Source organism: Limnohabitans sp. Rim8 (assembly GCF_945901735.1).
Taxonomy (GTDB): Bacteria; Pseudomonadota; Gammaproteobacteria; order Burkholderiales; family Burkholderiaceae_C; genus Limnohabitans_A.
Genome location: NZ_CAMDLM010000001.1, coordinates 110,700 through 224,283, shown reverse-complemented (window position 1 = coordinate 224,283; position 113,584 = coordinate 110,700). Strand labels below are relative to the sequence as shown.

Sequence of the window (113,584 nt, the reverse complement as noted above, 5' to 3'; positions counted from 1 at the left end):
AAAACAGTACAGGTCATCCGGGCAGTTTTTCCATGACTTGACAAAACGGTCGCCGCCTTGTTGTGCCACCCATTGCCCGTTTTCCTCAACATAAAACGTCAGCTGATCCAGGGAATACGGCCCCACCCTGAGGACCAAACGCTCCCCGGGAGTGGTCTGTGCCGCATCCATCGCCGATGCATCCGCTTGTATTTGCAGCCGGATCCAGGTTTCGCCTTTCACAAACCCCAGTCGAAGCTCACCTTGATAAGGTTTGAAGTCCAGCAACTGCGCCGCTTCCAGGGTCCGGGTTGGCGCCTCATCATGGTGGAACGCGGTGTCGATCCGAAAGCGTGCATCGGCCGCATGCACAGACACTTGGCAAAACAACAATAAGAACAGAGAGAACAGGTACTTCATGGTTTGGCCAAATCATAGGAGCTTGGGCTGGATAAAACCGCAACCTGTTGAAAAGGCGGTGGATTTGTCACCTGAAGTGAGAGCAATTGTGAGCTTTCACGGCGTCGATACAACAACGGGCCGGTTCTTTGTGAGGATCTGTGCGCTTCTATGAATTTTGGTGTGAAAACCCACAGTGCAAACAGTTAGATTGCAGTCCACCTTGTGCTTATTTTTTCAGGACTCACACCATGGCTACTTTTCAACAATTGCAACAACAAAAAGCCGAACTGGATTTGAAAATTGCCCAGTCATTGGATGCAGCCAAAAAAATGTCAGAAGAGTTGGAGCAAGCCCTAATACGCCACGAACAAGTCGAAACAGGCGCAAAGCAAATCATGGCGCTGATGGACAAGTACAACCTGAGCAAGGAAGATCTTTTTCCAAGTCCGTCATCCTCCAAATCAGTGAACATGCCACTGAAAGAAGCCAAAACGCTGGCTGAAATGCGTCAGTATTTCAACCGCCGCTGACCCAAGCATGGACATCGTTCAGCATGACGCCGATGCCCACCCCCAAGCAGCCCTTCAAAATCGGGCACCAGCGACCAGACTGACATGGTCGCGATCGATCCGCAGGTTGTAGCGGCCACCGCTGTAGCGGTGGTACTGCATCTCGCCAAAATAACGCGGCCCGAATTCGGCGCGCAAGGCAGGGCGCAGCAGGGTTCGACCTTCTGAGTAAAGACCGTCGTGAGAGTAGCCTCTGACATCCTTGGCCCACAACAAAGAAGGCGTCCAGCTGATGCCCGAACCGGCCGGGGCATATCGGGCAGAAGCCAGCATCCTCAGACCCCAAGCGCTCGATGAGGTGTAGCCATCGTGGGTGCAGGTCTTGCCGGGCACAGTGTCCACGCAGGCGGGGCCCCCGTTATAGGCTGCACCGTTGTAGCCCACGAGCCGGCCGTACCGCAACACCGCAGGATCGGGCAGGCCTCGCACCTGGCTGACGCCGACTTCGGCCAGCAAGCGGATGCGCTCTGCGCCCAGGGTTTTTGGAAACACCGTGTCCACGCCCAAGCTGCCCGTGGTCACGGCAAAGCGGTCATACGCGTCAAAGCCGGCGCCCACGGGCAAGGCGGTGATGCCTTTGTTCAGCGCCAGCACCGAGGCCGGGCTGCGCGAGGCAAAGCTGGACAGCACGTCAAAAGCGTTCAAGGTGACGGGCTGATGCGGCCGGTAAGCCACCTCGCCCAACAGGCGCGTGGTTGGCGCCAGTTTTTTGCTGAAACTCAAGCCCAGCAAAGACACATCTTCAGGATAGACCATGGCGTAGCTGACCGAGGGCACACCCGGCGTCAGGGCGTTGATGGTCATGCGCAGGCTGGGGTTGGCGCTGTGCGTGTTCATGGCAAAGAATTTGACATCGGCATCCCAGGGCTCGGCCTTGTAGCCCACCAAAAAGCCATAGGCGCCTGTACTGGCTGCCTTCACATCGGCATTGCGGTTCAAATAGGCGCCACTGGCCAGCTGGCTTTGCTCGGACGCGCCGGCCAAGGCCGCGAATTCGCAGCCCTGTGGCGCAAACGACTGCACGTCGAAAAAGGTGCCGCAACCGGGCATGACCGTGCTGCGCGACTCGTAGGCCGCAAAGCCCTCCAAACGCCACAGGCTGCCCGGCGCCCATTGGGCACTCACCATGCCCACGGGCAAGCGACCCTCCGAAGGCAAAGCCCCCGGCCGCATCATGGCGGCCACATCGGCGGGGTTGATGACCGCATTCACGCCGCCCATGTCCAACATCGGCCCACCCCACGCGAGCACTTGGCGGCCCAAACGCAGTTTGAGTGGTGCGTCAGTGCCCGCGTCGACCTGCCCGTACACGAAGACTTCGTGCAAGTCCAGGTTACTGAACCGGGCGCTGGGCTCAAACCCCCTGTCGCTCAGCGGCTGGTTGGGCTGAAAGCCGTTGGGATAATTGCCATAGGCTGCGTTTTTCTCGCCCAAGGCAAAATCTTGCCAGGCCCTGCCACGAACAAAGAGGCCCCTGTTGTCTTTTTTCAGGTCCAGGTCCCAAACGAGCTTGAGCACGTTGGAGATGGCCTGGCCTTTGACAAAGTTCAAATTCGAACCGCCGGTCTGGCCCTGCAAGTTGCCCTTGGGCGTGCCGGGCACAACCCGGGAAGGCCACTCAGCATAAGCGTCCGGGCTGGGCGATTCAGTGCGGATTTGTATACCCCAAGTGACCGCACCGTGGAACTTTGCCTCTGTGCCCTCACCCAGTTGGATGTCGATGGCGGCAGCCTGCAAACAAGACGCGGCCATGGCAGAAAAGACCAGCGCGCCTTTTGTTGTGTTCACTTGGATATTCCTTGATGCCCAACGGGTGTGGCGCTGTCACTGCGCCCAACGCTTGGCCGCAAAGCTGTTGGAGACCTTTTCCACACAATAATTGGACAGGCACATTTAACATTTCTACTGATTATTGACCTTCGGCCAAAGCGGTGGCGCATCAGCACACTTTCATCTTGCTGAGTGAGGGGACATTCACGCACTTGGTGGCAAAATGCCCGGACCTTAAGACATGTCCGCGCAGGGCATGTGTCCCACGCCCGGGCTTGCGCCCTTCTGATTGACAGCCCCCGTTCATGATGTCTTCCCCCGCTGGCACACTCGGCATCGATTTCGGCACGTCCAATTCGGCCATGGCCTGGCTTGGCCCTGAGGGCAACGCCCGCCTGCTCCCACTCGAAGGCGAAGCCCTGGCCATGCCCACGGCCGTTTTTTACAACGCCGAGGACAGCCACGCCCACTTCGGGCACGACGCCCTCAAGCACTATCTGGAAGGCACCGAAGGCCGGTTGATGCGCTCGCTGAAAAGCCTGCTGGGCAGTCCGCTGTTGTTGGAAACCACGCAAATCGGGCATCAGCAGATCAGCTTTCAGGACATCATCGCCACCTTTTTGGCCACTTTGCGCGAGCGCGCTGCACAGCACTTGGGCAGCGCACCGCGCCGCGTGGTGATGGGCAGACCGGTTCATTTTGTGGACGATGACCCTGAGCGCGATGCGCAGGCCGAAGCCTCGCTGCGCCAAGCCGTGCAGTCGGTGGGTTTTGACGAGGTGTCGTTTCAGCTGGAGCCGATTGCGGCCGCGCTGGACTACGAACAACGCCTGACGAAAGAAAGCACCGTGCTGGTGGTGGACTTGGGCGGTGGCACCTCGGACTTTACGGTGGTGCGCCTGGGGCCTGAGCGCATGCACAAGGCCAACCGCAGTGCCGATATTTTGGCCACCTCGGGGGTGCACATTGGCGGCACCGACTATGACCGCCAACTGAACCTGGCGCAGGTCATGCCACTGCTGGGCTACAGGCACTTGGGGCCCGAGCAGCGCGAGGTGCCCAACCGCGTGTTTTTTGATCTGGCCACCTGGCACCTGATCCACTGGCAATACCAACCCAGAGCCATCGCCCACGCCAAGACCCTGCGCAGCAACTACCGCAACCCGCGCTTGCACGAGCGCCTGATGCAGGTCCTGAGCGAACGCCACGGCCACCTGTTGGCGCACGAAGTGGAACAGGCCAAGATCCGCTGCTCGGTGCACTTGGCGGACACAGCGATGAACTTGGCCGTGATCGAAGAAAACCTGCACGTGCCTTTGGGCCTGCAAGACATGCAGTTGCACTTGCACGAGCTACTGACGCGCACGGTGGCCTGTGCGCGTGAATGCGTGCAGCGGGCGGGCCTGAGCGAGGCGTCTTTGGATGCCATCTACCTCACGGGCGGCTCGTCAGCCTTGCGCACCTTCCAAAACGCCTTGCAAGCCGAGTTTGTCGGGGTGCCCTTGGTCGAGGGCGATTTGTTTGGGGGTGTGGCGCTGGGCCTGGCCTACAGCCGCTGAGCAGCCTAGACCTTCCATCGCAGGTCGGGCCTTTATGGTCCGACAGCCATCTACAAATACCCAAGTAGCCTTCGTGGATGGCAGAAGGTCCGGTGCGGGACCTTATGGGGTCACGCCTGAGACACTCGGACGATGGCCGCCTGCCCAATCAGGTCTTTTGCAGGTACACATAGGCGCCCATGAGGGGGTTGGCCTGGTCCAGCCGCAAAGGGGCGCGGTGAATGCGGGCCCATTGCCAGCCGTGCTGGGCGGCGAGCCCTTGCAGATATGTCAGGGCGTGCGCAAACCGCAGCGTGCTGTGCAACTGCACAGCCTGGCCAGGGTCCGCCTCTTCCACGGTGAAAGCCAGCCAGCCACCTGGCCGCACGCGGGAGCCCAGGGCCTCAAACACCGCCTCCAGATGGCCCACATAAATGAACACGTCAGCGGCCAGCACCAGGTCGACCAGCTCAGCGCCTTGCTTCAAAAAATCGACCAGTTCCTGTGCGTGCAGGTTGTCATAAACCCCCAGCGCACGGGCTTTGTCCAGCATGGCCGAAGACAGATCCACCCCGCTCAAATGCACGGCATGCGGACGGATCAATTGGCCACACAAACCGGTGCCACAACCCAAATCCCAAACCCGCTCAAACCGCGTGCCCGGTGGGACGGGCAGTTGTTCCAGCAACACGCGGTGGCCCTGGTAGCCCAGTTGGCCCACCAAGTGCGCCTCAAAGTCGTTGGCGTACTGGTCGAACAATGTTTGCACATAAGCCGCAGGCGCATTCACCACAGGCTGCTGCGGGCTCAGGGCGGCCAGGTAATAGCGGTGCAGCTCAGGGTCGGCCCCCAGCTGCATCGCCCGCTGGTAGCCAACGATCGCTTGCGCGGTCTGGCCCATGTCGCGCTGCACATGGGCCAGCTGGCTCCAGGCTTCGGCCAACTCGGGGTCGTGCGCCAAGGCCTGCTCAAAGGCTTGCAAGGCTTGCGGCAAGCGCGCTTGGTGCGCCAAACACTCGCCCCAGCGCAAACAAAATTCAGCCCCGTCGGCCCCCAAGGCACGCGCTTGTTCATGGCAATGCAAGGCCTGCGGCCAGTCGCCCAGGGCCATTTGCGCAACACCCCGGGCCATCCAAGCATCGGTCAAGGTGGCGTCGGCGGCAAGGGCTTGACGCAGGCACACATCGGCCTGCGCAAAGCGGCCCAGGTGCACGCAGCTCACACCCAGGTTCATCAGCACCGAGGGTCTGCCCGGTGCCAGCTGCAAAGCCTGTTCAAACAGCGCTGCAGCCGCCTCGAAGTCGTGACGTTCAAACTGTTCGATGCCCGCCACAAAGGCTTGGCGGGCTTGTTCGAGTGAAGGGTTCATGATCGCCAGTGTGACACAGGGTCTGCTACCCTGGAGCGTGCTCCTTTCGGTGCAAGGCACAATGCCTGCAGACATGCAAACACCGGAGACACCATGAAAGAACCCCCCTATGCCTGGGTGGTGGTCTGGGCCACCTTTACTTGCCTGGCGCTGATCTTCGGGGTGTCGTATTCGTTCGCGGCGTTTTTTGAGTCGTTTGCCGTCGAGTTTTCGGCGCAGCGGGCCGATGTGTCCTGGATCTTTGGCCTCTCGGGCTTTGTCTACTTTGTGCTGGGCGCGGGCGGCGGCATGCTGGCCGACCGGTACGGGCCGCGCATCGTGTGTTCGGCGGGCATGGCCATGATTGCGGGGGGCTTGCTGGCCACCAGCTGGGCCACGTCCTTGCTGGCGGTGTACGTGAGTTACGGCTTTTTGGTGGGCCTGGGCATTGCCCTCGTCTACACACCGTCGATTGCCAGCGTGCAACCCTGGTTCACCACCCGTCGGGGCTTGGCCGGGGGCATCGCCAGCTCGGGCGTGGGCGCGGGCACCTTGCTGGTGCCGGTGGGGGTGGCCATGGCCATTGGCTCCATGCCTTGGCGCGAGGCGATGCAGGTGTTGGCGCTGGGCGTGTTGGTGTTGGGTTTGCTGGCAGCGGCTTTGTTGCGGCGCGCACCGGCGGCCCATGCCACGGGAGCAGGCGGCTCGGCCACGGGCCTGACTTTGCGCGAAACCCTGCGCACCCCCACGTTCCGTTGGCTTTACCTGGCCATCGTGCTGGCTTCGCCGGTGATGTTCACCCCCTTTGCCCATGTCTCGGCCTCGGCCCGTGATTTGGGTTTGGACGAAGCGTTTGCGGTGGGCCTGGTAGGCTTAATTGGCGTGGGCAGCCTGGTCGGTCGCTTTGCCATCGGCCTGGTGGCTGACCGGCTGGGGAGGGCGCAAACGCTGGTGCTGATGCAGCTGTCCATGGGCGCGTCGTATGCGCTGTGGGGCACGGCAGGTGGGCAGGGACTGCTGGTGGTGTTCGCGCTGTGGTTTGGGCTCAGCTATGGCGCCATCGTGTCGCTTTTACCGGCCATTTGCATGGATTACTTTGGCGGCAAATCGGTCGCCAGCGTGGTGGGCACTTTGTACAGTGGCGCGGCTGTGGGCAATTTACTCGGGCCGGTGCTGGCCGGTGCGGTGTTTGACCACAGCGGCCACTACCTGGGCGTGATGGCCGTGTGCGGCGTGCTGTCGCTGTGCGCCACCTGGGCCTCGCGGCAGATGAAGCGCAGCGGGCAGTCGCGGTATTGAGCAGAGAAAGAAACCCCATGCACAATGATTTGCACGCGCTGCGGCGCATCCTCAAAACGTGCCCCACCATCGCCGTGGTGGGCTTGTCGGCCGAGTGGCACCGGCCGAGCTATTTCGCGGCCAAGTACATGCAGTCGCATGGCTTCAAAATCGTGCCGATCAACCCGCGCTATGCAGGCCAAGAGATCTTGGGCGAAACCTGTTACGCCAGCCTGGGCGACATCCCTTTCAAAGTGGACATGGTCGATGTGTTTCGCCGCGCCGAAGACGTGCTCCCCATTACCGAGCAAGCCGTTGCCATCGGCGCTCTTTGTTTGTGGCAACAGTTGGGCGTGGCCAACCCCGAGGCCGATGCGCTGGCAAGGCAAGCCGGGCTGGATTCGGTGAGCAACCGCTGCGTGAAGATCGAGCACGCCCGGCTGTTTGGTGGCCTGAACTGGGTGGGCGTGAACACCGGGATCATCTCGGCGCGGCGGCTGGTATAAGAACACCATGACCGACCGCCAATTTCACCCCGAAACCCTGGCCATCCATGCTGGGCAAATTCCCGATGCGGCCACCGGCGCACGCGCCTTGCCGATTTACCAAACCAGCAGCTTTGTGTTTGACAGCGCCGAGCACGCGGCATCGCTGTTCAACCTGCAGACCTTTGGCAATGTGTATTCACGCCTGAGCAACCCCACGGTGGCGGTGCTCGAAGAACGCGTGGCAGCACTCGAAGGCGGGCGCGCCGGGGTGGCCAGTGCCTCGGGCATGGCGGCCGAAACCATGGCACTGATGACCCTCTTGCAATCAGGCGACCATGTGGTGGCCGCTGGCGCTTTGTATGGCGGCTCGGTGACGATGCTGGCCGTGAGCCTGGCCAAGTTCGGCATTGAGACCACCTTTGTGGACGCGACCCAGCCCGAAGCTTTTGCCGCCGCCATGCGCCCCAACACCCGGGCGGTGTACGCCGAAAGCCTGGGCAACCCGAGCATGGTGGTGCTGGACATCGCGGCCGTGGCCGAGGTGGCCCACGCGCACGGCGTGCCGCTCATCATCGACAACACCGTGCCCAGCCCGCTGCTGTGCAATCCGCTCGCATTGGGAGCCGACATCGTGGTGCATTCGGCCACCAAATACCTGGCGGGCCACGGCACCACCTTGGGTGGCGTGGTGGTCGAGAGTGGCAAATTCCCTTGGGACAACGGCAAGTTTCCGGGCATGACCGAGCCGTCCAAGGGCTACCACGGCGTGAAGTTTTACGAGACCTTTGGCGACTTTGGCTTTTCCATGCGCTGCCGCATGGAGAGTCTGCGCGTGTTTGGTGCGGCGCTCAGCCCCATGAGCGCCTGGCAGATCCTGCAAGGGGTCGAGACCTTGCCCCTGCGCATGCAAAAGCACTGCGACAACGCATTGGGCGTGGCAATGTTTTTGCAGGCCGACCCGCGTGTGGCCTGGGTCAATTACCCTGGCCTGCCCGACCACCCGCAGCACGCCCTGATGCAGCGCCAGATGCGCGGGGCCTCGGGCCTGTTGGCGTTTGGGGTGAAAGGCGGTTTGGCGCAGGGCGTGACCTTCATCGAATCTGCCCAGTTCATGAGCCACCTGGTCAACATCGGCGACACCCGCACCCTGATCAGCCACCCCGCCAGCACCACACACCGGCAGCTGGACGAAGCCCAGCAACTGGCCGCAGGTGTGCCGCCCGACATGGTGCGCATCTCGGTGGGCTTGGAAAACCTGGACGACATCCTGTGGGACATCGACCAAGCCTTGGATAAAACCAGGCCATGACAACACCGGTGTCTTTTTGCCGGTCGGCGCTTTCAGGTCCGACATCGCGGGTGGCACACCGTCGCCGTTTTAAAAGTCGCTTCGCGAAAGAAGAGCTGTCGGACCGTAAAGGCCCGACCTACGGGGATGTCGGACCGCAAAGGCCCGACGGGGGATCGGTGATCAACGCACCAGCAAGGCCTGCTTGCGCCTGCGCTCCGCCTGCAACAGCCCCAGCCCCGCGGCCACCACCAGCGCAATGCCGCACCAAGCCAAAAGATTCGGCACATCGCCCCACATCAGGTAACCCAGCACCAGCGCCACCAACAAGCCGCTGTAGCGAAATGGCCCAATCACGCTCATGTCGCCCAGCCGCATGCTGAGCGTGAGCAAGTGGTAACCCGCCGCCAGACACAGCGACGCGCCGAACAGCAGCCACAGGTGCTGAGTGGTCATGGGCTTCCAGGGCTCGAACACACTCCACACGCCCGCCAGCAACATCACCATGGTGGAGGTGGACAAAGTGATCAGCAGTGAAGGCACCTGAGCGGGCACCAGGCGCGTCATGAAATCTCGGCCCGCGTGCAGCACCGCCGCAAACAAGCACAGCAAGGCATAGCCATTGAAGTCCCCCATGCGCGGCTGCACCACCAACAGTACGCCAGCAAAGCCCAACAAGGTGAGCGCCCAGCGGCCCGGTGTGACCCGCTCGTGCAAAAAGAACACCGCCATCAAAGTCAGGAACAGCGGACCCGCCAAATTGATCGCCGTGGCGTTGCCCAAAGGGATGTGAAACACCGCCGTGAGGTAGGTGAAGGACGCCAGGCTGTCGACCACGGCGCGGGCAGGCACCGAGCGCGTCAACGTGGTGCGCCAGTGCTGCAGCTGGCCCATCCACCCAGCCAGGGCCAACAACAGCGCGGTGGTCATCACGCCGCGCACAAAAATCAGTTGCGGTGTGGACAGGTCGGCGCTGACCCACTTGACCAGCGCATCGTTGACCACAAAAAACACCATCGCCCCGGTCATGGTGACGATGCCGCGCCGGTTGTGCTGGCTCATGCCTTCAGCCCTTGCAAAAACGGCAAGGCCTTGGCCAGCAGGGCCTCAGGGGCTTCTTCGGCGATGTAATGGCCGCAGGGCAAGGCTTGCCCTGTGACCTGTGTGGCCACTTTTTGCCATTCCTGGAGCGGCTCAAAACAGCGCTGCACCACGCCTTGCGCGCCCCACAGCACCTGCAGCGGCATCTCCAGCCGCCGCCCTTGCGCGATGTCCTCTCGGTCGTGCACCAGGTCAATGCCTGCAGACGCCCGGTAGTCTTCGCACAGGCCATGCGCGGCACCCGGCAGGGCCAGGCAGCGCTGGTATTCGGCCAAGGCGCGCGCATCGAACGGCGCCAACCCGGCGCTGCGCTTGCCCATCACATCGGTCACATAGGCCGCTGGGTCGGCCTGGATCAGGCGCTCGGGCAGGGGCTGCGGCTGGATCAAAAAGAACCAGTGCCAATAAGCGCGTGCAAAGGCCTCGGTGGTCTGCGCGTACATGGCCAAGGTGGGCGCAATGTCGAGCAGGACCATGCGGCTGACCGCATCCCCATGGTCCATGGCCAACCGGTGCGCCACCCGGGCACCCCGATCGTGCGCCAGCACCGCAAAGCGGGCAAAGCCCAGGTGCTGCATCAGGCTCACCTGGTCTTGCGCCATGCTGCGTTTGGCATAAGCCGCGTGGTCTGGCCCGCCTTCAGGCTTGGACGAATCGCCATAGCCGCGCAAGTCGGCCGCCACCACAGTGAAGTGCTGCGCCAGCGTGGGGGCCACTTTGTGCCAGATGGCCAGGGTTTGCGGGTGGCCGTGCAGCAGCAACAAGCCGGGCCCCTGACCCCCCACCATGGCCGAGATCGAGATGCCGGGGCTGACCTCCAGCAGGTGGTGGGCAAAACCGGGAAACAAAGGCAAGGCAGGGTGGTTCATGGGCAGCGTTGTGTCTGATCGGCCATTATTGCCCTCCCAGACCCGGTCGCCTGTGACCTGTGAGACCCGCGTTTGACGAAAGCTTGAGATGGGCGAGCGCTTAAACTCTCCGCTTTGATCCCAAAACAAGGAAGACCCCATGGGCGCGCAGTGGAAAGCAAAAGGCAAGGCACAGGCAGCCGATGCCCGCGGCAAATTGTTTGGCCGCTTGGCCAAGGACATCATGATCGCGGCGCGCAATGGCGCTGACCCGTCCGCCAACTCGCGCCTGCGCTTGGTGGTCGAGCAAGCCCGCAAGGTGTCCATGCCCAAGGAAACGCTGGAGCGCGCCATCAAGAAAGGCGCAGGCCTGCTGGGCGATGCGGTCAGCTTTGAGCGCGTGATCTACGAAGGCTTTGCACCGCACCAAGTGCCGGTGATGATCGAGGTGCTGACCGACAACGTCAACCGCAGCGCGTCAGAGATGCGCGTGCTGTTTCGCAAGGGCCAGCAAGGCACTTCAGGCTCGGTGTCTTGGGACTTTGACCATGTGGGTTTCATCGAAGCCGAACCCGCCCAGGCCGGCGCCGACCCCGAGCTGGCCGCCATCGAAGCGGGCGCGCAAGACTTTGAGCCTGCCGACGAAGACGGTGTGACGGTGTTCATCAGCGAGGCGACCGACCTGGACCTGGTCAGCCGCGCCCTGCCCGAACACGGCTTCACCGTGGTGTCGGCCAAGCTGGGCTACAAACCCAAAAACCCGGTCGACCCGGCCAACCTGAGCGCCGAACAACTCGAAGAAGTCGAAGCCTTCTTGGGCGCGATCGACAACAACGACGACGTGCAAAACGTGTTTGTGGGTCTGCTAGGCTAACGCCTTTCAATTTGTCAGGAGTTACACATGATTGCATCCCTGAGTTTTCGCCACCTGGGCTGGACCGCATCGGTTTTGTTGGCTTTGGCTGTCAGCAGCAGCGCCCTGGCCCAAGCCTGGCCTCAGCGCCCCATCAAAGTCGTCATTCCTTTTCCACCCGGCGGGCCCACTGATCTGGTCATGCGCACAGCGGCCGAAAGAATACTGGCCAACCTCAAGCAACCCATCGTGATCGAGAACCAGCCCGGGGCCGGTGGCAACATCGGTGCGGCCACCGTGGCGCGGGCCGCTCCCGATGGCTACACCTTTTTGTTCGCGACCGACACGCTGCTCACCGTCAACCCGCATGTTTACAAATCCATGCCCTTTAAGCTCGATGACTTGAAGCCCATCAGCGTGCTGTCTTCGTTCAGCCAGACCCTGGTGTGCAACCCTTCGCTGGGTGTCAAAACAGTGTCCGAGCTGATCGCCAAATCCAAAACCATGCCCTTGAGCTATGCCTCCGGCGGCGCGGGTGTGCCGGGGCACTTGTCCACAGAATTGCTGCTGAGCATGACCGGCATGCAGATGACGCACATCCCCTACAAAGGCCCGGCCCCCGCCATGCAGGACGTGCTGGCCAACCAGGTGCCTTGCGGTCTGCTGGCCGGGCCCACGGTGCTGCCCCATGTGCGCTCGGGCAAGTTGACGGCGCTGGCGGTGTCGGGCCAAGCGCGAGCGCCCTCTTTGCCCGAAGTGCCCACCATGGACGAAGCTGGGGTGAAAGGCTATGAGGCCGACTTCAGCCTGATCTTGATGGCCCCCAAACAAGTGCCCGATGACATCGTGGCCAAATTCCGCCAAGCGGTGGTTGACGCGCTGCGCACCCCAGAAGCCACCGAGCGCCTCAGGGCATCCGACCAGACCGTGATGGGCAGCACACCCGAGCAGGCGGTCGCCAAAGTGGCCAAGGACTTTGCCAAGTGGGGCGCGGTGTCGCGCAAGATCGGTTTGAGTCTGGACTGACACCAGCGCGCCTCCCAAATGACAAGCCCAACCAGCGAACGGGTCGGGCCGATAGGTCGTCACAAGAGGATCGACCCAAGGTTTACCCAAAAGAAGCTTCATCGTTCTGATGGGCGGGGCGCATGAGTGAGACCCGATAATGAGCCCACCGTGCAAAGGCCGCCCATGACCGAAACCCTTCCCCCACCCCAACTCGAACACCTGTGCGACCTGGCCGTGACCATTGCCGCGCCGGTGGAAGTGGGCCACACACCCGCCGGTTTGCGCCGCATGATCCCCATCACCGGTGGCAACGTCACCGGCCCCCGCGTGAACGGCAAAGTGTTGGCCGGGGGTGCCGACTTTCAGCTGATCTTGGAAGGCGGCACGCAAGCGCATCTGGACGCGCGCTATGTGATCGAGCTGGACGATGGCAGCCGGGTGTTTGTGCAAAACACCGCCTTGCGCGTGGCCTCGCTCGAGAACTCGCAGCGCATCATGAGCGGCCAGCCAGTCAACCCGGACGAGGTTTACTTTCGCTGCCAACCCAAGCTTGAAGCCACCGCGCCGCAATGGGCCTGGCTGAGCGAGAGCCAGTTCATCGGCAGCGGGCGGCGGGCACCCGATGGGGTGTTTTTGAGCTTTTACCGGGTGTGCTGAAACTGGTATCTGGCCCCAGCCAAACCCGAGCGCTGGCTTCCAATGCGCCGGCCCTGATCACCCAAACCGCCCGGGCCCATAAGGCATCGGATCGACGCAAGTCGGCTCACCGCCAACCATCTCGGCCAGCAGTCGACCGGCCACCGGGCCCATGGTGAAGCCCTGGTGCGCGTGGCCAAAGTTGAACCACAGCCCAGGGTGTCGCGGTGCCGGGCCCATCACGGGCAACATGTCCGCCGTGCAAGGGCGTGCGCCGAGCCAAGGCGGCTCGGGCAGGGGCTGGCCCAGGTCGATCCATTCCCGCGCCAGCGCTTCGGCCTTGGCCAGTTGCACCGGCGTGGGCGGGGCATCGATGGGGGCAAACTCGGCCCCGGTGGTCAGGCGCAAGCCGCGTTGCATGGGCGCCAGCACATAGCCGCGCTCGGCGTCGAGCAGGGGTTGCCGCACTGGGACGGGCGGGGTGTAGTGCTGGTGGTAGCCGCGTTTGATGAACAGCGGGTAGTGGTAACCCAGCGTGCGGATCAAACCATCGGACCAGGGCCCCAGCGCCAGCACAGCCTGCTGGGCATGCACCAGGCCTTCGGTGGTGTGCACCGACCATTCCGCGCCCTGCGCCTGCAAGCTGGCCGCGTCCCCCGTCAACACACGGCCGCCACGCGCCACAAACAGGTCGGCATAGCGCTGCACCAAGGCGCCCGGGTCATTCACTGCCCACGGGTCCAGCCAGTGCACCGCGCCGGCCAAGGGTTTTTGCAAGGCCGGTTCGGCCAGCGCCAATTGGGCCGTGTTTTCTGCTTGGGAGCGCACACCAAAACGCGTGTGCAAATCTTCGGCCCGCTGCGCCGCCGCGTCGAACGCTTCGGCCGTGCGGAACACAAAGCGAAAACCTTCCCGCGAGACCAAGTCTTGCGCCTCCGCCGCCGCGATCAGCGGATCATGTTCAGCCGTGGCGTGGGCGATCAGGCGGCTGTAGGCTTGGGTGGCCTGCGTATGACGCTGGGGGTGCGAGTGGTGCCGGTAGCGCAGCAGCGCTCTGCCCATTTGCCACAGCCCTTGGGCGTGCCAATGCACTTGGGCACCGCGCCCCAAGGCCACGTCCAGCAAAAAGCCCGGCTCACGCGGAAAGGCATAAGGCTCGACCGCCTCGCGCTGGATCAGGCCCGCATTGCCCATGGATGTTTCTTGGCCCGGCGCACGCCGGTCCACCAGCGTCACGTCAAAGCCGCGCTGCTGCAAATGCAAGGCGGTGCAGGTGCCCACCATGCCCGCGCCCAAAACAAGGATGGAAGAGTTCATAAGCCGAGCATCATGCAGCAGCACCCGGGGACTCGTCTATCCCCTGTGCTTTCGGTTTTTTCTCACCCGGTCACAATCTCGGGCATGAAACGCCTCTACGCTTATTTTTTTCGGGGTCTGATCAGCTTTTTGCCGGTGGGTCTCACGGTCTACGTGCTCTACCTGTTCGTCGCCTGGGTCGAAGCCTCGGCCATGCGTTTACTGGGCCCGATCACCGGTGACTTTTACCTGCCGGGCCTGGGCATTGTGCTGGGCACCGGGTTCATTTTGGTGCTGGGCTTTTTGGTGTCGCAGCCCTTCATGACGCGGGTGCTGGACTGGGTTGAATTGCCCTTCACCAATTTGCCCTTGGTCAAAAGCATCTACTCGTCGCTGAAAAGTTTTGCCGACTATTTCGCGCCCCACGAACGCGACGTGCAACAGGTGGTGTTGCTGAAAAAACCGAACACCGACTTGTCCATCATCGGCTTGGTCACGCGCCAAAGCCTGGCCGATTTGCCCCTGGATGCGCAAACCCAGCAGCACCTGGCGGTGTACCTGCCCATGGGCTACATGATTGGTGGCTACACCGTGTTTGTGCCCCGCGATTGGGTGCAGGTGCTGGACATGTCGGTGGAAGAAGCCATGCGCTCTTCTTTGACGGCGTGGATGGGTAACCCCAAAAATCCGCATGCGCCCTGAACGTGAGGCACGCCGGCTCAGGTCTGCGCCGCCAAGAACGCCACCGCCGCCGCGACACCATCGGTGCCAAAGGGGATTTTTTGCACCGTCATGGCCGCCTCGATACCGGCCAGCGCGCCCAAAATCATGGGCTCGTTCATGTCGCCCAGATGGCCGATGCGAAACACCCGTCCGGCCAAAGGCCCCAAGCCCCCCGCCATGGCGACCTGAAAGCGTTCGCGCGCCACCGTGCGCAGCGCTTCGGGGTCGATGCCCGGGGCCACCTCGATGGCGGTGACCGAGGCCGAGCGTGTCTCGGGCAAGCGGGCATGAAACCGCATGGCCTCCGGCACTGCCCAGCGCTCGACCGCTGCATGCACCGCGCCCGCCAGACGTTGGTGGCGCGCCCAGACATTGGGCAAGCCTTCTTCTTCGAGCAAGGCAATGGCCATCTCCAGCCCGGCGATGTGGGCCAGCGGCGGCGTGCCGCAAAACTTGGCCGACTGGTTGTCGCTGTCGCGGCGTTGCCAGTCCCAGTAAAAACGCGGTTCGGCGTGGCGGGCTGACCATTCCATGGCTTTGGCGTTCACGGCCACAAAGCCCAAACCAGGCGGCATCATCAAACCCTTTTGCGAGCTGCCCAGGGCCACGTCCACGCACAAGGCGTCCATGTCAAACGGGCTGGCGGCCAGCGAGGCCACCACGTCCACCACATACAACGCCGGGTGCGCCGCCGCGTCGATGGCGCGGCGCACCGCCGCCAAATCGCTGGTCACGCCGCTGGCCGTGTCGGTGTGGACCACCAGCACCGCGCTGATGCGGTGGCTGGTGTCTTCGCGCAGGGCTTGCTCGATCGCAGCCACGTCAAAGGGGTGACCCTCTTGGTAAGGCGTACGCTGCAAGGCGATGCCCATGCCCTCGATCTGGAGGGCCCACTGGTCCGAGAAATGGCCCGAACCCGCCAACAGCAAAGTGTGCTTCGCCGAGGCCAGGTTGGCCGCCGCCGACTCCCACATGCCGTGCCCGTTGCTGGCAAACAAGAACACATCAGAGCGCGGACTGCGCAGCAGCCGCTTCATGCCGCTTTCACATTCGGCAATCATGGCCGCCACCCGAGGGTCGGACAAATCGGTCATGGGCCGCTGCATGGCGTGCATGACCTCGTCGGGCACATGGGTGGGCCCCGGCGAATGCACAAAGCGGATGCCGGGGATGCGGGGAGTGGACGGTGAAAAACGGTTCATGCCATGCCTGCTGGTCGGTGAATGAGACCTTTCAGTTTAAGTCGGCAGGTGCGCCCTGCCTGTGCCCAGGGCGATAGCTGGCTCACCGGCAGAAAATGCAGCTTGCCCCGCATCGCCATCGCCATCGCCATCGCACGGGATAATCCCAGGGAATCCTCAACCCGCTGGGCCTGCCCCGACCCGCACCTCGCCCCAAGCCAGCCATGACACCTTCCCAGCCCCCAGTGAGCCGCGACACCTTGCAACAAGCCTTGGCAGAATTGTTCGCCCCTTGGGTGCAGTCGCTGAACCTGCAGGTCGAGCGTTTCGATGCCGACAGCGTGACACTGCGCTTGCCGCAAAGCGACCAGTTGTCGCGGGTGGGCGGCATGCTGTGCGGTCAGGCCATGATGGCGGCCGCCGACACGGCCATGGTGCTGGCGCTGATCAGCCACTTTGGGCAGTTCCGGCCCTGCGGCACCGTGCAGCTGTCCAGCAGCTTCATGAAACCGCTGTCAGGCCAGGACGCGCTGGTCACGGCGCGGGTGCTGCGCGCAGGCAAGGCCATGGCCTTTGGCGAGATTGACTTGGCCGGGGCCGACGACGGCAAGAGCGTTTTTCGGGCCAACACCACCTATGCCCTGATGTGAGCCGGGTTGTCAGTGGCCCGCCAGCCGGTCATGGCTACAATACCGCCATTCTTGTTCTGAGGTCCCCCATGTCCAATCACAACGACGCACACAATTCTGACGACCCCGTGGAAAACGTGGTCAAGCACATTCCCGTGGTCATCCCGGCCGCAGGTGCCGTGTTGATTTTCTTGTTGGCCTTCATTGCCGTGGTCATGGCCTGAAGCCCCGTCCCCGTCGGGTGCCCCGCCAAGGCCGCACCCTCCAAGCCCAACCCGCAACAGCGCGCGCTTTGCGGGTTTTATTTTGTGCGCACCGGCATGATGTGCAGCGCCTCTGGCGCGATCTGAAGCTGAACCCAGCCACCAGAGACGACCTGCAAACGCTGCAACAGGCGGCTGGTCAGGTTCAAGGTGATGGTTTGGCAGGGCAAGGCTTCGGGCCTGAGCGTGCACAAACTGATTTCACCCAACGACAAGACCTCCAGCAACTGGCAACGCAAACGGGTGTGGCCCAGCGGCGCAAGGCTGGGCGCCTCGCCATCGGCCATCACGTCCACCTGTTCCCCGTTCAGCACCCAAGTCACCGGGGTGCCGTCGTCGATCTTGTTCTTGTCGAACACCGCCAAGTCCAGTCCAGCGTCTGAGGGTGCCGCATCGGTCCAGCGCAAGCGCCCCCAGCCGGCTTGGTCCTTTAAAAAGCGGCCCTCAAAGTGGTTTTGAATGCCCACCAGTTCGGCCACCCGGGCGTTGCGCGGGCTGGCAAACACACGGGCGGGCTCGCCGGTTTGCAGGGTCTGGCCCGCGTCCACGATCACCACCCGGTCGGCCAGGCGGCGGGCCTCTGCCAGGTCGTGTGTCACGAGCAGCATGGGCACCGACACCTTTTGGCGCAGCGCGGCCAGCTCGCGGTACAGCGTCTGGCGTGTGGGCGCGTCCACCGCCGAAAAGGGCTCGTCCAGCAACAACACACCGGGCAAACAGGTCGGGGTCGGGGTTGAAGCCCAAGAGGGCGTCGGCATGACACGCACCAGCGCCCGCGCCAACGCCACGCGCTGCTGCTGACCACCAGACAGTTGCGAGGGCCTGCGCTGACTCAGCGTGGCCAGCCCCAAACGGGCCAGCAAAGTCTGCACATCGGCGCTCGACCAGCCAGACCCAGCGGCCAGCGCCACATTGGCTTGCGCCGTCATGTGCGGAAAAAGCGCGTAATGCTGGAACACCAGACCCGCCCGACGCTCTTGCGGGCTGAGCTGCACGCCCACTGCCGTGTCCAGCCATGCCTGGCCCGCCACCCGAATCTGGCCTTGCACATCGGCCGGCGTCAACAGCCCGGCAATGGCGCGCAGCATGCTGGTTTTGCCACTGCCAGACGGCCCAACCAGGGCCACCAACTCGCCCGCGCCGCAGTCAAATTCGGCTTCCAGCCGAATCGGGCTGGCCGAGCGCAGTTGCACCTGCAAGCCTTGCATCAGCGCTCCTGCAAGGCGCGGCCACGTTGGCCCACCCGGTCAAAGGCCAACACCAGCGTGAGCGCCAGCAAAGACACGCCCACCAGCGCCAGCGCCATGACATGGGCCGACTGCAAATCCATGCCCTGCACCTTGTCATAGAGCGAGACCGACAGGGTGCGCGTCTCGCCTTCGATGTTGCCGCCCACCATGAGCACCACGCCAAATTCGCCCAGGGTGTGGGCCACGGTGAGCGCCATGCCCGCCAGCAAACCAGGCCAGGCCAGCGGCAATTCGATGCGCCAAAACGTCTGCCAAGCGGACAAGCCCGACACCCAAGCCGCCTCCCGCAAGCTGTGCGGCACCGCGGCAAAGGCGCGTTGAATGGGTTGCACCATGAAAGGCAAATTGACCAGCACGCTCACCAACAGCAAACCTTCGAGGGTGAACACCAGCCGAATGCCCGAGGCCGCCAGCCAAGCGCCCAAGGCACTGCCCTGGCCAAAGGCCACCAAAAAGTAAAACCCGATCACGGTGGGGGGCAACAGCAAGGGCAGCAGCAGCAACGCTTCGACCACCGGCCGCCCGGCCCAGGCGGTCACGGCCAGCCAGCGGGCCAGCGCCAAACCCACTGGCAGCAAAGCCAAGGTGGTCAGAGCGGCCAGGCTCAGGGATACGTGAAGGGCAGACCAATCCATGGTGTGGGTTTTGAAGGCTGAGCTGAAATGTGGGGTGTGGGGCTGGATTATTGCGGCAAGGCGTAACCGTGCCGCACAAACACCGCCTGCGCGGACGGGCTAAGCAAAAACCGGTGCCAGTCTGCCGCCGCCGCACCCGCGCCCTTGAGCAGCACCATGCGCTGGTGCAGGGGGGCGTGCAAATCAGCGGACAACGGCAAGACCTGCAAGCTGTGGGCGATCTCGGGGGCCTGGGCCAGGGCCAGAGCGGAGATGCCCGCCTGCGCTGCGCCCGTGGCGACAAACTGGGTGGACTGACCGATGTGGTCGCCCAGCACTTTCTGGTGCGCAGGCAGCGGCCCGACTCCGGCACGCTGCAAAGCCTGGACGGCGGCCACGCCATAGGGGGCCAGCGCCGGGTTGGCGATGGCGAATTTGTCGCCCGGCTTCATCGAACGCACCACCGCCACCAAGCCTTGGGCCAGCGGCAGCGCTGAGTTTTTGGGCACGATCAACGCCAGGCGGCCCGTGGCGTAACGCTGCCCTCCGTCCACGGTATGCCCGGCTTTGGCCAGTTCGGCCACCCAAACCTCGTCGGCCGAGATGAATTGCTCAACCGGCAAGCCCTGCAAAATTTGCCGCGCCAGGTTGCCCGAAGCACCCAGATTCACATCGACCTGAACGCCTGTTTGTTGTCTGTAGTGGGTTGCCAAGTCAGCCATCACAAACTTCAGGTTGCTGGCGGCAGCGATTTTGATGCGGGTCGGGCTTTGCGCCTGTGCCGCCCACGGAGCGAACCACGATGCCGCTAAAACCGCCAACAATCCAAAGCGCCGCAGAGGCTTGAAACCAGAACCCACAGTAACCCGCATAATGTCATGCTTATTTTGCATAGTTTTAAAGAGGTTTTCAGCCCAGCTGACAGGCACGAAACAGGCAGCCTCCCTAAAATCGAGGCCCGTTGGTGACAACGCCGTGACATCCGCTTTTTCAAGCGGCCAAAGCCTTCAGTATCTCAGCCCCACAGCCGTTTTTTCAAAGCCCCTGCGCAGAGGTTTTGAAAAAACGATTTTTAAACTTGGAGCACTTCCCATGAACTCACCCGTGATGCAGGGCCTGAACCTGAATACGCCCAAATACGTCAAGAACGCCAAACTGATCGCCTGGGTCGCCGAAATGGCCGCCCTGTGCAAGCCGGCCAACATTCATTGGTGCGACGGCTCGCAAGAAGAGTACGACCGCCTGTGCGCAGAGTTGGTGGCCGCAGGCACCTTCAAAAAGCTCAACCCCGCCAAGCGCGCCAACTCTTTCTTGGCTTGTTCCGACCCTTCGGACGTGGCCCGAGTGGAAGACCGCACTTTCATCTGCTCGGCCCAAAAAGAAGACGCAGGCCCGACCAACAACTGGATGGAACCTGCGCAAATGCGCGCTACCCTGAACCCGCTGTTTGACGGCTGCATGGCAGGCCGCACGATGTATGTGGTGCCTTTCTCGATGGGCCCCTTGGGCTCGCACATCAGCCACATCGGCATCGAGCTGAGCGACAGCGCCTACGTGGTGGTGAACCAGAAGATCATGACCCGCATGGGCAAGGCGGTGTTCGACGTGCTGGGCACCGACGGCGACTTTGTGCCGTGCATGCACACCGTGGGCGCGCCGTTGGCCGCAGGTGAAAAGGACACCACATCCTGGCCTTGCAACCCCTCCACCAAATACATCGTGCACTACCCCGAGACCCGCGAAATCTGGTCTTATGGTTCGGGCTACGGCGGCAACGCGCTCTTGGGCAAGAAGTGCTTTGCGCTGCGCATCGCCTCCAACATGGGCCGGGAAGCCGCAGGGGGCCCCTCCGGTAGCCAGGGCTGGTTGGCCGAGCACATGCTGATTTTGGGCGTGACCAACCCCCAGGGCAAAAAATACCACGTGGCGGCTGCTTTCCCCAGCGCCTGCGGCAAAACCAACTTCTCGATGCTGGTGCCGCCAACTGTCTTTGAAGGCTGGAAAGTCACCACCATCGGCGACGACATCGCCTGGATCAAGCCCCACACCAACGGCAAGATGGTCGCCATCAACCCCGAAGCCGGTTACTTTGGCGTGGCCCCCGGCACCAACATGAAGACCAACCCCAACTGCATGCTGAGCCTGAACAAGGACGTGATCTTCACCAACGTGGCCCTGACGGACGACGGCGACGTGTGGTGGGAAGGCATGGAAAAGGACACCGGCCAACTGCCCGACCATTTGATCGACTGGCAAGGCAAGGACTGGACCCCCCAGATCGCCAAAGAGACCGGCGCCAAAGCCGCTCACCCCAACGCCCGCTTCACGGTGGCTGCGACCAACAACCCGGCACTCGACCCCGCTTGGGACGACGCTGCAGGCGTGCCGATCGACGCCTTCATGTTCGGCGGCCGCCGCTCGACCACCGTGCCACTGGTCACCGAAGCGCGCAGCTGGACCGAGGGCGTGTACATGGCCGCGACCATGGGCTCGGAGACGACTGCCGCCGCCTTTGGCGCGCAAGGCGTGGTGCGCCGCGACCCGTTCGCCATGCTGCCGTTTTGCGGCTACAACATGAGCGACTACTTCCAGCACTGGCTCGACACCGGCGCCAAGGCGCAAGCCGCTGGCCACAAGTTGCCCGCCATGTACTGCGTGAACTGGTTCCGCAAGGGCGAAGACGGCGCGTTTGTCTGGCCAGGCTATGGCGACAACATGCGCGTGCTCAAGTGGATGATCGACCGCCTGGAAGGCAAAGCCCAGGGCGAAGAGACCATGTTCGGCATCGTGCCCACCTACAGCGAAATCAACTGGAACGGCATCGCGTTCAGCGCTGAGCAATTCAAGTCCGTCACCAGCATCGACAAAGCCGCCTGGCAAGCCGAGTTCAAACTGCACGACGAACACTTTGCGCAGCTGAGTTACCACCTGCCCCAGGCCTTGCTGGACACCAAAGCAGCGCTCCAGTCGCGTCTGGCTTAAAAATCAGCTTCTGCGCCCCTCCGGCGTCTGAGTCTCCAACCGCCCCGGCCACCACAAACCGGGGCGGTTTTTTTTGGCCTGCACAATCGGTGTCATGTCTTTGCTGAATACCTCTGAATCCCGCATCCGCATCGCCTCGTGGTTGATGTGGGTGACACCGGCCTTGTGGTCGGTCAATTACATCGTGGCACGCAGCGCCATCGGCGTGGTGGAGCCCCACATGTTGGCCTTGGGCCGGTGGGCTTTGGCGGGGGTGATCCTGGCATTCATTGCACGCAGTGAACTGTGGCGCGAGCGGCACAGCACGCTGCGCGATGCGGGCCGCTACTTGGTCTTGGGGGCCTTGGGCATGTTGATTTGCGGGGCCTGGGTTTACCAAGGCGCAAAAACCACCTCGGCCATGAACATTGCGCTCATTTACGCCGCCTCCCCCGTGATCATCGCCGTGGCGGCGGTGTGGTGGCTGGGCGAGCGGTTTTCTGTGCGCCAGAGCGTGGGCGTGGTAATCGCCATGGCGGGCGTGTTCCATGTCGTGGTCAAAGGCCAGTGGCTGGCCTTGGGCCAGGTGCAATGGGTTGCCGGTGACGGCTGGATCGTGCTGGCCATGGTGTCGTGGGCTGCTTATGCCTTGCTGCAAAAAAAGTGGCCCACACCGCTGGGTTCCACCGCGCGTTTGGCTGCGATTTGCATGGGCGGCATGCTGGTGCTGCTGCCCTTTGCCGCTTGGGAATTCGTTCAAGCCGACACACCCGCTTGGACTTGGCAGGCCACGCTGTTGGTGGTGGCCGCGGGCTTGTTGCCGGGCATTGGGGCGTATTGGGCCTATGGCTTTTGCCAAAAGGTCTTGGGCGCCAGCCGCGTGGCCGTCAGTTTGTACCTGGGCCCCTTGTATGGCGGCTTGGCCGCTTGGCTGGTGCTGGGTGAAGCCATGGGTTGGCACCACCTGATGGGCGCGGCGCTGATCTTGCCCGGCATTTATTTGGCGTCTCGCCCTTCGCCTTGAAGCGGCCAACGGGGCCCCGCCCCTTTTGCATGAAAAAAAAGCCTGCTCAAGGAGGCCTTGGGTTGTGTGGGTCACCGCAGGACCCCGGAGATAAAACTTCAGATGTAATACATGCGGTCTCGCACCAGTCGGGCGGCACGGCGCGTCATCAGGTTTTCCAGATCACGGGCCGGACCTGTGGCTTCGCTGGCGCGGTCCATGGCCACTTGCAGCTCACTCATCAGACGCGGGTCGGACTGCGCCATGGACCACAAACGCTCGTCGGCGCGGCTCCGGGCCACATGGGCCGACCAGGCGTCCAACCCGGTCATCAGGTTTTGTGCCAAGTGGCGTGTCAGGCCGCGCAGCACCCAAATGGCCAGCACGGCCACGGCCCACAGCGCCAGCCAGGCGGCCACCACATGGGATTCGGCCCAGCTGTCGATCATCTGATCGACACCGACGACCAGTGCAGCCACACCTGCGGCGAGCAGCAGGTTCGCCAGAGTTTTGCTGGAAGTGCTGTGGGCGGTGAGTGCCTCAGAAACGGCGGGCATGGTGCCCAGGACAGATTTGGCGGTGGTGTTCATCGTGTGTTTCCTTGATTCGATTTTGTTTTCTTTGGCAACCCAAATCAACAAAAGCATGAGTCGAATCATAGGGTTTTTACCAATGTCGTTCAACTTTATCTTCATAATGGCATTCATTCATAATGGTGATAGTTGAAGATCACCCATGCCCTCCCCCATCCCGTCCTCTTTTCGCACCCTCGACCTGAACTTGCTGCGGGTGTTTGACGAAGTCATGGCCGAGCGCAGCCTGACCCGGGCCGCGCACAACCTGTCACTCACCCAACCGGCCGTGAGCAATGCCTTGCGCCGCTTGCGCGAGGCCTTGGGCGATGAGCTGGTGCGCCGGCACGGTCACGGCGTCGAGCCCACGCCCCGGGCGCAGGCCCTGTGGCCCAGTGTGCGCGAGGCCCTGCGCCAATTGCAGGCGGCCATCGTGCCCAACGCTTTTGAGCCGCAGCAGGCCAACAGCACCTTTGTGCTGGCCATGGCCGACGCCACCGCCGCCGAACTCATGGGCGGGCTGGCCCGCCAGCTGGAGCTGCAGGCCTCCGGCGTGTCCTTGCGCGTGCTCCCCCTGACCACACGCGACCCGCGCAAGTTGCTCAGCGAAGACAGCGCCGACATCGCGCTGGGCTACTTTCCGGCGGTGCTGGCCGACCTGACGGCACGCGCCCAATCGGGCGAGGCCATTGCGTTTGAACACCAGCGCCTGTATTCGGGCGAATACGTGTGCGTGATGCGCAAGGGCCACCCACTGGCCAAGCGGCCCATCGGCTTGCAAGCCTATTGCGCGGCCCGGCACTTGCTGGTCAGCTTTTCCGGGCGAGCCTACGGCTTTGTGGACGAAGCGCTGGCCGCCATCGGACAGCAAAGGCGCATTGTGCTCACGGTGAACCAGTTTTTCACGGCGGGGCGGGTGGTGGTGAACTCCGATTTGCTCACGGTGCTGCCACGCCACTTTGTCCCCACCACCGGCATGGCCCATGAGCTGGCGCTGCACGAGCTGCCCTTTGTCGTGCCGCCCGTGCAAGTGCATGCCCTGTGGCACCGCAAACGCCAACAAGACAGCCCGCACCACTGGCTGCGCACCCAACTGCAACAAGTGGCCCGGCAAGCTTTTTCCAACGCTGTGCCGACCCACGACATTTCGACATGAACATCCAACTCCTGTCCGACCTGCACCTGGAGTCCCACCCCGACTTCATGCCCAGCCCGGCCCCGGGTGCCGATGTGCTGGTGCTCGCGGGCGACATTGGCTCTTACCAAGCGGGCTCGGCCTTGGCCAGCGCGGGCGACGGCGACTTTGGCCTGGCGCGGTTCTCACCCCTGCACGGCTGGCCCACACCCGTGTTGTTTGTGCCCGGCAACCACGAGTACGACGGGCTGGACTTTGACGTGGCCCACGCCCGGCTGCGCCAAACCTGCGCGCGGCTGGGCATCACCTGGCTGGAGCGCGAAGTGCTGCAACTGGGTGGCGTGCGCTTTGTGGGCACCACGCTGTGGACCGACTTTGACGCGCTGGGGCCGCTGGCCGGGCAGCCCATCCCCGACCCGCTGACCGACAAAATTCCGGCGCACTTCAGCCACCCCAACAGCCAGTACACACGCCAACTCAAGGCCCGCCACAAGGCCTTTCGCGCCGCCAACTTTTACCTGCGCAAAACCCTGACCACGCGCCAAAGTGAGCCCTGGCTGGCCGAGGGCCTGCGCGAGCAAGCCCTGCAATGCCAGGACTGGCTGAGCGCTGCGCTGAACGTGCCTTTTGCGGGCCCGACCGTGGTGGTCACCCACTTTGCACCCAGCCTGAGCAGCGCCGACCCGCGCTATGGCCGGGTGCCAGGCACAGCGGGGTTTTGCAACGCACTGGACCACATGCTGCCCCACGCCCAGTTGTGGCTGCACGGCCATTTGCATTGCCCCAGCGACTACACCCAAAACGGCTGCCGCGTGGTGGCCAACCCGCTGGGTTATGCGCGCAAAAATGAGCAACTGATGTTCAAACCGCAATGCGTACTGGAGGTCAGGGGCACATGAGTCCGCCCAGCTCCAACCTGATGGCACACGCCACCTTCTGATTTCATGACCTAGGTCAAGACCTCATGGCCCTGCACGGCATAGAGTGAAGACTTGTCTGATCTGCAACAGGAGACCCTCATGAAAATCTTATTGGCCGTTGATGGCAGTGAATACACCCGAAAAATGCTGGCCTACTTGACCACACACGACGAGCTTTTCAGCACGAACAACCGCTACACCCTGCTGACGGTGAGCCCCCAACTGCCGCCCCGCGCACGCGCTGCCGTGGGCAAAGAGATGGTTGACAGCTACCACCGCGACGAAGCGGAAAAAGTACTCAGCCCGGTCACCAAGTTTTAATTGCGCCACGGCATCGACGCCAAAACCATGGCCAAAGTGGGCCATGCGGGTGAGACCATTTCTAAATCCGCCGACAGCGGCAAGTTTGACTTGGTGGTGATGGGCTCGCACGGCCACGGCACCTTGGGCAACTTGGTCATGGGCTCGGTCGCCACCCAAGTGCTGGCGCACTGCAAAGTGCCTGTGCTGCTGGTGCGCTGAAGGCCCTTGGTGAGCCGGCGGGTCCGGCCGCTGCAGCGACGAGCCCAGCCTTCAAGTCATAACCTGACGGAATAGCATTGCCCTTGCAATTTCAATTCATTTGAGCGACTCCTGCCCTTATATTGATGGGCTGGCTGCTTTCGCAGCACCACAAGGAGTTATAGGTCATGGCTATTGGAACCCCACAGGGCCCCGTCACAGCGGCTTCCTCGGCACTGGAAATTCGCCGTGTTGGCGTTTTTCTTGGCGCACGCATCACCGGCATCGACCTGCGCCAGGCGCTGGACGACGCCACGGTCGAGGCCCTCAAACTGGCGCATGCCCAACATGGCGTGTTGGTCTTTCCGGATCAGGTGATTTCCTCGGAAGACCTGCGCCGCTTTGGCCGCTGTTTCGGTACCCTGAGCGTTCACCCCTTTTCCACCAGCAGCGCCGACGCCCCCGAGTTGATCGTCTATGACAACAAGGAGGGCAATCCCCCCGCCCCCACAGACATCTGGCACACCGACGAAACCTTTCGGGAAGCGCCGCCCATGGGCACGGCGCTGTGCGCCAAAATCATTCCTGAACACGGCGGCAACACCGCATTTGCCAGCATGTCAGCGGTCTACGAAGGCTTGTCCGACCGCTGGCAGCGCTTTTTGTCGGGGCTGGAAGCCGTCCACGACTTCAAGCCTTTCCGCAGCCTTTTCCCCACCGACGCCGATGGCATCGAGAAGTTGCGTCGCTTTGAGGACCGCTACCCTGCCGTCACCCATCCGGTGGTGTCGGTGCACCCGATCACGGGCAAAAAGCTCATTTTTGTCAACCCCCAGTTCACCTTGCACATCAAGGGCATGGCCGAAGACGAGAGCCGCATGATCCTGGACATGCTGTACCGCAAGACCCTGATTCATGAATACCAGTACCGGCACTGCTGGGAACCGGACATGGTGGTGTTTTGGGACAACCGCCATGTGCAACACTCCGCCTTGCACGATTACTACCCGCAGCGTCGCCTGATGGAGCGCGTGACCATCGCCGGCACCCGCCCTGTGGCTGCCGACCCGGCCGCCGACCCCTCTGACCTGCGGCGTTATCTGATGCCGCCGTTGTCGCAGTTTCGCCAGGCGGGTACTGCGCAAAAGAGGCAACTCGACCTTTGAGCTTGTGGGTGCTAAAACACCTTTTGTGATCAATCCAGCCATCTGTTGGCCATTCAAATGAGGAGACTGTCATGTTCCGTTTTTCCAGACGTGCTGTTTTTGCTGCGCTGGCACTGAGTGCCTGTACAGGTGTTTTCAGCCAACCCGCCTACCCCGACAAACCCATCCGTTTGGTGGTGCCGTACCCGCCCGGCGGGTTCACGGACATTCTGGGCCGCCTGCTTTCCGCCCAACTTCAGACTCGACTCGGGCAAACCGTGGTCGTGGACAACAAAGGCGGTGGCGGCAGCACCATTGGCAGTGCCATGGTGGCGCGCGCGCCTGCCGATGGCTACACGCTGCTGTTGGTGGCACCCGATTTGGCCATCAATGAAAGCCTGATGGCGTCCCGGCTGAGCTACGACGCGCGCAAGGACTTCAGCCCCGTGATCCGTGCGGCTTGGTCGCCCATGGTGCTGGTCACCCACCCGTCTGTACCCGCGAAAAACGTGAATGAATTTCTGGCTCTGGCCAAGGCCCGTCCCGGCAAGATCAACTTCGCCTCCGGTGGCATCGGAACGGGCGCACACCTGGCACTGGAGTTGTTCAAAACCCGCGCTGGCGTCGACGTGACACACGTCCCCTACAAGGGCAATGGTCCCGCCACTTCCGACCTTCTGGGTGGTCAAGTTTCGGCCATGTTTTTGCAATACGCCGTGGCCAAACCTCATGTGGCGGGCGGCAAACTGGTCATGCTAGCAACCCCCAGCGGCAAACGCTCGCCCGCCATACCGGATGTGCCCACCCTTGCCGAAAGCGGCCTGCCCGGCTTTGACGTTGAACCTTGGTTCGGCATCGTGGCGCCCGCAGGTACCCCCACCGCCATCGTCAACCGGCTGAACGCCGAGATCGGCAAAATCATGCAGCAAAACGACGTCAAGGACCTGCTGGCCAGCTTCGGGGCGGCGCCCTCGATCTCCTCCCCGCAGGAATTTGGCAAATTCATTGACAGCGAAGTCACCCGCTGGGCTGAAGTTGTCAAAGCTTCAGGGGCCAAAGCCGAATGAGTCTGGGCGCGCGCGCCATCGACATGCACGCGCACTGGGTGCCCCCGCAGGTGGCCCATGCGCTGCGCCAGCGTCAAGGCCAGGTGCCACGGCTGGAGGTGCTTGCCGATGGGGCCGAGCGCTTGGTCATGCCGATCGGCACCCTGGGGTTCAGCCAAGCCCATACCGACCCGTCGCTGCGGTTTGAGCACATGTTGGCGCAAGGCGTGGCGAAACAAATGCTGTCATTGCCCGGTCTGTTTGGCATCGACAGTTTGCCTGTTGACCAGGCAGCGCCGCTGGTGCGTGACTTCAACGATGCTTGCGGCCAGTTGTGCCGGACGCACCCCGAACGATTTTGCGGACTCGCCGCACTGCCCTTGGCCGACATGGACGCGGCCGTGGCCGAACTGCGCCGGGCGCGACTGGAGTTGGGGCTGCTGGGGGCGATTTTGCCGGTGGACGCCTTTCGCAGCGAAGCCACCGCCGCACGCATCCGCCCCTTGTTTGAAGCGGCCGAGGCGCTGGGGGCGCACTTTTTTGTGCACCCCGGACGCATGCCAGACAGTGGCGCCTTGCCCGATGCGCCCCCTGACCACGATCTGGCACGCCGTGCGCTGGCTGTTCAACACGAAGTCGGCCAGGCCATGGTGACCCTGCTGCTGTCGGACTTTTTGCAACCGTGGCACAACATCACGGTTCAGGTGGCCAACCTGGGCGGCACTTTTCCTGCCGTGGTCGAACGCATGGACCACATGCTGGCCCTGCGCGATCCTGCCCGCCCCATGCCCTCGAGCCGGGCGCGCGCCGTGTGGGTGGACTGCGCCTCGCTGGGCCCACAGGCCCTGGAACAAGCCGTGGCGGTGTTCGGTGCCGACCGGGTGCTGCTGGGCACCGATTGCCCCATTTTCGATACCGCCAGAACCCTCGCGGGCATCCAAGGGTCTCGTCTGTCGGCAGCCGATCAGGCCCTGGTCTTGCATGACAACGCCGCTGCTTTGCTGGCACGACTGACCTGACTGCCCAAAGGGCATGCCGTCTGAGCCCAGATCAACCCCGGTTTTTTGCAGGTTATGCTTGTCCGATGCCTTTGCAAGACCGTCTCAAAATGCGTCACCTGCGCACCCTGGTGGCGATTGCCTAACACGGCTCACTGGTGCGTGCCGCCAAAGCCTTGAGCATTTCGCAACCCGCCGTCACCAAAACCCTGGCCGAGCTCGAAGACATTGCGGGCCATCGACTTTTTGAACGCTCACCCAAAGGCGTCACCTTGACCGGGGCCGGACAAATATTGGTCAGGCACACGGGATCGGGCTTGCGGGCGATCCACGATGGGCTGTCCAGCCTGTCTGCCGAAGAAGAGGGCGAAGCCCCAGCCCTGGTGATTGGCGCCTTGCCCAATGTGGGTGCCACGGTGCTGGCGCCCGCGCTGGTGCGCTTTGCCGCCTCGTCGCCACGGGCCCGCGTGTCCGTGCGAACAGGCAGCAATGCACAGCTGATTGCCGCCTTGAAACAAGGGGTTCTGGACATGGTGATGGGTCGCCTCGCAAAGCCGTCAGACATGCAAGGTTTAACCTTTGAACACCTGTACACCGAGCCCTTGCTGCTCGTGGTTCGCCCAGGGCATGCGCTGACCTTGCGACAGAACATCGATCCCGCACTTTTGGACGGCTACCGTTTGGTCATGCCCGATGCGGGGACGCGCGCCAGGGAAGCCGCAGACCGTTTTTTCATGGCCGTGGGCACGGGTCTGCCCTTGAAAGTCATTGAAACCATCGATTTGTCTTTCGGCCGCAGTTATGTGCTGCACAGCGACGCTGTGTGGTTTGTTCCACTGGGCGCCATAGAAAATGAATTGCGGCAAGGCACGCTGGTGCGCCTGCAGATCGACACGAGCGCCACCGAGGGACCCGTCGGTTTGACCCTTCGCGTTGACCCTCAACCGTCCGAATCCATACTCAGGCTGTTGGATGAGGTCCGCCAAAGCGCTTCAGAAAGGTTTGGCGCTTTGTCAAAATCCCCGGATACCCAAGTCTGACCTCAGCGGGCGTTCAGCCCATCAAAACAGGTGCTCATCACCAGATCGAGGATCTGCTCGTCGGTGTGCTGCTCGCCCATCTTCAGAAACTCCAGCACCGGATCGCAGGCCCGGGCAAACAAGGTGTAGAGCACCGCCACAGCGGGCAAGGCCTTGTTGATCTGGCCTTGTTTTTGGGCCGCTTCGATCCAGCCGCCTAAAGCGTCGCTCACCTCCATCAAGCCGTCCATGTAATCCTTGCTGGCCATCAAGGTGGCGCGCAAGCTGGAGTTTTGGCTGGGCAGTGAAGGCATCAGGCCTTGCAGCTTCAATGCCATGGTCCAGCGCGTCACGGCCTTGATCTTGTCCAGCGGGGGCAAAGACGGGTCGGTGCTTTGGATGACCTCTTGCGCCCGGCGCATGGCGGTGACCATGGCCGCACAGGCCAGCTCTTCCTTGCTGGTGAAGTGCTTGTACAAGCTGGCCTTGGCGATGCCCACCTCGGCCGCCACCTCGTCCACCGTCATCGCATCGAAGCCTTTTTCGGACAACAAACGGTTGACCGACTGGATGATGGCCGTTTCGCGGGCGGCGAGCATCTGGACTTTGAAGGACTTCTTGGGCGCGGTCACGTGGGTGGTGTTCATGCGAGGATTCTAGCCATCCAGCCTAAAAAAAGACCGCATGGTAACCCTTGGATGCGGCCGGGCCTTTTCAAGAACCCGGCTCGACGCCCGCCACGCCCTGGCGCACCGTCCAACGCCCTTGCAGCGCCAACCGGGCGTCGGGCTGGGCCGGGTGTAGGGTGGTCAAGAACTGAGCGTCCAGCCGATCGGGCCGGATGTCGATCAAGGTGTAGCCCCGCTCGTCCGAGCGGGCGTGGCGAATGTCCGGGTTGTCGCGCTGGATTTGTGCCATGAGTTTGGGCGACATGCCCCGGGTGGAGACCGAGGTGGTGACCAGTTCGCTGGCCACCACGGGCGAGCGCTCGTCGCCCGGCCGCACGCGCAGCTGCGCGGCCACGTTGGCGTGCACATCGCCACCCAGCATCACCACATCACTCAGGCGCGCGTCGGCCACGGTTTGCAACAGGCGCGAGCGCGCTTGCGGGTAACCGTCCCAGCCGTCGGTGAAGGCGCTGCGCCCCAAGGGCGTCTGTATGCCGCTGCTGGCCATCAAGGTGGACTGCGCCAGCAGCTTCCAGCGCCGCTGGCTTTGCGTCAAGCCCGCCGTCAGCCATTGCTCTTGCGCCTGGCCCAACATGCTGCGTGACGGATCGGCCAGCGCATCGCAGCCCATGACCACGCGTCCACCGCCCCGCATCAGGTCGGGGCAGGCCTGGTGGTCGCGGTGTTGGCGGCAGTCGAGCGTCCACACGTCGGCCAGCGTGCCCCAGGCCATGCGGTCGTGGATGCGCATCTGGCTGGGCTGCTGCGGGGCAGGCCCCAGGCGCAGCGGCATGTGCTCAAAGTAAGCCTGGTAAGCCGCTGTTCGCCGCTGCAAAAACACCGCCGCGTCGGTGAAGTTGCGGTCCAGGTCGTTGGCGTAGTCGTTCACCACCTCGTGGTCGTCCCAGGTCATGAGCCAGGGGTGTGCGGCGTGGCAGGCCTGCAAGTGGGCATCGCTCTTGTAATGCGCGTGGCGGGCGCGGTACGCCTCCAGCGTGTCGGGCATGCCGCTGTCGTGGGCGCGAAGCTTGTATTGCTTGTTGCTGCTTTCATAGATGTAGTCACCCACGAACAGCACCAAGTCCAGGTCTTGCGCGGCCATGTCGCGGTGCGCGGCGTAGTGGCCTTGCTCGTAATGCTGACAAGAGGCCAGGCCCAAGCGCAGGCGAGCCACCGCCTCGTTCAATGCCGGGCTGGTGCGGGTGCGGCCCACCGGGCTGACCGCGTTGCCGCTGGCAAAACGGTACCAATAATGCCGCCCCGGCTGCAGACCATCGGCCAGCACATGCAAGCTGTGGCCCCGGCGCGCATCGGTGGTCAAGGCCCATTGGCGCACGGGCTGTCGCAAAGCCTCGTCGGCAAACAGCTCGCACACCACGGGCGCGCCAGGCGCTTGACGGGCAGCATCGGCTTCGTGGATGCGCAAACGCGTCCACAGCACCACGCTGCGAGGCTGTGGCTGGCCACTGGCCACGCCCAAGCTGAACGGGAAAACCTGCCAGCGCGGCGGCCCGCTTTGCGCCTGCACGCCAGGCGTGACCCACGGTGCCAGCGCGGCTGCCAAAGCCGCGCGGTGCAGATCGCGGCGCGACCAGGGTGAACTGGGGTGGGTGAGTGGGGTCATGGCGTTGGCAGATGGGGTGAAAGCACCGTCGTTGATTCGGCCGGTGTTTTGAAGATGGCGCTTTTTTTTCCATGGTAACCGGGCGCATCGCGGGCGACAGGGCACGCAGGCAGGTAGCGGCACAATTCACGGCATGCGCTTTTCTCCCCGACCCCACAAAGACCACCTGGACGCCCTGGCCGTGGGTATTTTGCTGATGTGCTGCATGTTTTGGGGCTTTCAGCAGGTGCTGGTCAAAGCCACCGTGGCCGAATTGCCGCCTGTTTTCCAGTCGGCCGTGCGCGGCGTGGGGGCCACGCTGCTGCTGTGGCTGTGGTGCCAGTGGCGCGGGGTGCGCCTGTTTGAGCGCGACGGCAGCCTGTGGGCTGGTTTGCTGGTGGGCTGCCTGTTTGCGGCCGAATTTGCCTTCATTTACATCGGCCTGCAACACACCACGGCCTCACGGCTGACGGTGTTTTTGTACACCTCGCCCTTTTGGGTGGCGGCCCTGCTGCCTTGGTTCATTCGCACCGAGCGGCTGCGGCCTGTGCAATGGCTGGGCATGGCCTGCGCTTTTGCGGCCGTGGTGTTTGCCCTGCGCGAAGGTTTGGGCGGAGGCGGGGCCACGGGTGACCTGATGGGTCTGGCCGCCGGGGCTTTGTGGGGCCTGACCACGGTGGCCATTCGCGCAGCCAACCTCACCCGCCTGACTGCCGAGAAACTGTTGTTTTACCAACTGGCTGTGAGCACCGTGGTGCTGATCTTGCTGTCGCGCGGCATGGGCGAGCCCTGGGACGGCAGCTGGAGCGGCTTTGCCATGGGCTCGGTGGCGGTGCAAACCGTGATCGGCGCATTCGCCAGCTACCTGGCCTGGATGTGGATGCTGGGCCACTACCCTGCCACCAAGATCTCGGCCTTTGTTTTCCTCACACCCCTGTTCGCCCTGCTGTTTGGCATGCTGTGGCTGGGCGAAGCCGTGACCCTGACCTTGGTGCTGTCCCTGGCCCTGGTGGCCGTGGGCATTGTGCTGGTCAACCGCAAATGAAGCCCTCAAACCATCGCGCCCACAAAAGACAATTGAACCCTTTGACAGAAAGACCTCTATGACTTACCAAGCCCTGCAAATTGAAAAAGACGACGCCGGTTACCGCTGCACCTTGAAAACGCTGGACGACAGCGCCTTGCCCGAAGGCGATGTGACGGTGCAAGTGGACTACTCCACCCTCAACTACAAAGATGGCTTGGCCATCACCGGCAAAAGCCCGGTGGTGCGCAAGTTCCCGCTCACCCCCGGCATCGACCTGTCGGGCACCGTGACCGAGAGCCAGCACCCGCTGTTCAAATCGGGTGACCTGGTGGTGCTGAATGGCTGGGGCGTAGGCGAAAGCCACAGCGGCGGTCTGGCACAAAAAGCGCGCCTGAAAGGCGACTGGCTGGTGAAACTGCCTGCTGCTTTCTCCGCGCGCCAGGCCATGGCCATTGGCACCGCCGGTTACACCGCCATGCTGTGCGTGATGGCCCTTGAAAAGCACGGCATCACCCCTGACAAGGGCGACATCCTGGTCACAGGCGCGGGCGGCGGCGTGGGCAGCGTGGCGATCGCCTTGCTGGCCAAGCTGGGCTTTCGCGTGGTGGCCAGCACCGGCCGCCTGCAAGAGGCCGACTACCTGCGCCAGTTGGGCGCAGCCGACGTGATGGACCGGGCCGAACTGTCGGCCCCGGGCAAGCCGCTGGCCAAAGAGCGCTGGGCCGGAGTGGTCGACACCGTGGGCAGCCACACCCTGGCCAACGCCTGCGCCAGCACGAAATACGGCGGCGTGGTCACCGCCTGCGGCCTGGCGCAAGGCATGGACTTTCCTTCGAGCGTGGCACCCTTCATCTTGCGCGGCGTGACCTTGGCGGGCATCGACAGCGTGATGGCCCCGCGTGCCGTGCGCGAAGCCGCTTGGGCGCGTTTGGCGAAAGACTTGGACACCGCTCAACTGGAACGCATGACGCGCGAAGTGGGCCTGGCCGACGCCATCGGTGTGGGCGGCGAGATCCTGGCGGGGCAGGTTCGCGGTCGGGTGGTGGTCAACGTCAACCGATAATTCCGACACTGAGTGATGAACTGACGCACGACTTTACTTGTTCGGGTATATCAGTTTCGTCATTTTTAGTCATGCAGTTGACATATTTGAGTTTTAAATTGGGTTGATCTTCAATGTTTATGAGATCAATCCATGTCCACAGCACACAAGCTCAACGGCGCTTCTTTCTTGGATCTTCGCCAGCAACTGGAATCACGGGGCATCGTGTTCTCCTATTGCGGTTATTTGAATGAGAGCATCTTGTCAGGCATTGGCAATGCCTTGCAAAGCAAGATGGCCATCGACCAAACCGATCAGAAAATTTCGCGCGGCATCTTCTCTACCTTTGTGGAGCAAGTGCAAAACGTCATCCGCTATTCGGCCGAAACGATTGGCCCTGAAGAGCGTGCCAAATTGGAGCGCGAGGCCGCACTGGCTGCTGGCCGTCCCGAAAATGAAATTGACGATGGCGAACTTCGTTACGGTCTGATCACCATTGGCGAAACACCCGACGGCACCCGCTTTGTCACCTGCGCCAACCTCATCAAAAACGACAACGTCGAGCGCGTCTCGGCTTCGCTTGAAAGCATTCGCGGACTTAACCGCAAAGAGCTGACCACTTTGATGCGCGAGCATCTGAAGGCGGGCCCACCCGAGGGCTCCAAGGGTGCTGGTGTGGGGTTCATCTCCATCGCACGCGAAGCCAATGGCAATTGGGAATACGACATGGTCCCCATGCCGGACGGTAAGTTCACTTTCTTCTGCCTCGAAGCCTACTTTTAAGAGAGCCTGACATGGAAAAAATTGACATTGCAGCCACTGCACGCACACCCCATTTGAGCTTTGACCCCGCCACGGGCATTTTTGTGTTGGAAGGTGAGTCTTACCCCGAAGACACCAAAAAGTTTTACGACACCCCTCTGTCTAATGTGTACAGTTTTTTGGAGAAGGATGTTGATGTCAAAGCGGTTTTCACTTTCAAGTTGAAGTATTTCAACAGCTCATCGGCCAAAGTGCTGATGGACTTGTTTTTGGCGGTCGAAGAATCAGCCGCCCGTGGCAACGCCTTCAAAATCGAATGGCACTACGCCTCTGACGACGACAACATGCAAGAGTTGGGTGAAGAATTTGCCGAAGAACTCGAGAAAGCCGAGTTCGCCATGGTGGCTTTTTGACCTCCACTGAAAGGCTGGCGTGACCGATTCTTTTTTGGCCAAAGAAAATGAGGTTTTGGTCGAAAGTGAAAAACTGCTGACCGATACGCCGGAACTGGTCAGGCCTGATGTTTATGCCAAGCTGATTGCTGATTACGGAAGATTGCTGAAAAACTTTTCACGCATGATCCGGATCAGCGACCGAAATGAGCTTCGGCTTCAGGCCGTTTCAGATGAGCTGGAGATTGAGAAAAAGAAACTCGAAGGGGTCGCCGACCAACTGGCCAAGTATTTGCCAAGGCAAATTTACGACTCGATTTTCAAAGGCGATCAGTCACTAGAGATCAAAACCCAACGAAAATTACTGACGGTATTTTTTTCGGACATCCAAGGTTTCACGCAGATTTCGTCGGTCATCCAGCCTGAGGTCTTGACCCACTACATCAACGCTTACTTCTCGGAAATGTCCGACATCGCCGCCAAATACGGGGGCACCATCGACAAATACATCGGTGATGCGATGATGGTTTTTTTCGGCGATCCCGATAGCCGTGGCCCTCAAGAAGACGCCTTGGCCTGTGTCCGCATGGCTTACGAAATGCAAGAGCGCTTGGCAGAACTGCACATTCAGTGGCAACGCGAGGGGTTGCAATACCCCTTTATCACGCGCATTGGCATCAACACGGGTTATTGCAACGTGGGCAATTTCGGCAGCCACAGCCGCATGGCTTACACCATCTTGGGTGGCGAGGTCAATTTGGCCGCTCGAATCGAAAGCAAATGTGAACCCGGTGGGGTTTTGATCTCGCATGAAACCTATGCGCAGGTCAAAGATTTTGTCGAAGTTGCAGAGCGCGATTTGTTGGAACTCAAAGGCATTCCCATGCCAATCAAAACTTACGCCATCGTCAAAGTGAGTGACACCAACCGTTCACACACTTCTGAATTGCGGCTCGATTTAAAAGGCTTGGACAAGATGGTGGTCAAACCCGGTAACTTGTCCATGCCTGACCGTTTGAGCCTTGTGGCTCGTCTTCGTGATATGGCCAACACTTTAGAAGGAATCCAGTCCCATGATTGAGCAAAAAGTCCGATCCATCTTGCGTCATCAAGAAGGCATCTTAGAAACTGAAAAATGCGGCGTGGTCATCGCCAACTTCAGAAAAGACGATGACCTTTTGGTCGTGCCCGTTTTTAACGCCGACAAACAGGCGATTGGCCTGATTGACCGCCAATCGGCTTTGTCCACCGCCTCCAACCCGCTGCACTTTTCGGTCTATCAAAACCGCAGCGCCAAAATGTTGGTTCAAGAGGTTTTCCCGACTTTTGACATCGAAACCAGCATTGATTTGGCTTCGCAAAAAATGTTGGACATGGGCTTGTCGCTGAGCACAGGCGGTTTTCTGATCACCGAAAACGGCGTTTATGCCGGCATCGGCATCAACACCGACATGCTCAACTACCTGGTTGAAGCCAACCATGCACGCGCCGAAGCCTTGGCCGAGTTGCACACCGAAATGATGGACAGCGTGAACTACGCGGGCCGTATCCAGTCCAGCTTGCTGCCCAATCGCGTGGCGCTGCAAGATGGCTTGCGCTCGGTGGGCGTTTTGTGGGAGCCACGCGATGTGGTGGGTGGTGACGTTTACTGGCGCACAGAAGAGGACTTTGAAGGTTGCTTCACCTTGGCGCTGATCGATTGCACGGGCCATGGTGTTCCAGGATCGCTCATGTCCATGTTGGTCGTCAGTGTGCTCAACCGCATCTACTCCGAACAGCCCAACATTGGACCCGGCGAGGCCCTGTCCAAATTGGGCAATTTGATTCGCAACGCGCTCAACCAAGACCGCGAAGACTGCCAGTCCAACGACGGCTTTGATGCGGGCTTGTGCAAAATCAACACCCAGAAAAAAACCGTGTCTTTCTCTGGGGCGCGCACCAACTGCTTCATCGTCCCCAAAGACAACACGCCGATCATCCGTTTGCTTGGTGAAAAACAAGCCCTAGGCTACCCAGGACAAGTGCCTTACACACCGCTGGAAGAGTACGAGTTGCCTTTGGAGAACTGCCAAACCTTCTTCATGGCCTCCGATGGCGTGCTGGACCAACCCGGTGGTGACAACAGCCGCGCCTTTGGTCCACGCCGTTTGTTGCAGCATTTGGAAGCTCAACGCCATTTGGGCGCAGAAGCTTTGATGATGCAAACCAAAACAGTGGTCGACCAATGGCGTGGTCAAGAAATCAGACGCGATGACGTCTCAGCGCTGTCGTTTTCTGTTTAAGGCATGAACCGCATCGTGTCTGTCAAAGCTTCGTCTTTGACGGTCACTTTGCCCGCACGCTCATCCGATGCGCCGCGAACCATCAATGCCGTCACGTTCTTCATAGGTTTTATCTGGCTGGAACGGCTGATGGGTTTGGCTTTTTCGAACAGGCCTCTCACGTGGCTTGAGCCGCGAGATGGACTTGGCGGACGCCATCGGTCTGGTCGCCTACATTCTGGCGGGCCCAGTGCGCGGGCGGGTGGTGGTCAACGTCAACCGCTGAAGTTGCATCTGTCAATGCAGTTGATCCGGTCAAGGCCGGGGTGGCAGGCTGCACCGCTCAGAGGAACCACAGCGCCCGCTGTAACCCATGCGTCTGCCCTTAGGGGTTAACGTGATGTTCTGCGGGGGTGTACCTCCCTAGGATGGGTTCGAATCCAACCATCCCTTCAGGAGACAACCCCATGAAACGCCGCCATTTGATTGCCCTGGCTGCAGCCACAACGCTCAGCACCCTGCCCCAAGCCTTTGCGCAAACTGCGGGTTACCCCAATCGCCCGATCAAGCTGGTGGTGCCTTTCCCAGCCGGCATCTCGCCCGATGTGGTGGCCCGCCTGATTGGCGACAAGCTGAGCACGGCCCTGGGCCAACCCGTGTTGGTCGACAACCGGCCCGGCGCGGGCGGCATGATCGGCGCCGTGGCTGCGGCCACCTCACCGGCCGATGGCTACACCCTGTTTTTCAGCGTCAAGGCTTCGCACGCCATTGCCCCCAATGTGTACCGAGACGCCAAGTTCAACCCACCGCGTGATTTCAAGGCCGTCACCCAAATCTTGCAAGTGCCCCATGTGCTGACCGCCACGCCCAAAGCGCCTTACAACAACATGAAGGAGCTGGTGGCGTACGCCAAAGCGAACCCGGGCAAGATCGACTTTGCCTCTTTGGGCGTCGGCTCGCAGCCCCATGTGGCTTTGGAGGTGTGGTCGCAGCGGCTGGGCATCAAGCTCAACCACGTACCCTACAAAACCAACCCCTCGCCCGATGTGATGAGCGGCCTGATCAGCCTGTCGGTCGAGGCCTCGACCACCGCCATTCCGCTCATCAAGTCAGGCCGAGTCAAGGCCCTGGGCATCTCAGGTGCGCAGCGCATCCCCGGCCTGCCCGACGTGCCCACCATGACCGAGTTTGACGCCAACCTGGATGTCAACGGCGTGATCGGCAGCTCGTGGCACGGCATCTTTGCGCCCACGGGCACGCCCAACGACATCATTGCCAAGCTCAACACCGAGATCGTCAAGATCGTGAAATTGCCCGAAATCCAAGCCCGCCTGATTGAGCTGGGCCTCACACCCACGGGCACCAGCGCCGCCGCGCTCGACACCGTGGCCAACGGCGACTACGCCTTCTGGAACAAGGTGATCAACGACCTGGGCATCAAGGCCGACTGAGGACACCCACATCGACATGGCCATACAGCAGCCCACATGAGCCGTCCTGCCAAAAAATCCCGGGCCACCCCAGTGGCCAGGCCCGTGAAACTGAAGGCGCCGATTGAGCGTGTGGGCATGCTGGGCGTAGGCATCATGGGCCAGGCCATGGCCGTGAACCTGATGAAGGCGGGCTTTCTGGTCACGGGTTACGACCCCGACCCGAAAGCCATGAAGCGCCTGAAAGCGGCCGGGGGCACGGCACGCCCATCGGCGGCCGATCTGGCAGCCGATGCCCAAGTCATCATCTGCTCACTGCCGAGGCCAGAGGCCTTGCACGGTGCGGCGCAACAGATCGCCGCTGTCGGCCAGCGCGACTTGCTGGTGGTCGAAACCAGCACGCTCGCCATCGCCGACAAAACCGCCGCCCGCGACACGCTCAAAGCCCAAGGCATCGTCATGCTCGACTGCCCTTTGTCAGGCACCGGGGCGCAAGCCGTGCACAAAGACCTCACCGTGTATGCCAGCGGCCCCAAGGCGGCGATCCAGCAACTGGCACCCGTCTTTGAAGGTTTCTCAAAAAGCACTTTTGACCTGGGTGCCTTTGGCAATGGCATGAAGATGAAGCTGATGGCCAATTTGCTGGTGGCCATCCACAACGTGTCGACTGCCGAAGCCTTGCTGCTGGGCCAGCGTTGGGGCATCCGACCGCAAGACGCCGTCAAGGTGCTCAGCGACGGTGCAGGCGGCTCACGCATGCTGCAAGTGCGTGGCCCCCTGATGCAGGACGAAGGCTGGCACACCGCCACCATGAAAGTCGGTATCTGGCAAAAAGACATGCAGCTGATTGCCGCCGCATTGGCCGAGGCCCAAGTACCCGCGCCGCTGTTTGCCGCCACCGTGCCCATTTACAACGCCGCCATGGCCCTGGGGCACGCCGAGCACGACACGGCAGCGGTGTTTGATGTGCTGTCGAGGATGTCGTCTCAACGCGCTTGATCCATCGCCAAGCGCGCATCCTCTGCCAACAAATCAATCAAGTCCCGCGCAAAAGCAGGCAGCTCATCCAGATTGCGCACACAAATTTGCATGGACCGAAAGGCCCACGCGTCAGACAGGGGCACCAGGCGGATGGCCATGCTGCGGGCGTGGCGGCGGGCGGCCGATTCGGGCAGCACGCCCACGCCCACACCCGCCTCGATCATGCGGCAGGCCGATTCGAAGCTGCTCACCTGGATGCGCACCTTGAGCGGCTTGTTCAACTGCTCGCATTCGCGGTTCAAGAAGGCGTGCAAGGCGCTGGCTTCGTGCAGGCCCACATGGTCAAACTCCAGCGCGTCAATGAGTGGCATGCTGGGCAGCTCGGCCACAGGGTGCAGATGCGGCACCACCAGCACCAGGCGGTCCGAGCGGTAGGGCAAGGTCTGCAGGCTTTCGGTGCGCACCGAGCCGGCCACGATGCCGATGTCGGTCTTGCCGTCCATCACGGCGCGCACGATTTCATTCGACAGCTTTTCCTGCAGGTCGATGTTCACATCGGGGTGCGTGGCCAGGTAAAGCTTGAGCACATCGGGCAAGAACTCGCCCAGGGCCGTGGTGTTGGCGTACACGCGCAGGTGGCCTTTGATGCCGCTGGCGTATTCCTGCAGGTCACCGCGCAGGTGCTCGATCTGGCCCAACACCAGACGCGCGCGGTGCACAAAGGCCTGGCCCGGCGGCGTGAGCGTGACGCCCTGGCTGTGGCGGTTGAGCAGCTTGGCGCCGATGCTTTCTTCGAGGTTTTTGATGCGCGTGCTGGCCGCAGGCAGCGAGATGTGCGAGGCCTCGGCCCCTTTGGTGAGGCTGTTGGCTTCGGCCACCCGCACCATCAGGCGCAGGTCAACCAGATCAAAGTGCACGGACATGGGCAGTCGCTGGCTGAACGAACAAGGCTCAGCGGCCGAACAAATTGGCCACGTGCTGCCATGCGCGCAGCAGCAGGCCCGAGCGTTCCACCTCGGCTAGCGCCACCAGCGGGGTTTCGCCCACCGGTTTGCCGTTGGCGGTCGCCACCACTTTGCCAATCACCGCGCCTTTGGCGATGGGCGCCTCAAGACCTGGCTTGAGCTCGACCGTGGTCTGCACTTGCTGGCCACGCGGCACAGTAAGCATCCACGGTGCGCCCAAAACGGCAGGGACCGTGTCGGCCTTGCCAAAGCCGACTTTGGCCGTGGCAACGACCGCCGTCGGCGGGATGGGTGTGGCTTTTTCAAACTGGCTGTAACCCCAGGCCAGCAGCTCGCGCGTCTGGTCCGCGCGCGCCTGGGCGCTGTGGGTGTTGAGGATGACCGAGATCAGGCGCATCTCGTTGCGCTTGGCCGAGGTGACCAGGCAAAAGCCCGCCTCTGAGGTGTGGCCGGTTTTCAGGCCATCCACGGTGGGGTCGGTGTAAAGCAAGGCATTGCGGTTGCCTTGCTTGATGCCGTTGTACTTGAACTCGCGCTCGGCGTAGAGGGGGTAGTACTCGGCGCCGTCTTGGATGATGGCTCGCGCCAAGATGGCGAGGTCAAACGCAGACGACTTGTGCGCCGGGTCGGGCAAGCCCGTGGGGTTGACGAAGGTCGTCTTCGTCATGTTCAGGCGCTGGGCCTCGGCGTTCATCAGTTTGGCAAATCCCGCTTCGGAACCCGCCATGTGCTCGGCAATCGCTTTGGATGCGTCGTTGCCCGACTGCACGATGATGCCGCGCAGGATGTCGATGACGGTGGCTTGGCTGTTCAGCGGCAAATACATGCACGACTCGGCACTGGTGCCCCGGCACCAGGCGTTTTCACTGACGCTGACCAGATCGGTGGGTTTGAGCTTGCCCGAGCGCAAGGCCTGCTCGACGATGTAGCTGGTCATCATTTTGGTGAGCGACGCGGGCGGCAGGGCTTCGTCTTGGTTGGCCGAGGCCAGCACCTGGCCAGAGTCGTAGTCCATCAACAGCCAGGCCTTGGTGGGCAGCGCTGGCGCGTTGTCGGCCAAAGCAAGCTGCGCCGCCAATGGCGGCATTGCGTTGGCGGCGGCTGCAGCTTTTTTGCCGGGTGCCGCTTTTTTGCTGGACACCGCCTTTTTGGCCGCAGCGGTCTTGCTCTCAGGGTGTTTGGCTGCCAAAGAAGCCGACGTGGGCCCAAAGGTGCCTGCGGCGATGGCAAAGAAAAGGGAAAGAAGAGAGAAAGTTTTGATGTGCATGGCTTTGGATGTGCTGGACGCCGATTGTCGCCGATCAGACTGCCCACGCCCCACCACAGGCCCCACCCCAAGTCCCAACGAATAGGCACCCGCCAGAATTCAGAATAACGGCCTTTTCAAGCGCGAGGCGCTTGGAGAATTTGGCGTGCCAGCAAGAGCACGGGCGGGTCGACCATCTTGCCGTCCACACTGAAAGCACCGCCACGGGCCTCTACTTCCGCAGCCAGCACGCGCTCGGCCCAGACACATTCGGCCTCGGTCGGGGCCAAGGCCCGGTGCACGCCCACCACTTGTGCAGGATGGATGCACAGCTTGGCACCAAAGCCAAAGCGGCGGCTGCGCTGCGCGTCTTGCGCCAACACCTGCGCATCGGTTGTGGCGGTGGTCACGCCATCCACCGGGGCGGGCAAACCGGCACGGCGCGAGGCCAGCACCATCGCCAACCGAATGGGCGCGAGTTCTGCTTCGTCGGGTCCGCAGCGCATGCCCAGATCGGCCTGCAGGTCGATGTGCCCCAAACCCAAACGCAGCACACCCTCTGCACGGGCCATGGCGTCCATCTGCCCCACGCCTTCGGCGCTTTCGATCAAAGGCAGCACCGGCACGCCGCAGGCCTGAAAGGCGCGCTCAATCTGCTGCGCGCTTTCAGCCTTGGGCAGCATGACCGCACCCAAGCCGGGCAAGTGGCCAAGCGCCAACAGGTCGGCCTCGTGCCAAGGTGTGGCTGCGGGGTTCACGCGCACCAAAAGGCGGGCGCGTTGGGCATCTTCAAAACCCGGCCAAGCCGCTGCCAAGGCAGCGCGTGCTGCGTCTTTGGCGTCCAGCGGAACAGCGTCTTCCAGGTCCACGATCACCGCATCGGCGCCGCTGGCCAAGGCCTTGGCAAAGCGCTCGGGGCGGTGGCCGGGCACAAACAGGAAACTGCGCGCTTGCGCCAGCGGTAACAAGCTCATGCCAAGCTCATGTCAAAAGAACGCCCACTTTGGGCCAGGTCGCCACTTGCCAAAGTGCGTCCAGGGCTTTGCGCATGGCCTCGGGCGTGGCGCCGCCGCTGAAGGCGGCCAGGCGCAAGGCCTTGTCGGTGATCTCTTGGCGCGAGAGGGTGTTGCCCGGGTCGCCCTTGGGCTCGTCGACGCGGCCGTGCAGCACGCGGCCGTCGGTGGTGGTGACACTCACTTTGCCGATCCAGCGCTTGGGGTAGGCGCCGTCCACTTCCGGGTCCAGCACCATCACCACCTTGTCGCGCAAAGCCTGGGTGGCCTCGGTCTGGAAGGCTTGTTCAAATTCGTTCAGGCCAGCGTGGCCAAACTGCGCCGCCATGGCCAGCACCGTGCCCATCGAGAATTTGCTCTGGTGCACCGTGGTGGGATTCACCACCGGGCCCAGCACGTCGATGGCCCCCTGGTGCACATGCGTGACGACTTGGGCCAAATCCGTTGGTTTGAGCCCATGGGTTTGCATGACGTGCAGCAAAGCGTCGGCCGCCGGGTGGGTGTGGCGGCAGCTGGCGTGGTACTTGAAAGAGGTTTCCGCCGTGGCCCAACGGGTGCCCAGACCGTCGATCAAGCGTGCCGGGTCGGCGTCGCTGGACATGCCAGCGGCCATGCCTTGCGGGCCTTCGAAGATGTCGGCGGCACCGGTAAAACCATCCTGCGCCAGGTAAGCCGACATCAGGCCTGCGCCGGCCGCATGCGCGGTGTGCAGGATCTTGCTGTCGGCGGCTGTGCGCAAAAACTCCCACAAACCGGCAGACTGCGTGCCGGCCGAACCCAAAGCGTGCTGCATCTGACGGGCATTGAGCCCCAACAAATGCCCCACAGCAGCAGCAGCGGCCAGCGTGCCTGCCGTGCCGGTGGTGTGGAACACACGGTAGTGCGATCGCCCCAGAAATTCGCCTACGCGAATGCCCACTTCGTAGCCCACCACCGATGCGGCCAGCAACTGTTGGCCGCTGGCCCCCAGCGCCTGCGCCACCGCCACCGCAGGCGAAAACACCACCGTGGCCGGATGAAACACCGAACCGTTGTGCACATCGTCTTGCTCTGCCACGTGCGACGCCGCGGCGTTGACCATGGCGGCCAGGTAGGGGGAATTTTGGTTACCGTCCACGATCACCTCGGCTGAACCCTGGGCCGAACCCATCGCTCGCGCAAAGCGGTTGATGTTCTCCACAGGGCGCGAACCATGTCCACCCACCGTGGCACCAAACCAGTCGACCAGCAAGTCTTCGGTCTTGCGAACCACGGGCTCTGGGATGTCTTCGAAGCGCAGCTGCGCTGCAAAGGTGGCGAGTTGGGCAGTGTTGGATGTCATATTGTTTGTCATGGCTGTCTCCTTGTGGTCTGTCTCAAATGGCTTGATCGATACATGTCGGGGCTAAAGCCGCCGACCTACGGAAAACCACTGGCCTCGCCTTGTAGGTCGGTGCCTTCAGGTCCGACAAGGTGGGTGCCGCACTGGTCCATGTCGGGGCTAAAGTCGCCGACCTGCGAGGGGACCTGTTGTCCACCATTGTGAGTTTTGCAAGCGCCATAGGTCACTGGGCTCAGATGGCTTTGTTTGTGCGCAGGGCCTGCACGGCCGCATCGTCCAGGCCCAGCTCGCGCAAGATCGCCTCGGTGTGCTCGCCCACGGCGGGCACGGGGTCCATGCGGTAGTCGTATCGGTTGTTGCGCCCGGGTGGCAGCAAGGCGGGGATCTCGCCCGCCGGCGAACCCACCTGTTGCCAGCGCTGGCGGGCCTTAAGCTGCGGGTGCGCCCACACACCCGCCATGTCGTTCATGCGGGCATTGGCGATTTGCGCTTGGTCCAGACGCGCTTCAACCTCGGCGGTGCTCATGGCCGCGAACACACTCAGGATCAATTGCTGCAGCTCTGCGCGGTGGGTGTTGCGCAGGGCGTTGGTGTGAAAGCGCGCATCGCTGGCCCAGGCCGCATCGCCCAGCACCACGTTGCAAAACACTTTCCATTCGCGCTCGTTTTGCAACCCCAGCATCACGGTGCCGCCGTCGCCCGCTGCAAACGGACCATAGGGGTAGATGCTGGCGTGGGAGGCCGCCGTGCGTGGTGGCGGCGCGGCGCCTTCAAAGGCGTAGTACAGCGGGTAGCCCATCCACTCGCTCAAGGCTTCAAGCATGGACACGTCGATGTGGCTGCCTTGGCCAGTCTTGCCGCGCAACAGCAGGGCCGAGAGGATGTTGGTGTAGGCGTACATGCCGGCCGCGATGTCGGCCATCGAGTTGCCGGCCTTGGACGGTGCCTCGGGCGTGCCGGTGATCGACAGCAAGCCCGCTTCGCTCTGGATCAAAAGGTCATAGGCTTTTTTGTCGCGGTAGGGGCCGTCTTCGCCATAGCCCGAGATGTCGCAAACGATCAGTTGGGGGTGAGTGGCGCTGAGGGCTTCAAACGACAAACCCATGCGCGCGGCCGCGTCGGGCGCCAGGTTTTGCACCAGCACGTCGGCGTCCTTGAGCAGGTCACGCAGCACGGCCATGGCGTCAGGATTTTTCAGGTCAAGCGTCAGGCTTTCTTTGGAGCGGTTGGTCCACACAAAGTGCGAGGCCTGGCCGCGCACCCGCGTGTCGTAGGCGCGGGCAAAGTCGCCCAAGCCGGGCCGCTCAACCTTGATGACGCGTGCGCCCAAGTCGGCCAGTTGCCGGGTGCAAAACGGCGCGGCAATCGCGTGTTCGAGTGAGACGACGGTGATGCCGTCCAGCGGTCTGAGCGAGGCCATGTCAAAACGAACGGGGCAAACCGAGGATGTGCTCGGCCACGTAGCTGAAGATCATGTTGGTCGAGACAGGCGCGACTTGGTACAAACGCGTTTCGCGGAACTTGCGTTCGATGTCGTATTCGCAAGCAAAGCCAAAGCCGCCGTGGGTTTGCAGACAGACGTTGGCCGCTTCCCAACTGGCCTTGGCCGCGAGGTACTTGGCCATGTTGGCTTCGGCACCGGCGTTTTGCATGGCGTCGATTTTTTCGCAGGCTTTCCAGCGCATCAGGTTGGCCGCTTCCAGCTCAATGAAAGCGTCGGCAATCGGAAACTGCACACCCTGGTTTTGGCCAATCGGGCGGCCAAAGACCACGCGGTCCTTGGCGTATTTCGTGGCGCGGTCGATGAACCAGTAACCGTCGCCAATGCACTCGGCGGCAATCAGCACGCGCTCGGCGTTCAGGCCGTCGAGCAGGGTCTTGAAGCCCTTGCCTTCTTCGCCCAAGAGCGCGTCTTCGGGGATTTCGAGGTTGTCAAAAAACAGCTCGTTGGTCTCGTGGTTGACCATGTTCAAAATCGGCCGCACGGTCAGGCCGTTGCCGATGGCCTGCTTCAAATCAATCAGGAAGCACGACAGGCCCTCGGAGCGCTTGGTGACCTGGTCGGCGGGCGTGGTGCGGGCCAGCAGAATCATCAGGTCGCTGTGCTGGATGCGCGAGATCCAGACCTTCTGGCCGTTGATAACCCAGCGGCCGTCTTTGCGCACAGCGGTGGTTTTGAGTTGGGTGGTGTCGCTGCCCGTGGTGGGTTCGGTCACGCCCATGGACTGGATGCGCAACTCGCCGGTAGCGATCTTGGGCAAGAGCGTGTTCTTTTGTGCGTCAGAGCCGCTGCGCACAATGGAATTCATCACGTACATCTGGCCGTGGCACGCGCCCGAGTTACCGCCCGAGCGGTTGATCTCTTCCATGATGACCGAGGCCTCGGCCATGGTCAGGCCCGAGCCGCCGTATTCCTGCGGAATCAGCGCGGCCATCCAGCCGGCTTTGGTGAGCGCGTCGACAAATTCTTCGGGGTAACCGCGTTTTTCATCCACTTTGCGGTGGTATTCGTCAGGGAACTGGGCGCACAGGGCGCGCACGGCATCGCGGATATCTTGGTGTGGGTCGGGTGTGGTTTGCATGGTGGTGGTGATGGTAAAAATTTCAGGCCAAGGTGGCTTGCGCTTGCATGGTGAGCCAGCCTTCGGGGTCGCTGGCCCACAGCTCAATCGTCTTGCCGTCGGCAGACGGGCGTCCGTTCAGGCGGAAGGGGTGCAGGTCAAAGGTGGGTCGCACGGCACGAAACTGGAACGAGGTCAAGTTCGCACCAGGCACTTGTCTGCGCACCAAGTCCACCAACAAAGTGGCAATGAGCGGGCCGTGCACGATCAGGCCGGGGTAGCCCTCTACTTGCGTGACGTAACTGCGGTCGTAATGGATGCGGTGGCCGTTGAAGGTGAGCGCCGAATAGCGAAACAGCGACACCGGATCGGGCACAAACTCGCACTGCCAGGGGGCATCGGTCTCGGCCGAAGTGGGCGGCACTTCAGGGGCACCGGGCACGGCCGCAGCGCGGTACACGATGTCGTACGTTTCGGTCAGACACAGGCCTTGGGCGTTGCTGAAAGCATGCTCGACTTCGACAAACAGCAGGTCGCCCGTGCGGCCCACCTTGTGCTTGACCGAGGCGATGCGCGAATGCTTTTGCGCAGCATCGCCCACGCGCAGCGGGTTGTTGGTTTGCCACTGCAGACGGCCGCCAGCCCACATGCGCCGGGGCAGCGGCACGGGGGGCAAAAAGCCACCACGAAAGGGGTGGCCGTCGGGCCCGATCTGGCTTTGCCGTGCCTGAGGCAAAAAGTACAGCCAGTGCCACAGCGGCGGCACTTCGCTGCCTGCGTCTTGGCGGGTGTCATCGCGGTCGAGCAACGCGCTTTGGCAACGCAGCGGGGCGGCCACGATCTCGTCGGTCAGCGTTTCGCTGCGGCCTTCCCAGCTGCGCAGGTGAGCCACTTGTTCGTCGTCTAAATTTGATGAGGTTGTCATAGGGTCGATCTTCGCGCAGTTGGGGCCGAAGGGCCGTCTGTCTTTGTGAAAGTCCGCCTTTACAAGTCAAGAAGCGGGGTCATGCCTGGCGTGCCTGGGCTACGGCCCATTGTTCAAGCAGTTCGCGCTTGAGCACTTTGCCGCTGAGTGTCATGGGCATGTCGGGCACCAAGGCCATGACCGAGGGCCGCTTGTAAGGCGACAAATGTTCATGGGCATGGGCCTTCAGGGCCTGGAGGTCCAGCTGCACGCCGGGTTTGGCTTCGATGAAGGCCAGAATGTCCTCGTTGCCATCGGACGCTTTGCGCCCGACCACCGCCGCTTTTTGCACACCGGGCCAGCCCAGCAAAACCGCCTCGACCTCGCCGGGGTACACATTGAAGCCCGAGCGGATGATCATCTCTTTCAGACGCCCCACCACCTGCAAAGCGCCATCGGCGTCTTGTCGGCCCAGGTCACCGCTGGCGTACCAGCCGCCGGGTTGGATGACTTTCGCGGTGATGTCGGGGTCACGGAAATAGCCCGGCATCAGGCCCACGCCGCGCATCCAGATCTCGCCCGTCTCACCTGCTGGCAAGTCTTGTCCCTGCGGGCTCATGATGCGCAGCTCGGCCCCTTCGACCAAATAACCAGCACTGGTGTCTGCGCGCCATTCGTTCAAGCGGCACAGCGTCAAAGCGCCTGCGTATTCCGACAGGCCATAGCCGTGGTGCATAGGTTTACCAAAGCGCGCCTCAATGGCCTGCTTGACGCTCCGGTCCAGCGGTGCAGCGCCGGTGTAGACGTAGCGCAAATCAGGCGCAGCAGGGTGATCGATCGCCTGAGTGTCGAGCCAGGCCAGCAAGCGGGTGAACATGGCGGGCGGGCCTTGCAGCTGCGTCATGCCTTGGTGGGCCAGCGCATCGAACACATCGGCCGGGTCAAACTGGCTGCGCATGAGCAGGCCCGAGCCCGCGTGCAGCGAGGCCATGAGCACCGTGCCCAAACCAAAGATGTGCGTCATGGGCAAATACGCGTACGACCGGTCCGACGGCCCCAACTGGCGCGACTGCGCTGAAACCCGCGCAAACTGCAGCAACCCCGCGTGCGTGAGCATCACGCCCTTGGGCTGGCCGGTGGTGCCCGAGGTGAAGATGATCGCGGCCACCTGCTCCGCCAGATCGCCGGTCTGCGCGGTGGCCTTCGGCCTGACGGCTGCGCGCTGCAAGCCGGGCAGCACGCTGGCTTGCGTGTTGTGCTGCGCCGCATGCTGGCGCGCCGCCTCGGACACGCCCACCGTGAAATACAGCACGCGGGCATCGGCCTTGTCGGCAAAGCCCGCCAACTCAGACGCCGTCACGCGGGCATTGACCCCGCAGGCCCAGGCTCCGACACGGCTGCAGGCCAGCACCAGGGCCACATGCTCGGGGCAGTTTTCTGCAGCCACCAGCACACGGTCGCCCACGCGCACACCCGCTTGGCGCAGTTCGGCCTCCAACAGGTCCACCTGCTGCGCCAACTGCCCCAGCGTCATCACCCCCTGCGTCAGAAACAAAAAAGGATGGTCCGGCGCCTGCGCAACGCGTTCGTCAAACAGATGGTGAATGCGGGTGTGGGGGGTCAATTGCAACGACATGCTTTATTCAAACGTCATGCCCTTGGTCACTTCGGCCCACAGCGCATGTTCGCGGCGCATGCGCTCGGCCAGTTCAGCAGGTTTGGCATTCCAAATTACGTAGCCCTGGTCCACCCAGCGCTTGTTCAGCTCGGGGTCTTGCAGGGCGCGCGCGGTGGCGGCCGTGATCTTCTGGCTGAGTTCGGCGCTCATGCCCAGCGGGCCATACAGGCCGTACCAACCGCCAACGTCGTAATCACGGACGCCCAACTCGCTCATGCTGGGCAGCTGCGGCAGCGCCGGGTTGCGCTCTTTGGAGGTCACGGCCAGGGGGCGCACCTTGCCGCCGTCGATGTGGGCCTTGGCACCGCCCACGATGTCAAACATCATCTGGATCTGCCCACCCATCACGTCGGTCATGGCCGGGGCGTTGCCCTTGTAGGGCACATGCGTCATGGTGATGCCTGCACGCCGTGCAAACAACTCGCCGCTCAGGTGGTTGGATGCGCCCATGCCGGCCGAGCCGTAGGCCAGCTTGCCGGGGTTGGCTTTGCCAAAGGCCACCAACTCGGGCAAGGTCTTGAAGGGCTGGTTCTGGTTGATGACCAGCACGTTGGCATAACTGAGGATGGTGGCCAGCGGGGTCATGTCCTTGAGCGGGTCAAAGGCCATGGCTTTGAGCACATGGGGGCTGATGGTCATGGTGGGGCTGGCGGCATAAAAAATTTCCAGGCTATTGGGCGCGGCCCTGACCACGGTGTTGCCCGCCACTGCACCACCCGCGCCAGGCCGGTTTTCGACGATCACGGGCTGGCCCAGTTCGCGGCTGAGCACCGGCGCAAACACGCGCGCCGATGAATCCACGGGCCCGCCCGGGGCATAACCCACTATGAGCTTGACGGTGTTGTTGCCTGTGGACTGGGCCCACAGGGGCATGGCGGATGTGGTGCACACCGCCCCGAAAAGGGCGATCAGCAAGCGGCGCTGGGTAGATGGGGGTTTTTTCATGGTTTGTCTCCTGGGTTTTTTAGGGTTGCTGGCTTGGGGGTGATCAGTTGGGGCGGCGCTCAAGGGGGATGCGACCAGGCCTGCGCACGCGCCAGAGCCGCACGGCAGTCGGCCACCATGCGTTCGATCAGGTCGGCGCAGGTGGGCACATCGTCGATCAGACCGATGACCTGACCTGCTGCGACCACGCCACCGTTGACGTCGCCCGATTGCAGGGCCTGGTTGCCGCGCTGGCCTGCGACCAAGTGGCGGATGTCTTCAAAGCTGCAGCCGCCTTCGCGATTTTCGGTGGCGACCACTTCTTGCGACACCGCGTTGCTCCAGGCGCGGGTGGTGTTGCGCATCGTGCGGAACATCAGTTTCGTGTCGCGCTCGGTGGCACCCACCAGCGCTTGTTTGATGTTGTCGTGCACCGGCGCTTCTTGCGTGACCAAAAAACGCGTGCCCATGTTCACGCCTTCGGCGCCCAAGGCCAGGGCTGCTGCCATGCCGCGCCCGTCGGCAATGCCGCCCGAGGCAATGACCGGCACACGCAGCGCCTGGCAAGCCAGCGGAATCAACACCAGACCCGGCACATCGTCCTCGCCGGGGTGGCCCGCGCATTCAAAGCCGTCGATGCTGACCATGTCCACGCCATGGCGCTCGGCACTCAAGGCGTGGCGCACCGAGGTGCATTTGTGCACGATGGTGATGCCCGCGTCCTTCATGCGGCCGATGAAGTCTTTGGGGCTGTTGCCTGCGGTCTCCACGATCTTGATGCCGCTGTCGATGATGGCCTGCAGGTACTCGGCGTAGGGCGGCGGGTTGATCGAGGGCAAGATGGTGAGGTTCACACCAAAGGGCAGGTGGGTGAGCGTGCGGGTGCGGGCGATCTCGTGCGCCAGCGCCTGCGGTGTGGGCTGGGTGAGGGCCGTGAGCACGCCCAAGCCCCCCGCGTTGGACACGGCCGAGACCAGCTCGGCCTTGCCCACCCACTGCATGCCGCCTTGGATGATGGGATAGCGGATGCCCAGCAATTCGGTGACGCGGGTTTTCATGGTCTTGCTGGCCTCAGGCGCGCGCTTCGCGCACCATGTTGCGGCCAATGATGATTTGTTGGATCTGGGTCGTGCCCTCATACAGGCGGAACAGGCGCACATCGCGGTAAAAGCGCTCGATGCCGTACTCGGCCAAATAACCGGCTCCGCCCAAGATTTGCACCGCACGGTCGGCCACGCGGCCACACATCTCGGACGCGAACATCTTGCAGCACGAGGCCTCGGTGGACACGCTGCGGCCTTCGTCGCGCTTGCGGGCGGCGTCGATCACCATGCACTCGGCCGCGTACAGCTCGGCCTTGCTGTCGGCCAGCATGGCCTGCACCAGCTGGAACTCGGCAATCGGCTGACCGAACTGCTTGCGCTCGATGGCGTAGCGCAGCGCGTCGTCCAGGATGCGCTGGGCCACACCCACGCACACGGCGGCCAAGTGGATGCGGCCCTTTTCGAGCACCTTCATGGCGGTCTTGAAGCCTTGGCCCTCTTGGCCGCCGATCAGGTTGACGGCGGGCACACGCACGTTGTCAAACATCACATCGCAGGTGTGCGCGCCTTTTTGGCCCATCTTCTTGTCGTTTTTGCCCAAGCTGATGCCGGGCGATTGGGCGTCGACGATGAAGGCCGACACACCGCCCGCGCCCTTGTCGGCCGGGTTGGTGCGCGCCATGAGCGTGAAAATTTTGGAATGCGGCGCGTTGGTGATGTAGCGCTTGGTGCCGTTGACGATGTAGTGCTCGCCCGCGCTGTCGGTGCCCCGAATGGCGGTGGTGCGCAGCGAGGCCGCGTCCGAGCCCGCTTCGGGCTCGGTCAGCGCAAACGAGGCCGACAACTCGCCCGTGGCCAGCTTGGGCAGGTAGTAGGCTTTTTGTTCTTCGGTGCCGTCCATCAAGATGCCTTGCGAGCCAATGCCCACCGTGGTGCCGATCACCGAACGGAAAGCGGGCGAGGTTTTGCACAGCTCGAACAGCAGGCGCGACTCTTCTTCCATGGTCAGCTCCAGGCCGCCATAAGACTCGGGGATGGTCAGACCGAACAGGCCCATCTCGCGCATCTCTTGCACGATGGCAGGCGGGATCTCGTCGGTCTCGGCCACTTCGTTTTCGGCAGGCACCAGGCGCTCGCGCACAAAACGGCGCACCGAGTCGAGCAGGGCTTCAAAGGTTTCGGGGTCTCGGATCATGGTGAATGCTCGGCGTATTTACAAAGTTTCAGAAGTGCCGAGGATGGCCGTCGATTGGCTGGACAGCGTGCCGCCGTTGCCGTGGGCCAGCGCAGTCTGCACGCCGGGCACTTGGCGCTCGCCGCCTTCGCCGCGCAACTGGCGCACGGCTTCGATCACGGTGAAGATGCCGTACATGCCCGGGTGCGTGCACGACAGGCCGCCGCCGTTGGTGTTGACCGGCAGGTGGCCACCGGGTGCGATGCCGCCGCCCTCCACAAAGGCACCGGCTTCGCCTTTTTTGCAAAAGCCCAGGTCCTCCAGAAACAGCAAGGTGTTGATGGTGAAAGCGTCATACAGCTGCACCACGCCCATGTCGGCAGGCGCGAGGCCCGCCATGGCAAAGGCTTCGCGGCCGGACTGGCTGGCGGCGGTCACCGTGAGGTCGTGCATGGCCGAAATTTGGCGGTTCCAGTTGGCGGTGGCGTTGCCCAGCACGTAGACCGGCTTTTGGGGCAGGTCACGCGCACGGTCGGCGCGCACCAGCACAAAAGCACCGCCACCGTCCGTGACCAGGCAGCAGTCGCGCACGGACAAGGGGTCGGACACCATGCGGGCAGCCAGCACATCGTCGATCGACAAGGGGTCGCGCATGAAGGCTTCGGGGTTGCGCTGCGCCCAGGCGCGGGCGGCCACCGCCACTTCGGCCAACTGGCGGCGGGTGGTGCCGTATTGGTGCATGTGCCGGCGCGTGGCCAGCGCGTAAGCGCTCAGCGGCTGCATCGGTGCGTAGGGGGTTTCGTAAGGCTGCGGGTCCATGACGCGGCGCGCCTGCGCGATCTCGGCCCGGCCAAAGGTCGAGGTGCGCTGCGTGCTGCCATAGCAGACCAGCACCGCATTGCACTGGCCCGACTGCAAAGCCATCATGGCGGGCAAGATGTGCGCCACAAAGCTGGAGCCGCCGAGCATGGTGCCGTTGATGTAACGCGGGTTGATGCCCAAATACTCGGTCACGGGCATGGGCCACATGGTGGACAGCACACTGGCGGTGCACAGCCCGTCGATGTCGCTCATCTTCAGGCCAGCATCGGCCACGGCGGCGTGCGCCGCGCGGGCCAGCACTTCCATTTCGCTAAAGCCCGTGGCTTCGCCACAACCGAAAGTGGCCACGCCCGCGATGGCAGCGCTGCCGCGCAAAGCCTTGAGACCTGTGGAGGTGTGCACCGCCGCCGATGCGGCCGGTCCACGGGGCACGGGCTTGACAGCGCTTGCCGCTGTGCTGACCGGGTCAAACACCACCATGCTCTGGCCTTTTTCGACCACCACACGGGCCTGCACCCGCTGGCCCACCTGCACGGCATCAACCGGGCTGATCTCGACACGGCCCATCAGGCGCACGCCTTCGTCCAGATCGATCAGGCAAACGTTGTAGTCACCGCCCGCATCCGGCTTGCGGCGCACGGTGGTCACGGAATACACCGAGCCCAAGCCTGTGGGGGCCACCCAGGCCAGGTCGTGGCTGCCGCAATGCGGACAGACTTCACGCGGGAAATAAATGTGTTGGTCGCAGGCCTTGCATTGCTGGATCAGGAAGCGGCCTTCGGCCAGGGCCGCCTGGTGTTGGGCCTGCAGGCCTTGTGGGTGGTCGCTCATCGCGGCTCCTTAAATGGGGTCCCAGCTGAACACATCGCCCGAACGCTCCAGGTCAAAAAAGCTGGATTGGAGCGCGGGCATGGCTTGGTCGAGCACCGATTGCGGCGTCCAGCCCTCGCTGCGGTGCACCGAGCGGATCGGACGCGGCTGGCTCATCAAGAAAATCTCGTTGTTGCGCACGGCAAAGACCTGGCCGTTCACATGGGCCGAGGCGTCGCTGGCCAGGGCCACGGCCATGGGCGCGATCTTGGCGGGCGTCATCTGCTTGATGCGCTCGACGCGGGCCTGCTCTTCGGGCGTCTCGGTCGGGATCGAGCCGATCATGCGGCTCCAGGCAAAAGGCGAGATGCAGTTGGAGCGCACCTTGAACTTTTGCATGTCGAGCGCAATCGACTTGGACAGCGCCGTCAGGCCCAGCTTGGCCGCCGAGTAGTTGGCCTGACCAAAGTTGCCCACCAACCCCGAGGTGGAGGTCATGTGGATGTAGTTGCCGCTTTCTTGCTCCTTGAAGTGCGGGGCGGCGGCGCGGCTGACATAAAAAGCGCCATACAGGTGCACCTTGAGCACCGCGTCCCATTCGTCCATGCTCATCTTGTGGAAGAAGCGGTCGCGCAAAATGCCGGCGTTGTTGACCACCACGTCGATGCGGCCAAAGCTGTCGATGGCTGTTTGGACGATGCGGGCTGCGCCGGCGGGGTCGGCCACGCTGTCGGTGTTGGCCGCGGCCTGACCGCCCATGGCTTTGATTTCGTCCACCACTTTTTGTGCGGGGCCGGCGTCCTGGCCTTCGCCTGAGACCGAAGCGCCGATGTCGTTGACCACCACCTTGGCGCCTTCACGCGCCATGGCCAGCGCGATGTCGCGGCCAATGCCGCCACCTGCGCCCGTGACCACCACGACTTTGTCTTGAACCAATCCTGTTTTGCTCATTTTTTCTCCTTCAGGTCACGCGGCGAACGTCTGGTGAGCCAGCGTCACCCCACTGGGGGTTGTTGTATCTTGCGGCGTTCAGTGATTCTGAACAATCTTCGAATGCTGAACCAGGTCTTTCGGATTGCCGAACTCAGGGATTGCCCTTGGTTTGGGGCAGCTTGCAGCAGGAGCGGTCTCTGACCGCGATGGCGAAACACATCGGCGCATTGATCGCGGTCACAGACCGCTCCCACCAAAAACCGCAGTTCACTTCAGTCTTTTCGGACAGGCCAAGCAAAAAAAGGCGCCTGCTTGTTCAAAAACCGCCCCACGGCTTCGCGGTGCTCGGCGGTGCCTGCGGCCAGGGACTGGGCCTGCGCTTCGGCGCTCAGCATGTCTTGCAGGCCACCGCCCAAGGCATTGTTCAGGTTGCGCTTGATCGAGGCCACCGCCGCAGGCGATGCGCCCACAAAGCTGCGGGACAAGGCCTGCGCACGGGGCAGCAGCTGGTCCGGCTCGTGCAGCTCCATCGCGATGCCCAGACGCACGGCCTCATGCGCGTCGATGTCGCGTGCCGAGAGCATGATTTCTTTGGCGCGCTGCACGCCCACCACGCGGGGCAAGGTGTAGAGCGCACCCACGTCGGGCACCAGGCCGACCTTGAGGAAGGACATGTTGAACCAGGCGCGCGGCATGACCAAAAAGGTCTCGACGCTTTCGTGGCTTTGCACCACGGGCAGGTCGAGCCATTTGGCGTCAAAGCGGTAACCCCATTTGCCCTCCATGAGGCGGATGGGTGCTTGGAACAGTTTGGACGCATCGCTGCGGCGGGCCACGTCGCTGCCTTGGTAGACGACGTCATCCACCGGAATGCGCCGCGCCGCCAGCCAGCACATGACGCCGTAGCTGAAAAACATGAAAACGCGCACGGCATAGACCTGCCGGGCCGCCAGAGTGTGGCGCGAGCCCATGCGCAGGTAGGCCACGCCACCGCTGACCTGCAGGCGGGGCACAAAGTCGACCAGCAGTGCGTGGTAATAACGCAGCCCGGCGCGCAGAGCGTCGCCCAGCTTGCGGTGGCCCACCAGCATGCGGCAGCCCATGGCAAACGAGCCCAAGGGCAGCGCGGTGGTGCTCAGGCCCCAGAACTCGTCGCGGTGGTGGCGCACCAGCGTGGTCATCAGGCGGGCAAACTGGGTTTGGGTGACCCGCGCCAGAGGCGATTCCAGCAGGGCGGGCAAGATGCCCGCACGGCGCAGCACCGCGGCCCGGGCGTCTTCGCCCTCGACCGCGAGCAGCATCTGCAACACCTGGTAAACGGCGATGGTGTGCTGAATGCTCTGCGGAATGGGCGTGGCGTTCTGGGAACGGTTCATGAGGCAGTCGGGCCTGAAGGACTAGGGGGCAAGGCCTCTATCCTACGACTTTGCATTGGCACAAAACATCAATGGCGGCGGCGTCGAGTCCCGCAGCGGCCAGCAGCTCGCGGGTGTGTTGGCCCTGCAGGGGCGCGGGATTGTGCACCGCGAAGGTGTAGCCGCTCATCTGCACCGGCATGGCCAGTTGTGTCATGGTCTCGCCCTGCGCGGTCTGCACCTGCACCCACATGCCCCGGTCTTGGAAGTGCGGCAGTTGTTGCGCCTCGTCGAGTTTGAGCACGGGGGTCACGCAGCAGTCGGCACCTTCCAGCAGCTGCGCCCAGTGGGCCAGGGGTGGGCTTGCACCGCCTGGGCCACTTCGCGGCGCGCCCAGTCGTTCAAGGCTTGGGTTTGGGGGATGTGGTGTTCGGCCAAGTCGGGGCGGCCCAGCAAAGTACAAAAGCTGTCCCAGAACTTGTGCTCGAACGCGCCCACGGCCAAATAGCGGCCGTCTTGTGTGGGGTACAGGCCGTAGCAGGGCAGCGCCCCGGTCAGCTTGTCGCCACCGGGCGCGGGCACGCGGCCCCGGCTGTGCAGGCCCGCCAGCGGGATCACCGCGTGGGCCAGCACGCCGTCGGCAATGGCCACGTCAACATGCCCCTGGCCGGTGCGCTGCGCGTCGAACAGCGCGGCCAGAATGCCCATGACGGCGGGCATGCTGCCGCCCAGCAAGTCGCCCATGGGCAGGTTGGACAGCGCCAGCTCGCCAGACGGCGTGCCCACCTGGTCGGCCACCCCGGCATAGCCGCAGTAGTTCAGATCGTGCCCGGCCTTTTGACTGAGCGGCCCGGTCTGGCCGTAGCCGCTGATGCTGCAGCACACCAGGCGCGGGTTGCGTGCACGCACCACGTCATAACCCAAACCCAGCCGGGCCATCACGCCGGGGCGAAAGCCCTCGACCAGCACGTCGGCGCTCTTGCACAGCTTGAGCAAAAGCTGCACGCCTTCGGGGTGTTTGAGGTCCAGGCGCATGCCACGCTTGTTGCGGTTGAGCATTTCGCGCACCGCAGGCGAGGCGTAGTCGCCCGCGCCCAGGTCTTCGATCTTGATGACGTCGGCGCCCAGGTCGGCCAGGTGCAGCGTGCACATGGGGCCGGGCAGCAGGCGGGTAAGGTCGAGCACGCGCACGCCTTGCAGCGGCGGGCGGTTTGGCTTTGGGTTCGCTGTTGTGCTGTTCATGCGCGTGCCCCTGCTGCGCTCTTGCGCAGTTCGGTCTTTTGCACTTTTCCAGCGGCCGTGAGCGGCAGCTTGTCGCGAAATTCGTAGCTCTTTGGGCACTTGAAGCCGCTGATCAGCAAGTGGCAGTGCGTCGAGAGTTCTTCGGCGCTGGCCTGCGCGCCGGGCTTGAGCACGACGATGGCGTGCACGGCCTCGCCCCATTTCTCGTGGGGCAAACCGATCACGGCGTACATCGACACCGCCGGGTGGCTGGTGAGGGTGCTTTCGACTTCGGCCGGGTAGACGTTTTCGCCGCCGGTGATGACCAGGTCTTTGATGCGGTCGATCACATACAGGTAGCCGTGTGGGTCCATGGTGCCGCCGTCGCCGGTGTGCAGCCAGCCGCCGGCCAAAGCCTGGCGGGTGTCTTCTTCGCGGCCCCAGTAGCCTTGCATCACCGCCGGGCCGCGCACCAAGATCTCGCCATGCATGCCCGCGGGCAGCTCTTTGCCCTCGGCGTCTGCGATACGGATCTCGGCCGACACCCCGGCCTGCCCCGCCGAGCGGATGCGCTGGCTGTCCAGAAAGGCCGGGTCGCGGGAAATCGGCAAGTTTGAGACGGCGGCCGAGGTTTCGGTCATGCCGTAGAAATGGATGAATTCCACATCAGGGAAGGCCTGCAGGGCCCGCCTGAGAAGTGGCAACGTGATCGGCGCCGCAGTCGTTCAGCGCGTAGGCCACTTCGGCCGGCGTCCAACGCGTGTTGATCGGGTTGATGACCAGCCCGGCCCAAGCTCCGGCCAGCAGCAACTCGATCATGCGGTCGCTGTTGAGGGACAGCACAGACAAGCGCTCGCCCGGCTGCAGACCCAGCGCACGCAGTGCTGACGCGGTGCGGGCCACCCGGTCCACCAGCTGCCGGTAAGTCTGGCGGCGGCGGCCTGTGACGGTGGCGATCTTGTCGGGGTGCCTTTGCAATGAGCGGTGCAAACCAGCGATGAGGTACATGCTTGTGTCTCCATCGGCGCGGCCTGGTTGCGGCCGTCGCCATGGGGTGATTGCAACGCGCTGGCGGGTCGGCTGCAATCGCTGCAAGACTCAAAGGGATTGGCAGAAAGTGACAGGGCACCGGCCACAGGCATCCATGAAACATTTTTTTAGCCCGCAAAGCGGCCCTTTTTTTAAGTTCATCAAGGTGACATCTTCGGCGTTCAGCATCTTGGGTCAGTGGCATTCCATATCCTTCGTGAGCACGGCATTGAACAAAGTACTGATCGTTGGGAGCGCACCCGATGCGGTGAAAACCGCAGATTGGGATACGTCTTGTTTTTCCCACACCGTGGTGATCAACAACGCTTGGAAAGCCTGCCCGTCCTGGAATTGCTTGATTTACCCTGAAGACTTTCCCATCGACAGGCACCCCCGTGCAGAAGATCTGAACGGCAAACGCATTGTCACGGCCGAAGAGTTTGTACCGGTTCAAAATGAATTTGGCGGCTTTGTGTATGCGGGCGGCACCATGTCTTTCACCGCTGGTTATTGGGTTCTTGGCGCACTCAAACCCGATGTCATCGCCTACATCGGCTGCGACATGGTGTACGACGCCAAGCCCGGTCAGGCGACCCATTTTTATGGCGCAGGCACAGCCGACCCCCTGCGCTGCGATGTGACCTTGCAAAGCCTGGAAGCCAAATCTCTGCGCTTTCAGGCTTTGGCTCATCAAAACGGCTGTGCCGTGGTCAATCTGTCGGAGCTTGAAAACTCTCGGCTTTGCTTTCCACGCTTGGCTTTTACGGCCCTTGAAGTCATGACCGAGCACCCGAGCTTTGAGGCGCAGCCGCCGTCGGCTGTTCAAACCGCCTTGCGCGCCGAGGCCGATTTAGGCTACTGGGTCGCGTCTGGGCGCTACTGGGAAGAACACGACAGGTTTGACGGCCAAAAGTTGCGTGACATTGATGCGCTGTGGTTGGCCACCGCACCCGTTGAGGCTTCGCGCTGACTTGAGCCCACACACGTTCACATCGTCTTCCAACACCTCCAGCACACCATGACCCCAGCACTCAAACTTGAAGCCGACTCCATCATGGCTTCCGATGGCCTGCGCTACACCTTCAAAGGCGGCGGCTCGCCTTTCAAGGATTCGGCCAACATGGGCACCATGAGTTGCTACCGGTGTGGGCTGCACAAGCCGCGCGCGCTGGGTTCATTCACCCGCTTTTTGAACCAACGCACATTTGTGTGCCAAGCGTGCACAGCGCAGCCCAAAAAATCACCGGCTTGATGTCACCGTCACACAGACGCGCCAAGCAGCCTTGGCAAACCCGTGGCAAGCCATGGCACTGAAGCGATGGCCAGTGTGCCCAAAAAGATCGCGAACAAAGCGGGCAACACCGCCACGGCCACTTCACTCACCGGCTTTTTGAACATGGCCGATGAAAAATATATGTTCATGCCCGCCGGCGGGCACAAAAAGCCCATCTCCATGGCGGCCAGGAAAATGATGCCAAAGTGAACCGGGTCAATGCCATAGCTCATGGCCACCGGCAACAGCAAGGGCACCAAGACGACGATGGCCGCATAAATTTCCATGAGCGCACCAGCCAGCAGCAAAAACACCGTCAAAGCCAACAAGAACAAGAACTTGTCCGGAATGGCGCCTTGCACAGCTTCAATGGCCGCATCCGGGATGCCCGCGTCGATCAAGAAATTGGTCAATGCCAAAGCCATGCCCAAAATCAACAACACGCCACCAATGATCTGGGCCGATTCGCTCAGACACTTGAACAACAAGCGCCAACCCAATTCGCGGTGGCCCCAAGCTTGGGTCAAGATGGCATAGAGCGCAGTGACGGCCGCGCTTTCGGTGGGCGTGGCCAAGCCACTGACCAAGGAACCAATGGCCACCACGGGGGCCAAAATTTCCCATTTGGCGGCCCAAACAGAGGGCCAAAGCAAGGGGCGCGGCGTCAGAGACAAGGGCGGATTTGGGACCGCGTCTGAAGGCAACTCACCACGGGATCGGCGCAAGTACCCGCCAAACACCAGTAGAAAAGCCACCATGACCAACGCCGGCAACAGGCCCGCCAAAAACATGGTGTTGATGGGCACGCGGGCAATGATGGCGTACATGATGAGCGGCACCGACGGTGCCAACAGGACACCTAAAGCACTGGCACTGGTGACCAAACTGATGCCCCGATTTTCGGGGTAACCCACCTTGAGCAGCAAAGGCAACAACAAGCCGCCCAGAGCCAAAATGGTCACCCCGCTGCCGCCCGTAAACGCGGTGAAACAAGAGCACAACAATGCGGTCGCCAGCACCGTGCCCTTGGCACCGTGCCCCAACAAAGCCACAAACAAAGTGCCCAGTCGCTGCGCAGCCCCGGTGCGCGCAAACACCAAGCCCGCCAAAGTGAACAAGGGCAGCGCGGGCAAGGACGGGTTCACCGTGATTTGGTAGTGCGACAGGGACACCGAAGCCAAAGGCATGCCGTCTTGCCAAAACAAAGCCAGCGCCAAACCCCCCAGCACCGCAAATATCGGCGCACCGGCAAACAAAGCAACACACAAAAGCATGAACGCAGGCCAGGCAGCAAAGGCCGTGCCGTCAAATTGCGCGACCAAAGCGGCTCCGCACAGCGCCAGCGCCAAACCGGTCAGCCACCGACCCGGCCATGCACGCGCAAAAAGTGCGCAGCGCGCACCCAGCTTGACCCCCAGCAAAGCAAAGCCCAAAGGCATGCTGGCCTGGACCCACCAAACCGGTATGCCATAGGCCAGCACCTGGGCGGCCTCGCGCTCACTGTCCACCAAGCGCCAGCTGCTCATGGCCAACATGCCGCAAACCAAGGCAGCCAAGCCGTGGGCCAGGCGCTGCGGCCAGGAGTTGGCCCCGCTGCTGGGCAGCTCGCCGTTTCGGCGCATGCCGCCGCCCATCGTGGTCAGGTGGCCATGCCGCTCGGCCGCCAACGCACCCCACATCGTCAGCACCAAACCCAGGTGCTGCACCAAGACAGAGGCGTTTTCGATGCCTTGGCCCATCCAAGGGCGCATGGCTATTTCAATGACCGGGATCAGCACCATCAGCGCCAGCGCTGCCGACGACAGCCACTCGTCGATCGCCCAAGTGCTTTGGCGTGGCGTTTCAGGCTGGGTCTCGGAAGTGGGGCTCACTTGGCTTGGCCTGCACGGTAGGTTTTCAGGTGGGCCATGACCTCATCAAAAGTTTCGGTGGGCACCATGGTGCCGCGAATGCGCGGGTACAGCTTTTCCGCCAAATCGTTCCACTCTTTCATTTGCACTGCATTGGGTTTGTTCACCGTGAGGCCTCGTTTTTTCATCGCGTCCACCGCTTCTTCGACCTCTTGCCGGGCTTTGGTCCGAATTTGCGCACCTGCTTTGTCGCTGGCAGATCGCACCGCGGTTTGGACATCGGGCGACATGCCGTCCCATGCTTTGCGGGTCACGACCAAGGCCCCCACAATCGGGGCCCAGTTGATGTCCAGCATGTGCGGCGCGGTGTTGTAGACCTGGGTGGCCAAGGCAAAGTAGGGCGTGGACGGCACCACATTGATCATGCCCGTCTGAATGGCGGGCAGGATGTCGGTGGTCTCCAACGGCACGGGCGTGTAGCCCAAGCTTTTCATGATGTTTTGCTGGTCGGGCTCCGAGCCCCAAGCAAAAAATTTCATGCGCTTGTAGTCATCAGGCCGCAGCGCGGCTTCTTTGGAAAAGAAACGCACCCAACCCGCATCGCCCCATGCCAGCACCACAAAGCCTTTGTCCAGGAACTTCTTTTCCATGGTCGGGCGCATTTTCTCGCGCACGTAGTCGAGCTCTTCCCAATTGCGAAACAGCAGTGGCATCGATTGCAGCGCCGCGATCGAGGGCTCGATTTCGCGCAAACCCACCACCGACAACAACGCGCCTTGGAGTTGCCCGATGCGCATGCGTCGCGCCATTTCGGCCTCGCCCCCTTGGGAGCCATCGGGGTACACCAGAAACTTCGCGCCCGCACCCTGCGCTGTTCGCCAGCTCTCGGCCACGTCCAGCAGCTGGCGGTGGTAGAGAGAATTTTTGGGCACCAAAGAACCGATGCGCAGTTGCTGGGCATGTGCCTGCGTGGTGGGCAGCCACGACATGCCCAACACCACCAGCGCTGCACTCAGCCCTTTTGGCCACCACTTTGCAAACGTCAAAACCATTTTCAGACCCATTAAAAAAGATCATCTGCGTTGTCAAGCAACCACTGCGCACGCTGGCGCATGATTTGGCTCGACAAGTCGGCGTGCTTGGCGCTCACCGTCAGCGCCTGTTGCAACAAAACTTCAAAGGCTGGCCGATCGCCCGCCGCTTGGGCAATCGCCTCGGCTTTGGCCACAAAAGGCCCTGCGTTTTGACCCCCACTGACCGCAATGGCTTGGTCAAAAAACGCTGCCGCTTTGACAGCAGAGCCGCCGGGACGTGCGGCCTCGATGTTGCCCATCAAGCTGGCCAAAGCGCCTTGGCCATGCTCCGGTGAGGTGCGCCACGCCAGTTCGGCCAAGCGACCGACCAAGGGCAAATCGGCCACCGCATCGGGGTCGTCTTTGGACAGCGCGATGTAAGCCCCCCAGGAAGCCGCGGCCCAATAGGCCACGCCCACTTGATCGGGTCGCAGCACTGGCCAGCGCGAGGCTTGTGGCTGCGCCAGGGCAGCAGAAAACCCGGGGCTCGTCTGGTTCAACGCGGCCATGGCGTGGCGGTGTGCACGCCAATACATGCGCTGCGCTCGCTGGTTCAGCAGGTGCGCGGCCTTGGCATCGGTGCTGACCAGGCGTTCGGCTTCGAAACCCACAAAAGCGTAGGCATATTGCGTGAAGCCCGAAGCCACCGACTCGGCCAAGGGCAAGTGACCGGGCGACTGTCGCAACAAAGATTCGGACAATTTGAGATAAAAAGCACTGGCCTCACGGGCCAAACCCAGGTCCTCTTCCGCCGCTTGGCCTTGTGCCGTCAGTGCATCCGCGGCGCTGTTGACCAACAATTGGCGCGGCATGCAGGCGCCCAGCAAGCTGGCCATCAAAAGCATGCCCAACAGCGGCCAAAGTCCCCTGAATAGGTCAGGAGATTCTGTCGAGGTTCTGGTGAACATCATGGCAGCAGCGTTGGTGAAAAGTCGAGCAGGCATGGTTTTGGCAGCGTCTGCGTTGTGCGTGGTGGGGGATACCAGCGCCTGCGCCGAAAATCGTGAAGTTTGCAAATTGTCCAGTCTATGTAAGGCCCATGAATAATTTGTGACACGCCGCCTTCCGCGATAATCTGGCTCCCCTTGACGCAACGGCCCACACACTTGGCGGGCCATTTTTTCGGAACCAAAACATGAGCACACTCCAAACCACCGGCGCACGCGCCACAGGCCTGGCCACCATCGCCGCTGACGGCACCGTGCTGGACACCTGGTTCCCGGCCCCCGAACTGGCGGCCGACGTGACCGCCAGCGGCAGCACCCGCCTGACCCAGGCCGAAGCCGTCGCCGCTTTGGGCGCAGAGGTGGCCCAGGCCTTGGTCGCCTGCAGCGTGCGCAACGCCACCGTGGTGGCGGTTCGCACCGAAATCAAGTCCTTGGCCGACGCGCCCACCGACACGCACGACGCCTACCTGCGCCTGCACCTGCTGAGCCACCGGCAGGTAGCGCCGCACGGCGCCAACGTGACCGGCATCTTTGGTCTGCTGCCCAACGTGGCCTGGACCAACTTTGGCCCTTGCGCGCTGGCCGATGTGCCCGCTGCCCGCCTGAAAGCCCGTGGCACCGGCCGCGTGCTCGAGATCAAGGGCCTGGACAAATTCCCGCAGATGACCGACTACGTGATCCCGTCGGGCGTGCGCATTGCCAACGCCGACCGGGTGCGCCTGGGCGCGCACCTGGCCAGCGGCACCACCGTCATGCACGAAGGTTTTTGCAACTTCAACGCCGGCACCCTGGGCGCCAGCATGGTCGAAGGCCGCATCAGCGCGGGCGTGGTGGTGGACGACGCCAGCGACATCGGCGGCAGCGCTTCCATCATGGGCACGCTGTCGGGTGGCGGCAAAGAAGTCATCAAGGTCGGCAAGCGCTGCCTATTGGGCGCCAACGCCGGCATCGGCATCTCGCTGGGCGACGACTGCATTGTGGAAGCCGGTTGCTACATCACCGGCGGCAGCCGCGTGCAAATGCCCGACGGCTCGGTCATGAAAGCCAAGGAGCTGTCCGGCAAAAACGGCATCCTGTTCCGCCGCGATTCACAGTCCGGCGCGCTGCACGCCATCCCGCGCAACAAGAGCTGGGGCGAATTGAACGCTGAGTTGCACAAGAACTGAGTTTTCTCGTTCTTTCAAAACAAAACGGCGTGCCTGCGCAAGTGGGCACGCCGTTCGTCTTTTCCGATCACCGCCCGGCAAGGCCAATTCGTAAAGAGCCAGCGACAGCAGTCAGTGGGTGATCGGGTGCTCTGCGATGTATTGGCGCAAGGCCGAACGTCGCCCATGAGCGGCCGAGCAAGCGGGCGAAGCCCGCTTGCGAAGGTCCGTCTCGAATGGCTTGTTAGACACGGGCCTTAGCTGCTCGGCAGTAAGCATAATAAGAATCCGTGTGATCCCATTTCATCCCCTGTACCGGTCCATTTGCATGCATGCTGGCCCCAGTACTCATTACAAAGAAGTTGCGGCCAATAAGCTCGACGGCCTCGTTGTAGATCTCGTGGAAGTGACCTTCATCATTTTTTTTAGTGGTTAAGACCAGATAGTTCTGGCCAGACGGAATCTCTTCGTACAACGACATAAACGCATTTAGCGTTCTGTCACTGACTTGAGAGAATGCTCGCATCGCCGCAATCAAATAGGCCTCATCGTTCCAGTGATCTTTATAGATAAGAGCCAGCGCAACAACACCGATTTGCGAATGAGTTTGGCGAACAGTCTCCAGTGCTGCGTAGAAGTAGTTTGAATAGTTTGCATCCGCTGAAATTTTGTTGATTATTTCTTCGTCAACTTCTGCGTCGGCCAGAAACTTTGCAAAACGCTGCTGAAGGTGCTTTTCGTAGAAGCGCTGGGCGAATTTGGCCAGCAACCCGATACCAGGAATGCCTACATCCTTGGCTAGAGTAGCTATATCGCTACCGGCTTGAACGATCTCCTTCCCCCACTCGATTTTCTTGTCGTGCATCAGCGTGACTTCCTCAACTCGTGTCTAACGTGATGTAGACCGCAGAACCCGGTGGATACATCCGGGCATAGTCGATACATCTTGTTGTTGAAATGGCTGCAACCCTCTTAGAGCATGGCTTTGACAGCCCTGTACTGCTTTTTCGTACAGGACTAAATTTCTCATGAAATCCGGTGCTCCTTCTTTGCAGTCCGCCCGCTCACTCGATCAAGTTCCTGAGCCGGCTCGAAGTATTTACTATAGGCTCAAAACAAAGAGAAAATAAACCCAATAAGTTCATTATTACGTTGGCGCTGCTGGCATCGAGTGTCGCGCGCCACCTCAACCTGGACATCGCCAAAGGTATAGCTGTGCCGCACATGGCGCACCACCTGCACGGTCCACATCGGCGCTTATTCAAGCGCCATTAATGCCCGCAAACAGCAGCATCCACGCATCCCTGGGGCTCAAAATTTGCATGTTGCCTTCACGGCCCCAGGACAACACGCGCTTGTCGCCTGTGACAAACACCTCGGCACCTGCCAAGCTGGCGGCTCTGACCAGCCTGACGTCGTTGTCATCTGCGGGCTCGTCCAGGTCTTGCACGCAGGTGGCTTCTGACCAGATGGCGTCAAACAGTGCCTGTGATTGTGGCAAGTGAGGAAATTTACGCTTCAGCACTTCGTGGGCCTCAGCCTGCACCAATGGGGTGGTCAATAGCCAGTCGCGCTGATGGCACTCAATCAAGATCGCCTCACACAAGCCAGCAAACACGGTGGCGGACAACCAGACGTTGGTGTCGAGAAAGCCCTTCAAGAGACGTCCTGCAAGATGTCGTCCTCGGTCAGCCAACCTGCTTGTCGGGCTGCGCCGCCCAACTCAGCATGTGCTGCCTGCAAAGACTGGCGCAACCGATAACCCCGCAAGGACTCTGCCAGCAAATCACGCACCACCTCGCTTTTGGTTTTGCCGGTCTGCTCGCAGGCCAGTTGCAAGTCGCGATCTTCCTGATCGGTCAAACGCACGGTCAATGTACTCATGTCACTCCTTTAGATGGCGCGAACTGGCCACAACAAGCTTTGTATGACATCGTAATACAACTTTGGCGTGGTGGCAATTCGCCCTGGGTTGCGGCATAGGTATAGCCACTTTTTAAACACGAACTGCGCGCAAGTTGAATGCGGAGTTGCACAAGAACTGAGTTCGGCTCTTTTCAGTCAGGCAACGAGTTCAGACAAATATTCAGCAGCCACAGCAATTTGAATGTCCCCCAGCATGTAGCTGTGCCGCGCATTGCGAACCACCTGCACAGCCTGAACCGGCGCTTTTTCCAGCGCAAAGCGTTGCAATGCGCGGTGCGGTTTTTCATCAGACAACTTGCATTCCACCAGCTGCGTGAGCTGGTTTTTTTCGCTCAAAACAAAGTCCACCTCGGCCCCGTCTTTGGTGCGGATGTAGTGCAGTCCGGCCTCTTTGCCCTGCACATCTTGCTGCCATTGCACATGCTTGAGCAAAGCAGTGGCCACCAGGTTTTCAAAGCGCAGGCCTTCGTCACCTTCGACCAGGCCAGTGTCATAAAAGTAGACCTTGGGGCTTTGCAACACCGAGCGGGCGATGTTGTCATGCCAAGGTCGCACCACAAAGATTATGAAAAGCGCTTCCAATATGTCGAGGTATTTCTTGAGCGTGACGGGTGACACGGCCAAGTCGCGCGCCATGCTGGCCAGCGACAGGGGCGAGCCCACTCGCGAGCGCAGCATTTGGGCAAAGAGGCGAATGGCGTTGACCTCCTGGATGCGCGAAAACTCCAGCACGTCGTTGCGCACCAGGCCATCAAAGTACTGCCTGCGCCAGCGCTCGGCTTGTTCGTTGTCTGGGGCCAGGCAGGGCTCAGGAAAGCCGCCGCGCTCCAGCAGATGGGTCAGCGCAGCATCGGGTATGGCCCCGGTTTGCTCGCACCATTCGCGTACCGACAGGGGATGCAGTCGCAGACCGAAAAAACGCCCCGCCAGCGATTCTCCACTTTGCCTGAAGGTGTCCATGCTGGCGCTGCCCGTGACCAGCAGTTGCTGGGTGGCGGGTTTGCCGTCGTAAACACCTTTGAGCCAGGCTTTCCAGTCGGGCATTTTGTGAATTTCATCCAGCACCAGCAAAGGCGCTTGGGGGCTCCAACGCTGTTTCAGGATGAGGGCCCGGTCGGCTGGCACGTCGCAGTTCAGGTATTGGCCGCCTTGCTGCGCCATCAGTTGGCGGCTGAGCGTGGTTTTGCCCACCTGGCGCGGGCCGGTGAGGAATACCATTTTGTGGGCCAGATCGGCCTGCACACGGTCATCAAGGTAGCGTTTCATAACCGTTATTTTGCGACTTTTTCAAAGTAGTTTGTGATTTAGTCGCGACTTTATTTTAAAGTACTGAATAAAAGTCGCTAAAAGTGCTTGTGACAGGTCTGAATACGATCTTGGTGGTGCGCGAGCATCGTTTCGCCCACAGGGGTGGGCTCCTGCGAAAACACCAAGCCCTCGTTCGCTACGGTGTCTGGCGCAAGGGGGGCCAGCTTAGGCCTTGGCCAAGTGCTGCTTGGCCAGTTCCACGTACCAATCCAGGCACCCCGGATTGGCCATGGCGTCCCGGTTGACCACCTTTTCCAGCGGCTGACCGAGCATGAGTTTCTTGATCGGCAACTCCTGCTTTTTGCCAGACAAGGTGCGCGGGATCTCAGCCACCTGGAAGATTTCATTCGGAATGAATCGCGGGCTGAGCGCCACTTTGATGGCGTTGTTGAGTTTGGCCTTGATCGCGTCGTCAAACACCGTACCCGGGCGCAGCACCACAAACAGCGGCATGTAGCTTTCTTTGCCCAGATACTCCAGGTCCACCACCATCGAGTCCATGACTTCGGGCAGGGCTTCCACCGCGCTGTACAGCTCGCTGGTGCCCATGCGCAGGCCGTAGCGGTTGATGGTGGCGTCGCTGCGGCCAAAGATCACGCAGCCTTCGCCCACGCCTTGGGTATCGCCAATGCGCAGCCAGTCGCCATGCCGCCACACGCCGCCCATGCTGGCCGGGCCGTTGCCGCCGCCGGGTTTTCGGCCGTGGCCTGCGGGGTACATCTCAAAATAGCTGGCCAAATAACGGGCGTTGTCCTTGTCGTTCCAGAAGTACAGCGGCATGGACGGAATGGGCTGCGCACAGATCAGCTCGCCCACTTCGCCCAACACGGGCTCGCCCGCTTCGTTCCAGGCCTCGACCGCGCAACCCAGTTCACGGCACTGCATCACGCCAGGTTCCTGCGGCAGCTCGCGGTGGCCGCCCAAAAAGGCCCCCGCAAAATCGGTGCCGCCCGAGATGTTGCACCACCAGATGTCGGTGCCGATGGCCTGAAATTGCGCCGTACCCCAGCTTTGGGTCTCGGGCGACAAGGGCGATCCGGTGGTGCCCAGGGCGCGTACCCCCGTCAAGTCGCCGCAACGCGAAATGTCCACGCCCGCCTTTTGGCAGTTGGCAAAAAAGGCCGCGCCCGCGCCGAAGAAGCTCACCTTCTCTTGCGCCGCCAAGCGCCACAAAATGCCCCAGTCCGGGTTCTCCTTGCTGCCGCCAGGGTTGCCGTCATAGATCACACAGGTCACGCCGTTCAGCAAGCCCGCCACCTGCGCGTTCCACATGACCCAGCCGGTGGAGCTGTACCAATGGAAGCGCTCGCCCCAGCTGTTGGGGTGGTAACTGCAGCCGATGTCGTTGTGCAAAATCTTGTTGGCCAGCGCCACGATCACGGTGCCGCCGTGGCCATGCACGATGGGTTTGGGCAGGCCGGTGGTGCCGCTCGAATAGACAATCCACAGCGGGTGATCAAAGGGCAACCACATCGGCTCAAAGGCCTGCACAGCGGCATCGTTACGCGCCGTGATGGTCGACATTTGCACGCTGGCACCCACGGCGCAATGGGCCAGATCCAGCGTGCCCAGGTTGTCGTGCACGATGACGTGCTGCACGCTGGGCAAGGCGTCGCGCAGCTCCTGCACCACACCCATGCGGTCAAAGTCGCGCCCGCCGTAGCTCACGCCGTCCACCGCGATCAGCACCTTGGGCTCGATCTGCTTGAAGCGGTCCAGCACGGCGTGGGTACCCATGTCCGGCGCGCAAATGCTCCACACGCCGCCCACGCTGGCGGTGGCCAAAAACGCCACCATGGCTTCGGGGATGTTGGGCAGGTACGCCGCCACCCTGTCCCCCGGCTGCACACCCTGGGCCTGCAGGTGCAGCGCCATGGCGGCGACCTGGCGGCGCAGCTCGGGCCAGCTCATTTCGCGGCGCAAGCCTTTTTCGTTGTGGCTGATGACCGCCAAAAAACCAGCCGCTTGCGCGGGCTGCACATGGCGAAACACCTGGTGCGCGTAATTGGTCTGGGCCCCCGGAAACCACTTGGCCCCCGGCATGACATTGCCCGCCAGCACCGCCGTGTGCGGCGTGGGGGACTGAAAATCAAAGTAATCCCAGATGCTTTGCCAAAACGCGTCCAGCTCGGTAACCGACCATCGCCAGAGCTCGTTGTAGGTGGCAAAACTCAGGCCGCGCTCGTCGCGCAGCCAGTTTTGGTACAGCCTGATCTGGGGCAGATAGGGGGCAGAATCGGAGGGTCGTGACACGGTGTTCATGCATTGCAGCGTATCAGCGGCCATGCCCCGCTGTCACGCGCATCAACCCTGAAAAGTGCACCTAGGTGACAGCCCCAGAACCTTCAGGCTGCCGGGTCTTTTTGCATGCGGGCACTCTTCCAATACACGTCGTCGCCGCCATGCATGCGGTTGAGCACGCGGGCCAGCACGAACATCAAATCCGACAGGCGGTTGAGGTATTGGCGCGGCGTGTCGTTCAGGGCCTCTTCGTTGCCCAGCGCCACGCAAGCGCGCTCGGCCCGGCGCGCCACGGTGCGGCACACATGGGCCTGCGAGGCGCCCCGTGTGCCGGCAGGCAAGATGAACTCTTCCAGTTTGGGCAGTTGGGCGTTGTAAAGCTCAAGGGCTGCGTCCAACGCGGCCACGGCTTCTTCCTTGAGCAGCTCAAAGCCGGGAATCGACAGCTCACCGCCCAGGTTAAACAGCTGGTGCTGCACCTCCACCAGCACCTCGCGCACGTCGGCGGGCATGTCTTCGCACAGCAGCAGGCCGATGTGTGAGTTCAGCTCGTCCACCTCGCCCATGGCATGCACGCGCAAGCTGTTTTTCGACACGCGCTGGTTGTTGCCCAGGCCCGTGGTGCCGTTGTCGCCGGTGCGGGTGGCGATTTGTGTGAGTCGGTTGCCCATGAAAAATGTCCTTGTTTTTGTATGCGGTCGCGTGTGCGGTCGGGTTGAACGGGCCAACCGGGTGGTTTCGCACAGGCCCCCGGAAGCAGCGGTCTCAGGCCGCGCTGGTGAGCCCAGCGAATACTTTCGCTGTCAGAGACCGCTCTTGCAAAGAAAGACCATTGTCGGCCAACTGGCTGGACCTTGTCTGACAAAGGACAGCAAGGCCATTGTTTGCGGCGTAAACTGCGCATTCACACGTCTGGCGGCCATGCCCCGCCACCACTGGAGACACCCCATGAACGCCCCCACCCCCGCCGCCCACCTGGCCCCCGAAATTACGCAACGCGCCGTGCCCGAAGCCTTTTTGGCCGCCCTGAAGGCCCGCTTTGGCGGCAACTGCTCTACGGCCATGATCGTGCGCGAACAACACGGACGCGACGAATCGGCCTTCACCCATGTGCCGCCACCGGCTGCGGTGGTGTTTGCCGAGAGCACACAAGACGTGGCCGACGCGGTCAAGCTGTGCGCCGAATTCAAAGTACCCGTCATTCCGTTTGGTGTGGGCTCTTCGCTCGAAGGCCATTTGTTGGCGGTGCAAGGCGGCATCAGCATCGACCTGATGCGCATGAACAAGGTGCTGGCCATCAACGCCGAAGACCTCACGGTGACCGTGCAGCCGGGCGTGACGCGCAAGCAACTGAACGAAGAGATCAAATCCACCGGCCTGTTCTTCCCGATCGACCCGGGTGCCGACGCCACCCTTGGCGGCATGAGCGCCACCCGCGCCAGCGGCACCAACGCCGTGCGCTACGGCACCATGCGCGAAAACGTGCTGGCCATGGAAGTGGTCACCGCAGCGGGCGAAGTCATCCGCACCGGCACCCGCGCCAAGAAGTCGAGCGCGGGTTATGACCTGACGCGCCTGATGGTGGGCAGCGAAGGCACGCTGGGCGTGATCACCGAGGTCACCGTGCGCTTGTACCCTTTGCCCGAGGCCATCTCGGCCGCCATTTGCTCCTTCCCCAGCATCGAAGCAGCAGTGCGCACCGTGATCCAGACCATCCAGCTGGGCGTGCCGATCGCACGGGTAGAGTTGCTGGACCACAACAGCGTGCGCATGGTCAATGCCTACGCCAAGCTGGGCTTGCGCGAAGAGCCCATGTTATTGATGGAGTTTCACGGCTCACCCGCAGGCGTGAAAGAGCAAGCCGAGACGGTGCAAGAGATCGCCAGCGAGTTTGGCGGCAATTCTTTTGAATGGGCGACCACCCCAGAAGAGCGCACCCGCCTGTGGACGGCGCGTCACAACGCCTACTTTGCGGCCATCCAGAGCAAACCCGGCTGCCGCGCCATCAGCACCGACACCTGCGTGCCCATCAGCCGCCTGGCCGATTGCCTGCTCGACTCCATCACCGAAACCGATGCCAGCGGCATTCCTTACTTTTTGGTCGGCCATGTGGGCGACGGCAACTTCCACTTCGGCTATTTGATCGACCCCAACAACCCGCAAGAGTGCGAAACCGCCGAAGCGCTGAACCAGCAACTGGTCAACAGGGCGCTGCGCTTGGGCGGCACCTGCACCGGCGAGCATGGCATCGGCCTGCACAAGATGGGTTTTTTGCGCACCGAAACCGGTGAAGGCGCCGTTGACATGATGCGCACCATCAAGCGGGCACTGGACCCGCACAACATCATGAACCCGGGGAAGATTTTTTCGATGTGAGGCCCTCGGGCATTTCACGGACCTTTGCGCGCAGCGAGCCGCTTCAGGCTTTGCGCGCAGTCAAGGCCCACAGTGCCACGATTCCCACCAGCAGGCCCCAAAAAGCTGCCCCTACCCCGGCAATGCTCAGGCCCGAAAGGGTCACCAGAAAAGTCAGCAAAGCCGCATCACGGTGGCGCTCGTCTTGCATGGCCGTGAACAGGCTTGACGCGATGGTGCTGACCAAAGCCAATCCGGCAACGGCCAACACCAGCGCCTTGGGGAAGGCGGCCAGCAAACTGACAATCGAGGCGCCGGCCAAGCCCAAAAGAATGTAAAAAAGTCCGGCCGCCGCCGAGGCCGTGTAACGGCGCGCGGGATCGGCATGCGCTTCACGGCCCATGCAAATGGCCGCTGTGATGGCGGCCAAATTGAGCGCATACCCGCCAAACGGGGCCAACAACAAGGTCACGCATCCGGTGGCCCCGATCACGGGCGAAATCGGCGTGTTGTAACCCGCGCTGCGCTGCGCTGCCACGCCGGGCAAGTTTTGCGATGCCATGGTCACGATGAAAAGCGGCAAGGCAACACTGACCATGGCACCCCAACGCCACTCAGGCGTCACCCACACCGGCGTGGCCCATGCCCAAACAATCTGAGCCGCATTCAATTGGCCCTGCAAGGCCGCCACCGCCACGCCAACGGCCAGCACACCAGGCACAGCCCATCGGGGAAAGAGGCGACGCCCCAAGAGGTACGCGCCCGCCATGGTGAGCACCAAGATCGGGGCATCACCGACAGCCCCCACCGCATCCATAGCAAAGCGGGCCAGAACCCCCGCCAACAAGGCGCTGGCCAAAGCCAAGGGAATGCGTGCCATCCACCGCTCAAACAGACCGCTGTAACCCGCCCCCATGATGAGCAAAGCGCTCACAATGAAGGCCCCCGTGGCTTCCGGCAGGGTCACGCCCTGCGTCACCGCCAGCACCGCCGCACCGGGCGTTGACCAAGCCGTCAACACCGGTTGGCGGTACCAAAGACTCAACACCAAACTGGTGCCGCCCATGCCCAAACCCAGCGCCCACATCCAGGAAGCGGTTTGCGCTTCGTTGGCACCCAGGGCCTGTGCAGCCGCAAAAACAATGACCGCCGAACTGGTGAACCCCACCAGCACGGCCACAAAGCCGGCAACGACCGTGGACAGCGACGCATCACTCAGCCATTTTTTCAGCATGGGTGTTTTCTCACAGAAGCCCAGTACCAAGCACGCGGATTTTTGGTCCTCGTGCGCCTCACCGCCAGGCGCAGGGTTCTGCAGCAAGACGGGCATCGGTGAAGTATGGCACTGCGCGGTATGCCGTTTGAACGGGCCCGCCGAAGCCGCTGCTGGGATCGACAGGCGAACAGTGCCGGCGTTGGTTCCAGGGTCGGTGAGAAATAGACAGGTGCCCAATGTGTCAAATGGCCACCCGCAACGGCGAGCACGGTATAGGCCTGCACACGATGGATTTTTTCACACCGTCATTGATGGGGGTGTTCACGTTTTCAAACGCACCCTAGAGTCAGATGTTTTTGATGCTTGATGCCCCATGGTCCCCCTCGAACTCACGCTGATAGAAGCAGCCGCAGCGCTGCGCACGCGACAACTCGGACACCTAGAGTACGTCCAGGCCTTGCTTGCGCAAACCGATCGACTGAGCACTCTGAATGCCTGGATCCGCCGCGATCCTGAGCGATTGATCGCGCAAGCCAAAGCGCTGGATCAGGTGCGCCCTAAGTACCACAAGACTTTGGCAGGCATTCCCATAGCGATCAAAGACAACATCGACACCACGGATCTGCCCACCAGTGGCGGTACATGGGCCTTGCTGGCCACCAAGCCCAAGCGCAACGCGGCGGTCGTGGACGCTCTGTTGCAAGCCGGTGCCCTGATCGCAGGCAGAACCAATCTGCACGAGTACGAAGAAGGCCCCCGTCGCCTGCTGCAGAGTCACGCCCTGACGCGGAAACCCATCGGGGCGAAACAGACTTCGCCACACGGTCTGGGACCAATTTTGAGCCTGTTTCAACGCACGCTCATCCTCGCAGTTTGTCGATCAGCCCATTGAGTTCGTCGAGCGAACCAAACTGGATGCTCAACTCACCCATTTCTTCCATTTTGCCCATGCGCTTGACGCGTTTTTTGACGCGCACCTCGACCTGGGCCATCAACAAGTCTGACAGCTCCTCTTCGACCCGGCGCACGTCGCGAGACTTCTCCTTCTTGGGCTTTTGCGTGACCAAATTGAATTCGGCACCCAGTTTTTTGGCCAGACTTTCCGCCTCGCGTACCGACAGTTTTTTGGCCGCAATTTGATTGGCCGCCGTGATTTGTGCCGCTTTGTCCAGGGGCAACAGGGCGCGGGCGTGGCCCATGTCCAGGTCACCCGCCATGAGCATGGTCTGCACCGGGTCGGCCAGATTGAGCAAACGCAGCAAATTGCTGGCTGCACTGCGCGAGCGGCCTACCGCCTTCGCGGCAGTTTCGTGAGTGAGCCCAAACTCTTTGATCAGCCTTTGCAAACCTTGGGCTTCTTCCAGCGGATTGAGGTCTTCACGCTGAATGTTCTCGATGAGGGCCATCGCGGCAGCCGCCTCGTTGGGCACATCGCGCACCAAAACGGGAACAGCATCCAAACCCGCCAAACGAGAGGCCCTGAAACGCCGCTCGCCAGCAATGATCTCGTACTTGCCGGCGTTGGGGCCATTGGTGAGTTGACGCACCAGGATCGGCTGCATGATGCCCTGCGCCTTGATCGACTCGGCCAGCTCGTACAGGGCACCCTCGTCCATGCGGGTGCGCGGCTGGTACATGCCGGGCACCATCTGGTCCAGCTTGAGCTGACTGGGCTGGCCGCTGTTGGCCACAACCGGCGCGTCTTCCACTTTGGGGCCCAACAGGGCTTCGAGTCCGCGGCCAAGGCCTTTCGGTTTTTTGGTGACCATGGTCATTCCTTCAAGAGGGTTTGCAAGAGCGCATGGCCTTGAGGCCAGGCACCTAAAGATGAATCGGCGTTGATGTGCCCGGCCAGCCCCAGGTCGAGCCATTGAGCGCCCCAGTCGTGCGCCAGGTCCTGGGCACGGTCTGCGCGGCAATAGGGGTCGTCTTGGCTGCCCACCAAAATGCTTTTGAAAGGCAAGGGCTGGCGCACGATGGGCGTCCAGCCGGAAAAGCGGTCGCGCATCTCTGGCGCTTCCACGTCGCCGGGCGCCACCAGAAGGGCCCCTCGTACGCGGGCGGTGTGGCGTGAAAACGAAGCCCAGGCCGCCGCCAGAATGCACCCCAAACTGTGCGCCACCAACACCACCGAACCGGGTGCATCGATGACCACCTCGTCCAACCGGGCCAGCCAGTCACCGCGCAGGGGGTGCAACCAGTCGTTCTGCTCGACCACGGTGTACCCATGAACACGCGCCCAGTGCATTTGCCAATGACCAGGTCCGCTGCCTTGCCAGCCGGGCAAGATCAAAACGCTGACCGCGACCCCTTTCGCGCTTGGGCCTGAGCCTGCGCCGGTGTCATGGGTCAAATCGGTCATGGCGCGAAGGGTCTCTTGGCTCAAAGCGTAGGGGCACGTTTGACCATTTCGCAGGCAAACTCCACATAGGCTTGGCTGCCCTTGGCCGACGGGTCAAACACCACGCCCGGCAAGCCATAACTGGGTGCCTCGGCCAAGCGCACGTTGCGCGGAATCACGGTGTCAAACACCTTGTCGCCAAAGTGGGCCTTGAGCTGGTCGCTGACCTGCATCTGCAATGTGACGCGTGGATCGAACATGACCCGCAACAGGCCGATGATTTTCAAGTCCTTGTTCAGGTTGGCGTGCACCTGTTTGATGGTGTTGACCAGATCCGTCAAGCCCTCCAAGGCAAAGTATTCACACTGCATGGGCACAATCACGCCATGGGCCGAGCACAAGCCATTGAGGGTGAGCATGGACAAAGACGGTGGGCAGTCGATCAGCACGAAATCGTAATCTCCATCCACAGCGGCCAAGGCGGTTTTCAACCGCTGGTCACGGTGCTCCAGTTGCACCAATTCCACTTCGGCACCCGCCAGCTCGCGGTTGGCGCTGAGCACGTCGTAACCACACTTTTCGGCCTTGACGACCGCTTCGGCAATCGAAGCCGACTCCAGCAGCACGTCGTAAACGCTCAATTCCAGCTGCCGCTTGTCGATGCCGGAGCCCATGGTGGCGTTGCCTTGCGGGTCCAAGTCGACCAGCAACACGCGCTGCCCGGCTTTGGCCAAGCCTGCAGCCAGGTTGACCGTGGTGGTGGTTTTGCCCACCCCACCCTTTTGGTTGGCGATGCAGAAAATTTTGGCCATGATGTGCTCCCGGTTTTATTTGGAAATGGCCAGCTTGATGCCAAAGCCAATGAGAAAAACACCCGCCACCTTTTCCAGCACTTGACCCACCCTAGGGTTGGCCCGCATGCGCTCGGCCAGGTGGTGCGTGAGCAAGGTCATGCCCAAACCATACAAAAAGGTCAACCCCGCAATCGTGGCCGCCATGATGCCAAAGCTGATCAAGCCCATGTGGGTTTTGGGGTCTACGAACAAGGGGAAGAACGCCATGTAAAAAACAATCGCCTTGGGGTTGAGCAAGGTGATGGCCAAGGCCTGCTGGAAATACTGTCGGGGCCGGATGTTCAGGACCGGCGCATCACCCGGTTTGGCCGACAACAGCTTCCAACCCAACCAAGCCAGGTACACAGCGCCCAGCCACTGGATGGCCGCAAATGCCGCGGGGTAGGTGGTCAACACCGCGGCCACACCCGCCACCGCCAACCACATGAGCACCTGGTCCCCAGCGATCACCCCCAACGTGGCCATGAGTCCGCCTGCCACCCCCCCTTTGCTGGTGGACGTGATAAGGGCCAGGTTGCCGGGTCCGGGAATGGCCAGAAACAACACAATCGCGGCCACAAAAGCGCCATAGTCGGAGATGCCAAAGAACATGCAAACCTTTCAAAAACAAGGCAGAGTTTGAAGCAGGCCGTATTTGGCCATCACCATCTTGAGACTGCACCCCACCAAACACAAGCACGCCAAATATTGGATACCGCCCAAAAAGCGGTTATGGACCTGAGTGTAAGTGATCGACCCCCAGTACAACAGGCGCTGTCCATCCATGTTTCACGTGAAACAAGCCATCCATCGCACACGACCCCTGCTGTATTTCCCTGGCTTGACGGCTTTTTGAGCGGCAAGCACGACACAGTCTCTCCTTCTGGGTTCAGGATTAGACCGGCTGGACTAACCTCATCCACACCATGCAACGCTCCACATCCAGGCCTGGCACGGTCAAGAGTTCCACGTGAAACACTTTTAAATCGTCAGGCAATGCGTCGATTTCGCCCTGCGGGTGTTTGCCCTTCATGGCCATCCACACCCCGCCCTCGGCCAGGGCCGAACGGGTCCAGGTCACAAAATCGGGCAATGAAGCAAAAGCGCGGGAGCAAATGACTTGGTAAGGATCGGTGAGGGATTCAACCCGAGCATGCAAACCGCGCAAGTTGGGCAGCTTCAAGCTCACCGCCACTTGTTGCACAAAGGCGGCTTTTTTGGCTACGGTGTCGACACAGGTCACCTGCAGCTCGGGCATGCAAATGGCCAGCACCACGCCTGGCAAGCCGCCGCCTGAGCCCACATCCAGCACCTTGGCAGACTGGCCTTGGGTGTGCCGGGTCAACGGAAGAACGGCCGTCAGGCTGTCCAGCAGGTGGTGGGTCAGCATGTCCGCCGGGTCGCGCAAGGCGGTCAGGTTGTAGACCTTGTTCCATTTCTGGATCAAGACCAAGTAGTCCAGCAGCCGCTGAACCTGCTCTTCTGACAAGCTCAGATCCAGTGCTTGGGCACCCGATCGCAGGCCCGCCTCCAGGTTCAAGCTCATGCCTGCGCGCCCACCTCAGCGCGATCATCGGCGGTTTGCATGAAGCCCTTGAAACCACCCTTTTTCAAGTGGATCAACAGCAGAGACACGCTGGCAGGCGTGATGCCCGAAATGCGCGAGGCTTGACCCAAAGTTTCAGGCCGGTGTTTGGCCAGCTTTTGCCGGGCTTCGATCGACAAGGCCGAGACCTGCAGGTAGTCAAGGGCTTCGGGCAAACGCAGGTGTTCGTAAAAAGCAGCCCGCTCCACCTCGCCCTTTTGGCGGTCAATATAACCCGAGTACTTGGCTGCAATCTCTACCTGCTCGATCACCGGGGCGCTCAAGTCACCCAGCGTTTCACGTGAAACATCGGCGCTGGCCATGCGGCCATTGTCCAAAGTCATGAGGGCAGGGTAGGTCACATTGGGTCGCCGCAACAAATCGAACAAGTTGTGCTCGTGCTCAATGGCCTTGCCCAACACCCGCTCTGACTCGGCGGCCGGCAAGTTGCGCGGGTTCACCCAAACCGATTTCAGGCGCTCTGTTTCACGTGAAACAGCATCGCGCTTGCGGCTGAACGCGTCCCAGCGGGCGTCATCGACCAAGCCCATTTGTCGCCCCACTTCGGTCAAGCGCGCGTCGGCATTGTCTTCGCGCAGCTGCAGGCGGAACTCAGCCCGGCTGGTGAACATGCGGTAAGGCTCGGTCACGCCTTGTGTGACCAAGTCGTCCACCAACACACCCAAGTAAGCTTGGTCGCGCGCGGGCAACCAGGCGGCTTCGCCCCGGCATTGAAGCGCCGCGTTGATGCCGGCAAACAAACCCTGAGCAGCAGCTTCTTCGTAACCTGTGGTGCCGTTGATCTGCCCCGCAAAAAACAAACCGTTGATCTGCCGCGTCTCGAAGCTGTTCTTCAGTGAGCGGGGGTCAAAAAAGTCGTATTCGATGGCGTAGCCGGGCCGAAGAATGTGGCAATTCTCCAGCCCCTTCATCGAGCGCACCAGCTCGTACTGGATGTCAAACGGCAAACTGGTCGAGATACCATTGGGGTAGTACTCATGGGTGGTCAGGCCTTCGGGTTCCAGAAAAATCTGGTGGCTGTCTTTGTCTGCAAAGCGGTTGACCTTGTCTTCCACACTCGGGCAATAGCGCGGGCCCACGCCCTCGATCTTGCCGGTGAACATGGGGCTGCGGTCAAAGCCGGAGCGGATGATCTCGTGCGTGCGCTCGTTGGTGTGCGTGATCCAGCACGGCATTTGCTGCGGGTGCATGTCGGCCTGACCCATGAAGCTGAACACCGGCACTCCCCCCTCGGGGTTCATGCCACCAGGCACACCATCGCCAGGTTGCTCGGCGCACTTGGCAAAGTCGATGGTGCGGCCATCCAGGCGCGGGGGCGTGCCGGTCTTCAAACGCCCTTGTGGTAGCTTCAGTTCTTTCAGGCGCGCCGACAGGCTGACGGCCGGGGGATCGCCCGCACGACCCGCCGCATAGTTTTGCAAACCCACATGGATCTTGCCATCCAAAAACGTGCCGGCGGTCAACACCACCGTGCGCGAACGGAAGCGGATGCCCACCTGCGTGACAGCCCCCACCACCCGGTCACCTTCCACCATCAGGTCGTCTACGGCTTGCTGGAACAGCCACAAGTTGGGCTGGTTTTCGAGCATGCGGCGGATGGCGGCTTTGTACAAAATCCGGTCGGCCTGGGCGCGGGTGGCGCGCACGGCCGGGCCTTTGGAGCTGTTGAGGATGCGGAACTGGATACCGCCTTCGTCGGTGGCCAGCGCCATGGCACCGCCCATCGCGTCCACCTCTTTGACCAAATGGCCTTTGCCAATACCGCCAATCGACGGGTTGCAACTCATCTGGCCCATCGTCTCGATGTTGTGCGTCAAAAGCAAGGTTTTGCAGCCCATGCGGGCCGAGGCCAAGGCGGCTTCGGTTCCGGCATGGCCGCCACCGACCACGATCACATCGAATTCTTGAGGGTAAAGCATGTTGGTCTGCCTCGCATCGAGGCCCATAAATGAACGCCACCAGCGCCATGGAGCCACCCTGCCACGGGGTCGGCTGAAGTTGCTGATTTTACAGGTAGGGTCAACCACCCCACCTGTCGGACCTAAAGGCACGACCAACAAAGACCAATCCCTCGTCGGTCGGGCCTTTGGGGTCCGACGACCATCGTTTCGTAAAGCGACATGGATGAATCTGCGCCTCACAGACCATGTTATGCGCCAAATGCATGGATCAACAGCCAAGCGGCCTTGGACAGCAAAGCCGTGTCCTCCTACCATTTGGACCGCTGACAAACCGTCAGTTTCAAGAAAGGCAACATCACATGTCCATCCCTGCCGCAAGCGCCAAGGCCACAAGCCAGCACGCTCTGCCCTCTTACCTGAATCCCGAGCATCACGGCCCCTGGGGCATTTATCTTCAGCAAGTCGACCGGGTCACGCCCTATCTGGGCAGCTTGTCGCGCTGGGTTGAAACCCTCAAACGCCCCAAGCGTGCCCTGATCGTGGACGTGCCCATTGAGTTGGACAACGGCACCATGGCCCACTTTGAGGGCTACCGCGTGCAACACAACACGAGCCGTGGACCTGGCAAAGGCGGCGTGCGCTTTCACCAGGGTGTGACGCTGTCGGAAGTCATGGCGCTGTCGGCATGGATGTCGGTCAAAAACGCCGCCGTCAACCTGCCTTTTGGCGGAGCCAAAGGCGGCATTCGCGTCGACCCCAAAACCTTGTCTCGCGGCGAGCTGGAACGCCTGACACGCCGCTACACCAGCGAGATCGGCATCATCATTGGCCCCACCAAAGACATCCCGGCCCCAGACGTGAACACCAACGAGCAAATCATGGCTTGGATGATGGACACCTACTCGATGAACGAAGGCGCCACGGCCTCAGGCGTAGTCACCGGCAAGCCGATTGCTCTGGGCGGCTCATTGGGCCGACGTGAAGCCACCGGGCGTGGCGTTTACACCGTGGGCCAAGAAGCCGCTCAGCACATCGGACTGGACATCACAAAAGCCAAAATCGCCGTGCAAGGCTTTGGCAATGTGGGCGGTATCGCAGCCAAGCTGTTGGCCCAAGCCGGAGCCACAGTGGTCGCGGTGCAAGACCATGGCGGCACGGTTTACAACGCATCTGGACTCGATGTGCCCAACCTTCTGAAACATGTCGACGAGCATGGCAGCGTCCAGGGTTTTGAAAATGCAGAGGTCCTGCCCGATGAGCAGTTCTGGGGCGTGGATTGCGACATCCTGATCCCGGCCGCGCTGGAGCAACAAATCACCGCAGAAAACGCCCATCAAATTCGGGCCCGCATGGTGATCGAAGGGGCCAACGGCCCCACCACACCCGAGGCAGACGACATCCTGCACGAGCGGGGCATTCTGGTCGTGCCCGATGTGATCGCCAACGCTGGCGGTGTGACGGTGAGTTACTTCGAATGGGTGCAGGATTTCTCAAGCTTCTTTTGGAGCGAAGACGACATCAACGCCCGCCTGGTGCGCATCATGCGCGAAGCTTTTGCGGCCATCTGGCAGGTCGCTGACGAAAACCAGGTGAGTCTGCGCACGGCCACTTTCATTGTGGCTTGCACGCGCATCTTGCAAGCGCGGGAATTGCGGGGTTTGTACCCCTGATCATCCTTTGTACCCCTGCAAAGGCAAGGCCCCCGCGGCCTTGACCTCGCCCAGTGAAAAACTGGTGTGCAGGTCTTTCACATTGGGGAGATTGAGCAACACATCCCGCGCAAACTGGCTGAAGGTGTTCAGGTCCTTGCTGACCACCTGCAACTCAAAGGTGCCGGTGCCGCTGATGTAATGGCAAGACACCACTTCGGGGATTTTGAGGATCGCATCTTCCAATTGACGCGTCACATCGCCCCGGTTGCGCTCCGCGTCCAGCCGCACAAAGGCCAACACATCCAAGCCCACCTTCTGCCGGTCGATCTCGGCGCGGTAGCCTTGGATGACCCCAGACTCTTCGAGCGCCCGCACCCGTCGCCAGCACGGCGCAGCAGACAAGCCCACGCGCTGCGCAAGTTCGGCATTGGTCAGGCGGCCATTGGTTTGCAGTTCATTCAATATCGCCCAATCAAATTTGTCCAGTGTTTCCAAAATAAGCCTCTTTGCGCAAGATCCTTTCAAATCATAGGGCAAATCCTGTCGCCGAAAGCAAGCACTTGTCGGCAAGCCCGCTCTACACTGTGCTTTCCATATCAGTCGCAGGACAGACCATGAACGCCCCTTTGCCCGAATCGATTCGCCAAGCGCTGGAGACCGTGACGCTGGACGACAAATACAGCTTGGATGTGGGTCGCGCCTTCATGAGCGGTGTGCAGGCCTTGGTCAAACTGCCCATGCTGCAGCGCCAGCGCGACGCACTGCAAGGCAAAAACACGGCGGGCTTCATCAGCGGTTACCGGGGCTCGCCACTGGGCAGCTACGACCAGTCACTGTGGAAGGCCAAAGACCACCTGAAAGCTCAGCACATCGTGTTCCAACCCGGCGTGAACGAAGAGCTGGCCGCCACCGCGTTGTGGGGCACGCAGCAACTGGGTTTTGCACCGCCGGGCACCAACAAATTTGATGGCGTGTTCGGCATCTGGTACGGCAAAGGCCCCGGCGTGGACCGCTGCTCAGACGTGTTCAAACACGCCAACATGGCCGGCACCACGCCTTGGGGCGGCGTGCTGGCGGTAGCGGGCGATGACCATGTGGCCAAAAGTTCCACCGCCGCGCACCAAAGCGACCACATCTTCAAGGCCTGCGGCCTGCCCGTGTTTTTCCCGGCCAGCGTACAAGACATCCTCGACCAAGGCCTGCACGCCCTCGCGCTCAGCCGCTTTGCCGGCATCTGGTCGGGCATGAAGACGATTCAAGAGATCGTCGAGTCCAGTGCGACGGCCCACATCGACCCCGAGCGCGTGCAGATCGTCTTGCCAGAATTTGTGATGCCGCCCGGCGGCGTGCACATCCGCTGGCCCGATACTGCGCTGGAACAAGAGGCTCGTTTGTTTGACTACAAGTGGTACGCCGCACTGGCCTACATCCGCGCCAACAAGCTCAACCACAACGTCATCCAGGGCCCCAACGATCGCTTTGGCCTGATCGCCAGCGGCAAGGCCTTCAACGACACGCGCCAGGCCCTGCTCGATCTGGGACTGGATGACGCCACCTGCCAACGCCTGGGCATACGGGTGCACAAAGTGGGCGTGGTCTGGCCGCTCGAAGCGCACACCACCCGCGAATTTGCCACTGGTCTGCGCGAGATTTTGGTGGTCGAAGAAAAACGCCAAGTCATCGAATACCAACTCAAGGAAGAGCTGTACAACTGGCGCGACGATGTGCGCCCCACCATCGTGGGCAAATTCGACGAAGCCGATGGCGACACCTCGGGCGGCGAATGGTCGACACCCAATCCGACACAGCGCACCTTGCTGCGGGCCAATGCCGACCTGACACCCGCGTTGATTGCACGGGCCATTGCCAAGCGGTTGAAAAAGCTGGGCGTGGATGCCGACACCACCGCCCGCCTCGACGCGCACCTGGCCGTGTTGGACGCCAAAGAAAAATCCTTGCAAACGCTGACCTTGGGTGCGGCTGCCGAACGCACCCCCTGGTTCTGCTCAGGCTGTCCACACAACACCTCCACCAAGGTGCCCGAAGGCTCACGCGCCATGGCCGGGATTGGTTGCCATTTCATGAGCCTCTGGATGGACCGCAGCACCACGGGCTTCACCCAAATGGGTGGCGAAGGCGTGCCCTGGAGCGGCCAACAGCCCTTTTGCACTGACCAGCATATTTTTGCCAACATCGGCGATGGCACTTATTTTCACAGCGGCATTTTGGCCGTGCGCCAGAGCGTGGCTTCGGGTGTGAACATCACCTACAAGATTTTGTACAACGACGCCGTCGCCATGACAGGCGGCCAACCCGTGGGCGAACGGTCTGAAGGCCACAGCGTGGTGCAGATCGCCATGAGCATGAAGGCCGAAGGTGCGCAACGCATCGTGGTCGTGACGGACGAACCCGAGAAATACGAGGGCGTGGCTTTGGTCGAAGGCGTGCGTGTATTCCACCGCGACGAGCTCGACCGCATTCAACGTGAAATGCGAGAAATCAAAGGCACATCCGTCATCATTTACGACCAGACCTGCGCCACCGAAAAACGCCGCCGCCGCAAGCGAGGCACCCTGGTCGACCCGGCTGTGCGCGTGATGATCAACGAAGAAGTCTGCGAAGGCTGCGGCGATTGCAGCGTGCAGTCCAACTGCTTGTCGGTCGAACCACTTGAAACCCCTTTGGGACGCAAACGCGCCATCAACCAAAGCACCTGCAACAAGGACACCAGTTGCCTCAAGGGCTTTTGCCCGAGCTTTGTCACGGTGGAGGGCGGCACCTTCAAAAAGAAAGCCACGTCCACCAGCTCAGCCCCAAACCCTGCCACGTTGGGTGCGTTGCCCGAGCCCGAACTGCCCCTCATCAACCAACCCTGGGGCATGGTCGTGGCCGGTGTTGGGGGCACAGGCGTCATCACCATTGGCCAGCTGCTCGGTATGGCCGCGCACATGGAGGGCAAAGGCATCGTCACACAAGACTCCGCCGGTCTGGCCCAAAAAGGCGGAGCCACTTGGAGCCACATTTTGGTTGCTAACACCCAAGACGAAATCCGCACCACTCGCGTCAGCATGGCCGCTGCCGACCTGATCATCGGCTGCGACCCCATCGTCAGTGCTTCCAAAGAAACCACGGTACGCATGCGTGCAGGCCGCACCCATGTGGCCCTGAACAGCAACAGCACACCCACCGCTGCTTTTGTGAAAAATGGCAATTGGCAAAACCCAGCTGATCAATGTGTGGCCGAAATTTCGGCGCAAGTTGGCGTGTCGGGCGTTGGCGCTTTTGATGCCGATACCCTGGCCAAACAACTCATGGGCGACACCATTTATGTGAACCCCATGCTGCTGGGCTACGCTTGGCAAAAAGGCTGGGTGCCCTTGCATCGCGAGTCTTTGGTGCGGGCCATTGAGCTCAACGATGTGCAGGTCAAAAACAACTTGGCCGCTTTCGAGTGGGGCCGTCACGCGGCGCACCAACTCGACGCGTTGATGAAAACCTTGCAGCCCGTGCAAGTGATCCAGTTCAAAAAGCGCGAGTCTTTGAACGACCTCATCGCCGACCGCATGGCCCGATTGACCGATTACCAAGACGCGGCTTATGCCCAGCTTTACCAAAGCATCGTGGGCCGCGTGCAAACCACCGAAGCGCCTTTGGGTAAAACACTGTTGAGCGAAACCGTAGCGCGTCAACTGTACCGTTTGATGGCCTACAAAGACGAATACGAAGTGGCCCGTTTGCACACGCAAACGGGATTCATGGAACGCATTCAAAACAGTTTTGAGGGCGACTTCAAAGTGCACTACCACTTGGCCCCGCCGCTTTGGTCCAAGCGCAACAGCCAAGGTGAATTGGTCAAAAGAAAGTTCGGCCCCATCATGCTCACGGGGTTCAAGGTACTGGCCAAACTCAAGGGTTTGCGCGGCACCAAACTGGACTTCTTTGGCAAAACCGAAGAACGTCAGACAGAGCGTGCCCTGATTCGCGAGTACATGGCGCACATCGAGCGCCACTTGACGCAGCTGTCAGAACAAACCCATGCACATGCGGTCAAAGTGGCCCAAGTGCCAGAAAACATCAAAGGCTACGGACACGTCAAAGAACGCAATATCCGCGCAGCACGTTCCTTGTGGGTGTCTTTAGACCAGCCATAAAAAAACCATGGCCCCAATCAAGGGGCCATGGCATCTGAAGACACCGCATCGGAGACATGCGAATAATGTCTCAAAAGACGGCAAAAAAAGCTTAACGTGAATCGGGCAATTCGATTTTGACTTCCAGCACTTCAAGGTTGTCCTGACGCTCCAAATTGACTTTGATGTCGTTGGGGTTGATCTTGATGTACTTGCTGATCACCGCCACCAGTTCACGCTGCAAATCAGGCAGGTAATCGGGCTCGGCTGCATTGCGGCCACTGCGCTCGTGTGCCAGGATGATTTGCAGGCGCTCTTTGGCCACACTGGCAGTTTTCTTCTTTTCGCCCAAGAGGAAGGAAAGAAACGACATGGTTCACTTGCCTCCAAACAAACGTTTGAAAAAACCGGGTTTTTCAGCTTCGGTGAAACGCATAGGCTTGTCTTCGCCCAAAAAACGATCGATCACGTCTTTGTAAGCCTCAGACACATCGCTGTTGGCCATATGGATCGCGGGTGTGCCTTGGTTGGAGGCTTGCAACACGTTTTCGCTTTCGGGAATCACGCCCAACAACTTGATGCGCAAGATGTCCTGGATATCTTGCAGCGACAGCATCTGCCCCTCTTCGACCCGGTTGGGGTTGTAGCGAGTGATCAGCAAATGTTCTTTGATGGGGTCAGCGCCTTCAATGGCGCGTTTGGTTTTACTCCCCAACATGCCCAAAATGCGGTCTGAATCGCGTACCGAAGACACCTCGGGATTGGTCACCACCAAGGCCTCGTCAGCAAAATGCATGGCCATCAAGGCACCAGTCTCAATTCCTGCAGGTGAGTCGCACACGATGTACTCGAAACCCATGCCACTCAGGTCGTTCAAAACCTTTTCAACGCCTTCTTGAGACAAGGCATCTTTGTCACGGGTTTGAGAGGCCGCCAACACAAACAAGTTGTCACATTGTTTGTCTTTGATGAGGGCTTGGTTCAAGTTGGCTTCGCCCTGGATCACGTTGATCAGGTCATACACCACGCGGCGCTCACAACCCATGATCAGGTCCAGATTGCGCAGGCCCACATCAAAGTCAATGACAGCGGTCTTGAAACCTTTGAGGGCCAAGCCTGTGGCGAAACTGGCGCTGGTCGTGGTTTTACCCACACCGCCTTTGCCAGAGGTCACAACAACGATTTTTGCCATGGATGAACTTTCTTGGACAAAATAAAAAAATTATATTTTCAAAGGAGTGATCAGCAGTTTGTCCCCATCTGGACCTGACTGCAAAGAAACTTGTGCGGGTTTGCCCAAAACATCTTTGGACAATGGATTTTCGCTGGTGCGGTAGACCCCGGCGATGGAAATGAGTTCGGGCTCCATCACCATGGCAAAAATTTGGGCATCCCCATCGCCTCTGGCACCCGCAATGGCTTTGCCACGCAAAGTGCCGTAAACATGGATGTGGCCATCGGCAATCACCTCAGCACCGGCATTGACCATGCCCATCACAATCAGATCGCGCCCTTTGGCATACACCTGTTGACCTGAGCGCAGAGGCCTGTCAATGCGCATGGCGCCAGCGGGTGTGGGCTGTGGTGCAAGCTGTTCAACAGGGGGGGCTTGGGCTGTTGGTGCCTCAGCAAGGGGGACAGAACGCCGAATACGGGCATCGGATGCGTCAACCAAGCCCGCCCCCTTGGCCAAGTATAAAAGTGCAGGTGGAGCCCCTTTGATGGCCAAAGGCACCAGTGCGTGTTCGCGCAAAACAGCCATCAAGCGCGCAAGGTCAATGGTTTCATTGTCCAACAAGGCCAAAGCACTGACGTCAATCACCACGGGATCTTGGTTAAAAAAACCAGGACTTTCGGCCAATTGTTGCTTCAAAGCCCCTGAAACCTCTGCGATATCGGTGGTTTTGAGCAACAAAGCCACCGAGGACAAATCGGCGCTTTTGATCTCGTAACAGGGGTTGGAAGGGTCTTCTGAAGCGATCGCCATGTTGCCGTCAGGGTGCAAAAGACACAAATCTTAACAGCGCACTTGTTGGTTGTTATCTCTCTATCGTTTTATATCTTTAAATAGTCGTAGCAGTAGGGGCGGGGTTGCGTTGTGGACAAGGCGGTTTTTTTTAACTCGGACAAGGACTTGGCTGTTTTTCAAGCATGTGCGTGACCTTGCTTTGGTGCTGTCACGCCAAAATGAACAACTTTTCAAAACGGGATCAAGCTGTGGATAAGTCATTGGTTGCGAAATTTTTATCCACAGGTTTATCCCGAGTTGCTTTTCAGTTGTCAATCACCCATTGAATGACCCCTTTGGTCACAAAACCCAGCATGCCGAAAGCCAAGCCCAGAAAAATGACAAAGGTGCCAAATTTGCCTGCTTTAGATTCCCAGGCCAGCTGCAAGACGATGAACAACATGTAGAGCATGAAAGCGCTCACGCCAAAGGTCAAGCCAAACCAGGCGAACTGCGCTTCTGTGAAATCCCACATCACGTTGTTTCCAGACGGGGCATGCGTTCGGGCACATCGCGGGTGTCTACCAGATCGCGGTAGGCATGCCAGGAGGCGTGGCCCAGCATGGGCACGATCACGATCAAACCAATGAACAAACTCAAAATGCCCACCATGCTCAGGCCCATGATCAAAAACGCCCACAGCACCATGGGCATGGGATGGGTCAGGACCACCTTCCAGCTGGTCAGAACGGCTTGCAAGGTGTTGAGTTGGCGGTCCAGCAGCAAAGGCATCGCCACCACACTGGAGGCAAAAACGGGTGCAGCCATAAAGCCACCCAACATCAGCCACAGTTCAAACAAGTCGCTGTCGGGGTTGAGGACCACGTGGTGAATGAAATCCATGGGGGTATGGACAGGCACTGGGGCCAGCAAAAAGATCAAGGCCGACGAAGTCATCACCCAACCTGTTCCCGCCAAGCCCAGCAACAAACCAAAACGCACCAGGCACCAGTAACTCACAGGTTCGTTGTTCTGGAGGGTTTGCCATTGTGTCCAGGTGTTGAACAAAAGCCGCAGGTTCACAGCTTCGTTTCTTTCAACAGCGCGGCTCATGGCGTACAAGCTGGTGGCCAAAACCGGAGCGACAACCAAAAACCCAGACACCGCACCGGTCAGTAACCAGAATCGGTCGTGTGCCAGCCAAGTCATCAGCCCACCACCCATGGCCATGATCAGGCCGTGGGCCAGGCTCAACCAGGGTGAATGGCAGATGTCTTTCAATCCCAAATAGAGCCAATGCAAGGGTTGCCTGCCATGGATGGGCAAAACGCCAGGCAAGTTCAAACGACCGCGCCCCCTCGGGGGGTGTTCGGGTCGCGGGTTGGGGGATCGGTGGGGGGGAGGGGAAGCTTGTGTCATGCCATCCAGCTTATCCACTGGGCGAATTGTGAATTTGACCTGCATCAAATGGCAAAAGGCTGCCAAGCAGCCTTTTGGATTCAAGCCAAGTAGTCAAAACATTTTTCGTAGCGTTAGCAATAACACTAGGCAATTTGTAGGTCGGTGCCTTTGGGTCCGACATCTTGCGTTCGCCATCGCCTCTTGAAAAATTCGCTTCGCGAAGAGATGGCGGTTGGACCATAAAGGCCCGACCTACGAGGGAAGGGAATTCGTAGGTCGGCACCTTCAGGTCCGACATTTTGGATATGACACTGTCTCTTCAATCAATCATGCTCAATGATGACCGTGACCGCCTTGGTGCTTCATGGCGTGCATGCCAGACCCCTTCATCCAGCGGGCGGTTTCCTTGTCAAACACCTGCTTTTGTTCAGCGTTCAGAGTGGCATAAAAAGCCTTAGTCGCATCGGCGCGTTGTTGCATGTGCGCGTCGCGTTGGGCTTTCATGGCTTGCATCATGTCCAAGCGCTCGGGCGTGGTCATTTTTTCCAAGCTAGCACGTTCGGGCCGCGCCATGCGGGCAGGGTGCTGCATGGACTGGGTGAATGTGTTCCACGCAGGTTCTTGAGCCGCTTGCAAGTTCAATTTGGACTTGAGTTCGCCCAAATCTTTAGTGTGGCGCTCGCCTTTGTGCTCACTCTTGTGCTCGCGCATTTTTTCCATGCGGCCAACACGGGTGTTGTCGGCAGGTGCCGTGGTGTTTTGGGCCAAGGCCAAACCGGTTAAGCCGGCCATCAAGGCTGTGGCGATCAAGGTGGTGCGAATCGATTTCATGAAAACATCCTTTGGTTGATGGGATGCCTGCAGTGTGATCTGCCCATGTATCTGGGCTGTGCCCGGATGCTGCTGATTTGTAAAGAACAGCTGTTTTTGTTGTACAAAAAATTTAAGCGCTGACGCGGTAACCTTCGTCGGCAATGGCTTGGGCCAAAGCTTCGCGGTTTTTTTCAGAATCCACTTGCACTGTGTTGTGTGTGCGGTCGATCACAACGTTGGCCTGTGCATCCAAAGCCAGCAAAGCTCGGGTGACTGCTTTTTCGCAATGGCCACAGGTCATGCCCTCAACAGTGAAAATTTGGTTCATGATGCATCCTCTCCAATGAACTGAACACGACCCGCTGGGGTCTGGTCTGAGCATAGACCATCAAGGACTTCATGCCATGACGCAGATCAAGAACGAACCCCCCATCACCTACGACATCGGCATTGGCGGCATGACCTGCGCATCGTGCGTGGTGCGGGTCGAAAAAGCCCTGAAAAAAATGCCCGGTGTGCTCAGTGCCACGGTCAACCTCGCCACCGAATCGGCCCGCATCGAAGTGGCATCGGGTGACGTGACCGACGCACGCCTGCGCCGCGCTGTGCGCGATGCAGGCTACGAGCCCCGCACCCCCGAAGCACAAGCCGATGTGGGCCATGGCTCACCTTGGGCGGGGTTCATGCCGGTGGGTGTGGGCCTGCTGCTGACCACGCCTTTGGTTTTGCCCATGTTGGCCGAGTTATGGGGGCTGCACTGGATGCTGCCCGCTTGGCTGCAATTTGCGCTGGCCACGCCTGTGCAGTTCGTGTTGGGCGCACGTTTTTACAAAGCCGGTTGGCACGCGTTAAAGGCGTTCACGGGCAACATGGATTTGCTGGTGTCCTTGGGCACCACCGCAGGTTGGGCCTTGTCGGTCTGGTTGTGGCTCACGGCAAACGCTGGGCACGCGCCGCACCTGTACTTCGAAGGATCGGCCGTGGTGATCACGCTGGTGATGCTGGGCAAATGGTTGGAGACGCGTGCCAAGCAGCAGACCACCGAGGCGATTCGCGCTTTGCACGCCTTACGCCCGGACAAAGCCCATTGGTTGGGCGAAGACGGCGAAGTCGATGTGCCTGTGGACGAAATTCTGGTGGGTGACCGGATCGTGGTGCGGCCCGGCGAGCGTTTTCCGTTGGACGGCGAATTGGTTGAAGGGCAAACCCAGGTGGACGAATCCATGCTGACCGGAGAACCCCTGCCCGTGGCCAAGGCACCGGGTGCAGCACTCACCGGTGGGTCGATCAATGGCGAAGGGCGTGTGCTCATGCGCGTTACGGCGGTGGGTCACGAAACCGTGCTCTCACACATCATCCGTTTGGTGGAAGACGCGCAAGCGGCCAAAGCGCCGATTCAGCGACTGGTGGACAAAGTGGCCGAAGTGTTTGTGCCCGTGGTGCTGCTGGTGGCCCTGCTCACCTTGGGTGCGTGGATGGTGGCGGGGGCTAATTTTGAAACGGCACTTATCCACGCCGTGGCGGTGCTGGTCATTGCCTGCCCTTGCGCCCTGGGCCTGGCCACGCCCGTGGCCATCATGGCGGGCACGGGTGTGGCGGCCAAGCATGGCATCCTGATCAAAGACGTGCAGGCGCTGGAGTTGGCCCACCGCGTGCAAACCGTGGCCTTTGACAAGACTGGCACGCTCACCGTGGGGCAACCACGCTTGTTGGCCCATGTGCCCGCGCCCGGGCACGATGCGCAAACGGCGTTGGCCTTGGCCGCCCGCGTGCAAGGCGGCAGTGAACACCCCTTGGCGCGTGCGGTGGTGAGCGCGGCTGAAAAGCAGGGTCTGGCAGGCCCAATCGCCGATGACTTGCAGGCGGTGCCCGGCAAGGGCGTGCTGGCCAATGTGGACGGTCGGCAGCTGATGCTGGGCAGTTTGCGCTGGTTGCAAGATGAGGGTGTGGACATTAGCGTATGGCAGCCAGACATCGACGCCTTGCAGGCACAAGGCGCCAGCCTGTCGGCTTTGGCCGAGCGCACCGATGCCGGTTTGCACGCCCTGCTGCTCATGGGTTTTGGCGACGAACCCAAGGTGGGCGCGGCGCAAGCTTTGACTGCGCTGCGCGATCGTGGCCTGAAGTTGGTGATGATTTCGGGCGACAACCAAGCCGCCGCCGAAGCCATGGCGCGCCGCTTGGGGCTACGCCCCGAAGCGGGAGAGGTGCTGGCCGAGGTGTTGCCCGGCGACAAGTCGGCGCAGGTGCAAAAATTGCGTGCCAACGGCCACGTGGTGGCCATGGTGGGCGATGGGGTGAACGATGCGCCCGCTTTGGCCGCCGCCGATGTGGGCATGGCCATGGGCAACGGCACCGATGTGGCCATGCACGCGGCGGGCATCACCCTCATGCGCGGTGATGTGGCTTTGGTGGGTGCAGCGCTCGACATCTCGGCCCGCACGGTGGCCAAGATCCGGCAAAACCTGTTTTGGGCCTTCGCCTACAACGTGGCGGGCATTCCTCTGGCCGCTTTGGGTTACCTTAACCCCATGACGGCGGGCGCCGCCATGGCGCTCAGCTCGGTCAGTGTCATGGCCAATGCCTTGTTGCTCAAACGCTGGAAACCCTGAAGGCGCATTTTCTTGATGTGTGTCATGTCGGAGCGTGGGACAAACGCGCAAAGTGAATGGATTCACTTCCCGGGGAGTTTTCATGTACCGCCACAGCGCCCTTCAGACCATTCGTGACGAGCACGCAAGTTTGGCCGCCATGCTGCAATCCATGCGGCTCATGGTGGAAAAAGGGCCGTACGATGACCATCGTCAATTTTTCAATGTGCTGCGTGCCATGTTGTTCTACATCGACGAGTTTCCAGAGCGGCTGCACCACCCCAAAGAGTCGAACCTGCTGTTTCCCAAAGTCGTGAAGCGCGCACCCAAAACCATGGGAGCTGTGGACAAGCTCGAACGCGACCACATGCGCAGCGAAAAAGCCGCACGCGACCTGCAACACCTGCTGCTGGCTTGGGAGTTGTTGGGTCCGGGCAGACGCGCTGCGTTTGAAGAGGCCATGGGCCAATACATCGACGCTTATCTGGAGCACATGAACCTGGAAGAAAACGTCATCCTGCCCGAAGCCGAACGCTGCTTTTCTGAAGAAGATTGGCGGCTGCTGGACGCGGCGTTTGCCGAAAACGCCGACCCGCTCACGGGCCAATACCGGCCTGCAGAGACCTATGAAAGACTCTTCACCCTGATTGTCACGCGAGCGCCTTCACCCATTGGCTTGGGATGAGGGGTGCGCGGAGCTCAGAACATCCACTTGGTCCCGATCGTCACCAGGTTTTGACCGGCCTGCCGGCCCACGCTGCCATCGAGCTGTAACTTGGGCAGGATGTGGGTGCGCAAGCCCGTGGCCCAAGTGGGTTTGTCGTGTTGTTGGCCATAAACCTCCATGTGGGCGGTGACATTGCCATAAGCACGCTCCCAGGCCAAGCCCCAAGCGCCAACGCGTTGGCTGCTGGAAACATCCAGCGCCCCCAAATTGGTGTGCAGGCTGCCCAGCTTGGCATGGTTGCAGGTGAACAGCGCGTTCACATAGGCTTTGGATGCCTCACCCGTGGTGCGGGCAGCGCCTACCACAGCGCCCACATTGCAGCCGTTGTCTTGTGACGGGGTGAGGCGGAACTTGGCCTGAATATTTTGGGTCTCAAGCCTTGTTTTGGGATCACGCGCCATGCCTGCACCCAGCTCCACATTTTGGATGGGCGAATAGGCCGGCGCAACAGTCCAGCTTCGCGCGCCGCTCGGGCCGCGTGTCCACCAGCCTTCCACATGGCCTTCACCCACGTCGTTCACATTGGCATCGTCCACGGTCAAAGGTCGACCGGCGTGGACGTTGAACAGGAAGCCCCAGCCCAGCAATAAAAACAGGGCTTTGCGTGGGTGTGTTTTAGAAAGGGTGATCATGGGTGACGATGATAAAACGAGGCTGAATCATTTGCGTGGGTTGCAGCGCAGGAATAGCTTGCGTTGGAATCAAAGCGCGTAATCCGGGCTTTCGCGCTGCAGTTTGCGCAGCAGCGAAGGCCAGACAAACGCACCGCCCAGGCCGCCCGTTTGCACGCGCATGGCGGTGGCCACGCCGGTCAGGATTTGGGGGTCCACCGCCGTCAGGTCTTTGGGGCCCGCTTGCCCGGCCAGCGCATCGACCTGGATGCGGCAGGTGTTTTCAAACGTGTACATCGACAAAAACGCATCGGCAATGGTTTTGCCCACGGTGAGCAAGCCGTGGTTGCGCAGCATCAGGAAATTGGCTTCGCCCAAGTCGGCCTGCAAACGCAGCTTTTCGTCATCGCGGATGGCCACGCCTTCGTAGCCGTGGTAGGCCAGCGAGGCCAGCACAAACGTGCTTTGCTGGCTGATGGGCAGCACGCCGTGCGCTTGCGCGCTGACAGCCACCCCGGCCCGGGTGTGGGTGTGCAACACGCAGCCGGCATCGGGCCGCGCCTCGTGCACCGCGCTGTGAATCACAAAGCCGGCCGGGTTCACCGGGAAAGGGCTGTCGTGCAGCTTGTTGCACTGCATGTCCACCTTCACCAGGCTGGACGCGGTGATCTCGTCAAACATCAGGCCGTAGGGGTTGATCAGAAACTGATGGTCTTGGCCTGCCACCGACTCGGGCAGTTTGGCGCTGATGTGGGTGAACACCAGATCGCTCCACCCATACAGCGCCACCAGCCGGTAGCACGCGGCCAGGTCCAGGCGCAGCTGCCATTCGTCGGGGTGAACGCTGTCTTTCAAAGTAGAAATTTCTAACGCCATGGCGGTGCTCCGGAAGTCAGCCAAAAAGGTTTCAGCTTAGCGGTAAGCAGGGTGAAGTCAAGCCTGAACATTGTTTATACTTTTTTTCTTTCAGGCAGGCCGCAATAAAGTTATAACGATGAATTCATACGGGATGCAAAACTAAAACACTCTTTTCTATGCGCGCTCTTTTTGTCATGGGGTATCACTAACTTTTGGGGAGGGGATGTATCGCTAAAGAAGGGCCCCAAAGCCAACGCTACTGCCATCAGCAAGATGACAATCAGCGGCAGGAGGGCGTTAAACCGCCTATTGTTCAGATAGAAGGTGGTAACTTTCATTTTCAAGTCTCCGACCGGCGTCCCGCAGTCGATTTTCTGCGCAAAAATGCAAGCTGTTCAACATCGTCTTTCATGATGAATATCATCGGTACTGGAGAAACGGCTGTTTACTTTTCTCGACTTGTAGAGCACCTCTTTAGACATACTGCGTTCATCGCGCTCGCTCATCAGTTGCCTCGTAAATGCAATCGAAGCTGCCGACCAGGGTTCATGGCGTCCGATTGTTTCAAGCCTGTTGAGTAATTGCTTAAATTGGAGCCAACCGCCCCTCAATGCAGCATCTCTAATTTCTATCTGAAGCATCGCTGCATTAAGTTAATTGACTCGTCGTTTTGCCAACTCATGTCCAAGTTCAGCCGAGTAGACAATGAGTGCATCAATTGGCAAAGATTGCAACTGACCGTCAAAGCTAAATTGTTGACCATTGGCGTCTATGGCCCGGCCGGCACCTTAACAGCGCGCATGGCAACTGTGTGCCGGTGTATGTGTTGGGCACCAACGAAGAAGTTATGATTGCACGCCACACTTCGCGCATGGCGTTCGCGACAGGAGACACAAGATGCTGAAACTGTTTTCTAAGACCCCTGAACAGACGCCCTTGCAGGACCCCTTGTCCGAGCCCAACCCCACGGCGCAGACCACCGTCAAGTGCACCACCTGCTACATGTGCGCCTGCCGTTGCGGCATTCGGGTGCATTTGGTGGAAGGCGACAAAGGCCCCGAGGTGCGCTACATCGACGGCAACCCGGACCATCCGCTCAACCAAGGGGTGATCTGCGCCAAAGGCTCGGCCGGCATCATGAAGCAGTACTCGCCCGCCCGCCTGACCCAGCCGCTGCTGCGCAAACCGGGCAGCGAACGCGGGGCGGGTGAGTTTGAGCCGATTTCGTGGGAGCGGGCCTTTGACATCCTGAGTGAACGTCTGGCGCACATCCGAAACACCGACCCCAAGAAATTTGCGCTGTTCACCGGACGCGACCAGATGCAGGCGCTCACTGGCTTGTTTGCCCGCCAGTTCGGCACGCCCAATTACGCCGCGCACGGCGGCTTTTGCTCGGTCAACATGGCTGCCGGCATGATCTACAGCGTGGGCGGCAGCTTTTGGGAGTTTGGCGGGCCGGACCTGGAGCGCTCCAAACTTTTTGTGATGCTGGGCACGGCTGAAGACCACCACAGTAACCCCATGAAAACCGCGCTGTCCAAATTCAAGCGCGCAGGCGGTCGCTTCATCTCCATCAACCCGGTGCGCACCGGCTACTCGGCCATTGCCGACGAGTGGATTCCTATTAAGCCCGGCACCGACGGCGCGCTGCTCATGGCCTTGCTGCACGAGTTGGTCCGCACCGACACGCTGGACCATGCCTTTCTCAAGCGCTTCACCAACGCGCCGCAACTGGTGGTGCTGGACGAGGGCGAGCGCGAAGGCCTGTTTGCCTTTGACCCCGACCCGGCCAAAGGCCCGCCCGGCGATGGCCGCAACCCACACAACAAACTGGTGTTTGACCGCACAAGTGGCCGCATCTTGAACGCCTACCCTGAAGGCATTGCCGACGGTTGCGACCCGGCGCTGGACGCCCCGCCCGAAGGCCACTACACCTTGGCCGATGGCACGCGGGTGGTGCCTGCCTTTGCCCTGTTGCGCCAGCGCGTGCTCAGCTGCACGCCTGAATGGGCGCAGGCCATCACCGGCATTGGGGCAGATCGCATTCGCCTGTTGGCGCAAGAGTTGGGCCACGCCGCCCTCACGCAGGCCTTTGAGCTGCCCATACCCTGGACCGACGCGTGGGGCAAAAAACACCCCACCACCCAGGGGCGGCCGCTGGCTTTTCACGCCATGCGCGGTCTGGCGGCGCATTCCAACGGCTTTCAAACGGTTCGTTCGCTGGCGGTGCTCATGAGCCTGTTGGGCACCATCGACGCGCCCGGGGGCTTTCGGCACAAGGCACCTTACCCGCGCCACATCGTGCCCAACTACCGCGCCTTTAACGACCCCGACATGGTCAAACCCAACACGCCGCTGAACGCCGCGCCGCTGGGCTTTCCGGCAAGCCCCGAAGAGCTGGCCATCCACCCCGATGGCACGCCGATGCGCATCGACCATGCGTTTTCGTGGGAACACCCGCTGTCGGCCCACGGCATGATGCACAACGTCATCACCAACGCGGTCAAGGGTGACCCCTATCGCATCGACACCTTGATGCTGTTCATGGCCAACATGGCCTGGAACAGCAGTATGAACACCATGGCCGTGCGCGAATCACTCAACCGCAAGGACGCGCAGGGTGAATACATGATCCCGTTTTTGGTGGTGTGCGATGCCTTCCAGAGCGAGACCGTGGCCTTTGCCGATCTGGTGCTGCCCGACACCACCTACCTGGAGCGGCACGATACCATGAGCATGCTGGACCGGCCCATCTCCGAGTTCGACGGCCCGGTGGACTCGGTGCGCGTGCCGGTGCTGCAGCCCCTGGGCGAATGCAAGCCCTTTCAGGAAGTGCTGGTGGAGCTGGCTTCGCGCCTGAAGTTTCCGGCCTTCACCACGGCCGAGGGTGGGCGCAAGTTCAAGGGGTACACCGACTTCATCGTGAACTTCGAGGCCCAGCCGGGAATCGGCTTTTTGATGGGCTGGCGCGGCGAAAATGGCGACCAGCACCTGCGCGGCGCGCCCAACCCCAAACAATGGGAGGCCTATGCGCAAAACAACTGCGTGTTCCAGTACACCCTGCCTGAGAACATGCACTACATGCGCAACTGGAACCGCGACTACCTGGACTTTGCCAAAGACAAAGGCTGGCGTCAGCGCAACGACCCGGTGCAATTGGCCATTTATTCCGACACCCTGCAGTCCTTTCGCCTGGCCGCGCAAGGCAAAACAAAAGGGCGTCAGCCGCCCGAGCATCTGCGCGAACGCATCAACACCTATTTCGACCCCTTGCCTTTTTGGTATGCACCGCTCGAAGACGCAGCGATTGACCTGAAGGCCTTCCCGCTCAACGCCATCACCCAGCGGCCCATGGCCATGTACCACTCGTGGGACTCGCAAAACGCCTGGTTGCGGCAAATCCACAGCCACAACTACCTGCATGTGCACCCCAGCACCGCGCAGGCGGCGGGCGTGGCCGATGGCGGTTGGGCCTGGGTGGAAAGCCATTGGGGCCAGGTGCGCTGCATGCTGCGCTACAGCGAAGCTGTGGAGCCGGGCACCGTCTGGACCTGGAACGCAATTGGCAAAGGCGACGGTGCTTGGCACCTGGCGCCCGGCTCAGACGAAGCGCGCAAAGGCTTTTTGCTCAACCACCTGATCTCGGAAGAATTGCCGCTTCCCCAAGGTGCGGGCGCACCAGCCGGTGCGAAGGTCAGCAACTCCGACCCCATCACCGGCCAGGCGGGCTGGTACGACGTGCGGGTGCGCATTCGACCGGCCGAGCCTGAAGAGGCGGCCCAGAGTTTTCCGCAGGTGGACACCATGCGGCCCGTGCCGGGTGTGCGCGGTGGTGTGGCCCAAGTCATGCGCTTTTTTGCAGGGAAATCCAAACCATGATCCAGTGGCTCAAAGACCTTGTGCAAGGTCATGTTCCTTCCCCTGTCAGCCCCCATCTGATGGAGCCCGGTGGTGGTGGCGCGGCCCAAGCCGTGGACACCGACACCCCCACACTGGCGCGCCAGCTGGCGCTGGTGATTGACCTCAACGTCTGCGTGGGCTGCCACGCCTGCGTGACGGCCTGCAAACAGTGGAACACCTCGGGCATGGCCGGGCCGCTGAGCGATGTCAACCCTTATGCGGCTGAGCCCACCGGCACCTTTTTCAATCGGGTGCAGACCTACGAAGCGGGCAGCTTTCCGAACACCGACACGGTGCACTTTCCCAAAAGCTGCCTGCACTGCGAAGACCCGCCCTGCGTGCCGGTCTGCCCCACGGGCGCGAGCTACAAACGTGAGACGGATGGCATCGTGCTGGTCGACGCTGACAAATGCATCGGCTGCAAATACTGCGCCTGGGCTTGCCCGTATGGTGCGCGTGAATTTGACGAAGCCAGCGGCGTGATGACCAAGTGCACCCTGTGCGTGGACCGCATCCACAACCCCCTGCTGCCCGAAGCCGACCGCAAGCCCGCCTGCGTCCAAGCCTGCCCGACCAACGCCCGCCTGTTTGGCGACGTGAAAGACCCGAACAGCGAAGTCAGCCAGGCCATCCGCGAACGCGGCGGTTATGCCCTGATGCCAGAGTGGAACACCCGACCGGCCAACCAGTACCTGCCGCGCCGCGTCACCCCGGCAGCGGTGACGCTCATTCCAAGTCCTGCGGGCAAAACTTCTTCACATTGAGGTCTTCATGCGTCCTGCCTGGTCCATCCTTTTGTTCACCACCCTGTCCGGCACGGCCCAGGGCTTGTTGCTGGCGCTGGCCGTCTACAGTTGGCTGATGCCCCTGGACACGGGCTTTGCCCTGATGGCCATTGCCTTGGCCGAAGTGCTGCTGGTCGGTGGTCTGCTGGCCTCTTTCTTTCATCTGGGTCAAAAAACCCGAGCCTGGCGGGCGGCGGCCATGTGGCGCACCTCGTGGATGTCGCGTGAAGTCATCGTGCTGCCCCTGCTCATGGGGTTGGTGGCGCTGTGGTGGCTGGGTTTGTACTTGGGCGCGTCAACCCTTGCCTTGCAGGCACTGTCAGCGGCGTTGGTAGTGGTCACGCTGGCGCTGTGGGTGTGCACCGCCATGATCTACGCTTGCCTGCGTTTTTTGCAAGAGTGGGCGCACCCGCTCACCGTGATCAACTTCACTCTGCTGGGCATGAGTTCGGGCAGCGTACTGCTGTGCGCCCTGGCCAGTGCCACGGGGCAAACGACGCTGCTGGCCTTGCTGCAGCCCTGGGTGCTGGCCAGCACCTTGCTGGCCTGGTTCCTGCGCCGCCAGGCTTTGCGCCGTAATGCGCGCCTCTCGCCACTGTCGACCCTGCAATCGGCCACTGGCATCCATCAGCCGCAACTGGTGCAAAAATCCATGGGCATGTCGGCCGGGTCTTTCAACACCCGCGAGTTTTTTCACGGTGCCACAGCCCGCACCGTGCGCCGCATGCCCTGGGTGTTTCAGCTGCTGCTGTTTGCGCTGCCTTTGCTCTTGTTGGCCCTGCTCGGCACGCAGTCGGCGCTGGTCTGGCTGGGCGCCGTGCTGCTGCAGTTTGTCGGCCTCTTGGCCGAGCGCTGGGTTTTCTTCGCCCAGGCCCGCCATCCGCAAAACCTGTACTACCAAACCGTGTCTTGAGACATGTGCTTTTGGCAGGCGGCTTGGCACTGCTGGTTGATTGGTGCAGTTTTTTTGATGGATTTTTCAATTTGAAGTAATTTGCCGCTTGATGGTGCCAACAGAGTTGGATAAGGGGCGTGACTTAGACGCCACTTTCCGCAAATTTGGGATGCCTATTTCTCCCAGGGCTGGACCGTGGTGTCGGTGAGTCGGGGCATACCATCTTAATGGCCATGACCCGCCAAGAGCGCATCGCCGCCTTAGAAATTGTTGACCGCGGTGTGATCAGCATCAGCTTGGTGAGTTTGTCCAGGGCACCTCGCGACGCTGGGATTGAATTTCCATTTGAAGCACTTAATGGCAGCAACACTTTCTGGTTTGCCTCTTGCATATCTTTCATAGACTTTGACACCTTGTCGGCATGTGGGCTTGCGAAATACTGTAGTGGTATGCGAACCTTAACTACCTTCATTTAGTCCAATTTATGGCCTGTACCTCCCCTCATTACAGTCTGGAAATACATTTACCGTTCATGCGCATACCTCGATGGACAAGGTTGAATGTTGACATGACGACGCGATCGGTCAGAATAGTAATTGAAAAAATTAAAAAGGAGACACAATGAGCTGGCAGAAAGAAGTCGAACAAATTCAACTACGTAAAAAGTTTGCCGAGGAGCTGGGTGGAGTGCAGGCCGTTGAGCGTCAGCACTCGCAGGGCCGCTTGAACGCCCGCGAGCGCATCGATCGCTTGGCCGATCCCGGCTCTTGGTTCGAGATCGGTGCGCTGACCGGAAAAGCAGAGTACGACGAAAACTGGCAGTTGAAAAAAGTTCGCCCTGCCAATGCCATCATCGGCACTGCACGGATCGGCGGGCGCAAGGTCTCGCTCGATGTCGACGATTTCACTGTGCGGGGCGGCTCGTCGGATGCAGCGGTGTCCGACAAGTGGATCTATGCCGAGAACTATGCGCTTGAGCACCGTCTGCCGTTGGTCCGACTGGTCGAGAGCGCAGGCGGCAGCGTAAGGCTCGTTGAGCAGATGGGGGGGACCAAAATTCCCGGCTATCCAACCTGGCTGATGGCTGGTCAGCTTGGGATCATTCCGGTCGTCGCGATTGCGATGGGCCCGTGTGCGGGGCTGGGTGCGGTGAGGGCAGCCTGTGCGCATTTCTCCATCATGGTCAAGGGAACAAGCCAGGTGATGGCCGGCGGCCCCCCCGTTGTCGAGCGTGCAGGAATGGGCGACCAGCTTGACAAAAATGATCTTGGCGGCTCTCAGATCCACACCCGATCCGGTGTCATTGACAACGAAGCTGAAAACGAAGAGCACGCTTTCGAGCTTGCCCGACGTTTTCTGTCCTACGTGCCTGATTCAGTCTATGAAATGCCCCCACGCGTCGAATGTAACGATCCGGTCGACCGCCGCGAAGAGGCCCTGCTTTCGATCATTCCACGCGATCGCAGACAGGTCTATCGCTCTCGGCGCATTCTCGATCTGGTCTTCGACAAGGGCTCGGTCTTCGAGATCGCGCCCATGTTCGGGCGATCGCTGGTGACCTGCCTTGCTCGGATCAACGGGCACCCAGTTGGTGTCATGATCAACGATCCGTACCATAATGGCGGCGGTCTGAACCGTCCGTCTGCCGAGAAGATGGAAACCTTCATCGACCTCTGCGATACCTTCCATTTGCCGATTGTCAACTTTGTCGATCAACCCGGAACCGTGGTGGGCATAGAGGGCGAAAAGATGGGCAATGTCCGCGGTTCGGTTCGCGTCATCTCCGCAATTGAGCAGTCCAAGGTGCCCTGGTGCGCGGTCGTGATCCGACGCCTCTACGGGCTTGCCGGCAATGCCTACTCGCGCATTCAGGGCATCAATCTGCACTACGCTTGGCCGTCGGCGCGCTGGGGCTCGATCCCGATGCAGGGCGGTATCGAGGCCGCCTATCGAGCCGAACTGGCCGCACTGCCCGAAGCAGAGCGTGCCGACCGGCTCGCCGCCCTCGAAGGCAAATACGAGCATCTCGAGTCGCCCTTTCTTACTGCTGAGAAATTTCGGGTGCCCGATATCATCGATCCACGTGATACACGTCGGGTGCTTGCCCACTGGATCGAGGATGCGTGGCGCACGCTGCCCGAGCAACTTGGACCACGCGGTCGTACGATGCGCAAGTGAGCCGGATTGTGCCCAGTGGATTTCATTGACCCCCATCATCACCTCTGGGACCTCGACCGTCATCATTACCCCTGGTTGGCTGAAGCCGATCACGATCGTGGCTGGGGCGACTGGTCGGCCTTGCGTCGAAGTTATACGCTTGCCGAACTTATGCAGGACGTCGCTGGGCTCGAAGGGGGCCCGCCGTCTGGACGGGCAGGTCTTAGTGGTGCCTGGCGGATGCTCGGCTCGGTTCATGTCCAGGCCAACATCGACCCGTCCGATCCAGTGGCAGAGACGCGATGGCTTGATGCGCTCGCATCCGATCCGGTTAACGCGCGAGGATTGCCTTCGGGCATCGTGGCGTGGGCAGACTTTAGCGCGCCTTCCCTAGACGCGTTGCTCGATGCGCACGCACAGGCTTCGAGCCGTATGCGTGGTATCCGGCAGGTGCTGAACCGTCATCCGAATCCCAGGCTCAATCGTGCAGTGCACGATTTCCTGGCGGACGCTGGTTGGCGGGATCGAATTGGTGCCTTGAGGCGCTACGGTTGGAGCTTCGACGCTCAGATATACTGGCATCAGATGGACTCACTCGCAGCGCTGGCAGCCCGGCACGACTCGATTACCTTCATCGTCGATCATGCCGGCATGCCGGTCGAGCGTGACCGAGATGGCCTGGCGGGCTGGCGAAAGGGACTGCGTACACTCGCAGCCTGTCCCAATGTGGTTATCAAGCTTTCGGGCTACGGAATGGCCGACATTGGCTGGACGGTTGATCGGCTGAAGCCTTATGTCATAGAACCGATCGAGTGCTTTGGCGCGGAACGGGCAATGTTCGCGTCCAATTTCCCGGTGGACCGCCTGATGTCGGACTATGCTCGATTGTGGCAGTCCTATGATGCACTTACGCGGGGTGCCTCGAATGCTGAGCGCACAGCGCTCTTTTGCGGGACAGCCCGACGGGTCTATCGGCTCTGAGTGCACTCAAAACGGCTGCCCGCTCAGGCGAGCAAAGGGGATTGACCCAAGCTCCCGCACGGTAATACTTCGCACTAACTTCGTGCCCTCGTGATCAGATCTGGAATCTCGTCCAGGAGTGTCGCGACCTTGATCCCGGATTGTTCGAGCAATTGCCGCTTGGCGCTCGCGCTGTCGGCATCCGACTGGATCATCGCCGCAACGTGACCGAATGAGGCGCCGCGCGGATAACGCTCCTGAAACACGCCAACGACGATCGCCACGATGGGTTTTCGCAACTGTCCACTGCGCACCGCTTCGGCGACCTCGGCCTCATGCGTACCCCCCGGCTCAGCGTAGATCACCGATGCATCCGTTTCCGGGTCTGCCTCGAACATGCGCAGGACCTCCACCAGACGAAGACCGACAATCGGGTCACCGCCCATCGAGACAGCGGTCGAAACGCCCAGTCCTGCTTGCTTCAGTGTGTAGCTGATTTCGGCCGACATCCCCCCTGATCGCGAACACACGCCGATTCGTCCAGAAGCGTAGATTGCGTCGGTTCGGTCCCCCCCAATGCCGCCCATCTTGCATTGGCCTGGTGAAATTAGACCGTTGGTGTTGAAGCCCACAAGATGAGCGCCGGCGCGCCGGACCCGTGCGACCGTGCGAGCGGCGTCGTGACGAGGTACGTTTTCCGCTAGCGAGAGGAGCATGCCGATCCCTGAATCGAGGGCCTCGTCGATAGCCTCGCCGACCGCCCGGGCCGGCACATAGATGGCGCTGGCATTGGCGCCTGTAGCCCGAACTGCTGCATCTACGGTATTGAAGATCGGTACGCCCTCAACATGCTCGCCGCCTCGGCCAGGTGTGACGCCCGCCACGATTTTCGTGCCGTATTCTAGGCAGTACTTGATGTCGAAACGAGCTTGCGAGCCGGTGGCGCCCTGGATCAGCACTCGGGTGTATCGATCGATCAGGATACTCATGTCTTGTGCTCCCGAGATGAAGAGGATGGGCCGTCGCGTTGACGAACCGCGTTGACGATGGCCTCACACGCCTCGGCGAGGCTCGCTCCGGGGGGCAGGTAATTGATGCCGGGAAAGCGTGCCGCAATGGCGCGCGCCTCAGGCTCGTAAGGCCCGAAGAGCCGAACCACGATCGGAAACTTGCGGGTATCGACAGACCGACGTTCGAGGACGATTTCTAGGGCCTGCATCATGATGTCGCAGCGCGCGAGTTGCAGGAAATTGCAGCCCACAAGCAGCCCCCTGACCTGTGGGCGATCTAGGATGGCCTCGAGGGTGGCGACTTGCTTGTCTGGTGTGGGGGTCGGGCTGAAATCAGTGTGGTTGGCGGGCCGTCCACCGTAGTGCAGGATCAGGTCGTGCTGGTAGAGGCTCGCCCCGCCCCCCGAGACCAGCAGTCCGATCTCGCCGTCGAGCTCGATATAGCGAGTTGCGCCGCCCGCATACCGCTTGTTGGCCTCTTCCACCTGTCGTTCGCCCAGTGTCAGTGGCCGACCGCCCGGGCCGGCTGTTTCATCGGCCTGAGCTTGCCAGGCAGGGTGTCTGAAGAGGGCATTGTCATCGACCTCCATCATCGTGCCTACGACAGCCCAGTCGCCCTGCGTGGTTCTCACCAGGGGATTGATTTCTAGCATCTGTGAGTCATTGTCACGAAACGCAGCATACAGTCTGACAGTCAGCGCACTGAGTCCCGGGATCTGATCCGATGGCGCACCGGCCTGATCCCACAAGGCTGCAGCCTGCCAGCTGCGTAGCCCCTCTACCGGATCGATGTCATGGTTGACCAGGGCTTTTGGGGATTCATGCGCAACCGCTTCGATGTCGACCCCACCCCTGAGTGACGCCACTACCCGTGGTCCGAGATCGCCAAAGGCAAAGGCCAGATAGTATTCATCGGCGATGTCGATGGCCTCCTCGACATAGAGCTGCTCCACCTGTTTGTGATCCAGTGTCAGGGACAGAATTCTGGCGGCCACTTCGGCTGCTTCGGCCGGCTTGCAGACGGCTACTGCGCCAGCCTTCCCGCGACGCCCCGCGGCGACCAGTGCCTTGATCGCCACACGCTCTTCGGGTCCCGCGAGCGTTTGCGCAAGGCGGCTTGCCTCATCGGCTGATCGTGCGAGCTCACCACGCGGGACAGGTAGGCCGGCCTGCTTGAGCAGCGCTTTGGATTTATCTTCAAGCAAACGCATTGTGGTGACCTGAGCTAAATGTTGGTCAAATCTGAGTTGGATGGAAAAGCAGTTTAACTGACTTCATTGCAAACTCAATCGCTGACGTACCCGCTTTGGTGTTGGGATGGGTGTGTACAAACTCAAGTGCAAGGCATTGACAGTCAGCCTTGAATCCGCCTGATATTTTCATTTTTAAACACAGGTTAGTGGGGTGTTCTTAGTCGTCAGTGATCAGCCGCGGAGCATACGTCGTATCGATTCAGGTCAGCAGGCGGTTCAGTATGCCCAGCGCAGCACATGCAATCGGTCCGAAAATCAGGATGAAAAAAATGTTGCGACCCAGCACCAGCGAGCGCAACGGCAACCCGAATACGTTCGAAGTCACGACGACCGGCAGGGTCCAGGCCGAAGTGGTGCTGTTCAAGGCCCAAGCAAGCACGACGATATGCGCAAGAATCGGCGCGGCGATCGGCGCCTCGAGCAGCAGGGTCGCGGGAATCAGGATCGAAGCCGTGACCATCGGATGGACGCCGATCGCACCCAGCACGACGATCGTGGTGACCTCAGCGAGAATCAGCAGGCTAGGCCATTCGGTCAGACCCAGCAGGATCTGTCGCAGCTCATCAGGCAGCTGAGCACCCGCGATCGACCCCGCAAATACCATCGAGCCCGTCATAATCAGCAACTCATCGCCCATTTTCCCAGAGCCTTCGACGATCCTGCCCATGGCTTCACCCAAGCGAAGAGGCGCGCGCCACAGCAGAAAACCAATGCACAGCAGGGGCACCATCAGTACAACCGATTGCAGTCCGCTCCAGCCCGTAATTGAACTGCAGACTGCAACGCTGCCTACAAGAATCAACGTCGGGGGAACGGTGGGCAGCAGCCGCTTCAGCGCTCGCACGATACCCTTCACAGCAAGGCTTCGATTAAACATGAGGTGAGCAGTTAGCCCTCCGATTGCGGCCAGACCCAGACCGATTGCGATCATCTGCCATGCCGGCACGCCTGGCACGAGTTGGCTCGCAACAGCGGTCGCGACGAAAAACGGTGACCACACCACGGCAAGTCCCAGACCGCGCGTCCCGCACTCAGCGAGCCGCAAGGCCTCGTCGGGCTCGAGCTCGCAAGGCAGCATCGGTCGCTGGACGGACACGTATCCCAACGTGACAATGGACCCCAACAGGTGCGCGCCGCTGGTCATCCAAGCCATTCGCTCGGACCGATCCATGTCTGAGATCCGCTCGCGGATGCGTGGAATTGTCGGGCTGGACTCAACGGCCACCCGGATCACGATCAGCGTGGGAAGAAAGGCCGCGATGACGGCCGCTGACGCAAGGCTGGAGATGATCGTTTCCGTATTACCCGAACGCAGGATCACGGCGATGGTGGCCAGCGAGATCAAGCCGAACAGAATCTGGATGTGACGACTGGCCATTGGGAAGGCCATCGCCATCAGTATGCCCAGCATCAATGCGCCGAAGAGGCCAGGCGTGTTGAGCCCTGCGAGCAGATGGATCAGCGTCGTTAGCCAGATGGCTATGAAAAGCCATCCGGATATTACATGAACCCGGGCAGCCAGACGGAGAGCCACGGAAATGCCAGCACAATGCCCGCGTAGACGAGACCTACCAGCATGAAGCCCGGTACCGCCCGGAACGCACGGCTGGGGGGTTCGCGAATCACGGCCGAAGCGGTATAGAGCCCGACACAGACGGGGGGTGTCAGCATGCCCAACCCGACCAGCCCGACCATGTACACGTAAAACTGGAGCGGGTCGATTTTCATCGCCAAACAGAGCGGGTAGAAGATCGGAACGGTCAGGTAGAAGACCGGCACCACCTCGAGGAAGGTGCCCAGAATCAGAAAAGTGAGGCCAGCGAGCAACATGAAACTAAGCGGGCCAATGTTGTACTCGACGAAGAACGCAATGATGGATTGGGGCGTCTTGGTGTAGGTGAGGATGATAGAAAAATAGACGGCCATCGCGATGATCGCAAAAATTGCGGTGGTGGTCTCGGCCGTGGCCCTAAGCGATCGCTTGAAGCCCTGCCAGGTTAGTTCCCGATAAATAAGTCGTCCGAGCAAAATCGCGTAAATGCTTGCTACGGATGCCGATTCGGCCGGCGTCATGAAACCCTGATAAAGCCCGCCCAAGATCAGTACCGGCAAGAGGAGCGCCGGCCCTGCCGCAATAAGCGCACGTACCCTAACGCCCCATGGCGAAACCGGCGAGCGCGGAATGTGCCGGCAATACCACATCGAGTAAACGAGCAGCAACCCCATCAGCACCAGACCTGGAAAGACGCCCGCTGCGAAGGTTTTTGAAACCGGGACATGGGTGATAGCGCTGAAAATGATCGCCGTGTTGCTCGGTGGAATCAGTGCATCGATCAGCGCGGCAGAGGCAGTCAGCACCACGACAAATGGCTTGGGATAGCCCTTCTCGATCATCGGTGGCATCATGACCGAGCCGATCGCCACGATCGAAGCAAGAATAGATCCGGATATTGCGCTGAAGATGCCGATCGCAAGTATCAGCGCAACCGCCATACCCCCAGGCAGGTGACCGACCATAGCCATGCCAAGGTCGACCAGTCGCCGAGCCGAGCCCCCATGAAGCATCACGGCGCCGGCAAAGATGAAGATCGGGATGGAAACCAAAACCTGCTTGGTCATTGCATCAAATGAGACCTGCATCAGGGTGTGCAAGGGTAGCCCCAGCACGTCGAAAGCGATGGCCGCCGAGCCCGCGCCGAATACCAAGAAAAGCGGCACCGAGAGTGCCATTGCCAGAATGGCAAGCAGAATGTAGCCGGTCATAGCTGCTCCCCTGCGACCCGAACCCGTTCACCGCACCATTCGCCCATCAGGCTCTCAAGGCAGAAATTGGCCGCAAGCAGAAAGCCGACCGGGTAGGACACGTAAAGGTACCAAAGTGGGAATTCGATCTCAGTGGTGGAAAGTTGACCGAGTTTTGCGTAAAAACTAGTGGTGGAAATACCGAAGATGCCAATCATCAGCGTGACGATCAGGCAGATCACCAGAACAACGATGCGCAGCGTGCGCAGCCTTGCACCGCTCAGAAAATGAGGCAGCACATCCACCGCAATGTGTGAATCACGACGTAACAAAATGCCGAGTACCGGGAACACCATCCAGGGAACGAGTTGTGGCGCGGTTTCAACGAGGAACGAATAGCCCTCGCCGGTCAGCGCGCGTACCGTGAAGCTGGCAAAAGGCAGCAGCACGACAATCGCCACGATGAAACTGGCCAGCGCAAGCAGCACACGTTCTAGTCCATCATTGAACCGCCGATAATGATGATAAAGCTTCGTCAAATTGCGCTCCTCTGAAGGACCATCGTCTCTTGGCGGGGGCGAGCCCTAGCGGCTAGTTTCTCGCTTCGAACACGTCGGAAACCGAGGTCGAAACTGGCGATGTTTCGGTTCACGCAAGGAAACCGATCATACGATTACTTGCCGGTCGATGTGAAGCGAATGGCCGCGTCAAAGATTTCCTTAGACATCATCTTTGCAAGCGCGGGTTGGGTCTGTTCACGGTCGAGCTTATCGAAGGCCTCGAGAGCAGGGCCGGACAAAGTGGTGATTTTCCCGCCGTGCTTTTCGACCATTTCCTTCAGAGCCGCGGCATTCCCCGCCATCGTGCGGTCAGTGGCCTCCTTGCTGATTCGGGCGCCGACCTCCAGCATGATCTTCTGGACGTTGGCGGGTAGGCTGTTAAACCAAGTGCCATTGGCCATCAACTCGGAATCGGCGTAAACCGCGTAGGGTAGCTGTGCTGTTTTGAGGTGGTCCCACCATGCATAGGCTTTAACGGCGGTGGGCACGGTGGACAAGGTATCGATCATGCCGCTCTGCAGGGCGGTGTAGACCTCCTCGGTCGACAGTGAAACCACGCTCATCTTGCGCGCGGCAAAACCGGGCCTCTCGCTCGCTGCAAGAGAGCGAGCCTTGAGTCCGCGCATTTTCTCGACGGTGCTCATGTCGTTGGATTTGCTGAAAGTGACGTAGGGCCCGACCGGCACATAGGCGAGGTGCACCAGGTTGGCTTTTTTGAGGATCCGCTCACGCAGGGCCTTACCTTCTGGGGTCTTAGAAAAGAAGTCCCGCTGATGCTCGATGCCCCTCCAGATGCCCGGGATCTGGACCATGTTCCAGTCGTTATCAATGGCCGAGAACTGGTTATGGGTCACGACACCACCAATCTCGACCGAGCCAGCAGATAGCGCGCCGCTGATCTGTCGAATCGAGAATAACTGACCACTGGGGAAGACGTCGATTTTGAATTGGCCCGCCGCCGCCTTGTTGACCTCGTCGGCGAACTTTGTCGCCATGATCGCGCTCTCATGGTCAACTCCCCAGTGGAAGGACAAGCGTACCGATTTGGCCTGTGCGAGCGCCTCAGAGCCGGGCCAGGCTGCAAGAAAGGCAACTAAAACTGCAGCTATGAGGCCGCTGCGACGGGTCAGTGATGATGCGATCATTACGTTGTCTCCATCAGCCGGTTGGGACCGGCAACTTGTTGTGAATGACGATTCAATAGGTCGTGCTCGAGCACATTCTTTTTGCTGTGAGTCATGCTAGTCAGCTTTCCATCTCTTGTCAATTCTTTGCTTTTATGCCGATGTTTATGTACGATGCATTTTCTCGGCAAGTCTATTTATTCAACAAAACTGCTGTTTTCCGGAGTGACCATGAGCTTTGAAAAAGAAATAGAGGAGCACGAGCGGCGTACCCAAAATGTACTCGCGATGGGGGGAGAAAAGCGTGTTGAACGACAGCATGCTTTGGGGCGACTCAATGCGCGGCAACGGATCGACTACCTGATGGATCCGGGAAGCTTTCTTGAAATCGGCCGCTTTGCACGAAGCGAGCGTCCCGAAGACCGCGATAACACCCCGGCTGACGGAAAGGTATGCGGCTATGGCCGAATTGACGGACGCGAGACGGTAGTAGTTTCACACGATATCACGGTGAAAAGTGCCTCTTCCAGTCCGATTAACGTGCGTAAGTTGGGCCATATGCGTCGGACTGCCCAGGCGAACGGCATGCCGCTGGTTCTGCTCAATGAGTCATCCGGCGCACGGATCCCCGATACGATGGGTGCAATCGGTACCGGCACCTTGGGGCAGGACCCGACCCAGTTCGTCCGAATGAGGGATATTCCTTATGTTTCGGCGGTCCTTGGGCCTGCCTTTGGCACCGCTTGCTGGTTCACCCAGCTTTCAGATTTTGTGGTGATGCGTAAGGACGCGCAGCTCGCGATTTCCAGCCCTCGCGTCACCTCGATCGCGATCAATCAGGAGATTGATCCGATGGAACTGGCGGGCTGGAAGATGCAGTCCGAGGTGACCGGCAAGGTTGACTACGCAGTCGAAACGGACGAGGAGGCCCTCGATCTGGTCAAGCGCTTTCTGTCATACATGCCAGGCCATCACGGCGAACTGCCTCCCCGAGCGGCAGTACCGAAGGACGCTGACGATGCGGTGGGAGCACTTCTCGACATCGTGCCCGAGAGCCGCAGCAAGGTCTACGACGTCAGAAAGGTCGTCAGCGCAATCTGCGATCCTGGTAGTGTCTTTCCACTCAAAGAGCGCTTTGCCCGAACCGCCTTCGCCGCGCTCGCCCGAATTGATGGTCGGGTGGTCGGCATTCTGGCCAGCAACCCGCTTTTCAAGGCCGGGGCGCTCGATGCCGATTCATGCGACAAGGCGACTGGCTTTCTGGTGCTGTGCGATTCATTCAACATTCCTATTGTCATTCTGAGCGACACCCCAGGTTTTCTGATCGGCGTTGAGGCTGAACGACGCAAGGCGCCCGGTAAAGTGATCAATTTCATGTCGGCGCTGCAGATGTGCTCGGTGCCAAAGTTCTCGATCGTGATGCGCAAAAGCTACGGGCAGGCCTACCTGAACATGGGCGGTACACGTAATTCAGACGAGATGCTCGCTTGGTACACTGCCGACGTAGGTTTCATGGACCCCAATGTTGGGGTCAACGTGGTCTACGGCTTACGCTATGAGGATGAGCCTGAGCGCTTTACACAACTGGTAGAGGAGGTGCGTCGCGATAGTTCAGCTTATGATCTGGCCGGCATCTTTTCGGCGCAGGCAGTGATCGATCCCCGTGAATCCCGGGCCTGGCTGAAGCGCTTGCTGGAGGTTCACGAACGACGTCCCTCACGCGGGATCGGCAAGCATCTTCTTGGTGGATGGCCCACCACTTTCTGAATCGATCGTCAATTTCAAGGAGTGATGTGTATATGGCTGCTCAATACGTACTGTCCGAAATCACCGGCAAGGTCTGGAAAGTGTTGTGCCCGGTGGGCACGAAAGTGGACGAGGACGAGCCGATCCTGATTATTGAATCCATGAAGATGGAAATCCCG

105 protein-coding genes and 3 pseudogenes (2 of these 108 only partly in view) are annotated in these 113,584 nt (G+C 61.0%); 44 read left to right on the top strand and 64 right to left on the bottom strand.

Annotated features, from left to right (window positions below):
* Window positions 1-399: the start of an ATP-binding protein gene (locus tag Q0O99_RS01125; RefSeq protein ID WP_293747643.1), read on the bottom strand. Its footprint begins 1,485 nt before the window's first position; 399 of the gene's 1,884 nt are visible here — the first part of the coding sequence; its start codon is at window positions 397-399; its stop codon lies beyond the left edge, outside the window.
* A gap of 230 nt (window positions 400-629) precedes the next feature.
* Here Q0O99_RS01125 and Q0O99_RS01120 point away from each other — a divergent pair, with 230 nt between their 5' ends.
* Complete coding sequence (locus Q0O99_RS01120; RefSeq protein WP_293747641.1) at window positions 630-911, top strand: hypothetical protein; 282 nt, start codon at window positions 630-632, stop codon at window positions 909-911.
* A gap of 54 nt (window positions 912-965) precedes the next feature.
* On the opposite strand, the gene Q0O99_RS01115 is transcribed toward Q0O99_RS01120, so the two are convergent.
* On the bottom strand, window positions 966-2,738 hold the full coding sequence (locus Q0O99_RS01115; RefSeq protein ID WP_293747639.1) for a DUF1302 family protein: 1,773 nt from the start codon (window positions 2,736-2,738) through the stop codon (window positions 966-968).
* A gap of 287 nt (window positions 2,739-3,025) precedes the next feature.
* On the opposite strand from Q0O99_RS01115, the gene Q0O99_RS01110 reads away from it, so the two are divergent.
* A complete protein-coding gene (locus Q0O99_RS01110; RefSeq protein ID WP_293747637.1) occupies window positions 3,026-4,279 on the top strand; it encodes an Hsp70 family protein in 1,254 nt (417 codons plus the stop codon).
* Between the two features lie 148 nt (window positions 4,280-4,427).
* Here Q0O99_RS01110 and Q0O99_RS01105 read toward each other — a convergent pair whose 3' ends face one another.
* On the bottom strand, window positions 4,428-5,627 hold the full coding sequence (locus Q0O99_RS01105; protein ID WP_293747635.1) for a tetratricopeptide repeat protein: 1,200 nt from the start codon (window positions 5,625-5,627) through the stop codon (window positions 4,428-4,430).
* Window positions 5,628-5,720: 93 nt separating this feature from the next.
* Here Q0O99_RS01105 and Q0O99_RS01100 point away from each other — a divergent pair, with 93 nt between their 5' ends.
* Genes Q0O99_RS01100 through Q0O99_RS01090 form a run of 3 tightly spaced genes read left to right on the top strand, consistent with a single transcriptional unit; the run spans window position 5,721 to window position 8,681 of the window.
* Window positions 5,721-6,905, top strand: coding sequence for an MFS transporter (locus Q0O99_RS01100; protein ID WP_293747633.1), 1,185 nt, complete (start codon window positions 5,721-5,723; stop codon window positions 6,903-6,905).
* 17 nt (window positions 6,906-6,922) lie between these two features.
* Window positions 6,923-7,390: a CoA-binding protein gene (locus tag Q0O99_RS01095; RefSeq protein WP_293747631.1), complete on the top strand. Its 468-nt coding sequence runs from the start codon at window positions 6,923-6,925 to the stop codon at window positions 7,388-7,390.
* Between the two features lie 7 nt (window positions 7,391-7,397).
* Entirely contained in the window at window positions 7,398-8,681 is a 1,284-nt protein-coding gene (locus Q0O99_RS01090) for an O-acetylhomoserine aminocarboxypropyltransferase/cysteine synthase family protein (RefSeq protein ID WP_293747629.1), read from the top strand.
* Between the two features lie 162 nt (window positions 8,682-8,843).
* Here the strand turns inward: Q0O99_RS01090 and Q0O99_RS01085 are convergent, their stop codons facing one another.
* Window positions 8,844-9,722 (bottom strand): DMT family transporter, encoded by an 879-nt coding sequence (locus tag Q0O99_RS01085; RefSeq protein ID WP_293747627.1) that lies wholly within the window; start codon window positions 9,720-9,722, stop codon window positions 8,844-8,846.
* A complete protein-coding gene (locus Q0O99_RS01080; RefSeq protein WP_293747625.1) occupies window positions 9,719-10,630 on the bottom strand; it encodes an alpha/beta hydrolase in 912 nt (303 codons plus the stop codon). Before Q0O99_RS01080 ends, Q0O99_RS01085 begins: the two co-directional genes overlap by 4 nt.
* Before the next feature lie 139 nt (window positions 10,631-10,769).
* Between Q0O99_RS01080 and Q0O99_RS01075 the strand changes: the two genes are divergently transcribed.
* The 3 genes from Q0O99_RS01075 to Q0O99_RS01065 all read left to right on the top strand — a co-directional run bounded on the left by Q0O99_RS01075 (window position 10,770) and on the right by Q0O99_RS01065 (window position 13,127).
* Entirely contained in the window at window positions 10,770-11,483 is a 714-nt protein-coding gene (locus tag Q0O99_RS01075; RefSeq protein ID WP_293747623.1) for a YebC/PmpR family DNA-binding transcriptional regulator, read from the top strand.
* A gap of 27 nt (window positions 11,484-11,510) precedes the next feature.
* The gene (locus Q0O99_RS01070; protein ID WP_293747621.1) at window positions 11,511-12,488 is read left to right on the top strand and encodes a tripartite tricarboxylate transporter substrate binding protein; all 978 of its coding nucleotides are present in this window, start codon (window positions 11,511-11,513) and stop codon (window positions 12,486-12,488) included.
* 165 nt (window positions 12,489-12,653) lie between these two features.
* Window positions 12,654-13,127, top strand: a complete 474-nt coding sequence (locus Q0O99_RS01065) for a DUF3237 domain-containing protein (protein WP_293747619.1) — start codon at window positions 12,654-12,656, stop codon at window positions 13,125-13,127.
* 57 nt (window positions 13,128-13,184) lie between these two features.
* Here the strand turns inward: Q0O99_RS01065 and Q0O99_RS01060 are convergent, their stop codons facing one another.
* Window positions 13,185-14,423, bottom strand: coding sequence for an FAD-binding oxidoreductase (locus tag Q0O99_RS01060; protein ID WP_293747617.1), 1,239 nt, complete (start codon window positions 14,421-14,423; stop codon window positions 13,185-13,187).
* An 84-nt stretch (window positions 14,424-14,507) separates the two neighbouring features.
* On the opposite strand from Q0O99_RS01060, the gene Q0O99_RS01055 reads away from it, so the two are divergent.
* The gene (locus tag Q0O99_RS01055; protein ID WP_293747615.1) at window positions 14,508-15,104 is read left to right on the top strand and encodes a DUF502 domain-containing protein; all 597 of its coding nucleotides are present in this window, start codon (window positions 14,508-14,510) and stop codon (window positions 15,102-15,104) included.
* Window positions 15,105-15,121: 17 nt separating this feature from the next.
* Here Q0O99_RS01055 and Q0O99_RS01050 read toward each other — a convergent pair whose 3' ends face one another.
* The gene (locus Q0O99_RS01050) at window positions 15,122-16,327 is read right to left on the bottom strand and encodes an aminotransferase class V-fold PLP-dependent enzyme (RefSeq protein WP_293747613.1); all 1,206 of its coding nucleotides are present in this window, start codon (window positions 16,325-16,327) and stop codon (window positions 15,122-15,124) included.
* A gap of 203 nt (window positions 16,328-16,530) precedes the next feature.
* On the opposite strand from Q0O99_RS01050, the gene Q0O99_RS01045 reads away from it, so the two are divergent.
* Complete coding sequence (locus Q0O99_RS01045; RefSeq protein ID WP_293747611.1) at window positions 16,531-16,956, top strand: PaaI family thioesterase; 426 nt, start codon at window positions 16,531-16,533, stop codon at window positions 16,954-16,956.
* A 68-nt stretch (window positions 16,957-17,024) separates the two neighbouring features.
* Entirely contained in the window at window positions 17,025-17,159 is a 135-nt protein-coding gene (locus Q0O99_RS01040; protein ID WP_293747609.1) for a hypothetical protein, read from the top strand.
* Window positions 17,160-17,236: 77 nt separating this feature from the next.
* On the opposite strand, the gene Q0O99_RS01035 is transcribed toward Q0O99_RS01040, so the two are convergent.
* From Q0O99_RS01035 to modA, 3 genes are read right to left on the bottom strand one after another with little or no spacing between them, the layout of a single operon-like run.
* Window positions 17,237-18,406 (bottom strand): ABC transporter ATP-binding protein, encoded by a 1,170-nt coding sequence (locus Q0O99_RS01035; RefSeq protein WP_293747608.1) that lies wholly within the window; start codon window positions 18,404-18,406, stop codon window positions 17,237-17,239.
* Complete coding sequence (modB, locus tag Q0O99_RS01030; RefSeq protein ID WP_293747606.1) at window positions 18,406-19,083, bottom strand: molybdate ABC transporter permease subunit; 678 nt, start codon at window positions 19,081-19,083, stop codon at window positions 18,406-18,408. The genes Q0O99_RS01035 and modB overlap by 1 nt, the downstream gene beginning before the upstream one ends.
* A 47-nt stretch (window positions 19,084-19,130) precedes the next feature.
* The gene (modA, locus tag Q0O99_RS01025) at window positions 19,131-19,934 is read right to left on the bottom strand and encodes a molybdate ABC transporter substrate-binding protein (RefSeq protein WP_293747604.1); all 804 of its coding nucleotides are present in this window, start codon (window positions 19,932-19,934) and stop codon (window positions 19,131-19,133) included.
* 220 nt (window positions 19,935-20,154) lie between these two features.
* Here modA and Q0O99_RS01020 point away from each other — a divergent pair, with 220 nt between their 5' ends.
* Complete coding sequence (locus tag Q0O99_RS01020) at window positions 20,155-22,044, top strand: phosphoenolpyruvate carboxykinase (GTP) (RefSeq protein ID WP_293747602.1); 1,890 nt, start codon at window positions 20,155-20,157, stop codon at window positions 22,042-22,044.
* Window positions 22,045-22,138: 94 nt separating this feature from the next.
* Complete coding sequence (locus Q0O99_RS01015) at window positions 22,139-23,047, top strand: DMT family transporter (RefSeq protein WP_293747600.1); 909 nt, start codon at window positions 22,139-22,141, stop codon at window positions 23,045-23,047.
* 98 nt (window positions 23,048-23,145) lie between these two features.
* Here Q0O99_RS01015 and Q0O99_RS01010 read toward each other — a convergent pair whose 3' ends face one another.
* Complete coding sequence (locus Q0O99_RS01010) at window positions 23,146-23,616, bottom strand: hypothetical protein (protein WP_293747598.1); 471 nt, start codon at window positions 23,614-23,616, stop codon at window positions 23,146-23,148.
* A 145-nt stretch (window positions 23,617-23,761) separates the two neighbouring features.
* Between Q0O99_RS01010 and Q0O99_RS01005 the strand changes: the two genes are divergently transcribed.
* The 7 genes and pseudogenes from Q0O99_RS01005 (at window position 23,762) to Q0O99_RS00975 (ending at window position 30,383) form a co-directional block, all read left to right on the top strand.
* Window positions 23,762-24,754 carry a LysR family transcriptional regulator gene (locus Q0O99_RS01005; RefSeq protein WP_293747596.1) on the top strand — a complete coding sequence of 331 codons (993 nt, stop codon included), beginning with the start codon at window positions 23,762-23,764 and terminating at the stop codon, window positions 24,752-24,754.
* Complete coding sequence (locus Q0O99_RS01000) at window positions 24,751-25,632, top strand: metallophosphoesterase (RefSeq protein ID WP_293747594.1); 882 nt, start codon at window positions 24,751-24,753, stop codon at window positions 25,630-25,632. The genes Q0O99_RS01005 and Q0O99_RS01000 overlap by 4 nt, the downstream gene beginning before the upstream one ends.
* Before the next feature lie 120 nt (window positions 25,633-25,752).
* Window positions 25,753-26,175, top strand: a pseudogene (locus Q0O99_RS00995) (universal stress protein).
* A gap of 167 nt (window positions 26,176-26,342) precedes the next feature.
* Window positions 26,343-27,320, top strand: coding sequence for a TauD/TfdA family dioxygenase (locus tag Q0O99_RS00990; RefSeq protein WP_293747592.1), 978 nt, complete (start codon window positions 26,343-26,345; stop codon window positions 27,318-27,320).
* A gap of 71 nt (window positions 27,321-27,391) precedes the next feature.
* Window positions 27,392-28,366, top strand: a complete 975-nt coding sequence (locus Q0O99_RS00985; RefSeq protein WP_293747590.1) for a tripartite tricarboxylate transporter substrate binding protein — start codon at window positions 27,392-27,394, stop codon at window positions 28,364-28,366.
* The gene (locus Q0O99_RS00980) at window positions 28,363-29,364 is read left to right on the top strand and encodes an amidohydrolase family protein (protein ID WP_293747588.1); all 1,002 of its coding nucleotides are present in this window, start codon (window positions 28,363-28,365) and stop codon (window positions 29,362-29,364) included. Before Q0O99_RS00985 ends, Q0O99_RS00980 begins: the two co-directional genes overlap by 4 nt.
* Window positions 29,365-29,501: 137 nt before the next feature.
* The gene (locus tag Q0O99_RS00975) at window positions 29,502-30,383 is read left to right on the top strand and encodes a LysR substrate-binding domain-containing protein (RefSeq protein ID WP_293747586.1); all 882 of its coding nucleotides are present in this window, start codon (window positions 29,502-29,504) and stop codon (window positions 30,381-30,383) included.
* Between the two features lie 2 nt (window positions 30,384-30,385).
* Here the strand turns inward: Q0O99_RS00975 and Q0O99_RS00970 are convergent, their stop codons facing one another.
* On the bottom strand, window positions 30,386-31,009 hold the full coding sequence (locus Q0O99_RS00970) for a TetR/AcrR family transcriptional regulator (protein ID WP_293747584.1): 624 nt from the start codon (window positions 31,007-31,009) through the stop codon (window positions 30,386-30,388).
* Window positions 31,010-31,076: 67 nt separating this feature from the next.
* Window positions 31,077-32,654: an alkaline phosphatase D family protein gene (locus Q0O99_RS00965; RefSeq protein ID WP_293747582.1), complete on the bottom strand. Its 1,578-nt coding sequence runs from the start codon at window positions 32,652-32,654 to the stop codon at window positions 31,077-31,079.
* A 133-nt stretch (window positions 32,655-32,787) separates the two neighbouring features.
* Here Q0O99_RS00965 and Q0O99_RS00960 point away from each other — a divergent pair, with 133 nt between their 5' ends.
* From Q0O99_RS00960 to Q0O99_RS00925, 8 genes are all read left to right on the top strand, one after another.
* Window positions 32,788-33,678, top strand: coding sequence for a DMT family transporter (locus Q0O99_RS00960; RefSeq protein ID WP_293747580.1), 891 nt, complete (start codon window positions 32,788-32,790; stop codon window positions 33,676-33,678).
* A gap of 58 nt (window positions 33,679-33,736) precedes the next feature.
* Window positions 33,737-34,723, top strand: a complete 987-nt coding sequence (locus Q0O99_RS00955) for an MDR family oxidoreductase (RefSeq protein WP_293747578.1) — start codon at window positions 33,737-33,739, stop codon at window positions 34,721-34,723.
* A 132-nt stretch (window positions 34,724-34,855) separates the two neighbouring features.
* Window positions 34,856-35,485 (top strand): DUF6272 family protein, encoded by a 630-nt coding sequence (locus Q0O99_RS00950; RefSeq protein WP_293747576.1) that lies wholly within the window; start codon window positions 34,856-34,858, stop codon window positions 35,483-35,485.
* An 11-nt stretch (window positions 35,486-35,496) separates the two neighbouring features.
* Entirely contained in the window at window positions 35,497-35,877 is a 381-nt protein-coding gene (locus Q0O99_RS00945) for a DUF1987 domain-containing protein (RefSeq protein ID WP_293747574.1), read from the top strand.
* A 19-nt stretch (window positions 35,878-35,896) separates the two neighbouring features.
* Entirely contained in the window at window positions 35,897-36,937 is a 1,041-nt protein-coding gene (locus tag Q0O99_RS00940; RefSeq protein ID WP_293747572.1) for an adenylate/guanylate cyclase domain-containing protein, read from the top strand.
* Complete coding sequence (locus tag Q0O99_RS00935) at window positions 36,930-38,138, top strand: SpoIIE family protein phosphatase (RefSeq protein ID WP_293747570.1); 1,209 nt, start codon at window positions 36,930-36,932, stop codon at window positions 38,136-38,138. The genes Q0O99_RS00940 and Q0O99_RS00935 overlap by 8 nt, the downstream gene beginning before the upstream one ends.
* 446 nt (window positions 38,139-38,584) lie before the next feature.
* On the top strand, window positions 38,585-39,568 hold the full coding sequence (locus tag Q0O99_RS00930) for a tripartite tricarboxylate transporter substrate binding protein (RefSeq protein ID WP_293747568.1): 984 nt from the start codon (window positions 38,585-38,587) through the stop codon (window positions 39,566-39,568).
* Window positions 39,569-39,604: 36 nt separating this feature from the next.
* Window positions 39,605-40,546, top strand: coding sequence for an NAD(P)-dependent oxidoreductase (locus tag Q0O99_RS00925; RefSeq protein WP_293747566.1), 942 nt, complete (start codon window positions 39,605-39,607; stop codon window positions 40,544-40,546).
* On the opposite strand, the gene Q0O99_RS00920 is transcribed toward Q0O99_RS00925, so the two are convergent.
* The 18 genes and pseudogenes from Q0O99_RS00920 to Q0O99_RS17495 form a co-directional block, all read right to left on the bottom strand.
* On the bottom strand, window positions 40,534-41,451 hold the full coding sequence (locus Q0O99_RS00920) for a LysR substrate-binding domain-containing protein (protein ID WP_293747564.1): 918 nt from the start codon (window positions 41,449-41,451) through the stop codon (window positions 40,534-40,536). The genes Q0O99_RS00925 and Q0O99_RS00920 overlap by 13 nt on opposite strands.
* Window positions 41,452-41,479: 28 nt before the next feature.
* Window positions 41,480-42,760: a D-alanyl-D-alanine carboxypeptidase family protein gene (locus Q0O99_RS00915; protein ID WP_293747562.1), complete on the bottom strand. Its 1,281-nt coding sequence runs from the start codon at window positions 42,758-42,760 to the stop codon at window positions 41,480-41,482.
* A 116-nt stretch (window positions 42,761-42,876) separates the two neighbouring features.
* Window positions 42,877-43,713, bottom strand: a complete 837-nt coding sequence (locus Q0O99_RS00910; protein WP_293747561.1) for a CoA ester lyase — start codon at window positions 43,711-43,713, stop codon at window positions 42,877-42,879.
* Window positions 43,714-43,720: 7 nt separating this feature from the next.
* Window positions 43,721-45,085, bottom strand: coding sequence for an MmgE/PrpD family protein (locus tag Q0O99_RS00905; protein ID WP_293747560.1), 1,365 nt, complete (start codon window positions 45,083-45,085; stop codon window positions 43,721-43,723).
* Between the two features lie 220 nt (window positions 45,086-45,305).
* A complete protein-coding gene (locus tag Q0O99_RS00900; RefSeq protein ID WP_293747559.1) occupies window positions 45,306-46,493 on the bottom strand; it encodes a CaiB/BaiF CoA-transferase family protein in 1,188 nt (395 codons plus the stop codon).
* 1 nt (window position 46,494) lies between these two features.
* Window positions 46,495-47,655, bottom strand: coding sequence for an acyl-CoA dehydrogenase family protein (locus Q0O99_RS00895; protein ID WP_293747558.1), 1,161 nt, complete (start codon window positions 47,653-47,655; stop codon window positions 46,495-46,497).
* A gap of 22 nt (window positions 47,656-47,677) precedes the next feature.
* On the bottom strand, window positions 47,678-48,559 hold the full coding sequence (locus tag Q0O99_RS00890) for a MaoC family dehydratase N-terminal domain-containing protein (RefSeq protein WP_293747557.1): 882 nt from the start codon (window positions 48,557-48,559) through the stop codon (window positions 47,678-47,680).
* A 79-nt stretch (window positions 48,560-48,638) separates the two neighbouring features.
* Window positions 48,639-50,174: a class I adenylate-forming enzyme family protein gene (locus tag Q0O99_RS00885; RefSeq protein WP_293747556.1), complete on the bottom strand. Its 1,536-nt coding sequence runs from the start codon at window positions 50,172-50,174 to the stop codon at window positions 48,639-48,641.
* A gap of 3 nt (window positions 50,175-50,177) precedes the next feature.
* Window positions 50,178-51,161, bottom strand: a complete 984-nt coding sequence (locus Q0O99_RS00880; protein ID WP_293747555.1) for a tripartite tricarboxylate transporter substrate binding protein — start codon at window positions 51,159-51,161, stop codon at window positions 50,178-50,180.
* Window positions 51,162-51,220: 59 nt separating this feature from the next.
* Window positions 51,221-52,198: a nitronate monooxygenase family protein gene (locus Q0O99_RS00875; RefSeq protein ID WP_293747554.1), complete on the bottom strand. Its 978-nt coding sequence runs from the start codon at window positions 52,196-52,198 to the stop codon at window positions 51,221-51,223.
* Window positions 52,199-52,211: 13 nt separating this feature from the next.
* Window positions 52,212-53,378 (bottom strand): acyl-CoA dehydrogenase family protein, encoded by a 1,167-nt coding sequence (locus Q0O99_RS00870; RefSeq protein ID WP_293747553.1) that lies wholly within the window; start codon window positions 53,376-53,378, stop codon window positions 52,212-52,214.
* 18 nt (window positions 53,379-53,396) lie between these two features.
* Window positions 53,397-54,659: a thiolase gene (locus tag Q0O99_RS00865; protein WP_293747693.1), complete on the bottom strand. Its 1,263-nt coding sequence runs from the start codon at window positions 54,657-54,659 to the stop codon at window positions 53,397-53,399.
* Window positions 54,660-54,692: 33 nt separating this feature from the next.
* Window positions 54,693-55,010: pseudogene (locus Q0O99_RS00860) on the bottom strand (Zn-ribbon domain-containing OB-fold protein); the annotation flags it as partial.
* Window positions 55,011-55,019: 9 nt separating this feature from the next.
* Window positions 55,020-55,940 carry an SDR family NAD(P)-dependent oxidoreductase gene (locus Q0O99_RS00855; protein WP_293747552.1) on the bottom strand — a complete coding sequence of 307 codons (921 nt, stop codon included), beginning with the start codon at window positions 55,938-55,940 and terminating at the stop codon, window positions 55,020-55,022.
* Between the two features lie 254 nt (window positions 55,941-56,194).
* Window positions 56,195-57,298, bottom strand: a complete 1,104-nt coding sequence (locus tag Q0O99_RS00850) for an AraC family transcriptional regulator ligand-binding domain-containing protein (protein WP_293747551.1) — start codon at window positions 57,296-57,298, stop codon at window positions 56,195-56,197.
* Between the two features lie 37 nt (window positions 57,299-57,335).
* Window positions 57,336-58,519, bottom strand: a pseudogene (locus Q0O99_RS00845) (CaiB/BaiF CoA transferase family protein).
* Window positions 58,516-59,163, bottom strand: a complete 648-nt coding sequence (locus Q0O99_RS00840) for a class I adenylate-forming enzyme family protein (RefSeq protein ID WP_367185167.1) — start codon at window positions 59,161-59,163, stop codon at window positions 58,516-58,518. Before Q0O99_RS00840 ends, Q0O99_RS00845 begins: the two are co-directional and overlap by 4 nt.
* 1 nt (window position 59,164) lies before the next feature.
* Complete coding sequence (locus tag Q0O99_RS17495) at window positions 59,165-59,506, bottom strand: AMP-binding protein (RefSeq protein WP_367185166.1); 342 nt, start codon at window positions 59,504-59,506, stop codon at window positions 59,165-59,167.
* Between the two features lie 136 nt (window positions 59,507-59,642).
* Between Q0O99_RS17495 and Q0O99_RS00835 the strand changes: the two genes are divergently transcribed.
* Entirely contained in the window at window positions 59,643-60,497 is an 855-nt protein-coding gene (locus Q0O99_RS00835; protein WP_293747550.1) for a hypothetical protein, read from the top strand.
* Window positions 60,498-60,545: 48 nt separating this feature from the next.
* A complete protein-coding gene (locus Q0O99_RS00830) occupies window positions 60,546-60,779 on the top strand; it encodes a hypothetical protein (RefSeq protein ID WP_293747549.1) in 234 nt (77 codons plus the stop codon).
* 8 nt (window positions 60,780-60,787) lie between these two features.
* On the opposite strand, the gene Q0O99_RS00825 is transcribed toward Q0O99_RS00830, so the two are convergent.
* The 3 genes from Q0O99_RS00825 to Q0O99_RS00815 are packed head-to-tail and all read right to left on the bottom strand — an operon-like array spanning window position 60,788 to window position 64,568.
* Window positions 60,788-62,671, bottom strand: coding sequence for a TRAP transporter large permease subunit (locus Q0O99_RS00825; RefSeq protein ID WP_293747548.1), 1,884 nt, complete (start codon window positions 62,669-62,671; stop codon window positions 60,788-60,790).
* Entirely contained in the window at window positions 62,668-63,702 is a 1,035-nt protein-coding gene (dctP, locus tag Q0O99_RS00820) for a TRAP transporter substrate-binding protein DctP (protein WP_293747546.1), read from the bottom strand. The genes Q0O99_RS00825 and dctP overlap by 4 nt, the downstream gene beginning before the upstream one ends.
* A gap of 11 nt (window positions 63,703-63,713) precedes the next feature.
* Window positions 63,714-64,568: a TRAP transporter TatT component family protein gene (locus tag Q0O99_RS00815; protein WP_293747544.1), complete on the bottom strand. Its 855-nt coding sequence runs from the start codon at window positions 64,566-64,568 to the stop codon at window positions 63,714-63,716.
* 290 nt (window positions 64,569-64,858) lie between these two features.
* On the opposite strand from Q0O99_RS00815, the gene dapD reads away from it, so the two are divergent.
* Window positions 64,859-65,836: a 2,3,4,5-tetrahydropyridine-2,6-dicarboxylate N-succinyltransferase gene (dapD, locus tag Q0O99_RS00810; RefSeq protein ID WP_293747542.1), complete on the top strand. Its 978-nt coding sequence runs from the start codon at window positions 64,859-64,861 to the stop codon at window positions 65,834-65,836.
* 223 nt (window positions 65,837-66,059) lie between these two features.
* Here the strand turns inward: dapD and Q0O99_RS00805 are convergent, their stop codons facing one another.
* The 6 genes from Q0O99_RS00805 to Q0O99_RS00780 form a co-directional block, all read right to left on the bottom strand.
* Window positions 66,060-66,680, bottom strand: coding sequence for a hypothetical protein (locus Q0O99_RS00805; RefSeq protein WP_293747540.1), 621 nt, complete (start codon window positions 66,678-66,680; stop codon window positions 66,060-66,062).
* A gap of 396 nt (window positions 66,681-67,076) precedes the next feature.
* Window positions 67,077-67,475 (bottom strand): hypothetical protein, encoded by a 399-nt coding sequence (locus Q0O99_RS00800; protein ID WP_293747538.1) that lies wholly within the window; start codon window positions 67,473-67,475, stop codon window positions 67,077-67,079.
* On the bottom strand, window positions 67,472-67,699 hold the full coding sequence (locus tag Q0O99_RS00795) for a ribbon-helix-helix protein, CopG family (protein WP_293747536.1): 228 nt from the start codon (window positions 67,697-67,699) through the stop codon (window positions 67,472-67,474). The genes Q0O99_RS00800 and Q0O99_RS00795 overlap by 4 nt, the downstream gene beginning before the upstream one ends.
* Before the next feature lie 177 nt (window positions 67,700-67,876).
* Entirely contained in the window at window positions 67,877-69,007 is a 1,131-nt protein-coding gene (locus Q0O99_RS00790; RefSeq protein ID WP_293747534.1) for an ATP-binding protein, read from the bottom strand.
* A gap of 207 nt (window positions 69,008-69,214) precedes the next feature.
* On the bottom strand, window positions 69,215-71,311 hold the full coding sequence (locus Q0O99_RS00785; RefSeq protein WP_293747532.1) for an acetoacetate--CoA ligase: 2,097 nt from the start codon (window positions 71,309-71,311) through the stop codon (window positions 69,215-69,217).
* An 83-nt stretch (window positions 71,312-71,394) separates the two neighbouring features.
* Window positions 71,395-71,961 carry a cob(I)yrinic acid a,c-diamide adenosyltransferase gene (locus Q0O99_RS00780; RefSeq protein WP_293747530.1) on the bottom strand — a complete coding sequence of 189 codons (567 nt, stop codon included), beginning with the start codon at window positions 71,959-71,961 and terminating at the stop codon, window positions 71,395-71,397.
* Window positions 71,962-72,238: 277 nt separating this feature from the next.
* Between Q0O99_RS00780 and Q0O99_RS00775 the strand changes: the two genes are divergently transcribed.
* Window positions 72,239-73,666, top strand: coding sequence for an FAD-linked oxidase C-terminal domain-containing protein (locus Q0O99_RS00775; RefSeq protein ID WP_293747528.1), 1,428 nt, complete (start codon window positions 72,239-72,241; stop codon window positions 73,664-73,666).
* A gap of 43 nt (window positions 73,667-73,709) precedes the next feature.
* On the opposite strand, the gene Q0O99_RS00770 is transcribed toward Q0O99_RS00775, so the two are convergent.
* On the bottom strand, window positions 73,710-74,879 hold the full coding sequence (locus Q0O99_RS00770; protein ID WP_293747526.1) for a benzoate/H(+) symporter BenE family transporter: 1,170 nt from the start codon (window positions 74,877-74,879) through the stop codon (window positions 73,710-73,712).
* Between the two features lie 355 nt (window positions 74,880-75,234).
* Between Q0O99_RS00770 and Q0O99_RS00765 the strand changes: the two genes are divergently transcribed.
* Window positions 75,235-75,753 (top strand): amidase family protein, encoded by a 519-nt coding sequence (locus tag Q0O99_RS00765; protein WP_293747524.1) that lies wholly within the window; start codon window positions 75,235-75,237, stop codon window positions 75,751-75,753.
* Here Q0O99_RS00765 and Q0O99_RS00760 read toward each other — a convergent pair.
* The 6 genes from Q0O99_RS00760 to mnmG all read right to left on the bottom strand — a co-directional run bounded on the left by Q0O99_RS00760 (window position 75,722) and on the right by mnmG (window position 81,560).
* Window positions 75,722-76,630 (bottom strand): ParB/RepB/Spo0J family partition protein, encoded by a 909-nt coding sequence (locus Q0O99_RS00760; RefSeq protein ID WP_293747522.1) that lies wholly within the window; start codon window positions 76,628-76,630, stop codon window positions 75,722-75,724. The two genes, Q0O99_RS00765 and Q0O99_RS00760, sit on opposite strands and share 32 nt — an antisense overlap.
* A gap of 2 nt (window positions 76,631-76,632) precedes the next feature.
* Window positions 76,633-77,223 carry an alpha/beta hydrolase gene (locus tag Q0O99_RS00755; protein ID WP_293747520.1) on the bottom strand — a complete coding sequence of 197 codons (591 nt, stop codon included), beginning with the start codon at window positions 77,221-77,223 and terminating at the stop codon, window positions 76,633-76,635.
* A gap of 20 nt (window positions 77,224-77,243) precedes the next feature.
* A complete protein-coding gene (locus Q0O99_RS00750) occupies window positions 77,244-78,014 on the bottom strand; it encodes an AAA family ATPase (protein WP_293747518.1) in 771 nt (256 codons plus the stop codon).
* Between the two features lie 15 nt (window positions 78,015-78,029).
* Window positions 78,030-78,647 (bottom strand): LysE family transporter, encoded by a 618-nt coding sequence (locus Q0O99_RS00745; RefSeq protein WP_293747516.1) that lies wholly within the window; start codon window positions 78,645-78,647, stop codon window positions 78,030-78,032.
* Window positions 78,648-78,930: 283 nt separating this feature from the next.
* Window positions 78,931-79,581 carry a 16S rRNA (guanine(527)-N(7))-methyltransferase RsmG gene (gene rsmG / locus Q0O99_RS00740; protein WP_293747514.1) on the bottom strand — a complete coding sequence of 217 codons (651 nt, stop codon included), beginning with the start codon at window positions 79,579-79,581 and terminating at the stop codon, window positions 78,931-78,933.
* Entirely contained in the window at window positions 79,578-81,560 is a 1,983-nt protein-coding gene (gene mnmG / locus Q0O99_RS00735; RefSeq protein ID WP_293747512.1) for a tRNA uridine-5-carboxymethylaminomethyl(34) synthesis enzyme MnmG, read from the bottom strand. Before mnmG ends, rsmG begins: the two co-directional genes overlap by 4 nt.
* 341 nt (window positions 81,561-81,901) lie before the next feature.
* Between mnmG and Q0O99_RS00730 the strand changes: the two genes are divergently transcribed.
* Window positions 81,902-83,212: a Glu/Leu/Phe/Val dehydrogenase gene (locus tag Q0O99_RS00730; RefSeq protein WP_293747510.1), complete on the top strand. Its 1,311-nt coding sequence runs from the start codon at window positions 81,902-81,904 to the stop codon at window positions 83,210-83,212.
* Here the strand turns inward: Q0O99_RS00730 and Q0O99_RS00725 are convergent, their stop codons facing one another.
* On the bottom strand, window positions 83,213-83,689 hold the full coding sequence (locus Q0O99_RS00725) for an Lrp/AsnC family transcriptional regulator (RefSeq protein WP_293747508.1): 477 nt from the start codon (window positions 83,687-83,689) through the stop codon (window positions 83,213-83,215).
* A 119-nt stretch (window positions 83,690-83,808) separates the two neighbouring features.
* On the opposite strand from Q0O99_RS00725, the gene Q0O99_RS00720 reads away from it, so the two are divergent.
* On the top strand, window positions 83,809-87,345 hold the full coding sequence (locus Q0O99_RS00720; RefSeq protein WP_293747506.1) for an indolepyruvate ferredoxin oxidoreductase family protein: 3,537 nt from the start codon (window positions 83,809-83,811) through the stop codon (window positions 87,343-87,345).
* Between the two features lie 91 nt (window positions 87,346-87,436).
* Here the strand turns inward: Q0O99_RS00720 and minE are convergent, their stop codons facing one another.
* The 7 genes from minE to Q0O99_RS00685 form a co-directional block, all read right to left on the bottom strand.
* Window positions 87,437-87,697 carry a cell division topological specificity factor MinE gene (gene minE, locus Q0O99_RS00715; RefSeq protein WP_293747504.1) on the bottom strand — a complete coding sequence of 87 codons (261 nt, stop codon included), beginning with the start codon at window positions 87,695-87,697 and terminating at the stop codon, window positions 87,437-87,439.
* A 3-nt stretch (window positions 87,698-87,700) separates the two neighbouring features.
* A complete protein-coding gene (gene minD / locus Q0O99_RS00710; RefSeq protein ID WP_293747502.1) occupies window positions 87,701-88,516 on the bottom strand; it encodes a septum site-determining protein MinD in 816 nt (271 codons plus the stop codon).
* Window positions 88,517-88,546: 30 nt separating this feature from the next.
* Complete coding sequence (gene minC / locus Q0O99_RS00705; protein ID WP_293747500.1) at window positions 88,547-89,311, bottom strand: septum site-determining protein MinC; 765 nt, start codon at window positions 89,309-89,311, stop codon at window positions 88,547-88,549.
* Window positions 89,312-89,597: 286 nt separating this feature from the next.
* Window positions 89,598-89,807 carry a DUF2788 domain-containing protein gene (locus tag Q0O99_RS00700; RefSeq protein ID WP_293747498.1) on the bottom strand — a complete coding sequence of 70 codons (210 nt, stop codon included), beginning with the start codon at window positions 89,805-89,807 and terminating at the stop codon, window positions 89,598-89,600.
* Entirely contained in the window at window positions 89,807-90,691 is an 885-nt protein-coding gene (locus tag Q0O99_RS00695; RefSeq protein WP_293747496.1) for a DUF2189 domain-containing protein, read from the bottom strand. The genes Q0O99_RS00700 and Q0O99_RS00695 overlap by 1 nt, the downstream gene beginning before the upstream one ends.
* Window positions 90,692-91,006: 315 nt before the next feature.
* Window positions 91,007-91,504, bottom strand: coding sequence for a Spy/CpxP family protein refolding chaperone (locus Q0O99_RS00690; protein ID WP_293747494.1), 498 nt, complete (start codon window positions 91,502-91,504; stop codon window positions 91,007-91,009).
* A 112-nt stretch (window positions 91,505-91,616) separates the two neighbouring features.
* Window positions 91,617-91,814, bottom strand: a complete 198-nt coding sequence (locus tag Q0O99_RS00685; protein ID WP_293747492.1) for a heavy-metal-associated domain-containing protein — start codon at window positions 91,812-91,814, stop codon at window positions 91,617-91,619.
* Between the two features lie 76 nt (window positions 91,815-91,890).
* Between Q0O99_RS00685 and Q0O99_RS00680 the strand changes: the two genes are divergently transcribed.
* Together Q0O99_RS00680 and Q0O99_RS00675 are read left to right on the top strand one after the other, a co-directional pair.
* Window positions 91,891-94,098 carry a cation-translocating P-type ATPase gene (locus tag Q0O99_RS00680; protein ID WP_293747490.1) on the top strand — a complete coding sequence of 736 codons (2,208 nt, stop codon included), beginning with the start codon at window positions 91,891-91,893 and terminating at the stop codon, window positions 94,096-94,098.
* Window positions 94,099-94,180: 82 nt separating this feature from the next.
* Window positions 94,181-94,762: a hemerythrin domain-containing protein gene (locus Q0O99_RS00675; RefSeq protein WP_293747488.1), complete on the top strand. Its 582-nt coding sequence runs from the start codon at window positions 94,181-94,183 to the stop codon at window positions 94,760-94,762.
* 14 nt (window positions 94,763-94,776) lie between these two features.
* On the opposite strand, the gene Q0O99_RS00670 is transcribed toward Q0O99_RS00675, so the two are convergent.
* The 3 genes from Q0O99_RS00670 to Q0O99_RS00660 all read right to left on the bottom strand — a co-directional run bounded on the left by Q0O99_RS00670 (window position 94,777) and on the right by Q0O99_RS00660 (window position 96,914).
* The gene (locus tag Q0O99_RS00670; protein ID WP_293747486.1) at window positions 94,777-95,436 is read right to left on the bottom strand and encodes a hypothetical protein; all 660 of its coding nucleotides are present in this window, start codon (window positions 95,434-95,436) and stop codon (window positions 94,777-94,779) included.
* 69 nt (window positions 95,437-95,505) lie between these two features.
* Entirely contained in the window at window positions 95,506-96,291 is a 786-nt protein-coding gene (locus Q0O99_RS00665; protein ID WP_293747484.1) for a class II aldolase/adducin family protein, read from the bottom strand.
* A 377-nt stretch (window positions 96,292-96,668) separates the two neighbouring features.
* Entirely contained in the window at window positions 96,669-96,914 is a 246-nt protein-coding gene (locus tag Q0O99_RS00660) for a hypothetical protein (RefSeq protein WP_293747482.1), read from the bottom strand.
* Window positions 96,915-97,170: 256 nt separating this feature from the next.
* Here Q0O99_RS00660 and Q0O99_RS00655 point away from each other — a divergent pair, with 256 nt between their 5' ends.
* The 5 genes from Q0O99_RS00655 to Q0O99_RS00635 all read left to right on the top strand — a co-directional run bounded on the left by Q0O99_RS00655 (window position 97,171) and on the right by Q0O99_RS00635 (window position 104,991).
* The gene (locus Q0O99_RS00655) at window positions 97,171-100,152 is read left to right on the top strand and encodes a molybdopterin oxidoreductase family protein (RefSeq protein WP_293747480.1); all 2,982 of its coding nucleotides are present in this window, start codon (window positions 97,171-97,173) and stop codon (window positions 100,150-100,152) included.
* Window positions 100,149-100,937 carry a 4Fe-4S dicluster domain-containing protein gene (locus Q0O99_RS00650; protein WP_293747478.1) on the top strand — a complete coding sequence of 263 codons (789 nt, stop codon included), beginning with the start codon at window positions 100,149-100,151 and terminating at the stop codon, window positions 100,935-100,937. The genes Q0O99_RS00655 and Q0O99_RS00650 overlap by 4 nt, the downstream gene beginning before the upstream one ends.
* Before the next feature lie 7 nt (window positions 100,938-100,944).
* Entirely contained in the window at window positions 100,945-101,871 is a 927-nt protein-coding gene (locus Q0O99_RS00645; protein ID WP_293747476.1) for a DmsC/YnfH family molybdoenzyme membrane anchor subunit, read from the top strand.
* 603 nt (window positions 101,872-102,474) lie between these two features.
* Window positions 102,475-104,031: an acyl-CoA carboxylase subunit beta gene (locus tag Q0O99_RS00640; RefSeq protein ID WP_293747474.1), complete on the top strand. Its 1,557-nt coding sequence runs from the start codon at window positions 102,475-102,477 to the stop codon at window positions 104,029-104,031.
* A 15-nt stretch (window positions 104,032-104,046) separates the two neighbouring features.
* Entirely contained in the window at window positions 104,047-104,991 is a 945-nt protein-coding gene (locus tag Q0O99_RS00635) for an amidohydrolase (RefSeq protein WP_293747472.1), read from the top strand.
* Window positions 104,992-105,065: 74 nt separating this feature from the next.
* Here the strand turns inward: Q0O99_RS00635 and Q0O99_RS00630 are convergent, their stop codons facing one another.
* From Q0O99_RS00630 to Q0O99_RS00605, 6 genes are all read right to left on the bottom strand, one after another.
* Complete coding sequence (locus Q0O99_RS00630) at window positions 105,066-105,959, bottom strand: succinate--CoA ligase subunit alpha (protein ID WP_293747470.1); 894 nt, start codon at window positions 105,957-105,959, stop codon at window positions 105,066-105,068.
* Complete coding sequence (locus Q0O99_RS00625) at window positions 105,956-107,191, bottom strand: ATP-grasp domain-containing protein (RefSeq protein ID WP_293747468.1); 1,236 nt, start codon at window positions 107,189-107,191, stop codon at window positions 105,956-105,958. The genes Q0O99_RS00630 and Q0O99_RS00625 overlap by 4 nt, the downstream gene beginning before the upstream one ends.
* A gap of 241 nt (window positions 107,192-107,432) precedes the next feature.
* Window positions 107,433-108,767, bottom strand: a complete 1,335-nt coding sequence (locus Q0O99_RS00620; RefSeq protein ID WP_293747466.1) for a hypothetical protein — start codon at window positions 108,765-108,767, stop codon at window positions 107,433-107,435.
* Complete coding sequence (locus Q0O99_RS00615) at window positions 108,734-109,996, bottom strand: TRAP transporter large permease (protein ID WP_293747464.1); 1,263 nt, start codon at window positions 109,994-109,996, stop codon at window positions 108,734-108,736. The genes Q0O99_RS00620 and Q0O99_RS00615 overlap by 34 nt, the downstream gene beginning before the upstream one ends.
* Window positions 109,993-110,514, bottom strand: a complete 522-nt coding sequence (locus tag Q0O99_RS00610) for a TRAP transporter small permease (protein ID WP_293747462.1) — start codon at window positions 110,512-110,514, stop codon at window positions 109,993-109,995. Before Q0O99_RS00610 ends, Q0O99_RS00615 begins: the two co-directional genes overlap by 4 nt.
* Before the next feature lie 134 nt (window positions 110,515-110,648).
* Complete coding sequence (locus tag Q0O99_RS00605; RefSeq protein ID WP_293747460.1) at window positions 110,649-111,680, bottom strand: TRAP transporter substrate-binding protein; 1,032 nt, start codon at window positions 111,678-111,680, stop codon at window positions 110,649-110,651.
* A gap of 153 nt (window positions 111,681-111,833) precedes the next feature.
* On the opposite strand from Q0O99_RS00605, the gene Q0O99_RS00600 reads away from it, so the two are divergent.
* Entirely contained in the window at window positions 111,834-113,426 is a 1,593-nt protein-coding gene (locus Q0O99_RS00600) for an acyl-CoA carboxylase subunit beta (protein WP_293747458.1), read from the top strand.
* Window positions 113,427-113,458: 32 nt separating this feature from the next.
* Window positions 113,459-113,584 carry the 5' portion of an acetyl-CoA carboxylase biotin carboxyl carrier protein subunit gene (locus Q0O99_RS00595; RefSeq protein ID WP_293747456.1) on the top strand. The gene runs 96 nt beyond the window's last position, so 126 of the gene's 222 nt are visible here — the first part of the coding sequence; it begins with the start codon at window positions 113,459-113,461; its stop codon lies beyond the right edge, outside the window.

Coding starts and splice junctions, on each gene's coding strand:
- Q0O99_RS01120 (WP_293747641.1), top strand. CDS start 630: ATGGCTACTTTTCAACAATTGCAACAACAAAAAGCCGAACTGGATTTG.
- Q0O99_RS01110 (WP_293747637.1), top strand. CDS start 3,026: ATGATGTCTTCCCCCGCTGGCACACTCGGCATCGATTTCGGCACGTCC.
- Q0O99_RS01105 (WP_293747635.1), bottom strand. CDS start 5,627: ATGAACCCTTCACTCGAACAAGCCCGCCAAGCCTTTGTGGCGGGCATC.
- Q0O99_RS01100 (WP_293747633.1), top strand. CDS start 5,721: ATGAAAGAACCCCCCTATGCCTGGGTGGTGGTCTGGGCCACCTTTACT.
- Q0O99_RS01095 (WP_293747631.1), top strand. CDS start 6,923: ATGCACAATGATTTGCACGCGCTGCGGCGCATCCTCAAAACGTGCCCC.
- Q0O99_RS01090 (WP_293747629.1), top strand. CDS start 7,398: ATGACCGACCGCCAATTTCACCCCGAAACCCTGGCCATCCATGCTGGG.
- Q0O99_RS01085 (WP_293747627.1), bottom strand. CDS start 9,722: ATGAGCCAGCACAACCGGCGCGGCATCGTCACCATGACCGGGGCGATG.
- Q0O99_RS01080 (WP_293747625.1), bottom strand. CDS start 10,630: ATGAACCACCCTGCCTTGCCTTTGTTTCCCGGTTTTGCCCACCACCTG.
- Q0O99_RS01075 (WP_293747623.1), top strand. CDS start 10,770: ATGGGCGCGCAGTGGAAAGCAAAAGGCAAGGCACAGGCAGCCGATGCC.
- Q0O99_RS01070 (WP_293747621.1), top strand. CDS start 11,511: ATGATTGCATCCCTGAGTTTTCGCCACCTGGGCTGGACCGCATCGGTT.
- Q0O99_RS01065 (WP_293747619.1), top strand. CDS start 12,654: ATGACCGAAACCCTTCCCCCACCCCAACTCGAACACCTGTGCGACCTG.
- Q0O99_RS01060 (WP_293747617.1), bottom strand. CDS start 14,423: ATGAACTCTTCCATCCTTGTTTTGGGCGCGGGCATGGTGGGCACCTGC.
- Q0O99_RS01055 (WP_293747615.1), top strand. CDS start 14,508: ATGAAACGCCTCTACGCTTATTTTTTTCGGGGTCTGATCAGCTTTTTG.
- Q0O99_RS01050 (WP_293747613.1), bottom strand. CDS start 16,327: ATGAACCGTTTTTCACCGTCCACTCCCCGCATCCCCGGCATCCGCTTT.
- Q0O99_RS01045 (WP_293747611.1), top strand. CDS start 16,531: ATGACACCTTCCCAGCCCCCAGTGAGCCGCGACACCTTGCAACAAGCC.
- Q0O99_RS01040 (WP_293747609.1), top strand. CDS start 17,025: ATGTCCAATCACAACGACGCACACAATTCTGACGACCCCGTGGAAAAC.
- Q0O99_RS01035 (WP_293747608.1), bottom strand. CDS start 18,406: ATGCAAGGCTTGCAGGTGCAACTGCGCTCGGCCAGCCCGATTCGGCTG.
- modB (WP_293747606.1), bottom strand. CDS start 19,083: ATGGATTGGTCTGCCCTTCACGTATCCCTGAGCCTGGCCGCTCTGACC.
- modA (WP_293747604.1), bottom strand. CDS start 19,934: ATGCGGGTTACTGTGGGTTCTGGTTTCAAGCCTCTGCGGCGCTTTGGA.
- Q0O99_RS01020 (WP_293747602.1), top strand. CDS start 20,155: ATGAACTCACCCGTGATGCAGGGCCTGAACCTGAATACGCCCAAATAC.
- Q0O99_RS01015 (WP_293747600.1), top strand. CDS start 22,139: ATGTCTTTGCTGAATACCTCTGAATCCCGCATCCGCATCGCCTCGTGG.
- Q0O99_RS01010 (WP_293747598.1), bottom strand. CDS start 23,616: ATGAACACCACCGCCAAATCTGTCCTGGGCACCATGCCCGCCGTTTCT.
- Q0O99_RS01005 (WP_293747596.1), top strand. CDS start 23,762: ATGCCCTCCCCCATCCCGTCCTCTTTTCGCACCCTCGACCTGAACTTG.
- Q0O99_RS01000 (WP_293747594.1), top strand. CDS start 24,751: ATGAACATCCAACTCCTGTCCGACCTGCACCTGGAGTCCCACCCCGAC.
- Q0O99_RS00990 (WP_293747592.1), top strand. CDS start 26,343: ATGGCTATTGGAACCCCACAGGGCCCCGTCACAGCGGCTTCCTCGGCA.
- Q0O99_RS00985 (WP_293747590.1), top strand. CDS start 27,392: ATGTTCCGTTTTTCCAGACGTGCTGTTTTTGCTGCGCTGGCACTGAGT.
- Q0O99_RS00980 (WP_293747588.1), top strand. CDS start 28,363: ATGAGTCTGGGCGCGCGCGCCATCGACATGCACGCGCACTGGGTGCCC.
- Q0O99_RS00970 (WP_293747584.1), bottom strand. CDS start 31,009: ATGAACACCACCCACGTGACCGCGCCCAAGAAGTCCTTCAAAGTCCAG.
- Q0O99_RS00965 (WP_293747582.1), bottom strand. CDS start 32,654: ATGACCCCACTCACCCACCCCAGTTCACCCTGGTCGCGCCGCGATCTG.
- Q0O99_RS00960 (WP_293747580.1), top strand. CDS start 32,788: ATGCGCTTTTCTCCCCGACCCCACAAAGACCACCTGGACGCCCTGGCC.
- Q0O99_RS00955 (WP_293747578.1), top strand. CDS start 33,737: ATGACTTACCAAGCCCTGCAAATTGAAAAAGACGACGCCGGTTACCGC.
- Q0O99_RS00950 (WP_293747576.1), top strand. CDS start 34,856: ATGTCCACAGCACACAAGCTCAACGGCGCTTCTTTCTTGGATCTTCGC.
- Q0O99_RS00945 (WP_293747574.1), top strand. CDS start 35,497: ATGGAAAAAATTGACATTGCAGCCACTGCACGCACACCCCATTTGAGC.
- Q0O99_RS00935 (WP_293747570.1), top strand. CDS start 36,930: ATGATTGAGCAAAAAGTCCGATCCATCTTGCGTCATCAAGAAGGCATC.
- Q0O99_RS00930 (WP_293747568.1), top strand. CDS start 38,585: ATGAAACGCCGCCATTTGATTGCCCTGGCTGCAGCCACAACGCTCAGC.
- Q0O99_RS00925 (WP_293747566.1), top strand. CDS start 39,605: ATGAGCCGTCCTGCCAAAAAATCCCGGGCCACCCCAGTGGCCAGGCCC.
- Q0O99_RS00920 (WP_293747564.1), bottom strand. CDS start 41,451: ATGTCCGTGCACTTTGATCTGGTTGACCTGCGCCTGATGGTGCGGGTG.
- Q0O99_RS00915 (WP_293747562.1), bottom strand. CDS start 42,760: ATGCACATCAAAACTTTCTCTCTTCTTTCCCTTTTCTTTGCCATCGCC.
- Q0O99_RS00910 (WP_293747561.1), bottom strand. CDS start 43,713: ATGAGCTTGTTACCGCTGGCGCAAGCGCGCAGTTTCCTGTTTGTGCCC.
- Q0O99_RS00905 (WP_293747560.1), bottom strand. CDS start 45,085: ATGACAAACAATATGACATCCAACACTGCCCAACTCGCCACCTTTGCA.
- Q0O99_RS00900 (WP_293747559.1), bottom strand. CDS start 46,493: ATGGCCTCGCTCAGACCGCTGGACGGCATCACCGTCGTCTCACTCGAA.
- Q0O99_RS00895 (WP_293747558.1), bottom strand. CDS start 47,655: ATGCAAACCACACCCGACCCACACCAAGATATCCGCGATGCCGTGCGC.
- Q0O99_RS00890 (WP_293747557.1), bottom strand. CDS start 48,559: ATGACAACCTCATCAAATTTAGACGACGAACAAGTGGCTCACCTGCGC.
- Q0O99_RS00885 (WP_293747556.1), bottom strand. CDS start 50,174: ATGTCGTTGCAATTGACCCCCCACACCCGCATTCACCATCTGTTTGAC.
- Q0O99_RS00880 (WP_293747555.1), bottom strand. CDS start 51,161: ATGAAAAAACCCCCATCTACCCAGCGCCGCTTGCTGATCGCCCTTTTC.
- Q0O99_RS00875 (WP_293747554.1), bottom strand. CDS start 52,198: ATGAAAACCCGCGTCACCGAATTGCTGGGCATCCGCTATCCCATCATC.
- Q0O99_RS00870 (WP_293747553.1), bottom strand. CDS start 53,378: ATGATCCGAGACCCCGAAACCTTTGAAGCCCTGCTCGACTCGGTGCGC.
- Q0O99_RS00865 (WP_293747693.1), bottom strand. CDS start 54,659: ATGGTGGTGTTTGACCCGGTCAGCACAGCGGCAAGCGCTGTCAAGCCC.
- Q0O99_RS00855 (WP_293747552.1), bottom strand. CDS start 55,940: ATGAGCAAAACAGGATTGGTTCAAGACAAAGTCGTGGTGGTCACGGGC.
- Q0O99_RS00850 (WP_293747551.1), bottom strand. CDS start 57,298: ATGAACCGTTCCCAGAACGCCACGCCCATTCCGCAGAGCATTCAGCAC.
- Q0O99_RS17495 (WP_367185166.1), bottom strand. CDS start 59,506: ATGTACCTCATCGCTGGTTTGCACCGCTCATTGCAAAGGCACCCCGAC.
- Q0O99_RS00835 (WP_293747550.1), top strand. CDS start 59,643: ATGAAACATTTTTTTAGCCCGCAAAGCGGCCCTTTTTTTAAGTTCATC.
- Q0O99_RS00830 (WP_293747549.1), top strand. CDS start 60,546: ATGACCCCAGCACTCAAACTTGAAGCCGACTCCATCATGGCTTCCGAT.
- dctP (WP_293747546.1), bottom strand. CDS start 63,702: ATGGTTTTGACGTTTGCAAAGTGGTGGCCAAAAGGGCTGAGTGCAGCG.
- Q0O99_RS00815 (WP_293747544.1), bottom strand. CDS start 64,568: ATGCTTTTGATGGCCAGCTTGCTGGGCGCCTGCATGCCGCGCCAATTG.
- dapD (WP_293747542.1), top strand. CDS start 64,859: ATGAGCACACTCCAAACCACCGGCGCACGCGCCACAGGCCTGGCCACC.
- Q0O99_RS00805 (WP_293747540.1), bottom strand. CDS start 66,680: ATGCACGACAAGAAAATCGAGTGGGGGAAGGAGATCGTTCAAGCCGGT.
- Q0O99_RS00795 (WP_293747536.1), bottom strand. CDS start 67,699: ATGAGTACATTGACCGTGCGTTTGACCGATCAGGAAGATCGCGACTTG.
- Q0O99_RS00790 (WP_293747534.1), bottom strand. CDS start 69,007: ATGAAACGCTACCTTGATGACCGTGTGCAGGCCGATCTGGCCCACAAA.
- Q0O99_RS00785 (WP_293747532.1), bottom strand. CDS start 71,311: ATGAACACCGTGTCACGACCCTCCGATTCTGCCCCCTATCTGCCCCAG.
- Q0O99_RS00780 (WP_293747530.1), bottom strand. CDS start 71,961: ATGGGCAACCGACTCACACAAATCGCCACCCGCACCGGCGACAACGGC.
- Q0O99_RS00775 (WP_293747528.1), top strand. CDS start 72,239: ATGAACGCCCCCACCCCCGCCGCCCACCTGGCCCCCGAAATTACGCAA.
- Q0O99_RS00770 (WP_293747526.1), bottom strand. CDS start 74,879: ATGCTGAAAAAATGGCTGAGTGATGCGTCGCTGTCCACGGTCGTTGCC.
- Q0O99_RS00765 (WP_293747524.1), top strand. CDS start 75,235: ATGGTCCCCCTCGAACTCACGCTGATAGAAGCAGCCGCAGCGCTGCGC.
- Q0O99_RS00760 (WP_293747522.1), bottom strand. CDS start 76,630: ATGGTCACCAAAAAACCGAAAGGCCTTGGCCGCGGACTCGAAGCCCTG.
- Q0O99_RS00755 (WP_293747520.1), bottom strand. CDS start 77,223: ATGACCGATTTGACCCATGACACCGGCGCAGGCTCAGGCCCAAGCGCG.
- Q0O99_RS00750 (WP_293747518.1), bottom strand. CDS start 78,014: ATGGCCAAAATTTTCTGCATCGCCAACCAAAAGGGTGGGGTGGGCAAA.
- Q0O99_RS00745 (WP_293747516.1), bottom strand. CDS start 78,647: ATGTTCTTTGGCATCTCCGACTATGGCGCTTTTGTGGCCGCGATTGTG.
- rsmG (WP_293747514.1), bottom strand. CDS start 79,581: ATGAGCTTGAACCTGGAGGCGGGCCTGCGATCGGGTGCCCAAGCACTG.
- mnmG (WP_293747512.1), bottom strand. CDS start 81,560: ATGCTTTACCCTCAAGAATTCGATGTGATCGTGGTCGGTGGCGGCCAT.
- Q0O99_RS00730 (WP_293747510.1), top strand. CDS start 81,902: ATGTCCATCCCTGCCGCAAGCGCCAAGGCCACAAGCCAGCACGCTCTG.
- Q0O99_RS00720 (WP_293747506.1), top strand. CDS start 83,809: ATGAACGCCCCTTTGCCCGAATCGATTCGCCAAGCGCTGGAGACCGTG.
- minE (WP_293747504.1), bottom strand. CDS start 87,697: ATGTCGTTTCTTTCCTTCCTCTTGGGCGAAAAGAAGAAAACTGCCAGT.
- minD (WP_293747502.1), bottom strand. CDS start 88,516: ATGGCAAAAATCGTTGTTGTGACCTCTGGCAAAGGCGGTGTGGGTAAA.
- minC (WP_293747500.1), bottom strand. CDS start 89,311: ATGGCGATCGCTTCAGAAGACCCTTCCAACCCCTGTTACGAGATCAAA.
- Q0O99_RS00700 (WP_293747498.1), bottom strand. CDS start 89,807: ATGTGGGATTTCACAGAAGCGCAGTTCGCCTGGTTTGGCTTGACCTTT.
- Q0O99_RS00695 (WP_293747496.1), bottom strand. CDS start 90,691: ATGACACAAGCTTCCCCTCCCCCCCACCGATCCCCCAACCCGCGACCC.
- Q0O99_RS00690 (WP_293747494.1), bottom strand. CDS start 91,504: ATGAAATCGATTCGCACCACCTTGATCGCCACAGCCTTGATGGCCGGC.
- Q0O99_RS00685 (WP_293747492.1), bottom strand. CDS start 91,814: ATGAACCAAATTTTCACTGTTGAGGGCATGACCTGTGGCCATTGCGAA.
- Q0O99_RS00680 (WP_293747490.1), top strand. CDS start 91,891: ATGACGCAGATCAAGAACGAACCCCCCATCACCTACGACATCGGCATT.
- Q0O99_RS00675 (WP_293747488.1), top strand. CDS start 94,181: ATGTACCGCCACAGCGCCCTTCAGACCATTCGTGACGAGCACGCAAGT.
- Q0O99_RS00670 (WP_293747486.1), bottom strand. CDS start 95,436: ATGATCACCCTTTCTAAAACACACCCACGCAAAGCCCTGTTTTTATTG.
- Q0O99_RS00665 (WP_293747484.1), bottom strand. CDS start 96,291: ATGGCGTTAGAAATTTCTACTTTGAAAGACAGCGTTCACCCCGACGAA.
- Q0O99_RS00660 (WP_293747482.1), bottom strand. CDS start 96,914: ATGCTTCAGATAGAAATTAGAGATGCTGCATTGAGGGGCGGTTGGCTC.
- Q0O99_RS00655 (WP_293747480.1), top strand. CDS start 97,171: ATGCTGAAACTGTTTTCTAAGACCCCTGAACAGACGCCCTTGCAGGAC.
- Q0O99_RS00650 (WP_293747478.1), top strand. CDS start 100,149: ATGATCCAGTGGCTCAAAGACCTTGTGCAAGGTCATGTTCCTTCCCCT.
- Q0O99_RS00645 (WP_293747476.1), top strand. CDS start 100,945: ATGCGTCCTGCCTGGTCCATCCTTTTGTTCACCACCCTGTCCGGCACG.
- Q0O99_RS00640 (WP_293747474.1), top strand. CDS start 102,475: ATGAGCTGGCAGAAAGAAGTCGAACAAATTCAACTACGTAAAAAGTTT.
- Q0O99_RS00630 (WP_293747470.1), bottom strand. CDS start 105,959: ATGAGTATCCTGATCGATCGATACACCCGAGTGCTGATCCAGGGCGCC.
- Q0O99_RS00625 (WP_293747468.1), bottom strand. CDS start 107,191: ATGCGTTTGCTTGAAGATAAATCCAAAGCGCTGCTCAAGCAGGCCGGC.
- Q0O99_RS00615 (WP_293747464.1), bottom strand. CDS start 109,996: ATGACCGGCTACATTCTGCTTGCCATTCTGGCAATGGCACTCTCGGTG.
- Q0O99_RS00605 (WP_293747460.1), bottom strand. CDS start 111,680: ATGATCGCATCATCACTGACCCGTCGCAGCGGCCTCATAGCTGCAGTT.
- Q0O99_RS00600 (WP_293747458.1), top strand. CDS start 111,834: ATGCATTTTCTCGGCAAGTCTATTTATTCAACAAAACTGCTGTTTTCC.